This is a genomic window from Advenella sp. RU8, from assembly GCF_048381675.1.
Classification (GTDB): domain Bacteria; phylum Pseudomonadota; class Gammaproteobacteria; order Burkholderiales; family Burkholderiaceae_B; genus Advenella.
The window spans coordinates 1-86996 of sequence record NZ_JBLWIS010000013.1 but is presented as its reverse complement, the minus strand read 5'-3'; the positions used below and the strand labels follow the sequence as shown (position 1 = coordinate 86996).

The 86996-nt window shown below is 51.6% G+C and carries 83 protein-coding genes; 48 read left to right on the top strand and 35 right to left on the bottom strand.

What is annotated here, in order from left to right:
• Nucleotides 1-773: 773 nt before the first annotated feature.
• Nucleotides 774-1190, top strand: coding sequence for a GntR family transcriptional regulator (locus tag ACM5Q9_RS13595; protein ID WP_418145270.1), 417 nt, complete (start codon nt 774-776; stop codon nt 1188-1190).
• Nucleotides 1191-1365: 175 nt separating this feature from the next.
• Nucleotides 1366-2100 carry a tellurite resistance TerB family protein gene (locus ACM5Q9_RS13590; RefSeq protein ID WP_418145269.1) on the top strand — a complete coding sequence of 245 codons (735 nt, stop codon included), beginning with the start codon at nt 1366-1368 and terminating at the stop codon, nt 2098-2100.
• Nucleotides 2101-2176: 76 nt separating this feature from the next.
• Here the strand turns inward: ACM5Q9_RS13590 and ACM5Q9_RS13585 are convergent, their stop codons facing one another.
• On the bottom strand, nt 2177-3460 hold the full coding sequence (locus ACM5Q9_RS13585; RefSeq protein ID WP_418145268.1) for an O-acetylhomoserine aminocarboxypropyltransferase/cysteine synthase family protein: 1284 nt from the start codon (nt 3458-3460) through the stop codon (nt 2177-2179).
• A gap of 202 nt (nt 3461-3662) precedes the next feature.
• On the opposite strand from ACM5Q9_RS13585, the gene ACM5Q9_RS13580 reads away from it, so the two are divergent.
• Genes ACM5Q9_RS13580 through ACM5Q9_RS13545 form a run of 8 tightly spaced genes read left to right on the top strand, consistent with a single transcriptional unit; the run spans nt 3663 to nt 10132 of the window.
• Nucleotides 3663-4664 (top strand): isopenicillin N synthase family dioxygenase, encoded by a 1002-nt coding sequence (locus tag ACM5Q9_RS13580; RefSeq protein WP_418145267.1) that lies wholly within the window; start codon nt 3663-3665, stop codon nt 4662-4664.
• A gap of 56 nt (nt 4665-4720) precedes the next feature.
• Nucleotides 4721-5026, top strand: coding sequence for a YdhR family protein (locus ACM5Q9_RS13575; protein WP_418145266.1), 306 nt, complete (start codon nt 4721-4723; stop codon nt 5024-5026).
• Between the two features lie 33 nt (nt 5027-5059).
• Nucleotides 5060-6379, top strand: coding sequence for a hypothetical protein (locus tag ACM5Q9_RS13570; RefSeq protein WP_418145265.1), 1320 nt, complete (start codon nt 5060-5062; stop codon nt 6377-6379).
• A 41-nt stretch (nt 6380-6420) separates the two neighbouring features.
• Entirely contained in the window at nt 6421-7557 is a 1137-nt protein-coding gene (locus ACM5Q9_RS13565) for an ABC transporter substrate-binding protein (protein WP_418145264.1), read from the top strand.
• An 11-nt stretch (nt 7558-7568) separates the two neighbouring features.
• Nucleotides 7569-8537, top strand: coding sequence for an ABC transporter permease (locus ACM5Q9_RS13560; protein WP_418145263.1), 969 nt, complete (start codon nt 7569-7571; stop codon nt 8535-8537).
• Nucleotides 8538-8549: 12 nt separating this feature from the next.
• Entirely contained in the window at nt 8550-9341 is a 792-nt protein-coding gene (locus ACM5Q9_RS13555; protein ID WP_418145262.1) for an ABC transporter ATP-binding protein, read from the top strand.
• A 30-nt stretch (nt 9342-9371) separates the two neighbouring features.
• On the top strand, nt 9372-9803 hold the full coding sequence (locus ACM5Q9_RS13550) for a hypothetical protein (RefSeq protein ID WP_418145261.1): 432 nt from the start codon (nt 9372-9374) through the stop codon (nt 9801-9803).
• A 26-nt stretch (nt 9804-9829) separates the two neighbouring features.
• Nucleotides 9830-10132, top strand: a complete 303-nt coding sequence (locus ACM5Q9_RS13545; RefSeq protein ID WP_418145260.1) for a monooxygenase — start codon at nt 9830-9832, stop codon at nt 10130-10132.
• An 88-nt stretch (nt 10133-10220) separates the two neighbouring features.
• Here the strand turns inward: ACM5Q9_RS13545 and ACM5Q9_RS13540 are convergent, their stop codons facing one another.
• Nucleotides 10221-10313 (bottom strand): hypothetical protein, encoded by a 93-nt coding sequence (locus ACM5Q9_RS13540; protein ID WP_418145259.1) that lies wholly within the window; start codon nt 10311-10313, stop codon nt 10221-10223.
• A 4-nt stretch (nt 10314-10317) separates the two neighbouring features.
• Nucleotides 10318-11001, bottom strand: coding sequence for a siderophore-interacting protein (locus tag ACM5Q9_RS13535; protein ID WP_418145258.1), 684 nt, complete (start codon nt 10999-11001; stop codon nt 10318-10320).
• A 291-nt stretch (nt 11002-11292) separates the two neighbouring features.
• Here ACM5Q9_RS13535 and ACM5Q9_RS13530 point away from each other — a divergent pair, with 291 nt between their 5' ends.
• Nucleotides 11293-11604, top strand: coding sequence for a tripartite tricarboxylate transporter substrate-binding protein (locus tag ACM5Q9_RS13530; RefSeq protein ID WP_418145257.1), 312 nt, complete (start codon nt 11293-11295; stop codon nt 11602-11604).
• Here ACM5Q9_RS13530 and ACM5Q9_RS13525 read toward each other — a convergent pair.
• From ACM5Q9_RS13525 to ACM5Q9_RS13505, 5 genes are all read right to left on the bottom strand, one after another.
• The gene (locus ACM5Q9_RS13525; protein WP_418145256.1) at nt 11597-11914 is read right to left on the bottom strand and encodes a DUF2149 domain-containing protein; all 318 of its coding nucleotides are present in this window, start codon (nt 11912-11914) and stop codon (nt 11597-11599) included. The two genes, ACM5Q9_RS13530 and ACM5Q9_RS13525, sit on opposite strands and share 8 nt — an antisense overlap.
• Before the next feature lie 2 nt (nt 11915-11916).
• A complete protein-coding gene (locus ACM5Q9_RS13520) occupies nt 11917-12405 on the bottom strand; it encodes a MotA/TolQ/ExbB proton channel family protein (RefSeq protein WP_418145255.1) in 489 nt (162 codons plus the stop codon).
• A 17-nt stretch (nt 12406-12422) separates the two neighbouring features.
• On the bottom strand, nt 12423-16313 hold the full coding sequence (gene cobN, locus ACM5Q9_RS13515) for a cobaltochelatase subunit CobN (protein ID WP_418145254.1): 3891 nt from the start codon (nt 16311-16313) through the stop codon (nt 12423-12425).
• A gap of 4 nt (nt 16314-16317) precedes the next feature.
• A complete protein-coding gene (locus ACM5Q9_RS13510) occupies nt 16318-18276 on the bottom strand; it encodes a TonB-dependent receptor domain-containing protein (RefSeq protein WP_418145253.1) in 1959 nt (652 codons plus the stop codon).
• 303 nt (nt 18277-18579) lie between these two features.
• Nucleotides 18580-18972: a DUF2946 family protein gene (locus ACM5Q9_RS13505; RefSeq protein ID WP_418145252.1), complete on the bottom strand. Its 393-nt coding sequence runs from the start codon at nt 18970-18972 to the stop codon at nt 18580-18582.
• Nucleotides 18973-19207: 235 nt separating this feature from the next.
• Here ACM5Q9_RS13505 and ACM5Q9_RS13500 point away from each other — a divergent pair, with 235 nt between their 5' ends.
• The 6 genes from ACM5Q9_RS13500 to infA all read left to right on the top strand — a co-directional run bounded on the left by ACM5Q9_RS13500 (nt 19208) and on the right by infA (nt 25293).
• A complete protein-coding gene (locus ACM5Q9_RS13500) occupies nt 19208-19369 on the top strand; it encodes a hypothetical protein (RefSeq protein ID WP_418145251.1) in 162 nt (53 codons plus the stop codon).
• A gap of 172 nt (nt 19370-19541) precedes the next feature.
• Complete coding sequence (locus ACM5Q9_RS13495; RefSeq protein ID WP_418145250.1) at nt 19542-20708, top strand: transporter associated domain-containing protein; 1167 nt, start codon at nt 19542-19544, stop codon at nt 20706-20708.
• Between the two features lie 170 nt (nt 20709-20878).
• A complete protein-coding gene (locus ACM5Q9_RS13490; RefSeq protein ID WP_418145249.1) occupies nt 20879-21451 on the top strand; it encodes a phosphonate degradation HD-domain oxygenase in 573 nt (190 codons plus the stop codon).
• A 171-nt stretch (nt 21452-21622) separates the two neighbouring features.
• A complete protein-coding gene (locus ACM5Q9_RS13485) occupies nt 21623-22501 on the top strand; it encodes a pirin family protein (protein WP_418145248.1) in 879 nt (292 codons plus the stop codon).
• A gap of 51 nt (nt 22502-22552) precedes the next feature.
• Nucleotides 22553-24541, top strand: a complete 1989-nt coding sequence (ftsH, locus tag ACM5Q9_RS13480; protein ID WP_418145247.1) for an ATP-dependent zinc metalloprotease FtsH — start codon at nt 22553-22555, stop codon at nt 24539-24541.
• A gap of 473 nt (nt 24542-25014) precedes the next feature.
• Nucleotides 25015-25293, top strand: a complete 279-nt coding sequence (gene infA, locus ACM5Q9_RS13475; protein WP_418145246.1) for a translation initiation factor IF-1 — start codon at nt 25015-25017, stop codon at nt 25291-25293.
• Between the two features lie 43 nt (nt 25294-25336).
• Here infA and ACM5Q9_RS13470 read toward each other — a convergent pair whose 3' ends face one another.
• A complete protein-coding gene (locus ACM5Q9_RS13470) occupies nt 25337-26389 on the bottom strand; it encodes an NAD(P)H-dependent flavin oxidoreductase (protein WP_418145245.1) in 1053 nt (350 codons plus the stop codon).
• Nucleotides 26390-26598: 209 nt separating this feature from the next.
• Here ACM5Q9_RS13470 and ACM5Q9_RS13465 point away from each other — a divergent pair, with 209 nt between their 5' ends.
• On the top strand, nt 26599-27381 hold the full coding sequence (locus ACM5Q9_RS13465) for an SDR family oxidoreductase (RefSeq protein WP_418145244.1): 783 nt from the start codon (nt 26599-26601) through the stop codon (nt 27379-27381).
• A gap of 138 nt (nt 27382-27519) precedes the next feature.
• On the opposite strand, the gene ACM5Q9_RS13460 is transcribed toward ACM5Q9_RS13465, so the two are convergent.
• The 4 genes from ACM5Q9_RS13460 to ACM5Q9_RS13445 all read right to left on the bottom strand — a co-directional run bounded on the left by ACM5Q9_RS13460 (nt 27520) and on the right by ACM5Q9_RS13445 (nt 31740).
• On the bottom strand, nt 27520-28203 hold the full coding sequence (locus ACM5Q9_RS13460) for a hypothetical protein (RefSeq protein WP_418145243.1): 684 nt from the start codon (nt 28201-28203) through the stop codon (nt 27520-27522).
• An 84-nt stretch (nt 28204-28287) separates the two neighbouring features.
• Complete coding sequence (gene ggt / locus ACM5Q9_RS13455; RefSeq protein WP_418145242.1) at nt 28288-30051, bottom strand: gamma-glutamyltransferase; 1764 nt, start codon at nt 30049-30051, stop codon at nt 28288-28290.
• An 86-nt stretch (nt 30052-30137) separates the two neighbouring features.
• Complete coding sequence (locus ACM5Q9_RS13450) at nt 30138-30533, bottom strand: RNA-binding S4 domain-containing protein (RefSeq protein WP_418145241.1); 396 nt, start codon at nt 30531-30533, stop codon at nt 30138-30140.
• On the bottom strand, nt 30520-31740 hold the full coding sequence (locus ACM5Q9_RS13445) for an MFS transporter (protein WP_418145240.1): 1221 nt from the start codon (nt 31738-31740) through the stop codon (nt 30520-30522). Before ACM5Q9_RS13445 ends, ACM5Q9_RS13450 begins: the two co-directional genes overlap by 14 nt.
• A gap of 98 nt (nt 31741-31838) precedes the next feature.
• Between ACM5Q9_RS13445 and ACM5Q9_RS13440 the strand changes: the two genes are divergently transcribed.
• Both ACM5Q9_RS13440 and ACM5Q9_RS13435 read left to right on the top strand, forming a co-directional pair.
• Nucleotides 31839-32330, top strand: a complete 492-nt coding sequence (locus ACM5Q9_RS13440; RefSeq protein WP_418145239.1) for a CreA family protein — start codon at nt 31839-31841, stop codon at nt 32328-32330.
• Nucleotides 32331-32407: 77 nt separating this feature from the next.
• Entirely contained in the window at nt 32408-33235 is an 828-nt protein-coding gene (locus ACM5Q9_RS13435) for a DUF3025 domain-containing protein (RefSeq protein ID WP_418145238.1), read from the top strand.
• Nucleotides 33236-33549: 314 nt separating this feature from the next.
• On the opposite strand, the gene ACM5Q9_RS13430 is transcribed toward ACM5Q9_RS13435, so the two are convergent.
• The 5 genes from ACM5Q9_RS13430 to ACM5Q9_RS13410 form a co-directional block, all read right to left on the bottom strand.
• Nucleotides 33550-34377: a sulfite exporter TauE/SafE family protein gene (locus ACM5Q9_RS13430; RefSeq protein ID WP_418145237.1), complete on the bottom strand. Its 828-nt coding sequence runs from the start codon at nt 34375-34377 to the stop codon at nt 33550-33552.
• The gene (locus ACM5Q9_RS13425; protein WP_418145236.1) at nt 34374-35141 is read right to left on the bottom strand and encodes an ABC transporter ATP-binding protein; all 768 of its coding nucleotides are present in this window, start codon (nt 35139-35141) and stop codon (nt 34374-34376) included. The genes ACM5Q9_RS13430 and ACM5Q9_RS13425 overlap by 4 nt, the downstream gene beginning before the upstream one ends.
• A gap of 7 nt (nt 35142-35148) precedes the next feature.
• Nucleotides 35149-35883, bottom strand: coding sequence for a histidine ABC transporter permease HisM (hisM, locus tag ACM5Q9_RS13420; protein WP_418145235.1), 735 nt, complete (start codon nt 35881-35883; stop codon nt 35149-35151).
• A complete protein-coding gene (locus ACM5Q9_RS13415) occupies nt 35880-36569 on the bottom strand; it encodes an ABC transporter permease (protein WP_418145234.1) in 690 nt (229 codons plus the stop codon). Before ACM5Q9_RS13415 ends, hisM begins: the two co-directional genes overlap by 4 nt.
• Nucleotides 36570-36662: 93 nt before the next feature.
• Nucleotides 36663-37466, bottom strand: a complete 804-nt coding sequence (locus tag ACM5Q9_RS13410) for an ABC transporter substrate-binding protein (RefSeq protein ID WP_418145233.1) — start codon at nt 37464-37466, stop codon at nt 36663-36665.
• Between the two features lie 300 nt (nt 37467-37766).
• On the opposite strand from ACM5Q9_RS13410, the gene ACM5Q9_RS13405 reads away from it, so the two are divergent.
• Together ACM5Q9_RS13405 and ACM5Q9_RS13400 are read left to right on the top strand one after the other, a co-directional pair.
• The gene (locus ACM5Q9_RS13405; RefSeq protein ID WP_418145273.1) at nt 37767-38378 is read left to right on the top strand and encodes a GNAT family N-acetyltransferase; all 612 of its coding nucleotides are present in this window, start codon (nt 37767-37769) and stop codon (nt 38376-38378) included.
• Nucleotides 38379-38449: 71 nt separating this feature from the next.
• On the top strand, nt 38450-39367 hold the full coding sequence (locus tag ACM5Q9_RS13400; RefSeq protein WP_418145232.1) for a lysine exporter LysO family protein: 918 nt from the start codon (nt 38450-38452) through the stop codon (nt 39365-39367).
• Here the strand turns inward: ACM5Q9_RS13400 and ACM5Q9_RS13395 are convergent.
• From ACM5Q9_RS13395 to ACM5Q9_RS13385, 3 genes are all read right to left on the bottom strand, one after another.
• On the bottom strand, nt 39364-40389 hold the full coding sequence (locus tag ACM5Q9_RS13395) for an ABC transporter ATP-binding protein (protein WP_418145231.1): 1026 nt from the start codon (nt 40387-40389) through the stop codon (nt 39364-39366). The genes ACM5Q9_RS13400 and ACM5Q9_RS13395 overlap by 4 nt on opposite strands.
• Nucleotides 40377-42080, bottom strand: coding sequence for an ABC transporter permease (locus ACM5Q9_RS13390; RefSeq protein ID WP_418145230.1), 1704 nt, complete (start codon nt 42078-42080; stop codon nt 40377-40379). Before ACM5Q9_RS13390 ends, ACM5Q9_RS13395 begins: the two co-directional genes overlap by 13 nt.
• 66 nt (nt 42081-42146) lie before the next feature.
• Nucleotides 42147-43121 carry an ABC transporter substrate-binding protein gene (locus ACM5Q9_RS13385; RefSeq protein WP_418145229.1) on the bottom strand — a complete coding sequence of 325 codons (975 nt, stop codon included), beginning with the start codon at nt 43119-43121 and terminating at the stop codon, nt 42147-42149.
• 235 nt (nt 43122-43356) lie between these two features.
• Between ACM5Q9_RS13385 and ACM5Q9_RS13380 the strand changes: the two genes are divergently transcribed.
• The 5 genes from ACM5Q9_RS13380 (at nt 43357) to ACM5Q9_RS13360 (ending at nt 47826) form a co-directional block, all read left to right on the top strand.
• On the top strand, nt 43357-44241 hold the full coding sequence (locus ACM5Q9_RS13380) for an EamA family transporter (RefSeq protein WP_418145228.1): 885 nt from the start codon (nt 43357-43359) through the stop codon (nt 44239-44241).
• Nucleotides 44242-44370: 129 nt separating this feature from the next.
• Nucleotides 44371-44619, top strand: a complete 249-nt coding sequence (locus ACM5Q9_RS13375) for a GlsB/YeaQ/YmgE family stress response membrane protein (RefSeq protein ID WP_418145227.1) — start codon at nt 44371-44373, stop codon at nt 44617-44619.
• A gap of 56 nt (nt 44620-44675) precedes the next feature.
• A complete protein-coding gene (locus ACM5Q9_RS13370; protein ID WP_418145226.1) occupies nt 44676-45032 on the top strand; it encodes a YkvA family protein in 357 nt (118 codons plus the stop codon).
• Nucleotides 45033-45061: 29 nt separating this feature from the next.
• On the top strand, nt 45062-46438 hold the full coding sequence (locus ACM5Q9_RS13365; RefSeq protein ID WP_418145225.1) for a DUF2868 domain-containing protein: 1377 nt from the start codon (nt 45062-45064) through the stop codon (nt 46436-46438).
• Nucleotides 46439-46440: 2 nt separating this feature from the next.
• Nucleotides 46441-47826 (top strand): GTPase/DUF3482 domain-containing protein, encoded by a 1386-nt coding sequence (locus tag ACM5Q9_RS13360; protein ID WP_418145224.1) that lies wholly within the window; start codon nt 46441-46443, stop codon nt 47824-47826.
• Nucleotides 47827-47924: 98 nt separating this feature from the next.
• Here the strand turns inward: ACM5Q9_RS13360 and ACM5Q9_RS13355 are convergent, their stop codons facing one another.
• Genes ACM5Q9_RS13355 through ACM5Q9_RS13345 form a run of 3 tightly spaced genes read right to left on the bottom strand, consistent with a single transcriptional unit; the run spans nt 47925 to nt 49946 of the window.
• Nucleotides 47925-48422 (bottom strand): TPM domain-containing protein, encoded by a 498-nt coding sequence (locus ACM5Q9_RS13355; RefSeq protein ID WP_418145223.1) that lies wholly within the window; start codon nt 48420-48422, stop codon nt 47925-47927.
• Nucleotides 48412-49320 carry a TPM domain-containing protein gene (locus ACM5Q9_RS13350; RefSeq protein ID WP_418145222.1) on the bottom strand — a complete coding sequence of 303 codons (909 nt, stop codon included), beginning with the start codon at nt 49318-49320 and terminating at the stop codon, nt 48412-48414. Before ACM5Q9_RS13350 ends, ACM5Q9_RS13355 begins: the two co-directional genes overlap by 11 nt.
• Entirely contained in the window at nt 49320-49946 is a 627-nt protein-coding gene (locus ACM5Q9_RS13345) for a LemA family protein (protein WP_418145221.1), read from the bottom strand. The genes ACM5Q9_RS13350 and ACM5Q9_RS13345 overlap by 1 nt, the downstream gene beginning before the upstream one ends.
• Nucleotides 49947-50297: 351 nt before the next feature.
• Between ACM5Q9_RS13345 and ACM5Q9_RS13340 the strand changes: the two genes are divergently transcribed.
• The 4 genes from ACM5Q9_RS13340 (at nt 50298) to ACM5Q9_RS13325 (ending at nt 53723) form a co-directional block, all read left to right on the top strand.
• A complete protein-coding gene (locus ACM5Q9_RS13340) occupies nt 50298-50930 on the top strand; it encodes a LysE family translocator (RefSeq protein WP_418145220.1) in 633 nt (210 codons plus the stop codon).
• Between the two features lie 141 nt (nt 50931-51071).
• The gene (locus ACM5Q9_RS13335) at nt 51072-52781 is read left to right on the top strand and encodes a ribonucleoside triphosphate reductase (protein ID WP_418145219.1); all 1710 of its coding nucleotides are present in this window, start codon (nt 51072-51074) and stop codon (nt 52779-52781) included.
• Between the two features lie 46 nt (nt 52782-52827).
• Complete coding sequence (nrdD, locus tag ACM5Q9_RS13330) at nt 52828-53007, top strand: anaerobic ribonucleoside-triphosphate reductase (protein ID WP_418145218.1); 180 nt, start codon at nt 52828-52830, stop codon at nt 53005-53007.
• Between the two features lie 38 nt (nt 53008-53045).
• Complete coding sequence (locus ACM5Q9_RS13325; RefSeq protein ID WP_418145272.1) at nt 53046-53723, top strand: anaerobic ribonucleoside-triphosphate reductase activating protein; 678 nt, start codon at nt 53046-53048, stop codon at nt 53721-53723.
• Here ACM5Q9_RS13325 and ubiT read toward each other — a convergent pair.
• From ubiT to ubiU, 3 genes are read right to left on the bottom strand one after another with little or no spacing between them, the layout of a single operon-like run.
• Nucleotides 53701-54204 (bottom strand): ubiquinone anaerobic biosynthesis accessory factor UbiT, encoded by a 504-nt coding sequence (ubiT, locus tag ACM5Q9_RS13320; RefSeq protein ID WP_418145217.1) that lies wholly within the window; start codon nt 54202-54204, stop codon nt 53701-53703. The two genes, ACM5Q9_RS13325 and ubiT, sit on opposite strands and share 23 nt — an antisense overlap.
• A 20-nt stretch (nt 54205-54224) precedes the next feature.
• On the bottom strand, nt 54225-55112 hold the full coding sequence (locus tag ACM5Q9_RS13315) for a U32 family peptidase (protein WP_418145216.1): 888 nt from the start codon (nt 55110-55112) through the stop codon (nt 54225-54227).
• Between the two features lie 36 nt (nt 55113-55148).
• The gene (ubiU, locus tag ACM5Q9_RS13310; RefSeq protein ID WP_418145215.1) at nt 55149-56201 is read right to left on the bottom strand and encodes a ubiquinone anaerobic biosynthesis protein UbiU; all 1053 of its coding nucleotides are present in this window, start codon (nt 56199-56201) and stop codon (nt 55149-55151) included.
• 211 nt (nt 56202-56412) lie between these two features.
• On the opposite strand from ubiU, the gene ACM5Q9_RS13305 reads away from it, so the two are divergent.
• Together ACM5Q9_RS13305 and ACM5Q9_RS13300 are read left to right on the top strand one after the other, a co-directional pair.
• On the top strand, nt 56413-56640 hold the full coding sequence (locus ACM5Q9_RS13305; protein ID WP_418145214.1) for a DUF2249 domain-containing protein: 228 nt from the start codon (nt 56413-56415) through the stop codon (nt 56638-56640).
• Nucleotides 56640-57944 carry a hypothetical protein gene (locus tag ACM5Q9_RS13300; protein WP_418145213.1) on the top strand — a complete coding sequence of 435 codons (1305 nt, stop codon included), beginning with the start codon at nt 56640-56642 and terminating at the stop codon, nt 57942-57944. The genes ACM5Q9_RS13305 and ACM5Q9_RS13300 overlap by 1 nt, the downstream gene beginning before the upstream one ends.
• On the opposite strand, the gene ACM5Q9_RS13295 is transcribed toward ACM5Q9_RS13300, so the two are convergent.
• A complete protein-coding gene (locus ACM5Q9_RS13295; protein ID WP_418145212.1) occupies nt 57941-58615 on the bottom strand; it encodes a Crp/Fnr family transcriptional regulator in 675 nt (224 codons plus the stop codon). The two genes, ACM5Q9_RS13300 and ACM5Q9_RS13295, sit on opposite strands and share 4 nt — an antisense overlap.
• Before the next feature lie 168 nt (nt 58616-58783).
• Between ACM5Q9_RS13295 and ACM5Q9_RS13290 the strand changes: the two genes are divergently transcribed.
• Both ACM5Q9_RS13290 and ACM5Q9_RS13285 read left to right on the top strand, forming a co-directional pair.
• Nucleotides 58784-60388 (top strand): peptide chain release factor 3, encoded by a 1605-nt coding sequence (locus ACM5Q9_RS13290; protein WP_418145211.1) that lies wholly within the window; start codon nt 58784-58786, stop codon nt 60386-60388.
• 13 nt (nt 60389-60401) lie between these two features.
• Nucleotides 60402-60989 (top strand): hypothetical protein, encoded by a 588-nt coding sequence (locus tag ACM5Q9_RS13285; protein ID WP_418145210.1) that lies wholly within the window; start codon nt 60402-60404, stop codon nt 60987-60989.
• Between the two features lie 156 nt (nt 60990-61145).
• Here ACM5Q9_RS13285 and bfr read toward each other — a convergent pair whose 3' ends face one another.
• The 3 genes from bfr to rpoN form a co-directional block, all read right to left on the bottom strand.
• A complete protein-coding gene (gene bfr, locus ACM5Q9_RS13280; RefSeq protein WP_418145209.1) occupies nt 61146-61619 on the bottom strand; it encodes a bacterioferritin in 474 nt (157 codons plus the stop codon).
• A gap of 185 nt (nt 61620-61804) precedes the next feature.
• Nucleotides 61805-62050, bottom strand: a complete 246-nt coding sequence (locus ACM5Q9_RS13275; RefSeq protein WP_418145271.1) for a (2Fe-2S)-binding protein — start codon at nt 62048-62050, stop codon at nt 61805-61807.
• 68 nt (nt 62051-62118) lie between these two features.
• Nucleotides 62119-63510: an RNA polymerase factor sigma-54 gene (gene rpoN / locus ACM5Q9_RS13270; protein ID WP_418145208.1), complete on the bottom strand. Its 1392-nt coding sequence runs from the start codon at nt 63508-63510 to the stop codon at nt 62119-62121.
• Nucleotides 63511-63596: 86 nt separating this feature from the next.
• On the opposite strand from rpoN, the gene ACM5Q9_RS13265 reads away from it, so the two are divergent.
• Together ACM5Q9_RS13265 and leuA are read left to right on the top strand one after the other, a co-directional pair.
• On the top strand, nt 63597-64088 hold the full coding sequence (locus ACM5Q9_RS13265; RefSeq protein ID WP_418145207.1) for a hypothetical protein: 492 nt from the start codon (nt 63597-63599) through the stop codon (nt 64086-64088).
• Between the two features lie 271 nt (nt 64089-64359).
• A complete protein-coding gene (leuA, locus tag ACM5Q9_RS13260) occupies nt 64360-66075 on the top strand; it encodes a 2-isopropylmalate synthase (protein ID WP_418145206.1) in 1716 nt (571 codons plus the stop codon).
• Nucleotides 66076-66339: 264 nt separating this feature from the next.
• Here leuA and ACM5Q9_RS13255 read toward each other — a convergent pair whose 3' ends face one another.
• Complete coding sequence (locus ACM5Q9_RS13255; protein WP_418145205.1) at nt 66340-66711, bottom strand: DUF1840 domain-containing protein; 372 nt, start codon at nt 66709-66711, stop codon at nt 66340-66342.
• A gap of 102 nt (nt 66712-66813) precedes the next feature.
• On the opposite strand from ACM5Q9_RS13255, the gene ACM5Q9_RS13250 reads away from it, so the two are divergent.
• On the top strand, nt 66814-70764 hold the full coding sequence (locus tag ACM5Q9_RS13250) for an RHS repeat-associated core domain-containing protein (protein ID WP_418145204.1): 3951 nt from the start codon (nt 66814-66816) through the stop codon (nt 70762-70764).
• A gap of 109 nt (nt 70765-70873) precedes the next feature.
• Here the strand turns inward: ACM5Q9_RS13250 and ACM5Q9_RS13245 are convergent, their stop codons facing one another.
• Entirely contained in the window at nt 70874-71245 is a 372-nt protein-coding gene (locus ACM5Q9_RS13245) for a hypothetical protein (RefSeq protein WP_418145203.1), read from the bottom strand.
• A gap of 361 nt (nt 71246-71606) precedes the next feature.
• On the opposite strand from ACM5Q9_RS13245, the gene argS reads away from it, so the two are divergent.
• From argS to ACM5Q9_RS13230, 3 genes are all read left to right on the top strand, one after another.
• Complete coding sequence (gene argS / locus ACM5Q9_RS13240; protein WP_418145202.1) at nt 71607-73289, top strand: arginine--tRNA ligase; 1683 nt, start codon at nt 71607-71609, stop codon at nt 73287-73289.
• 1 nt (nt 73290) lies between these two features.
• Complete coding sequence (locus tag ACM5Q9_RS13235; RefSeq protein ID WP_418145201.1) at nt 73291-74091, top strand: SPOR domain-containing protein; 801 nt, start codon at nt 73291-73293, stop codon at nt 74089-74091.
• A gap of 182 nt (nt 74092-74273) precedes the next feature.
• Nucleotides 74274-74909 carry a thiol:disulfide interchange protein DsbA/DsbL gene (locus ACM5Q9_RS13230; RefSeq protein WP_418145200.1) on the top strand — a complete coding sequence of 212 codons (636 nt, stop codon included), beginning with the start codon at nt 74274-74276 and terminating at the stop codon, nt 74907-74909.
• A 115-nt stretch (nt 74910-75024) separates the two neighbouring features.
• On the opposite strand, the gene ACM5Q9_RS13225 is transcribed toward ACM5Q9_RS13230, so the two are convergent.
• On the bottom strand, nt 75025-76221 hold the full coding sequence (locus ACM5Q9_RS13225) for a trans-sulfuration enzyme family protein (protein ID WP_418145199.1): 1197 nt from the start codon (nt 76219-76221) through the stop codon (nt 75025-75027).
• A 94-nt stretch (nt 76222-76315) separates the two neighbouring features.
• On the opposite strand from ACM5Q9_RS13225, the gene ACM5Q9_RS13220 reads away from it, so the two are divergent.
• A complete protein-coding gene (locus ACM5Q9_RS13220; RefSeq protein WP_418145198.1) occupies nt 76316-76954 on the top strand; it encodes a LysE family translocator in 639 nt (212 codons plus the stop codon).
• Here ACM5Q9_RS13220 and ACM5Q9_RS13215 read toward each other — a convergent pair.
• Nucleotides 76947-78008 carry an MBL fold metallo-hydrolase gene (locus ACM5Q9_RS13215; RefSeq protein ID WP_418145197.1) on the bottom strand — a complete coding sequence of 354 codons (1062 nt, stop codon included), beginning with the start codon at nt 78006-78008 and terminating at the stop codon, nt 76947-76949. The two genes, ACM5Q9_RS13220 and ACM5Q9_RS13215, sit on opposite strands and share 8 nt — an antisense overlap.
• 80 nt (nt 78009-78088) lie before the next feature.
• Between ACM5Q9_RS13215 and ACM5Q9_RS13210 the strand changes: the two genes are divergently transcribed.
• The 6 genes from ACM5Q9_RS13210 to ACM5Q9_RS13185 all read left to right on the top strand — a co-directional run bounded on the left by ACM5Q9_RS13210 (nt 78089) and on the right by ACM5Q9_RS13185 (nt 86580).
• On the top strand, nt 78089-78475 hold the full coding sequence (locus ACM5Q9_RS13210; RefSeq protein WP_418145196.1) for a MerR family transcriptional regulator: 387 nt from the start codon (nt 78089-78091) through the stop codon (nt 78473-78475).
• 89 nt (nt 78476-78564) lie between these two features.
• The gene (locus tag ACM5Q9_RS13205; RefSeq protein WP_418145195.1) at nt 78565-79743 is read left to right on the top strand and encodes an isovaleryl-CoA dehydrogenase; all 1179 of its coding nucleotides are present in this window, start codon (nt 78565-78567) and stop codon (nt 79741-79743) included.
• Between the two features lie 38 nt (nt 79744-79781).
• Nucleotides 79782-81629, top strand: a complete 1848-nt coding sequence (gene aceK / locus ACM5Q9_RS13200) for a bifunctional isocitrate dehydrogenase kinase/phosphatase (RefSeq protein ID WP_418145194.1) — start codon at nt 79782-79784, stop codon at nt 81627-81629.
• Nucleotides 81629-82810, top strand: coding sequence for an acetyl-CoA C-acyltransferase (locus ACM5Q9_RS13195; RefSeq protein WP_418145193.1), 1182 nt, complete (start codon nt 81629-81631; stop codon nt 82808-82810). Before aceK ends, ACM5Q9_RS13195 begins: the two co-directional genes overlap by 1 nt.
• Nucleotides 82811-82942: 132 nt before the next feature.
• On the top strand, nt 82943-84550 hold the full coding sequence (locus ACM5Q9_RS13190; RefSeq protein WP_418145192.1) for a carboxyl transferase domain-containing protein: 1608 nt from the start codon (nt 82943-82945) through the stop codon (nt 84548-84550).
• Between the two features lie 14 nt (nt 84551-84564).
• A complete protein-coding gene (locus ACM5Q9_RS13185; protein ID WP_418145191.1) occupies nt 84565-86580 on the top strand; it encodes an acetyl/propionyl/methylcrotonyl-CoA carboxylase subunit alpha in 2016 nt (671 codons plus the stop codon).
• Nucleotides 86581-86996 lie beyond the last annotated feature (416 nt).

Genomic DNA, 86996 nt, shown 5'->3' with positions numbered 1-86996 from the left:
TTTAAACCACATCAGACTGACTTGACTGCGTTGCTGTGTCAGCAGCAGAGAAACGAGATTATGAAGCACGGGGTTTTGTTTGTCAACAACTATTTTAAAGTATTTTTAAAATAGTTCTTTTTTTAAAAACTGTTCTTTTTAAACCACCTGGCCAACTGCACCTGATCCACCCACCCCACGTTGCCACTGCCTAATCAAAATCCAGATTAACACATCTGACTTTATTAGCGACTTGAAAAGATGGCTTTGCCGGAGGCTGACGGCGATGCACTGTTTTATGATTGATAATCACCTTCTCCTTAACATTACCTAACGCCACCGTGATACATAGATCGCCATAGCGACCTTCGTGCCGTTTATATAGCCTACGAATCTTCATTTTAATGACAGCTTATTTGTCCCGCGCAGCCTGCCCGACATTGCCACCCCCAAAAAGTGGAATAGATGTCCAACATTTGAGGGTCACTTCAGTAAGAGCCACGCGAGTAATTCATACTGGTTAAAAATGGGAGAGATTACGACCGTAACTATGCACAAAACCAGTGACACTACCGTTAAGTCATCAAGGTCATCAAGGTCGCCAGTGGATAGGCGGATATCAAGCCATGGAGAATCTCCATACGCGTTTCTCGAAACAGGCCAGGGCAATGCATTTGGATTCCTTTTATACGTTAATAAATACATTCTGGCATTTAACTGGCCTACAATTAAGGGCCAGATAATGAATAATTTAATAGGCCAGTTTGCGCTATAAGCCGAGAGAGAAAAACCAAATGGCAAAACGTCAGCTCGTGATTGAGATTCCCGCCCTAGGGGCCATCGACCGCAGCAAGGGACGTATCGGCCAACAACTTGCAGCCTCACTTCGCAGGGCCATTTCAACGGGCGAACTAAAGGGCGGTGAACGCTTGCCTTCTACCCGTGCATTGGCAGACTCAATGGACTTGTCACGCGGAACGGTAACCGAAGCCTATGAGCAATTGCGGGCCGAGGGATTACTGGAAACGCAAGCCAGTGGCAGCAGGCAAGGCGGGTATCTCTGTGCGCGCACTCTCACCCATGTGCTCGGAAAATCTGCGGCTTTCAGGCCTCATGCTCGGATTCGGCGGCTTTACCAAAACACAGTTGCTTGGCGCAGTAAAAAAACTGGGGCAAGTTTTGAAGCTGAACAACAAACCGTCACGACGTGAAACATAACGGCATTTTCAACGATAGTCGAACGAATCCTCTAGCAGAGCTTGAGCAAAGATCATGTATTAGTAATGAGGCACGATTTACATAGTAAATTCATCAGTAATCCCTTTTCATTGAACCAATTAAACTATTCACTATCCAATTCTCATCATTATTAAGGAAGAGTACTCCATGTCGATACAAAACGTTTTACAGCAATTAATGCAATCCGCACAGGGCTTGTTGTCTGACCAAAACAACTCACAAACCAAGCCGACCTCCGCTTCAGGTGGTTCTTCTGGTCTTAAAGGTTTTGCGGGCGGCGCACTAACCGGAGGGGCGTTAGCCTTATTAATGGGCAACAAGAAATTTAGAAAAATTGGCGGTAAGGTAGCCACCTATGGTGGGGTGGCCGCATTGGGAGCGGCAGCCTATCATGCTTACGGACAGTGGAAAGAAAACCAGAACCAGGCGTCTCAACCAACTACTCAGCCCGTTGCCACACCTGCACCAACACCTGCACAGATTGCTCATGACACCAAGGCGTTCAGCCAACAGCCTGTTGCAGAGCTGGAAAAACACAGCAAACTTGTTCTGATCGCAATGATTTCCGCGGCCAAAGCCGATGGCCATATTAATGCTGATGAACAGCGCTTACTGGAAGCCGAGTTTGATCGATTGAATGCCTCGCCAGATGAACATGCCTGGATTCGTACCCAAATCAACAGTCCAGCCGACCCGGCGGCTGTTGCCAAACAGGTGGAGACGCCAGAACAGGCGGCCGAAGTTTATATGGCCAGCGTGCTGGTTAACGGTGCCGACAGCTTCATGGAACGGGCTTATTTAGACGAACTGGCACGCCAGCTGGGCCTGGAAGAAAGCCTTAAAACCCATTTGGAGAATTCGGCTTTAAGCCTGCAGCAGTAGGCGCTACGCGACCAATCATCATACTGGTTGAAAATGGCAGAGATTACGACCGTAACTCTGCACAAACCCAGTCATCTTATTTGCTCCTTTCCAGAGCCTGTGCGATGTCATTAATGATGTCATCGGCATCTTCAATCCCAACCGAAATCCGCACCATTTCAGGCAAAACACCGGCGGCACACAGTTGTTCTTCTGACAATTGGGCATGGGTGGTGGAAGCCGGATGCAGCACGGATGTCCTCGCATCCCCCACATGCACGACCAAGGTGGCCAATTGCAAATGACGGACGAAACGGTCAATCGTTTCCAAGCCGCCCCGCACCCCAAACGTCAGGACACCACTGCCATTGTCTGCACGGAAATAACGTGCGATGCGTTCTTTGCCGACCTCATCCAGCCCAGGATAACGTACCCATGCCACCTGTGGATGGTTCTGCAAAAATACGGCCAGCTTTCTGGCATTGTTACCGTGACGTTCCATGCGCAATTGCAATGTATCAATGCCCACATTGAACAGGAATGCATTTTGTGGTGCCAGACAAGCCCCAAAATCACGCAGGATATGGGCGCGAGCCTTGTAGGCGAAAGGTGCCTGCGGAAATTTTTCTGTATAGCTGACCCCGGCATAGCTGGGATCCGGCTGTGTAAAATCCGGATAACGGCCATTATCCCAATTGTAGTTTCCACCATCAACAACAATACCGCCAACACTGGTCCCATGCCCGTCAATATATTTACTGGCTGAATGCGTGACGATATGGGCGCCAAGTTGCAAAGGATTACACAGTACCGGCGAAGCAAGCGTATTATCAATGACAACCGGCAAATCATATTCCTGTGACAATGCGCGAATCTTGTCAAAATCCAGAATATTCAATCCCGGGTTGCCAATCGTTTCGGCAAAAATCAAACGTGTCCTTGGCTGCACCAGTTTTGCTATGTCTTCCAATGGCGCTTCCGGATCAAAAAAAGTCGTTGTAATACCAAATTTTGGCAAAGTTGTATTCAATAAGGAAAACGACCCGCCATATAAAGTGGAAGCAGCCAGTATATGATCTCCATTGCGACAGATATTAACCAGCGCAAGTAAATTCGCAGCCTGTCCCGATGCTGTCGCAACTGCTGCTGCCCCACCTTCCAGCAAACGCACACTTTCTTCAAATGCCGTTACAGTCGGATTACCGGTACGGCTGTACTTGTAGCCTGTGGCCTGCAGAGTCATGACGCGCTGCAAATGCCATATATCGTCATACCGATAAGTTGTGCTTTGTACGACTGGTGCAATGCGTGACTGTCCTGCCTGCGGTGTATATCCTCCTTGCACACAGAGCGTCGCATGACTGAAGTTGTTGTTTTCCATACTGCTTCCCATGTTATGTAACGATCTTAAGCAGCACAGACTAACACCATAAAAAACGCACACCAAAGACAAATACCTCATAACGTTGTGCGTTGTTTTCATAAATTAATTTTTACATATACATATATATTTTTATTATTTTTTACAAATTGTATTTGTTTATATACTGCAAAACATCCAAAGTCATTTATAAGCAAACATCATGACGCACCCCATATTACCAATACTTGATCTTGAACAATTCATCAACGGAGATGAGCATAGCAAGGCACAATTCGTAGATACGCTAAGGATAGCAACACACGACGTCGGCTTTTTCTATCTAAAAGGCTTTGGCCTGGATGACGAAGCCACCCGGCAACTGTTCGATAGCGTCCGCTCATTCTTCGCATTGCCTGCCGCAGAAAAACAGGCTCTGCACATGGTTAACTCTCCACACTTTCGCGGCTATACATCAGAAGGCACTGAAATTACCCGTGGTGAAAAAGACTGGCGTGAACAAATCGACATCGGTGCGGAACGGTCAATCCTTCCATCCGATGAAATCCCATGGAAACGACTGCAAGGACCCAACCAATGGCCTGCCTCTTTACCGGCATTACGCGAACACGTACAACAGTTACAGACAACACTGACTACCGCAGGGTTGGCCCTGTTACGTGCGCTGGCACTGGTTTTGGGACAATCAGAACAACACTTCACTGAAGCGTTTTCTGACGCACCTGTACAGCATGTCAAACTGATCCGTTATCCCGGACGCAGTACCAACGAACCCAACCAGGGTGTAGGTGCCCACAAGGATTCAGGATGCCTGACATTTGTCTTACAGTCTGATAAAGCCGGTCTGCAAGTCTATCACCAGGAGAAATGGATTGATGTCGCCCCCATCCCGGGTACCGTTGTAATCAACCTGGGTGAAGTGCTGGAGCTACTTACCGATGGTTATCTGCGCGCCACGCTTCATCGTGTGGTCAGTCCTGCGGAACAAGAAGACCGTCTGTCTATCGCCTTCTTCCTCAGCCCGCGACTGGACACGGCATTGCCCCCACTGACCTTGCCACCAGAACTGGCAGCAAAGGCACGCGGTGTAGAACAGGACCCACAGAATGTCCTGGTACCACACACTGGACAGAATCTGCTGAAAGGACGTTTGCGCTCCCATCCGGATGTTGCACAGCGCCATTATGCCGATGTTCTGTCCTAACAGGTCAACTGACACGATTTATCTAGCACCCCCAACCATCAAAAAAGGAAAGTACCATGGCCGTAATCCTGCAAGTCAATTACACCCCCAGCGAAGCTCAACAACAAGTACCAGAAGAACAAAAGCTGACAGCAGCCCATCACATTACCGAATTGTCCGGTTTCAAATGGAAAGTCTGGATCAATAACCAACAAGCCAACCTGCGTGGTGGCATCTACCTTTTTGAAAACAGCCAGACAGCAAAGGCATGGGCAGACCAGCTCACCCCCCGGCTGGAACAATCCGGAGGGCGTGATATTTCCGTCACGATTTTTGACGTTGATACCGCACCAAGCGCCGTCACACTCGCACCGTTGCAATAACACCTTATCCTCCGATAACCAGAAAGCACATTAATGTCTTCCTCCAATACACAGCAACGGCCTTCTCTGACACTCAATCAGTCACAACTGGACAGTCTGCAACAATTCTCACTGCTGGACGCGCTATTCGGCCGTCGCTCCAGGCGCTTTGGTGTCGGCATGGAAATTCCCGACGGGCCACTGGCCTACCAATCCCAGCAACCGGCACAAGCACTCAGCCGTTTGGAGCGCCTGCTTCTGGTCACCATCGGCGCTGGCATCAGTGGCTGGCATTTCGGCATTCCTTACACGGAATCCGCCACGCCAGGACTTGGCTGCAATTATCCCGTACGTCCTGCCGGACGCACCTATCCAAGCGGTGCCGGTGTATATGGATCAGAACTGCTCATCGCTGATGACAGCGGCACATACATTACACGTTTTCGTGATCTGGACCCGGCACACATTCTTGAGTTGCAGTCTACTGAAGACCTGCCGCGTTTGCTGTCCTGGCTGGAACAACACATCATCCGCCTGAGTGACAAACGTCTTGACCTGCCTGCAAGCTACCCGCATATCGTCGGACATAACCGTTGGGTTGCCAACCGTCCTGGCACCACGCTTTTCATTCCGGTCATCGACCAGGCGGACTCATTGTTAAACCAGCTCGCAATGCGTGCCGGTGAAGGCATACCTGCCGCCGACCCTGTTACCGGACGTCTGCTGGGGGATCCTACATCATTACTGCGTAAGGGTATCCTGCATGCAGATCGTGCCCTTGCACTGGACGAACTGGAACAGCACTCACGCAACAGCACTGTCGCGGAAGCCTCTATTGCTTCATACAATATCCACCTGGCCTTGCAGGCACTTGGTCTGGGAGGATGGCTATTTTCCGGACTGAACATCCACAGCCTGCTGGGTGGAAAAGCAAAGGAAGGCATCCAGGGATTTGGATTCCGTTTTACGCACCAGCCACATTTCCGGCAACCCAACCCGGTCGGCCTGGATGGTGTTTTTGAACCGCTCGTACCACCTTATGTCAGCTCCATGCACGAAGCCGTACAACGCTTTGCTGAACGCAAGTTTGGAGCACGAGGCAATTTCTCTGCAGACAGGCCAGGTCCTTTCAAGGACAATGCTGCCGTAAAAACAGCCACCGAGCGCTGGTCACAGGAAATGACCGAGTATATCGCTTCCGTTGCCCAGGACATCTACGACTCGTATGACAAGTTTCCCGGCACCATACCCACCGTGTGCATAGCCACCTACACCCAGGCACACCACATTGACCATGGTTTTTACGACAAATTCTTTGGTGAAGATGCCTACCTGTCAACCCATCGTGACCATCAACGCATCTGGCACGAATAAGCAAAACCCTATCATCCAACTAACCATACAAGGAGAAAAACATGTGCGATTGCGGCATGGATCATTTGTTCGACTTCCTGAACAAAGAAAAAAACAACGGTTCATCGGGCTCGCCAACCGATCCTGGCAGACGTTCCCTATTACTTGGTACAGGCGCTACGTTACTGGCGGCCAGTCTGCCCTTGGCATTCAGTGGCAAGGCACATGCGGCCACACCGGGCAAGTTCAGGGTTGGCTATATTGCAGAACCGGCACATGGCCTGCATTTCCTCGCACGGGACAAAGGCTATTTCAAGGAACAGGGATTAGATGTTGAATTTTTCCAGTTCAAATCTTCCGCTGAAGGCCTTATCGCCCTGCGTTCAGGAAAGCTGGATATCGGCACTTTCGGTTCGGCCGCACCACTTGTCTTTATTTCGCAAGGCACACCATTTACCATCTTCGGCGGCATGATGTTGGGTGGACAAGCCGTCATCACACGTCCCGAACAGGCACAGGACCTTAAGTCACTGGAAAATTACCGTGGCAAGAAAATCGCCATTAACCGCCTGTCCACCGGTGACATTGTCTTCCGTCAGGCTCTTCAAAAAGCGGGTTTTGATCCGGAAACCCATGTAACGCGGGTTGAATTTCCGTCCCCTGGTGCCATTGTCGAGGCCGTGATCAAAGGACAAGCGGATGCCGGCATCGTATTCTCACCACACTTTTCCCTGGCAGAAAAACGCGGCATGGCCGTCACCCACTTTTTGGGGGACTTCCTGCCCAGCTATACCTGCTGCCGCCTGACAGCCAACACGGCTGACTACAATGCACGCAAAGATGAATATGGCCGTTTCCTGACTGCCTTGATCAAAGCCTACAAAATATACAAGACAGACCAGGAAGAAACCGTCCGTGTCTTTACCAAGGAACTGAAGATCGATGAAGACGTGATCCGTAAAGATACCTATACACGCCAGGCCTTTGAATCCCATCCTGATCCGCTGAAAAAAGGCACGCTGGAATTCTGGAAGGCAATGGTCGAATCTGCAGGCTATGTCACCAACAAAACATACCCGGTTGAACAGCATATTGACATTGATCTGTACAAACAGTCACTGGATGCCCTGATCGCTCAAAACCCGGGTGAAGAAATTTATGCCAGCCTGCTGGATTTCTACCGGATTAACAATACCTAAGGACTACACGGATGGATTCGATTACCAAAAACCGCTTACATGGCGTTCTGCCAGTGTTGCTGCCAGCCATTGGTAACGCATGGCAACGCATTCATCCGGTACAGCACATTTTATATGTACTGGTTGCCGGAACACTGCTCTGCTCTAGTCATGGTGTCCAGTGGCGCACGCTGCTGCTGATTACCCTCATCGAGATCATTGCCACTTTGCGCACAATCTCCAGCCGCACTCACGCTGCCCGTACGGCAACCGGTGATGTCGCCTCCATCCTGTTCCTGTTTTTTGGTGCCTGGTATCTTGCCACGACGGTCCTGCAATTGCTGGACCCCATGCTGGTACCCGGTCCCGAAGTAGTGCTCGCCCTCTTCACCGCAGAATTGCCTGACACCCTGAAGGGCTTGCGCAGCTCATTGCTACTACTGGTCAGTGGTTATGGCCTGGCAATTCTCACGGCCATTCCCCTGGGACTGATGGTTGGTTACCACCGTCGCACATTCCATGCAACAATGCCGTTCACCAAACTGCTGGGAACCATACCGCCGGTGGTATACATTCCTTATGCCATCCATTTCCTGCCTTCATTTACGGCCGCCTCTGTCACCGTCATCTTTATCGGGGCTTTCTGGCCTATTTTCATCAATACGATTTCAGGCGTATTCAATGTCCCACGTGGAATTATTGACTCTGCCAGGGTATTTAACCTGAATACACGCACCATGCTGGTTCGCGTCATACTGCCCGCATCACTGCCTTCCATCTGCACAGGGGCCACCCTGGCACTATGTTTCTCATTCCTGATGCTGACCATGGCAGAAATGATTGGTGGCAGCTCGGGCATGGGCTGGTATATCAGCAATTTTTCAGAATTTGCCGACTATCCACGCGTTATCGTCGGCATTATCTTTATCGGTATTGTTGTCACCACCATTACGTTCTTCACTGAACGCCTTGAGCGTCATCTATTGCGCTGGCGAGTTTAGGAAACAAACATCATGCATAGTATTACCCTTGAAAACGTTACATTTTTTCACGGACAACAGCGCATCCTGCAAGATATCAACTTGCAGGTTGAGGCGGGTGAATTCATCTGTCTGCTCGGCCCGTCAGGTTGTGGCAAAAGCACCCTGCTGCGTATGTTGGCAGGACTCGATTTTCCAACACGGGGTACCATCCTGCTGGGTGACAAGCCCATTACAGGCCCTGGTTTGGACCGTGGCGTCGTCTTTCAGGATTACTCCTTGTTTCCCTGGTTGACGACCGGCCAAAACATTATCTTTGCGCTGAAACAGGCATTCCCGGGCAAATCCTCATCATTTTATAATGAGCTTGCACATAAGCATCTGCAAGCAGTCAAGTTGGGGCACGCCTTTGATAAGCTGCCAAGCGAACTGTCTGGAGGCATGCGACAGCGTGCAGCCATTGCACGGGCATTTTCCATGAATCCTCCTGTTCTGTTGATGGATGAACCCTTTGGCGCCCTGGATGCCGTTACACGCGCGCACCTGCAAGATGCATTGGTCACCCTGTGGCAACAGGAAGCACAGGGCAGCAAAACCATCTTCTTTGTTACCCATGATGTCGATGAAGCATTATTGCTTGGGACAACTGTTGTTGTCATGGGCGCCAATCCAGGCAGAATCCGTGGAATTTTCCCGGTTGAGCTTCCCAGACCAAGAAAGCACAGTCAATTAACAATGAACGCCTCCTCCCTGCAATTACGGCAAACCTTGCTGTCACTGTTATACGAAGAAACCCCAACCGAAGAGACTCCGTTAGCCGTCTAGGACAGAAGCCCGTAGACTTGCGCCCGCCTCATGATTGGCCTGTTCCATCGCAGCGGGCGTGGCGTGACGCTGACCGAACGCGGGCAGCAATTAATGGTTTATGCTCAAACCATTTCCAGCACACTGGAAACCGCGATGCGGGCCATGCAAAAAAACACGGCAACCGGGCCTGCCAGGCTACGCATTGGTGCCCTGTCTTATGACCCCTTGCTACATGAAGGCATCTGGCTTATGGCCGAAACCGTGGCGGCACGCCATGGCTTTCACCTGAAGCTGGCCTTGGAATGCGCTAGTGATGAAATGCCACCGCAGCCTTATAGTTTCGCAGTATATGGCATACGCACTATTCCACCCATGCACTGTATACATAGCAGCTTTGCCCCCCAGGCGTCTGGCAGCCCTTGCCATCAACGACTTGCCTTTAGGTACCATTGGACAAACGGGTTTTGGGTAGTAAACTAAGTACTTACGCAACCAGACAAGGAATCATGAAATATCTGCTTCAAGTTGACTTCCCCTACACCGGCCCCTGGGGTCAGGAAATGACCAAAATAATGAATGACCTGGCCCATTCCATCGCGAAAGAACCCGGCCTGATTTGGAAAATATGGACGGAAAATGAAAGTGCCAATGAGGCCGGCGGTATTTATCTGTTTCAGGACAAACCCAGTGCCCAAGCCTATCTGGACATGCACACGGCTCGTTTAAAAGGATTTGGAATTCCGCAGGTGAATGGAAAAATATTCGCTGTGAATGATGACTTGTCCAGAATTGACAACGCACCGCTGTAAACACAGTATGTATATAAGCCAAGATGCGCGCACTATCGGTGATTTTGTCCAATAGTAGCTGGATGTTATATCGCTAGCCGCTTTTATGTCATTCAAAATTCGTATGCGTGGCAACCTGTGATTTACGCCAGTAACTACTGGCACGAATGCGTTTTTTATCAATCTTGAACTGATCAATCATGTATTCACGCAGGGCCTTGATATCGCTGTACTCGCCTGCCGCCCAGACAGGCGGCCAGCATTTCAGCGTCATTTTTATCGGCAGGATCACTGTCTTGCTGCACCCAGCGAACCTCAAAATCGCATTGGCCCTGCAACGGTATTTTACTGTCATCACTGGCAATCTTGATAATAACAATGGCCTTGCATGAAGCCGGCAATTCTTCAAGCCTGCGGGCAATAGCCGGAATAGCGGTTTCATCACCCATCAGCAAGTGCCAGTCAAAACCGGCAGGAATCACAAATGAACCGCGCGGCCCGGCCACGCCCAGGTAATGTCCCACCTCTGCCTGGCTTGCCCAACTAGTGGCTGGCCCTTCATGGTTTAAAACAAAATCGATATCCAGTTCATTCGTATCCGGATTGTAGCGACGCGGCGTATAGTCACGGGTCAGGGGCTTGGGGCGGTGCTCATCAAACTTGATGCCCTTTTCCTCCAACACAGGCATATTGGGTTTTTGGCCAGGCAAATCGGGCAAGAACAGTTTAATGTGATCATCAAAAGAGGCGGAAACAAACCCGTTCAGGTCATTGCCGCTTAAGGTAATGCGACGTATTGACGGGCTTAATGGTGTAATTCGTTTAACTTGTAGCAAACGAATTTTGATGGGGTGCTGCAACTTCTGTGTATCTAGTGTACTTTCTGTCATTTAAGACCTCATTCATATCTCTTACAATGCCTAGCAAGATAACATTAATGAGAACTATTATCAAATAAAAACTAGAACAGAACATCTCGAAAAGAAAACATATCTTTCTGTATAACCTGCCACAAACCATGCCCCGTCAGAACAAAGTACATCAGCCCATCCTTCCAAAGCAAAGCGGGTATGTGCCTGACACATGGTAAAAACCACTTACAAAAACACCCGAATATTTCAATAATGAAGCAAATAACCAAAGGGGACCAATAATGAAAAAAATGGAAATCCTTTCTGCCGATGGCCTGCGTGGTGGGCACCGTTTCAAGCAGCGTTGCACTGGCAAACTCGTTCCCCTCACATACCATTACCATGGTTGTGCCCTGGCCACCAGGCGGCCCCATCGTCATCAACCCCTATATAAATGCAGCAATGCCTTATGACGCCCAGAAAGACTTCACGCCAATCACCAATGTGCTGCAAGTGCCGCTGGTACTGGTGATGAACCCAACCATTCCGGCCAATAATCTGCAGGAGCTGCTGGCGTACATCAAAGAGGAATCCATCGAATGGAAAAATCTTGCCAAAGCCACCAGCTCCAAACTCAATTAGAAGCCGTTTCAGGCACATAAATCATGCGCCCGTCATCAAGCCGGTAAGTAATGCCGGCCTTGATGCCCTGCCCCTGCCCGATTTCACCATTGGACTCATAACGTGTCAGCTCTTCACCCTCTTTAATCGTCATGGTCATATTGGCCTTTCCAGGATTTTCAATCACAATCACATCCTGTGCGGCATACGGATTAAGCGGGTTAAGGGCAACCACCACCATCAAAATGCCAATCACCACCAGAAACAGGTCAATCATATTAACCACCGAAAGGATGGGATCGTCTGCGTCATCAGATTCCAGAAATCGCATACTTAGGCCTCCTGCATGACGAGCAGGCCCTGGCGTTCCAGCTCACGCAGTTCCTGTAACAGCCAGCGCCGCCGCACCGTCAAAATGAAAAACGTAATGCTGGCGGCAATCAATGCCAAAATAACCGCAGAAAAAGCGGTCACCAGGTTCTCGCCAACACCGGCGGCATTGCCCCCGCCAAGCGCCAGCAAGGCTGGCCCCATGGGTATCATGGTGGCAATCAAACCCAGCATGGGTGCCGTGCGCGACACAATACGCAACAGTTCCAGGCGATGCATAATCCATAGTTCCAGATCATCAGCAGTGCCACCATGGCTGGCATGCCGCTGACGCAACATCTGTTGAGCGCGTTGCCGGCGCCGTTGCCACCACTCAACGGCAAAACCGCCCAGCGAAGCAAAGGAATACAACAGGCAAAGCAAAATCATCACAAGGACAGGGGCAAGAAAAAGCCCGGCAAGTTCGTACAATCCAGATTCAAGAAAATTCATTTAATACTCCAAAAAAATTATGCGTGTGTATGCCCTGTACGGGTCCTGCGCCATTGGCGCAGCGCACCATACAAGGTGGCAACCCCCAGCAGGGAAAGTGAAAAAACCAGCATCGAGGGAAACGATGGCAGCGCCGTTTCCACCGCCTGCATGACCTGACCACTGACTGCAGACGGCGCCTGGGCGTCGGCTGCAGAAACGGGCTCAGGTGTTGCGGCACCTGCTTCTGCAGCCACTTGCGCCAGGCCAAACCCCTGGGCCATGTCCGCCACAAAAGCCTGTGTCAGCGGATCTCCGGCCGTAGCATTGAACTGCTGTTCCAGTTCCTGCCAGCGCTCGGCCAGCGCCTGCCGGGTGGCTTCGGGCGCATCCCAATAGCCTTTGCGTATAGCTTCGGCCATACGTTCCAGCAACTGCGCCTGGGCGGTTGGGTTGTGCTGCTCAAACCATTCATTCGTACCCAATTGACGGGTATCTTCAATATAAGTGTCGAAGATGGCCTGCCATTGATCGGACCGCACGGTAGCCGGATCCACAGCCTGCCAGCCAAACAGGTTATTAACCGTATCCACAACTTCCAGCGTACCGGCATAACCTTCATTTTGCATGCCCTGTATCCAGTGCGGATTCAGGTATCTGACCCGCATTTCGTTGGAAAGAAAGGCTTGCATGGAAGTGGTCTTGGGTTCTTTTTGGCGCAAATCAGAGATATACAGCGGTGGGCTTTTGCCATCCAGATGCCGGATCGCCACCGACAGCCCACCCAGGAACTCAAAGGGATGATCGGTGGAAAGCACACCATGTATGTTGGATGTGCGTGACATGACCGCTGCATCGGTGCCCCGCAACTGGGCCGCCAGCAGGTTGGCCGAAGATGGCTTGATGGCCCAGCCTTCACTGCCATAGGCATACTGCATGCGATTCAGGAACTGCCCGGCCAAGACGGCATCCCCTTCCCACTGGGTGGATTGCTGCATCATGCCGGGCAGGCCCGTGCCATAATTGCCCGGCGCACTGCTGAAAATCCGGTAGCGGGCAGCCTGCCCAGCCTCGTTTGCAGACATGCCCGATGCCAGCAGTTCGTCCATGATCCGCTTTGTATTGGACGCAACCGGATTATCCGGTTCATCCAGCTCCGCAAGCCGATTCATGGACTCGGCCAGCAAGCGCATAAAACCATCAAACTGATCCCGGTACACACCCGTTGTCTGAATGACAACATCAATACGCGGTCGGCCCAGCGTAGTAGCAGGAATGATCTCCAGACGGGAAATCCGGCCATTGCGCGCCCATACCGGTTTCAGGCCCAGCGCCTGTAAAACCTGCCCTTCGGTAATGCCTTGATGACGCACCGCTTCACCCGCCCACAGGCTGAATGCCAGGCGTTGGGGCCAGGCGCCCTGATGCTCGCTGCGATAAGTATCCACCAGTTGCATCAATGCCGTGCCACCGCTTTCATAAGCGGCAGGCGTGGGCAATTTATCGGGTTCCAGCGCATACAGATTACGGCCGCTGGCCAAACCGGGACGGCGGATGGGATCGCCCCCCGGCCCCGGCAACACGAAATCGCCCGACAAGCCGCTTAATAACGCTTCCATCTCGCCGGTATCAGCCAGGCCCGCGTCCAGCTTTTGGGCACGCCGCAGATGCACCTGAAGTTCAGGCGCAGCCGTGGCAATATCTTCACCCTCACGCAAGTAACGATTCAGGGTTTGGTAAGGAACGCTGCTTTGCAGCTTCGTGAAATCTTCCGCAAACACCCCATCCGGCAAACCCAGCGCCTCATAAAAAGGCTGTCCCAGCTGTTGCATCACCACGGAAAGCCGGTGTTCCGGCGCAGAAGGCTGGCCAAAACGATGCAGCCCCAGTGGCATGGCGGTTTGGGCCAGCGACTGCAAATGATCGTGCAAAACCTGCAGAAAACCCGAAAAATCATCACGAGCCTGACTTTCCTGCCAGCCCAAGTCCTGAATCAGGCTGGAATCACGCGTGGCGGCCAGGATTTTTTCCATGACCGCCTGCTGCACGACACCTTCATCCAGCCGTTCATACTCTTCTATTAGCGTCAGCATATCGCGCAGTTCGTCATAAAGTCCTGCCGGTGCGAAAGGCGGTGTTTGATGACTGATGGACACCGCCCTGCCCCGGCGCCGCGTTTGTAACGCCTCGCCGACGTTATCCTGGATATAAGGATAAAAAACAGGCAAATCTCCCAATGCCAGGAAGGGATAGTCACGCATGGAAAGCCCCCTGTCCTTGCCGGGCAACCATTCCTGGGTACCATGCGTGCCCAGATGGATCAGGGCGTTGGCACCGAACGCTTCACGCACCCACAAATAAGCCGCCATGTACAAATGATCGGGTGCTTTCGACTCATCGTGGTAATGACTGCCCATTTCCGCGGCTCTGGGCATTTGTGGCATGATAACCAGCTTACCCAACTTCATCCTGGGAATCACGAACGCAGGCACGCCATCCACCGTGCGTACCGCCCAATGGTCTGCCGGATTCCCCCAAACCGCCATGCCCTCGCGTGGCCCGGCTGGCAGTTTGTCCAGCCATGCCTGGTATTGCGAAACCGGCAGCACCGCTGCCAGGTCACGGGCCAGCAAATCTTCAGGTGGGCTGCTTCGGTACAGCATGGACAGCATGGCCTGGCCTTTTTCAATCATGTCGGCTTCGTTGATGGGATCAATGTCATAGCCTGCCTGCTTCAGCGCCCGGGTCATGTTTTCAATACTGACCGGAACATTCAGGTGTGAAGCCCCGAAATTGCGCTCACCGGGTGGATAATTCCAGAACATCAGTGCCAGTTGCCTGTCGCTGGCAGGCTTGTTGCGTAACTCAATCAACTTGCGCAATTTATCCAGCAAACCGCCCACCTGTTCAGCCATGGGCACCGCCGCTCCGTCCTGCAAGACAGACAGCACCATCGGGTCGCTCATGCCCCAGGTTTCAGGAATGGCCATAAAGATCGGCACAACCCTTTGCGCCACACCACTGGGCGCTGCCAGCCATTGGGCCTGATCGCCCTCACGATAGGTCAGGGTCTGGATCACGGGGATACCCAATTGCGCCAGTTCGGCAGCACGCTCGGTACTGTTCTGTGTCATGCGCAGGTTGACCATCGCATCGGCACCGGCCGGCTTGATGACCTTCGTCAATGCCTTCGGGTCGTTACTGTCATACCAGAAGGCAAGCGGCAAAATATTTCTGGCTTCGGCGGCGGCAATCAAAGCATCAATAAGCTGCGTCTGCATATCACTGACCACACCGTTGTGAATCAGAAAGGCAACCTGGCCAACCGCCTGGGGCATGCGTGCCCGGGCCCATGCCAGGTAAGTCTCAAGCGACTCGAATACCTGTGGGACGGCCGGATGATAAAACCCGGTCTCAGGCACTGATTCGGCCGCCGGTAGCGAGACAATGGAACGGCCTGCCACAAGGTCTTTGGCGGCCTGGAAAAACAAGCCGAAATTACCGACACCGCCGTTGGTGTAATAGCTTGACAGTTGCCGGGCCTGTTCGGACGTCATGCCGCCAAAGTCTTCAACCCGGTTGCCAACCCTGAGCCAGGGGATATTCCCCTGCCGCAGGTTTTCACCCATCGCACCATCCACTTCGGCACGGGCACTGGGACGCGGCGTATCAAGCACCACCAGGCTGGCACCCGGCAACCATTGTCCGACAGGTGCACCTATCGTCCCAACATCCACATGCTCAAGCCGGACACCGGCACGTTCGGCAATCGGAGCCAGCACCTGAAATTTGGCCGGCAGCACCGAACGGTTGGTAACCACCTTGACCAGCGGAGCCGCAACATCGGCAACTGTCTGGGCCGGGACAAGCCCGGCAATACCCAAACACCACCACAATAATATCCATGAATTAAGCAGCAACTTGCACATAGGATCAGAACCTCATTTCCATGCCAACAAACAGGCGACGCCCTTCATCACTAAAGACATAATCTGCGGACTCATCGGCCAGACGCTTGTCGGTGAGGTTTTCGATACCCGCATGCAGGGTCACATGCCGGTTGACATCGTAACTGCCATACAGGGAAAGGATTGCATAGGCAGGCTGATACCCCGACCCTGAAGTCGTCCGTTGTGAACCGACATACTGCCATCTGAGGCTGGCATCCCAGTCATCCGTCGGTTGCCAGTTCAAGGTGGCATTGGCGGTATGACGCGAACGATCCGTCAGACGCGTTTTGCTGGTGCGGTCCACCGCATCCAGATAGGTATAATTGGTTTTCAGATGCAGGTTCCAGGGCAGCTCAACCCCAAAGACCAGCTCCAGGCCGCTAATGCGAGCCTTGTTGATGTTAACGTACTCGTACGTTTTGATCTTGCCAGTACACCCGGACACACAGTTGCTATCAATCAGGTCTTCCACCTGATTCAGGAACAGCATGGCATTGGCCTGCCAGCGGTCACCGGTATAATCAAACCCTGCTTCATACGATACCGAAGTTTCCGGCTTCAGGTCGGGATTGCCGAAAATTTCCGAACTCCGCCCCCATGTACCTCGATAACCGGGTGACAACTGTTTAAGCGTAGGAGCCCGGAAACCCTTGCCCACACCGCCCTTGAAAACAAGTTCATCATTGAAATGATACAGCACATAAGCACGCGGACTGGTCTGCCAGCCATAATTGGGGTGGTGGTCGAAACGGCTGCCAAGCAGCAATTCCCAGTTTTCCCCCAGCATCATTTCATCCTGCAGGAAGAAAGCCTTGTGGGTGGCATTTTCCCGACCGGACGCATTCACGGTGGGATCTTCCAGGGTTTCCTTGCGCAATTCACCGCCCAGCGTAACGGTGTGCCCGGCCAATGGCTCAAAGCTGATCATGCCACTGGCAACCTTATCGGTAAACTGGTGCGGGCCGGTGCTGCCACCGTCTGTCCGGTCATTGACACGCTTGAGATTGGAGCGGTACAGCTTGATTTCACTTTTCCCCCAGTCCCAGTCTCCGGAATGTGACAGGGAAAGGCGTTGCCGGCGTATATTGTCGTCTGAACGGTAAGTGGTGCTATTGCGCCAACGATCTTCCTTGCCGACACTCATGGTGGCGTCCAGGCGTTGCCTGTCATCAGGTGTCCAGGTTAATCCCACCGTGCCCAACAGGTCTTTCCGGTACCCCATGGAGGTCTCATGAAAAGCCGTGGGCGTTGCACTTTGAGGCGTGTATAAGGCCTGCGTATGTTGATATTGCCCGGACACCGTCAGGCCAAGCACGTCCTGTACCAGGGGACCTGAAATATAGGCACCCAGACGGTGACGGTCACCGCCCCGACTGGTGCGGGGAAAAACGCCATCGGCAGAAAAAACACTGACCCACTCATCGGTGGCACGTCGTGATATCACGTTGACAACACCGCCCAGCGCCTCTGAACCGTAAAGCGAAGACATGGGACCACGGACAATTTCAATACGCTCAATGGCTTCCGCCGGCATCCAGCCGTGTTCAAAATCCGAACCGAAAATAAGGGGACCCGACTGATTGATACGCATGCCATCATACAGGACAAGGGTGTGGTCTGTTTTCATGCCACGAATTGAAATACCCTTGCCATTGATACCTACACTACTCAGCGTCACACCAGGAGACCCCTCTACCGCTTGGGCCACATCATAAATCGGCCGACGACTCAGCTCCTCGCTGTTTAACACCGTGACACTGGCGGGTGCATCCTCCAACAAACGCTCGCTTGCCGATGCCGTTACCACAATGGGATCCAATTGGGTAACACTGGCAACGCTGGTATTGACCCAGACAGTACCAAATAGGGCACCGGCTACCGTAGGGCAGACCAAGACGGACCGGCGAAAACGTGATAGGCAAATAAAATTAAAATCTGTCATTTGTGAATTTATATATCCATTTATGTTTATAGGTAACAAAGCACGGACGCAAACTGACTGTGACGCCGCACGTTACTAGAGTCTGGAATAGACGATTGTTACTGATGCATTGACCGATTCACCGATTACCGGAAAGACTTAATGCCTGGGCGCGGGCCTGATATTTGAAGCAGGTGCAAGAAAAGGCAATAGCGCAACCGGCCTGACGCTGTCGCATAAGCGGGAATGGACCATAAACACAAAAAAACCCCGGAAAACAATCGTCAAGGCATGATTGAGGCGAACACAATCACTGGCAAAAAGTTAACCGAGGCTTAAAGGAGGGGCACGAGAGCCCAGTGGCGGGCCCTGGGCGGGCAAAGGAGGGAGTGCTTCATTGCCATGTAGCAATGGGGCAGGACGTTGCGTAACGAACGTCACCAACGCAGGCGCTTCAGATGCGGGAATTAATATTTGCGATGCAAGCAGGCAAAATGAGCAATTCTGATTGTCAAAATAATCGCCTGACGATGGCTCGACTGGCTGCCCGTTTGCATCCACCAGTATGGTGCTGGTACCGGCAACGGTACAGATGGTAATGGAAAATCTTCCGTCGCGGGTGCCGGAAAAGTCGGGCATATAGCCGACAGGAATAAGCGCCCGGCACAGCAACGACAAAACCGTCAGGCAAAAAAGAATTTGCCAGACGCGTGTCATCTTGTATCGAGGTTGATCCTGAAGGATTCGCATAGCCCGCAACTATAGCATATTCGCCGCCCCGCCCCAACGTTGAAATCAGACAAGTTCTTGTCCTTCATACAACCGGGACACCCGCCCATATGTCATGTTTGTGTCTTGTCATTGTCATATCCACGTGCTAGGATCATGTAACAATAAAATAAAATGTCGTTCCAGCTATCTATGTTTATCCTATTTCAATTGAAAATACCCTATGGCTTCTGACACAGAACCACCCAGTACGGTGCTGGCCAACGCCAGCCAAACTTCGATTGTCTTTTGCACTGCATACCCCGTTACGCCTAATAGCCCGCTTCGGATTCATCCGTCCCGGGCTAATGCCACTGTACGCCTGTTTGCCTTGCCACGCCTTTAGCCCCAAACACAATGATTGAACTATTCATGGACCCCGCTGCCTGGATCGGTCTTGCAACGCTTGTCGTTCTGGAGATCGTCCTTGGCATTGATAACCTCAGCTTGAAGGGGTTTCTCACAAAGGGTCAGCCTCGGGCGGTTACGCCAGCTTTGGCGTCGTTGTCACACAAATTGTGGTACTGGATGCCGTTTTTTCCCTGGATGCGGTCATCACGGCGGTGGGCATGGTAGACCAGTTGCCGGTCATGATGGCTGCGGTCATCATATCCATCGGTGTCATGCTGGTTGCTTCCAAGCCGCTGACACGCTTCGTCAACGCGCATCCTACTGTTGTCGTATTGTGCCTGAGCTTCCTGCTCATGATCGGTCTGAGCCTGTTCGCCGAAGGCCTGGGCTTTCATCTACCCAAAGGTTATTTGTATGCGGCCATTGGCTTCTCTATCATGATTGAAGCCCTGAACCAGATCGCCCGACGCAATATTGTCCGGAAACAGGCCCGTTTCCCCATGCGTGAGCGCACTTCAAAAGCAGTTCTGCGCCTGCTGGGTGGGCGTCAGACACAAGAGGAGCACATCGGTGAACTGCCCGATATCCCTGAAGACATGACGCCTGCCGCCTTTGCCCCGGAAGAGCGCAGCATGGTCAGCGGTGTCCTGACACTGGCCGAACGAAACGTACGATCCATCATGACGCACCGCTCCGATATCTCATGGGTGAACCTGGATGAAGATCCTGAAAAAATCCGTGAAAAACTACTTGAAGTGCCCCATGGTTACTTCCCGGTCTGCCGTGGATCCATTGATAATGTTATTGGGGTGGCCCGCGTGAAAGACCTGCTTGGCGACCTGATCCGTGATGGCAAAATCAATGAAAAAAACAGCTTGCGCACCCCGATCTACGTGCCGGAATCCATCACGGCCATCAACCTGATCGAAACCTTGCGCCGGGCCAGCGGGCAAATCGTTCTGGTCAGTGATGAATTTGGTGAACTCATGGGCGTGGTTTCCCCCATCGACATCCTTGAGGCCATTGCCGGTGAGTTCCCCGACGAAGACGAAACCATGGAAATCCAGGCAACCGGACCCGGGCACTGGACAGTGGCAGGCAGCGCCGACCTGCATCAGCTGGAAATTGCGCTCCAGACAGAAGGACTGGTTAGCGTTGAAGGCGACTACGCCTCCCTGGGGGGATATATGCTCAGCCGATTCGGCCGCCTGCCCATAGAGGGAGAAACCCTGATCCATGAGCAGTTCGAATTACGGGTGGCAAGCATCGAAGAACAACGCATTGGAACCGTCAATATACGCAGGCTCGAACACACCGACTCAATCGAAACCTGACAGGTTCATGATTGATCAAGGCGGTTGGCTACCCTAAAGGCATATTAAGCCTGCCAGGGCTGGCCATTTAATTGCTATGCTTTTTTCCTGCCAATGGAGTTTCGGCTGTCATACTATTGTAACTGGCCAAGATTAGGCTGCTTCCTTTTAACCATAAACAGCTCCCTGACATGAACCTTTCTCTTTATGATATTCAATTCCTGTTTGAAAAACACGGTGCTTCACTTTATGGCGGTGAAGCCGTTACACAACTGGAACATGCCCTGCAAACGGCTGCATTGGCTGAATCGGAAGGAGCTTCCCATACCCTGATAGCCGCATCCCTTTTGCATGACCTGGGCCACATCATTCAGGTACAGCAGCAGGAAACCGCTGGCCTTGACCAGGAAATAGACCATCGGCACCAGACGTTTGTCCTCCCTTTTCTGCAGGAAAGCCTGCCGGATGCCGTTCTGGAGCCAATCCGCATGCACGTTGACGCCAAACGCTGCCTGTGCGCGATTGATGAAAACTATTTTTCAACCCTGTCTCCGGCTTCGGTACACAGTCTTGAATTACAGGGCGGAATATTCAACAATAAGCAGGTAGAAACTTTCATGCAGCAGCCTTATGCCGTTGATGCCATACGGTTGCGCCGCTGGGATGATCTGGCCAAAGTGCCTGGCCAAGTAACACCTGACCTTGCTCATTTCCTGAGCATTGTGGCCAATGTCCAGGAAATCCACGCCCTGGAAAAGCAATAGCATGATGTGCCTGGCTCGGCCTGAATTGTTCCCCATGTGAAACAATGCAGTCCATTTTGGTGGTTTTTTAGTCCTGTTATCTTGTATATAGTGGAATAATACGATTAATCCCCAGGTTACTGATATTTAACCAGCACCATTTGGCAGAAGCATGCCGGCCAGGAGCAAAACATGAGCACAAGCACCAACCACACCGCTGTCAACCACCCACGCAAGGTAGAACACCTCGTTGTCGGCCAGCCCACTTCCGATGGCGCAGGCGTCAAACTGACCCGTGTGCTTACCCAAAACCTGCAACGGCGCCTTGACCCGTTCCTAATGCTGGACAACTTTGGCAGCGACAACGCCAACGACTACATTGCCGGTTTTCCCGACCACCCGCACCGTGGTTTTGAAACCATCACCTACATGATTGCCGGACGCATGAAGCATCGTGACAGTGCCGGCAATGAAGGCTTGCTGGAAAACGGCGGAGTGCAATGGATGGTAGCCGGCAAGGGCGTCATCCACTCGGAAATCCCGCAACAGGAAGAAGGTGTCATGGAGGGCTTTCAGCTGTGGCTGAACCTGCCCGCCCGAAACAAGATGACCCAACCCTGGTACCGGGACATCAAAGCCGAAGAACTCCCCAAATTCCGTACCCATGAAGACGTTAATGTAACCGTTATTTCGGGCAGCAGCCACGGTGTCACCGGCGCCGTCACCCGTGAAGTGACCGAGCCGCTCTATCTGGACCTGCATATGCCAACCGGCAGCCGTTTCGCACAACCGTTAGCCGCCACCCACAATGCCTTTGCCTATGTGTACCGTGGCGAAGTAACTATAGCTGGAAAGGCTGTACCGGTTCAGCGCATGGCGATCCTGGATAACAATGCCCAGGCCGATGGCGTCGTGATTGAGGCCAGTGCCGATGCACGGGTATTGCTGATTGCCGGCCAGCCGCTGAACGAACCCATTGCCCAATATGGACCTTTTGTCATGAATACCAAGGAGGAGCTGTACCAGGCGCTGCAGGATTTCCGCGACGGCAATTTTGGAGAATCCGCCTGATATCCGATGGTATGATGTTCAGGACAATTCAGGCAGAGGCTTCCCGCAACTATGATGAACAACAGCAACAACCCGCCTTCAGGCAAGCAAGACAACAATAACGCCAGACAACCCGGTAAACCGCTACTGCCGCAAGGCAAATTCTGGCTAATCATCCTGTTGGTCCTGGTTGTCAATTACCTGGCTACACAATGGTTCTTGCCTGGCGCCAACCAGGCGGTTCCGGTTCCTTACTCCACGTTCAAAGAACAGGTTGCCAATGGCAACGTCCAGGCCATTCAAAGCCAGGGTCAAACCATCCAGGGACAATTCAAGCAACCAATCACCCTGCCTGGTGCCGAAGAGGCTACCCAACAAGCGGCAACCGAGCCGCCACGTAGTATCACCGCGTTCGCTACGGTTGTGCCCGACTTCGCCGATCCGGGGCTTGAATCGTTTCTGGCCAAACACAATGTCAAGATCAGTGCCATGCCAATCCAGGACGGCAGCTCGTTATCAAACCTGCTGTTTGGCTTTGGACCGGTACTGCTGATCATCCTGTTTTATGTCTGGCTTTATCGTCGTGCCTCGGCTCAGGCCGGCGGCGGACTGGGCGGTGGCATGTTTGGCCTGGGCAAAAGCAAAGCACGCCGCTATGATCACGAACAGGAAAAAAGGATCACCTTTGAAGAGGTAGCCGGCATTGATGAAGCCGAAAACGAACTGGTTGAGATTGTTGATTTCCTGAAAAACCCCAAAAAATACACGGCTCTGGGTGCTACGGCGCCAAGGGGAGTCTTGCTTGTGGGCGCACCGGGAACCGGCAAGACGTTGCTGGCCAAAGCCGTTGCCGGCGAAGCCAATGTGCCCTTTTTCTCGATGAGCGGTTCGGAATTTGTTGAAATGATTGTGGGCGTAGGTGCCGCGCGTGTACGGGACCTCTTCAAGCAGGCCCGTGAACATGCACCCTCCATCATTTTCATTGATGAAATCGACTCTATCGGTCGTGCCCGCGGCCAGGCCGTGCTGGGTGGTGCCAGCGAACAGGAACAAACGCTCAACCAGATCTTAACGGAAATGGACGGTTTTTCAGGCAAGGAAGAAGTGATTGTACTGGCCGCCACCAACCAGCCCGACATCCTGGACAAGGCCCTGTTAAGGGCCGGCCGCTTTGACCGCCGGGTGGTGGTGAACCTGCCCGATAAAGTAGGGCGCGAAGCCATTTTACAGGTCCATACCCGCGACAAACCCCTGGCCCAAGACGCAGACTTAATGGAAGTGGCCGCCACCACACCGGGCCTGTCAGGGGCGGATCTCAAGAACCTGAGCAATGAAGCTGCATTACTGGCGGCCAAGCGTGGGCAAAATGAAATTCATCTGAAAGATTTTATCGACTCCCTTGAAAAAATCATTCTGGGTCCAGAGCGACCGATTATCCTGAGTCCGGCAGACCGTGAACGAATTGCCTATCATGAAAGCGGGCATGCCATTCTGGGACTGGTTGTGCCCGGTGCCGATCCCGTCAACCGGGTGACCATCGTGCCTCGTGGGCAGGCCCTGGGCGTCACCTACCAGCGACCGCCGGCAGACCGCTACAACTACCCCGAAGCTTACTTGCGGGCGCGTATTATTGGCATGCTGGGCGGACGCGCGGCCGAAGAAATCGTTTACGGCACCAAAACCACCGGAGCGGAAAATGACATTGAACAGGTCACCGAACTGGCCCAAAACATGGTAACGCGCTGGGGCATGAGTGAGAAACTGGGCATGGTCAAACTGGCCGCCCGCCAAAATCCATATCTTGGTGCCGGGCAGCGGCAGCTTGACTCGGTCAGCGAACAGACGGCCGCCCTGGTTGATGAGGAAGTACATAAAATCATCAATGACAGCCACGAAAAGGCCAAACAATTGCTACGCGACCATCGCAAGCAACTGGATGCCCTGGTTACGGCGCTGCTGGACCGCGAAACCCTGGACGAAAGGGAAATCCTGGATGTCACCGGGCTGCCACCGGCACCTGCCCTGAAAGACTTGCCCAACCAGGCCAAACTGGAAAGTTAAAGCTGAAAATATCTGCTGGCAAAGAAATCAGGTCTTCAATTTTTTTCCTCATTAAGGCCACGAAGACATGCGGTTTCTTGCCAGGCACGACTAAAAAACAAAACCAAGCTGCCTGCCAACCCTTATACCTGATATTTCCCTTTCTTTTCAGCTCATTAACAAACAGCGTCAAGTGTGCTACAATGATTTATTGTCATCGCTACTGATGGCGTAATACTCAACGGGTATCCTTAACCTAACCACTTATTCTAAAGTATTAATCTTTTAATATTTCAAGAATTCTACTCAGTGCCTGGCTAACTAACCCAGGCAGCTATACCGGCTATACGCTATATATCTTTTCCCCTTGCGGAAAAAACGCTACGTCCCGATACCCGCAGCGCTACAGCGCTTATCCACGCATACCGCTTGCTTAAGCCTCGGCCAAGCCTTGCTTATGCATGTTATTTTTCAATTACACAGGAGATTTATCTATGGCCAAAGAAGCATTAATAGAAATGAATGGCATGGTAACCGAAGTACTACCTGACTCCCGCTTTCGTGTCACTCTGGATAACGGCCACCCGCTTATTGCCTACACGGGTGGAAAAATGCGCAAACACCATATCCGTATTCTGGCAGGTGACAAAGTGTCGCTTGAAATGTCGCCTTACGACATGAACAAAGGCCGCATTACCTTCAGGCACCTGCCTGGTCGCCCGGCAAACGGCACCGCCACACCCCACAATAACAAATCACAAAACCGCCGCTAAAAAACCACTGGGAGCAATACCGTCCTGATATTGCCCCCAACACTCACTGCAGTTCTTCAACCAACGTTTTCACCAGTTGCCCGGCCGACATTTCCCTCGCCAGGTAAGCGGCTTGCCCTGCCCACTGGGCGGAAAATTCAAAATCGCCCTTGGCATTGGCTGCGGCAATCAATGCCTTGCCAGCATCATAAGTCATCGGATAGCCCGGCGTAGCCGGTGCGCCAACCTCCTCAAGACTGGTCATCATACGGTTAACGATGCCTCTGGCAGCACGGCCGGAAATAACCGTTGTAACAGCCGTATGCAATGCCCGCTCGCTTTTCAGGTTGGCACGGTAAGCCGCATTGGCAGATGACTCGGGGCAAAGTACAAAAGCCGTTCCCATCTGGGCGGCACACGCCCCCAGCTTCAGCACGGCCCTAATGCCGCTGCCATCCATGATTCCCCCGGCGGCAATCACCGGCAAACGGCAATGTTTAACCAACAGGCGTACCAACGCCAATGTCCCCATGCAAGCATCACCCATGTCAGGGTCAAAGACGCCCCGATGCCCACCCGCCTCATAACCCTGCGCCACAATAAAGTCGATCCCGGCCGCTTCTATTTGCAGGGCCTCTTCCAGTGTGGTGGCACTGGCAAGCAAGGTAATGCCAGCCTCTTTCAGGGCACGGATATAAGCGCCTGAAGGCAAACCAAAATGAAAACTGACGAAGGCGGGCTTAAGCGCCAGCAGCAGGTCCAGCATGGGCCGGTTATCCACAAACGTGTCATAAATCTCATGTAACTGTGCTGGCGGTGTTGCCCCGAATTCATCAAACAGCGGTTTAAGGTATGCCAGCCAGGCCTGTTCTTTTTCATGGTCTTGCGGGGTACGCTGATGACAAAACACATTCACGTTAAACGGTTTATCCGTCAAGGCCATGGTTTGCTCAATCATCTGGCGGGCGCTTGCCGTACTTACCGCAGCCACGCCCAGTGAACCCAAGGCACCGGCATTGGATACCGCGGCAGCCAGGGCCGGTGTGGAAACCCCCGCCATAGGTGCCTGGATGATTGGAGATTTGATGCCAGGTAATAAAAAGGTTTTGTCTGCCATGTTATGAGTATCCCTGAAAACAGTTGGTTTGGTTTTTAAAATACCATAACAAACCGGCAAGCAAATATATCCGCTTCCCGCAGTAAGGTTTTTTCCCTGTTTAAAAAGCGGGCAATACGCACTATACTTGCAAAAAATAACCATGACCTGACGGGTTATTCTGCCTACACCAGTCAGTACGCCAAGCAGCGGGACCAAGGAGCCAATTCATGAATGCAACAAGCAACACCAATCAGCTTTTTTCCCTCAAAGACCAGGTTGCCCTGGTAACCGGTGCCTGCAGGGGCCTGGGCTACCAGATTGCCCACGGCCTGGCCAACGCCGGTGCCACCGTACTGGTACATGCCCGTGACGAGCAACGCGCCAAAGAGACCGCCCATGCATTCAATAACATGGGCCTGTCTGCCAGCTGGCTGTCTTTCGACATCAATGACCACCAATCACGCCGCGAGGCCTTTTCCCAGATAGAAGACCAATACGGGCGCCTTGACATCCTGGTCAACAATGCCAGCATCCGGATTCGCAAAACCCTGCACGACCTTACCCCGGTTGAAATCGAGCATATCGTTCATACCAATATCCTGGCCAATATCGGCATTTCCCGCTCCGCCATTGATCTCATGCGTAAAAACCGCTATGGCCGCATCGTTACCATCAGTTCGATTGCCGGGCATGTTATTCGCCATGGCGATTTCATTTACCCCATTACCAAGCAGGCCCTTAATACCATGACCCGCTCCATCGCCGTTGAGTACGGCCATGAAGGCATTTTATGCAATGCGGTTGCCCCCGGCATTTTTGATACCGAACACAATGAATCCCTGATAAAAGAACCGGAAACCATGCGTAAAATACAAGAACGCAACCCCCTGCAACGCTTGGGCAAACCCGAGGAAATCATCGGTCCGGTACTTTTCCTGACCTCACCAGGCGCTTCCTATATCAATGGACAAATCCTGGCTGTTGATGGCGGGCTTTCCGTGGCTTTTTAATGGTTCTTATCCTCGTTTAAACGTTTTTAAATACTTTTAAGGCTTAGGCCTTTACCCGTTTTATATATGCGTGGCGGCTCCCGCCAGCGTACCGGATTTCAATGTTGATTATCTTTTCGGGCAGATGTTTGTGCCGGCTCAGGATTTTTCAGATTCGGACGGAGTAAGCGCTTCTGGTGTATTGCCTGTGCCATCAGGAACAGGCGAACCAGCCTCTGGAGCTGGACTCGGAATTTCAGGTGCAGACAGGCTGGTATCGGGCACCAGGCTTTCATTAATATCTGCCACGGGCATTTGCAAACGCGCCTCTTCCAATTGCAATCTGGCGGTTTCCATCCGTGCCTGGGCCTCTTCGGCCAGCAAACGGGCTTCATCCGCACGGGCTTTGGCCTCTTCGGCACGCGCCTTGGCTTCTTCGGTTTTCAGGCGGGCTTCTTCAGTCTTGAGTTTGGCCAGTTCCACATTGGCCTGCGCTTCCATGGCATTGTTTTTGGCGGCCTCGGCATTCAGGCGGGCGGCTTCTTCATCTGATTTGGCTTTGGCGGCCAGTGCCTTGGCTGCATTTTCCTTGCTTAAGGCTTCTTTCTGGCGCAGACGAGCTTCATCGGCAATGGCTTTGGCTTCATCCTTGCGGGCCTTGGCCTCGGCAGCCCGGGCCTTGGCTTCGGCCTGTTTGGCACGGGCAAGCTCCACTTCAGAGTGATCAATGTCGCCATGAACGGTTACCGGCGGGCTGCTCACAGGCACCCCCTGGTCACAGCCCGTCAAAAAGCCTGCAACTATCATCAACGATATGACCAATGCCTTGCCGGAAACGTTCATTTGCCTTGCCACCATACTCCGTTAAAAAAGCAACAATAACAGCTTATATCACGAGAAACAAGATGGGAAAATGCCTGTAACCCGCTAATAACCAATCGTCACGCCATCCGGGTTGCGCGGATCGGAATAACCATACAGCACATTGTCGCGTACCTGAATGGTTTGCGTGCGACCCATGGCGGGCTTCAAGGCAATTTCATAACCCTTTTCCTTTAACAGGGCCAGGGTATCGGGGCTAAAGCCTTTTTCCACACGCAACTCATCGGGCAACCACTGATGGTGAAAACGGGGTGTTGACGCTGCTTCGGCCGGGTTCATGCCAAAATCAATACTGTTCAGGATGGTTTGCAGCACGGTCGTGATAATGCGTGCCCCACCCGGACTACCGGTGACCAGCCAGGGTTTGCCGTCTTTCAGCACCAAGGTGGGCGTCATGGAAGACAGAGGCCGTTTTGCCGGCTCAACCGCATTGGCATCGCCCCCAATCAGGCCAAACACATTGGGTACGCCCGGTTTGGCCGAGAAATCATCCATCTCATTATTCAGCAGAATACCGCTTTCACCAGCCACAATACCACTACCAAAATTCAGGTTAAGCGTATAGGTAACGGCCACCGCATTGCCGTCTTTGTCCACCACCGAATAATGCGTGGTCTGGTCACTTTCGTAGGGTTGCGGCTTGCCCGGCAGAATTTCTTTAGATGGCGTTACCTTATCAAAAGAAATGGTATTGGCCAGGCTGTTGGCATACGCTTTTGAGGTGAGCCCTTTTTGTGGCACCTGGGAAAAATCAGGGTCGCCCAGATACTCGGAACGGTCGGCATAGGCCCGTTTCATGGTTTCAGCCACCAGGGTAACGGTTTTTGAACTGTTCAACCCTAAAGTATTAAGGTCGTGCGGTTCCAGCATATTCAGCATCTGGATCACATGAATACCCCCAGAACTGGGTGGCGGCATGGAAACCACCTCATATCCGCGATACGTGCCTTTCACCGGCTCACGTTCGACCACCTTGTAATTGGCCAGGTCTTCTTTGCTAATCAGGCCATCATGCTTGCCCATTTCCGCTACAATCTGGTCGGCAATTTTCCCCTTGTAGAAAGCATCGGCACCTTCTTTGGCAATCAAACGCATGGATTCAGCCAAGTCTTTCTGCACCAGCAAATCACCCGCTTTCAACGGTTCGCCATCCTTGAAAAATATGGCTTTGGTGGTGTCCCACTTACCCAGGCTTTTTTGGGTGGCAGCCAGGTTTTCTGCCAGTGAATTGCTAACGATATAACCGTTTTCCGCCAGATCAATGGCCGGCTTAATAAGCTGTTCCAAGGGCATGCTACCCCATTTTTTGAGGGCATGTTCCATACCGGCCACCGTACCCGGCACGCCAACTGCCAGGTGGGTATATAGCGATCTGCCTGCTGCCACGTCCCCCTTTTCGTCCAGATACATGTCACGGCTTGCCTTGGCCGGTGCCATTTCCCGGAAATCAAGGGCAATGGTTTGGCCACTCTCCCTGTCATGCACCATCATGAAACCGCCGCCGCCCAGGTTGCCCGCATTGGGCAGGGCAACCGCCAGCGCAAAGCCGATTGCCACGGCCGCATCAACGGCATTACCGCCTTTTTTAAGGATGTCCAGCCCTATGGCAGAAGCCAGGTCCTGCTCGGTGGCCACCATCCCGTTATGGGCAATGACCGGATGGAAAATATCCATGTCATAGTCATACTGTACCTGGGGTGGCGCCACCGGGACGGATGTTTTGGCCTGTAACGGTGTAACAGAAACCCCTGCCAGTAATGTCAGGCCAAGGAATGTAACAACGGCACTTCGCTTGAGATGAATAGACATAATGCCTCCTTGATGGATATTAAGCAGCATTCCCAAGCGGGAGCATGGGAACGAGAATACAAATATTAAATCAGACGTGATCGTCTTCAATACCGCCGTTTTAAATCATCAAGATAACGCCGGTCACGCTTGGTGGGGCGGCCATGCAAAATGGTATCGGCAGGCTCATTGGCCAGCCGTCTTCTTTCTTTTTCCGCTTCCCGGGTCTGGATGCTTTCAGGGGTTTCTTCGTACAGCAACTGCGCCACCGGTGCCGGGCCACGTACCGCACTTAAGGCCTTGATTTCCACCACCCGAACCATGCGCTCCTGCCGGATGGTGATCCTGTCACCGACCTTGACCTCGCGTGCCGGTTTGCTACAGGCCTGTTCATTCACATCCACCCGCCCTTTTTCAACTTCGCTGGCCGCCAGCGAACGGGTTTTATAAAACCGGGCGGCCCAAAGCCATTTATCAATACGCAGTTTTTCAAGCGTGCTCATTCTTGACACCAAAATAGTAAATACTTAGCAATGATACTATAGCCGTCAGTAGCAGTCCTGTTGTGAATATAAGGGAATACGCACCCCATTGCGCCAGCAGAAAGGCAAATGCCAAAGGTGAAAACGACTGCACGATACGGGCTGGCATGGCGATCAACCCCAGCCGTTGTCCATAATTGGCAGCACCAAACAGGGCCAGCGGAACCGTTCCCATGGCAATCGTCAACATGCCATTGCCCGCCCCATGCAAAATGGCAAACATATTAGGGCTGCCATTAAAAAACAAGAACAGCACCGCCCCCACAGGATGCAAAGACGCGGCCAAAACGGCCACCAGAACCGGATGCACCTTCCCCAGAAAAAAGAACTCAAACAAACGGGCAGCCACCTGGGCCGGACCAATCAGGGCACCGGCCATGACCGCCACAGACAAGCCATACCCGGCCAGCACGATCAGTTCAGGAAAGTGTGCCGCCAATGAAGTGGAAATAAACCAGGCTACGGCAAAAACATAAGACAGTAACATCATTTGCCATAGAATCCGCTTTGACCCCTGCGACCTGCCTGCCTGGTTTTCAGCCTGCAACGGTTCTGTTCCGGTTTCCTGCAGAACACCGGTTTCGGCTTGGGTTTCATGCTTGATGGATGGTACCAGCAGATGAAGCGGCATTCCCAGGATCATATGCAACAATGCCCACATCAGGCAAACCTGCGGCCAGCCCCAGTACTGTAATACCCAGCTCATTAAGGGCCAGCCTACCGTACTGGCCAGTCCACCCAGCAAAGTCACGCCCATGATGGCAGAACGGGCCTGTTTGCCATAAAACCGGGTCAGGGTCGCAAAAGCGGAGTCGTACATGCCATGTCCCATCCCCAGGCCAATCAGGCCAAACCCCAATCCCACAACCATAATGTCCTTCGCGGATGACAACAGCAGCAAACCCGTCATAAAGAACAGGCTGGACAGCAGCAGCACCGGCCTGCCTCCCACCCGGTCTATTCTTCGCCCCGTAATGGGGGTCACAAAAGCGGACAGCAAAAGGGCCAGGGAAAACGCGGCAAACACCCATGCTACCGGCATATCCAGTTCATTGGCCATTGGCTGGGCAATCATGGCCGGCAAATAATAAGTAGAGGACCAGGCCAGCATTTGGGTAATACCCAGTACAATAGTCAATAATGTTTTATGGTTGGTTTGAACAGTCATGGTGTTTAGCTGGTTATATTGAGCTGGCTTTGAATTTTAGTGATTGAACCCCATATTGCAGTTTGACATACTCTCATTACCCCACAAAGACGCTTAGCATGAAAAAAATACTCCTGGCCGCCCTTGCCCTATCCGGTTTTTTCTTTCAACCCGCCGCTCAGGCCGAAGAGGTTGGCTGCGTCAGTACCACCTGGCGCGTTGTCAATAATGACAAAGTTTGCGTTCAATCATTTAATGACCCCGATATTGAAGGTGTTGTCTGCCACTTGTCGCACGCCCAAACCGGTGGTATTTCAGGCGCACTGGGCCTGGCAGAAAACCCCTCTCGCTTTGCCATTTCCTGCCGCCAGGTTGGCCCCATCAAGGCCGCCAAAGCCATCCCTGACAAAAAAGAAAATATCTTCACCCAGCGCATGAGCCTGTTATTCAAAGACCTTAACGTGACCCGCCTGCTGGATAAACCCAATAATACGCTGGTTTACCTGGTCGTTAGTGAACGGGTGATTGAAGGTTCACCTTACAACAGCATTTCAGGCGTTCCGCTCATGCCCTGGGGCGATAAAATGCCTGAGGTGACTTTCAAGAAATAGTCCTTCCACGCCTGTTATAAGCTAGTTTTACCCTTTCCGCCCTTGCCACAGGGGCTGCTTAACTTTTTTGCAACGCCATGCCCATCTCCGTCCTGAACCGGATCCATCTTGACGCCCCCTACTGGTCTCCCTGGAAATCCCGTTTCCCTGCCCCGCAGCAGATGGTCTCCAGCGTTCACGCACTCCTGAATGGGCAGCGTCCTACCCACCCACCGGTTAAGTTCGTTCCGCAAGAAACCCTGCCCGACGGCATGGCTTATGAAACCTATATTTATGAAACCGGCAATGTGCCTACCCGTGACGGCCTGCATGATTATTTCAATGCCCTGTGCTGGTTTACCTTCCCGAACACCAAAATCCGCCTTAACCAATTACAGGCGGCACAAATAAGACAGGCCGGTGTGGGTGATACCCGGGGACAAATACGGGATGCGATTACGATTATTGATGAAAACGGTTTTTTCATCCAATGCCCGGACGAGCTTTGGCAGGCCCTGCAAGCCAGGCAATGGAAAACCGCCTTCCAGACCTTACGCCCCCTGTGGCGCCAAACCCGGGTCATCGCCTTCGGCCATGCCCTGCTGGAAAAACTGGTTGACCCTTACAAAGCCATTACCGCCCATGCCATCCGGATACCCAACACGCTTTGCTTGCAAGAAAACACGGCAAACCTGGCCAATAACACTACCAGCTCAGTCACTCAAGCCAACCCAAACGGTCCGGCGATTTTCTGTGCCGAAGCCATAAAGCAGGTAGATGAATATCTTGCTACTTTCCTGGCACCCGAAACCTTGCAGGAAAAACCGTTCATTCCCCTTCAAATCTTCGGCATCCCAGGCTGGCATGAAGACCAGACAAACGAAGATTTCTATAACGACAACAAAGTATTCAGAACACCCAAATAAGCAGGCGAACCAAGCCCCCGACTCTTCAATATACCAGCGGGCCTCAAAACAACAAAAGCGTGATGACATGACCGATGCAGCGACTTCGGTGCGAAGCGGCGTCGGAGCAAAGCGGTCGTGTCATCACGCTCTGCTTGCCAAGAATCCGCTCATCTACCCTTCTAAAGGTCCAGCTGATCATTTCAAGAACAAACAAGGCCGGATTTATACCACTAGTGCAGCGACTTCGGCCCGCAGGGGCGTCGGAGCAAACTGGTGGTATAAATCCGGTCCTGACACACTGTGCCTTGCCAAAATAAAAAGCTGAAAAACCTCTAAATTACGTCAAATGCCGTTAATGATTTGTACAGCATATACGCACTAATCGAAAACAATAACAAGGCAAAAATCCGCTTCAGCCTGTCAACCGGCCAGCTATGCGCACACTTTGCCCCCACAGGCGCCAGCACCACACTCATGGTAATCAGCACCAGCAAGCCTGGCCAATACACATAACCCAGCATCCCGTCCTGAATGCCTATTTTTTCAATCCCGGAACTGATATACCCGATACTGTTACCCACCGCAATCGGAAAACCCAGCGCCGCCGATGTGGCCACCGCATTGCGGATAGGCACATTACACCAGACCATGAACGGCACCGACAAAAATCCGCCACCGGCGCCCACCAGGCCTGAAATAAACCCAATCCCGGTACCCACGGCTGTACGACCGGTCACACCCGGCAACTGGCGTGACGCCTTGGGCTTTTTGTTTTTTAACATGTTCAGCCCTGAATAGCCCACAAAAACCGCAAAAAACAAAGCCAGCCAGGCCATACTGATAAACCTGAAGGCAACGCCACCGGCCAGCAATCCGCCTAAAATAATGCCCGGCACCAATGAAAAAACAACCGGCCACAACACGGCACCTTTTTTATGATGCGCCCGCATGCTTGACAACGAGGTGAACATAATCATGCTCATGGACGTTGCGATGGCTGCATGCACCGCAATATCGCCCGACATTTGCTGCCAGGTAAACAGCATGGTAAGAAATGGCACCAACACCATTCCACCACCAACACCCAGCAAGCCGGCCATAAAACCACCAAACGCCCCCAGAGCAAGCAGAGCGACAATCATTTCAAAACTTAAGGTCATTTCAAATTACCTGATAAAAATTGCTGCAAACGAGCGCTCTTGGTATTGCCAAATACCTCATCGGGCGTCCCCTGTTCTTCTACGCTGCCCTGATGCAAAAACATCACCTGTGAAGCCAGGTTACGGGCAAAACCCATTTCATGGGTAACGACAATCATGGTTCGGCCTTCTTCGGCCAGCTGCTGCATGACTTTCAGCACATCACCAACCAGTTCGGGGTCAAGGGCCGAGGTGGGTTCATCAAACAGCATGACCTCGGGCTCCATGGCCAGGGCTCGGGCAATCGCCACGCGCTGCTGCTGTCCACCCGACATCTGGGAAGGATATTGTTTTTCTAACGCGGCAGACAGCCCCACCTTGTTCAGGTAATGACGGGCACGCTCAAGGGCTTCGCTTTTTTTAACACCCAAAACATGCATGGGTGCCTCGATCACATTCTCCAGCGCGGTCATGTGTGCCCACAAATTGAAATGCTGGAACACCATGGCCAGCCGGGTCCTGAACAATTGCAAGCGTTTTTCATCAGACACGCGCAAACGGCCTTTTTTATCCTGGACAACCGTCAGTTCCTCGCCATTCAGGAAAACACTGCCACTATTGGGTTGCTCAAGAAAATTGATGCAACGTAGAAAAGTGCTTTTGCCAGAACCGCTTGAGCCAATAAGCGCGATCACGTCTCCGGCACTGGCCTGCAGCGAAACGCCTTTCAGGACTTCGTTTTGACCATATGATTTATGTATTTTTCGAACATCTAATTTATACATGGCTTTCCTAATTATTTTCGTATGCCAAAAAGGCCAGTGCGCGACGTTCAGCCCGCCTGAATGCCCAAACCAATACAAACGAAATTGACATATACAAAAGTGCCGCCGTGCCATACGAGGCAAAGGTTAAATAAGTGGCGGCATTGGCATCGCGTGCTACTTTAAGAATATCAGGCACCGTAGCCGTAAACGCCAATGAGGTGGCGTGCAGCATCAAAATGACTTCATTGCTATAGGCAGGCAAGGCGCGGCGCAAGGCTGAAGGAAGAATGATACGGGTATACATTTTCCAGCGTGACATGCCATAGGCCCGGGCGGCATCAAGCTCACCGTATGGCGTGGCTTTTATGTATCCGGCAAAGATCTCTATGGTATAGGCCAGGGTATTCAGCAACAGCGCCAGGACCACGCAGTTATAACCGCTCATGAAAAACGCGTGCAACAAGGGCGTGTCCTGAATAAACTCCAAGCCCACAATCCCACTGTAAATAAGCAGCAGCTGCACATAAAACGGTGTGCCCCGGAAAACCCAGCTAAAGAACCAGACCGGACCACTGATAAATTTGTTTTTGGAAACCCGCATGACCGACAGCGGCAAGGCCAGCACGAAACCCAGCACCACCGACAGGGTTAGAATCCATAAGGTAACGGCCAGCCCCGAAAACTGGGTACCATCCCAGTACAGAAACGGTGCCCAATACTCATTGATGACGGTGAGAAAATTTTCAAAGGACTCAATCATAAATGAGCCTCACGAACGCCAACAGAATATTTTTTCTCAAGCCACCACAACACCACGCTGGAAACAGTGGTAAGCCCCAGATAAATAAGGCCAGCCACAGAAATGAACAGGAACATGCTGGCCGTTGCACGACCTGCCGTTTGCGTTACCTGAACCAGGTCTGACAAGCCAATAATTGACACCAGGGCAGTTGCCTTCAGCAACACCAGCCAGTTATTGCCGATGCCCGGCAGTGCAAATCGCATCATTTGCGGGAACAGTATACGACTGAACACCTGGCGGTTGCTCATGCCAAATGCCTTGCCTGCTTCCAGCTGCCCTTTGGGCACCGCCAGAAAAGCGCCACGTAATGTTTCCGCAAAATAAGCACCATAAATAAAACCGATAGTCAGCACCCCCGCCACAAACGGATCAATTTCCAGCATGGGCAAGCCCAGGGCATCGGTAATATTGTTAAGTCCCATTTGAATGCTGAAGAAAATAAGCAACATCAGCACCAGATCGGGCACGCTGCGCACCAGCGTTGTGTAGGCCTGGGCAACGCCCTTGAAAAGCAAATTCCCGAACAGTTTTGCGATTGCCCCGATCAGGCCCAGCAAAAAGGCCACCAATAGCGACAAAATTGCCAGCTTGATGGTTTCCCAAGTACCGTCCAGAATCTGGCCGCCATAGCCATGCAAAAACATGTGTTTCCCTTAAAAACAAAAATGATTGAGCAACCCGGGGTTGCTCAATCAAGCGATTACTTCAATTGATTGCGATGTCACTCAGGCTTATTGTTATTTGGCCTGCATCAGACCGATTTCACCGGGCTGGAAATACTTGCCGGCAATTTCTGCAATTGTACCTTCTGTAACCAGCTCATTGATGGCATTATTAATGGCTTCTTTCAATTTCACATCGGATTTGCGCAATCCCATGGCAATTTCATTGTTCAGGATAGGATCATCAGACAGCACTTCCCCGACAAACTCAAAGTCCCTGCCTTCCGGTGTTACCAAAAAGCCGGCAATCGCATTGGGCTTCTCAAGCAAGGCGGCATCAAGACGGCCAGCACGCAAATCGGCATAGGTTTGTGTCTGGTCCTGGTAAGACACAATTTGCACGCCCCCTTTACCCCAGGCTTTTTTGGCAAAGGTTTCCTGGGTGGTGCCTTGCAATACGCCAAGGCGTTTTCCCTTCAGGGATTCTGCAGTAGGCAGCATGCCGCTGCCTTTTTTGGCAATCAGCTGGGTGGGAATGGAATACAGGGGATCGGTAAAGTTGATCACCTTTGAGCGCGCTTCAGTGGCCGTCATGCTGGAATGGATAACATCAAACTTGCGGGCCTGAAGGGCAGGAATCAAGCCATCAAAAGACTGCTCAACCCACACGCATTTGGCTTGCAGTTTACCGCAAATGGCCGTAGCGACATCCACATCAAATCCTTCCATTTCGCCCTTGGCATTCCTGTATTCAAAAGGAGGGTAAGTAGCTTCAACGCCAATGCGGATTTCTTTCCAGTCACTGGCAGCAGCAAAATTGCCCATCCCCAGAACAGAACATGCCAATCCCGCAGCAAGCAATATTTTTCTGATTTTCATGCCTAAATTTCCTATGCAAATTGATCAAAAACGGAAGGCCAAACAAGATTTTCCTGTCTGATACAGAACATTTTCCTATCCGACATAATTCGATAATAACCGCAAGACTTGTTTATTGCCACTAGGGAACACCTTGATGACTTGATCCATGACATTGACTGGGCCATTTGCCATTCGCAAGCCCTTATCCACAATCTGATACACTATGTTTTTTCCGGATTTTCAATGCCGATTGTTTTTTCCTTGTAACCCTACACCATGACACTCTCTTCAGAAACCGGCCTGCCAGTGGTAGCCCCCATGAGCACCCCCATTCACCCGATCCAGCTAGAAGGATTTGGCGTTATTCTTCAGCCCATGCGGCTTGCCCACGCCGAGGGCCTGAAAAAAGCCGCCAGCGACGGCGAGCTATGGAAACTGGTGTATACCTCGGTGCCTGAACCTGGCAAAGAAACCGCTTATATTGAAGCCGCCCTGCAAGGACAAAAGGATGGCCACATGCTGCCATTCACCGTCCTTGATGCCAAAACAAAAAAAATAATCGGGACCACCCGTTTTCACGATATTGTTCCGGATATTGCCCGTCTTGAAATTGGCTATACCTGGTATGCCAAATCGTGGCAGCGTACCCACGTTAACACCGCCTGCAAATACCTGTTGCTGTTTTATGCTTTCCAAAGCCTGCGGGCCAATGTAGTTGGCTGGCGCACAGACATCATCAACCATACTTCGCAAAAAGCCATCGAAAGGCTGGGCGCAAAAAAAGATGGCGTATTGCGTGGCCATGCCAGGCGTCGCGATGGCTCTATCAGAGATACGGTCATGTACAGCGTAACCCGTGAAGAATGGCCTGCCGTCAAACAGGCATTGAAAGAAAAACTGGCCGCACTCCAGCAAAACAAACAGGCATAAACCCCATTATTGGCTTTTGCCTGTTTATCTCCCTATACGATAAACGCCAAGGCCTTAAAAAGGCGCTCCCCTTGAAAGACCTGCTGCTCTCATTATTACCCATCTGCCTGTATCTGCTGCTTGGCCTGGTCATTGGCAAAATACTGCCAGCCAGGCACTCGGCCCGACTGGCTAGCCTGATTACGCCTTTTGTATGGCTGCTCCTGTTTGCGATTGGCTATAAGTTTGGCCTGCAACTGGAAAACATGCAAAATGTAGGACAGATCCTGGGAATTGCACTGGCCTATGCCATGGGTACCACCGTGTTTTCTTTTGTTGGGTTATGGCTGCTCTTTCCCAAAAGTCCAAAAACCACTACTGAAGCCACCTCGGACTTTGGGATCTGGCATGTCGTTCGGGAATGTGGCATTGCCTTTGCCTTTTTACTGGCCGGCATCGGCTTGGCCAAACTGCTGCAGATGGTGCAACTGAATACCGGATGGCTGCCTTCCGCTGATACCTTTCTTCATATACTGTTAGTGCTGATTGGCATCGACCTGGTCAACGCACCCATTTCACTTAAATTCCTGCAGTTCCGGACCATCGCCACACCGGTGGTGGTCATACTGTGTTCCCTGCTGGCCGGGGCTGCTGTATCCTGGTTAATGGACATGGATATTCGCAATGGCCTGGTCCTGTCGGCCGGCTTTGGCTGGTTTTCGCTGTCGGGGGTGCTAGTTACGGCACGCCTTGGCGAATTTTACGGGGCTACTTCCCTGATGACCGACCTGTTCAGGGAGTTGCTGTCTATTGTCGTTTTGTTTTTTCTTGGCGCCCGCCATCCCGTTCCGGCAATTGGTTCATCAGGGGCAACCGCCATGGACACCACCCTGCCCATCATCAAAAAAATATCAGGCAACCATTATATTGCCACCGCCATTTTCAGCGGTGCGGTACTCAGCCTGGTCGCCCCCTTCCTGCTATCCTGGCTGCTTACCCTGTTCAATTAATCCAGCAGGGCCCAGGCCTGTTGCAACGCGACACAAACCTTCCGTTCTATATCCAGCCGTTCATGATGGTAAAAATCCAATTCCTGCCCGTCTTGCAGGCGGGCGGTATATTTATAGCGTTCGCCCTTGAAAACCCGGCTTAACACTTGTACTTCAAGCCCGTTTTCCACAACCCGGACATGCTCGGGCCTGACCAAAATGGCCTGCCGGGTTGAACCCAGTGAAGAAGACAGCAACTGCATGACTTCAGCGCCCGACAAGATCCGGTTATCCGTGTTGCGATGCACATATAAAATCGATCCCTGTCCAATGAAACGGGCCACCCAGGTATTTTGCGGATACTGGTACAGTTGCTCGGGCGTATCCCATTGCTCCAAACGGCCATGGTTCATCACGGCAATCCGGTCGGCCAGCGCCATGGCTTCTGCCTGGTCATGCGTGACATACACAAACGTTGCCCCGGTACGGCGGTGAAACTCGCGAAAGGTCTCTTCCATGGAAGCCCGCAAATGCTGGTCCAGATTGGCCAGGGGTTCATCAAGCAGCACCACGTCAGGGTGCGACACCAGGCAACGGGCCAGGGCAACCCGCTGGCGCTGCCCGCCACTCAGGTCTTGCGGTGCCCGCTCGGCCAGATGAGCCAGATTGACGGTTTCCAATGCCTGCATCACCTGTTGCCGATAGTCTTCGCCTTTAATCCCCCTGAGCTTCAGGGCATAACCGGCATTGTCCATCACATTCATATGCGGCCATAAGGCATACGATTGAAACACCATGCTCATGTTGCGCTGGTCTGGCGGCACGTGCAGGTTTTGTCCGGCCAGTTGCCTGCCTCCGACATGAATTGATCCCTGGCTGATCTGTTCAAAACCTGCCAGCATGCGCAAGATGGTTGTCTTGCCACACCCGCTTGGGCCAAGCAATGCCACAAAAGAACCGGAAGGCACGTCCAGGCTGAACGATTCCACCACCTGGGTATGGCCAAACGATTTGCCAACCCTGTCCAATACTAGCTGCGCCATGGAATCACTCCTTTAGGCAGATTACGGCCAACCATACCCAGAAAAATCATCAACACTGCAATCATCACAATAATCACGACTGAAATGGCTGAAGCCAGCACTGTTTCTCCACCATCTTCAAGATTAAAAACCAACACCCCCAGTGTTTCATTACCGGCACTCCATAACAACGCAGAAACGGTCAACTCATTGACCGCAATCAGGAAAACCAGCAGTAACCCGGCAAAAGCCGCGGGTGCCAGCAGGGGAAACACAATATCTCGCCATCTTCGTACCATAGATGCGCCACATAACTGGGCAGCCTCTTCCAGTGCACCATCAAGCTGCAGCATACTGGCGTGGACAGGCTTGAAACTGACCGTGAGAAAACGCGACAAATAGGCAAACAGGATAATCCCAAGACTGCCATAGAGACTGATTTGCAAAATGGGGATAGGCTTGGCAAACAGCAGAATACAGGCAATTGCCAAAACCACTCCCGGGAGGGCGTACGGCACATCCACCAGCATCAGGACCAATGAATACAAACGGCGCGGACGCCTGACGGTAACATAAGCCAGCGGCAACACCAGGCACGCCAGGATAAACGCGGCACTAAGTGACAGAAGCATGCTGTTTTCAAAAGCGCGCCAGGTCACGCCCTGCCTGGCCAGCATATGGGCATAGGCAGAAAAACTGATATTATCAAGACGCAAGGGCACACCTATGGCAGGAACCAGGGAACTGGCAACCAAAGCCAGTATTGGCAGGACCAGGATCAGCATAATAATCATGCCCAAGCCGATTTCACAACCAATTCGGGATTTACCCAGATCAAAGGCCAGCGGCTTGCCCGGCATGCCTACCAAAGGCATCCTGTTCTGGAAACGATGCTGTACCCACACGCCCAGCATGGCTATCGCACCCACAATCACGGACAGGCTAGAAACCTCATTCAGCATCAGCGGCCCGAAATCAGCCATTTTCTGGTAGATAAGCGTAGGCAGCACATAATAAGAAGCCGGAATACCCAACATGGCCGGGATACCAAAATTACCAAGGGCCGACACAAAAGCAATGGCCGCACCGGCCAGTATGCCGTTTTTGCACAGCGGAAAAATCATGTCCAGCATAATGCGATACTGGGAAGCACCACTTAACCGGGCCGCCTCTACCAGCTCTTTGGGCAAAACCAGCAAACTGGTCCGCACTGACAAAAAAACCAAAGGCGCATGCTGGATGCCCATCAAAAGGGCAATCCCCCAATCGGAATACAGGGGCTGCCGGCTGCCTAATGCAGGAGCCATGCCCAACAACTGCAGCAGGGCACTGCCAGGCCCCATCAGCTGAAGCCAGCTTAAGGCGGTTACCTGAGGCGGTATCATCATGGGCAACATGAACATGAAAACCCAAAAAGACTTGCCACGAACATTGGTCAATGCGATGAAAAATGCCAGTCCGGCGCCCAGCGTCAGCGACAGCAGGGTTGCCAGAAAACTGGTATACACGCTATGCCAGGTCGCCTGCCAGGTAGCCGAAGACTGCAGCACTTTCCAGAAACTGGATTTGTCCCCCGCAACGATATCCGACAAGGCCTCAGCCAACAGTCGCAGGCTAGGCAGGATATTGACCAGGAAAATAAGCAGGAAAAGGCCCAAAACCCACCAATGACGGGTTTTGTGCCTGAAAGAAGAAAGTTGCGGATTAGACATGAAAAAGAAACACAGAGGCGCTTATGCTTACACACAAGCGCCCGATTTTAAACCACCATTGAAGAATCAGTTGAACAGTTTACTGAATCCTTCCTTATCTTTTTCTGAATTGTCCAGCGCCTTGGCGGCATCAAAAGTCAACAGCTTGATCTGGCTGCGCTCGGGAAAGCCTGCCGGCGTTTTCATGCCATTACGGGCAGGCAGGTAACCCTGCTCAAGCACCAGCTGCTGGCCTGGTTCCGACAAGACAAAGTCAACAAACTTGCGGGCCAGCTCGGGCTGTTTGCTATCTTTCATGATGGCAACCGGCTCGGTCACCAGGCTAACGCCTTCCGTTGGAAAAACAAACTCAACCGGTGCTCCTTTGGCCTTTTCGCGAATCGCCATATAGTCGGCCAGCACGCCATAAGGGCTGGTACCGGAAGCCACGGCAGTCAGGACACTGCCGTTACCTTTAAGGGCAGAAGCGCCATTTTCCTTGAGTTTTTCGTAAAATTCCCAGGAAAATTCAGGGTTGGCGGTGAGCGTGGACAAATGAATCAATGCGGCACCTGAATACAGGGGACTTGGCATGGCCACCTGATTTTTATATTCAGGCTTGAGCAAATCTTTCCAGGAAGCCGGTTTTTCCTTGGCATTGGCATGGTGGGCAATACCGGTCGTAATCAGTTTGGTGCCATAATAATAGCCGTCCTTATCAAACAGGGCGGGGTCATATTCCTTGCTTTCCGTAGACTGGTATGCGGCCAGGATACCCTCTTTTTTCAGCTGCTCCAGCGTAACACTGTCGGCAATCAGCAAAACATCGGGCTTCACCACCCCTGCCGCCATTTCGGCACGCAGCTTGGTCATCAATTTGGTGGTGCCATCACGTACCCATTCAACTTTGGTGCCAGGGTTGGCCTTTTCAAAGGCGTCTACCGTCATTTGTGCATCCTGGGCGGGCTGGCTGGTATACAGCACCAGCGTTTCGGCCTGAACGCAGCCACTAAAAACAGTACCAGCCAGCATGGCTGATAAAGACAATACACGGAAATTCATATAAACCTCGGAATAATGAGTCAAGCTGGACGGATTTTACATTTTCGGCAAGCTTACGGTAGCCTGTTTACATGATTGTGACAATTAACCTTGAACAGAAAAAAGGCATAAAACCGCCTAACATGGTTGTAACGGCCTCTTTGCTGCGAACAGCTGGCAACGTGGCTGCGAAATGGTATGATTGCCTGTTGTATACCTTTCTTCAGTATCATCATCATTTCTCCTGGACCCCATCATGCCCTTGATCGACTGGTTTTGCGCCCTACTTGTGATTGTGGTTTGGGGCGTCAATTTCATTGCCATCAAATTCGGGCTGGTTGATTTTCCACCTTTATTGCTGGGTGCCTTACGCTTCATGGCGGTTGTTTTCCCGGCCATTTTTTTTATCAAGCGCCCCAACATTTCATTCAAGCTGCTGCTTGTTTATGGATTAACCATCAGTTTCGGGCAGTTTGCCTTCCTGTTCACCTCACTGGCGGTGGGCATGCCAGCCGGCGTGGCTTCCCTGCTTTTACAGGTACAGGCTTTTTTCACGGTATTAATTGCCGCCCTGGTACAACATGAGAAAGTCAGGCCCCATAACCTGCTGGCCATTGGCATTTCCATGCTTGGCCTGTTTATTATCAATACCAATGCCAATACCGGCCACCCCATTCCTGTCCTCGGCCTGGTCTTTATTTTTCTAGCTGCCCTCAGTTGGGCCACCGGCAATATAGTCATCAAACAAGCCAAAAACGTAAACATGCTCAGCCTGGTCGTTTGGGGCGGAACCATTCCCATTATTCCTTTCCTGCTAAGCTCATGGATTTTTGAGGGTGGTGATCTTATCGTCTCCAGCCTGCAATCAACAACCTTCACCGGTATTGCCGCCATTATGTACCTGGCCTATGGGGCTACGCTAGTGGGTTATGTATTATGGGGACGCCTGCTTGCCAAGCATCCGGTAGGCCTGATTGCCCCGCTAACCTTGCTGGTTCCGGTGGTAGGCCTGCTGTCTGCCTCATGGATCCTGGAAGAAAAACTGTCGGCACTGCAATGGCTGGGAGGTGCCGTTGTGATGCTGGGCCTGGTTGTAAACATCTTTGGCCCCAAGCTGCGCAAGCTTATCGCTTTACATTGAACCAGGAGAGACCATTCACGCCTTCCGTCTATGGCACTACACATCCTGAAACATTTCAGGCCTTGTTTACGGGTAAATCAATCTTATATTATTGGTAGCCAAGTCTACCCCCACGCGGAGCGTCATTATATGGATATTATCTGGGAAATTATCATCGGTTTTCTGGTTGGCCTGGTAGCTCGTGCCCTGATGCCCGGTTCGCAGTCATTAGGTTTGATCATGACAACCTTGCTAGGCGTCGTAGGCTCATTGGTAGCCACTAATCTGGGCCTGGCAGTTGGCATTTATGAGGCCGGCAGCAGTGCGCGCTTTATTGGCTCGGTCGTAGGCGCCCTGATTGTCCTGTTTGTTTACGGTTTAATCGCCAAAAACAAATAGCTGCTCGCATTACCCGTTGCGTGTGTCATGACACACGCAATTTTTAAGGAAAAAGAATGATTCAGTCCCATTTCGGTGACCAATCAAGCGCCCGCAATCAACCGGGCATCATCAGCAAGTTGGCACGCTTGGCAAAAAAAGCGGGCAGGCCTGTAATTGAAAAGGCCTTGTTCCTCTTTTTTGCCGTACAAAACCCCAAAACACCCGCTTGGGCCAAACGCGTTATTTACGGTGCGCTGGCCTATCTGGTCTTGCCGGTCGATGCCATTCCCGACCTGATGCCGATTGCCGGTTTTACCGATGACCTGGGCATTATTACCGCCGCCCTGGCAACGGTTTCTCTGTACATTACCGCTGAAGTTAAACAACAGGCACGACTAACATTAGACAAGTGGTTTGAAGAAAGGCAATAATCGTCTATTTGCATTACTCACGATTATTTATGCCTCAACACTCACTCAAGGATTATTGGGTTACTGAAACCCTCAGACTTAGGGAGGAACACTGGGGTCCCATCGAGGACACCACCCTATTGCACCAGATCCGTCACAGCCAAGAACCGGTCAGCGATAAAATCATCCAGCGTGCCATCCTGATTGCCAAACGCGACGGACTGGCCACCACCATTGAAAAATGGCAAGTCAATGCACGCCTGGCTTTTTGGGCGATGGCACTGCTGGCCATCTTTACCGGCATGGGCATGGCGGCCAGCGCCTTGGGAACGGGGCATGTCAACCTGCTGCTGGCACTGGTGGCTTTGCTGGGCCTGCACGCCATTACCTATTTATTCTGGCTGCTGTCTTTCTTTGCTCCTTACCATGGCGGCACCCTGCTGGGCCAGGCATGGCTTTGGCTTGGCAAGAAACTGGCACGCGGTCCTGATGCCACCCTGGCACCGCAGGCGTTTATCAATATCCTCAACCAGAATAATGGCCTGCGCTGGCTGCTGTCAGCCATCAGCCATGGCATCTGGACCCTGATGATGGCGGCAGGACTGATAACCCTATTGGCCCTGCTGGCGGCCAGGCAATACACCTTCGGCTGGGAAACCACCATCCTGCCTGCCTCTTCCTTTGTTTCCATTACGCAGGGCATTGGCTTTTTGCCACATTTACTGGGCTTTTCCATCCCTTCGGCCGACCTCGTCCAACAAAGCAGCGGACTGAATACCGCCAGCCCCGAGTCACAAGCCATCTGGTCATCCTGGCTGATTGGTGCAGTATTTGTTTATGGTTTGCTGCTACGCCTGGCCAGCTTGCTCCTGTGCCTGTGGAAGACCCGGCAAGCTATCCGCCAAATACAGATTGATGAAACCTTGCCAGCCTATGCCGGCCTGGTAGACCGCCTGTCTGCATACAGCGAACAAATCGGGGTGGATGCACCCGCCCCCGCATTGCAAACTGCTAAGCGCAACACCAGCCTTAACACCGCTCCGGCAGGCAGTCCGCTAGTACTCGGGCTGGAATTAAGCCCACGTACCCCATGGCCGCCTTTTGCACTACCCGCCAATGTTCATGACCAGGGCAAGCTGGAAAGCCGGGAACAGCGCCACCGGCTACTGGCACAAATGACCCATCAAGCCGTACCGGCCCTGCTGATTGTGTGTGACGCCGCGCAAACCCCCGACCGCGGCACCTTGCACTTCATTACCGACCTGTCCAATCTGGCGTCGCGCACTGATATCTATCTGCTAAACGATGACGGCAAACCGGAAAACCGCCTGCCACTATGGAAAGAACGCCTGCAACAGGCCGGTTTTGGCAATGAACAGTTGCATGAAACACAAAATACACTGCCGCAATGGATACAGGCAAGCTGAATATGGACACGAATCAAATACTGCATCTGGCGGTTGTTGGTCACACTAACACCGGCAAAACATCATTATTAAGAACCCTGACCCATGATACCGGGTTCGGGGAAATTGCCGATTTCCCGGGCACCACCCGTCATGTGGAAGGTGCCCGCCTGTTCCTGAACGGGCAAGCAGCGGTTGAACTGTTTGACACCCCGGGACTGGAAGATGGCATTGCGCTGCTGGACTACCTGGACCAGCTTAAAACGCAAACCGGGCAAAATTCCTCCCGTTTTGATGGACCTGAAAGTATTCACCGTTTTCTGGACACGCCTGAAAGTAGCGGACGCTTTGAACAGGAAGCCCGTGTGCTGCGCAAACTGCTGGAATGTGACGCCGGTTTATATGTGATTGATATTCGCGATCCGGTGCTGGCCAAGCACCGGGATGAACTGGCCATTTTAAGCCGCTGTGGCCGCCCGCTGGTACCCATCCTGAACTTCATGCACAGCAGCCCCAATTACCTGTCCGAGTGGAAAGAAACACTAGGGCATCTAGGCCTGCATTTAAGCATCGAGTTCGACACGGTCGCCCCCGCTCTGGATGGTGAAGAACAGCTTTACCAGAAACTGGCCCTGGTACTGGACAGCCATGCCGGCACCCTGAAAGCCCTGTCGGCAGATATCCACAAGCAACGCAAGCTGCGCAGGGAAATTGCCTACAACCTGATTGCCGAGCTCCTGATTGATGTGGCCGCCTACCGTTACACCAGCCCGGGTGATGATGAAAGCATTAAAAGCGCCACCCTCCTGTTGCAAGATGTAATCCGCCAGCGGGAGCAGGAAAGCATCCAGGCCCTGCTGACGCATTACCGCTTCAGGCCTGAAGACTACCCGGATCAGCCCCTACCGATTGAAGAGGGACGCTGGGGCATGGACCTGTTCCAGCCGCAGGCCCTGATGGAAATGGGCATTCAGGTGAGCAAGGGATTTATGGCCGGTGCCATGGCCGGTGCAGCAGTCGATGTCATGTCTGCCGGCCTTAGCCTGGGTACCGCCACCCTGATTGGCGGCGTCATTGGCAGTGTTTGGCAGGGCGTGGACAAATTCGGCAAACGCATCCTGGGTAAACTGCAAGGCTACCGGGAAATTTCTCTAGACGATGTGATTATTCGCCTACTGGGCATCAGGAGCCTGCAACTGCTCAAGGCCCTGGAAATGCGAGGCCATGCAGACCAACGCCCCATCATGCTGAATATGGAAACCATAAGCGGACAATTCAAGGAAGGGGAGCTGCCAGAAGAAATATTGGAAGCACGCAGCCTGCCGCAGTGGTCAAAAATGAGCGAGCATTTTGAAACCGGTGCCCGCCGCAACGCCGCGATCAAGTCGCTGGCCCGCAAGCTTCGTTAACAGGTGCTGAGGAGCGGGGTTATGCGGTGTAGCGGATAAAATATGCATTCCTACTCTGGTGTGAACCACCCCGTCGCTACGCGCAAAAACGCCCGCCTTTACAGCATCACTGGTGCATCAGGCAGAAAATTGGGGCCATTCTCACCCGCTTCCTGGGCGCAATATTCAGCCAGAATGGCCTCAAGCCCAATCACTGCCTCGATCAACCCTTCCTGATACTTATCTTCAGAAAAACGCAGCTCAAGTGCCGAACAAATCGCCTTCCATTCATGATCAGCTGCTTTCAGGCCATTGTCGGCAATGATTTCAATCTTGTGCTGGTCTAGCGCGATATAAAGCAACACCCCCGTGTTATGGGGTGTATCCCATACCCGCAAGCGGCCAAAGACCTCCAAGGCCCGCTCGGCGCTGTTTTTGACATGCGTGGGCATAACCGCTTCTATGCCAATCACCAACTCTCCGTGATGATGTTTTTCTTCACTAAGCCGGATCTGTTCAGTAATTTCTTTCATGAAACCGGGGTGAAAATGCTTGCGTCGCAACCACCAGCCATGCATCGAATCCAGATCGAGCCACTTTAACCATTTACCAGCCACCGGATGCTCCTCCTCCGCCACTGCTCCCGCCACCACCGCCGCCGAAGCCACCGCCACCAAAACCGCCACCGCCAAAGCCGCCGCCACCAAAGCCACCACCGAAACCATCGCGTCTGCCACGACCCCTTCTGGCACTGCTGATCTTTCGTGCAGGCATGAACTTATGGGCAATCAAACTAATTAAATACCCGCCCAGCGCACCCAACAGGGCAAAACCGACACTGCCGGTTACGCCAAAAATAACCACCCCGGCAATAATCGAGGCAACAAACGCAGGCCACATGAAAAGAAAAAACAGCAGGAAAATGAAAAATGGCCAATCACCTTCATCAAAATCAGACGATGACTGCTGCCAATCGTTAGCCGGCGGAGGCAATTCTTCTTTTTCAATCAGGCCAACCAGTGCATCTACCCCCGCTTGCACCCCGCCTGCATAATCGTCTGCCTTGAAGTGAGGCGCCACATGGTCATTAATAATGCGCGAAGCCAGCACATCGGGCACCGCACCCTCCAGGCCATAGCCCACTTCCAGCCGCATGCGGCGGTCATCCTTGGCAATCAGGAATAAAATACCGTCGTCGACCTTGGCACGGCCCACTTTCCATTCATCAAAAACCCGGCGCGAATAGGTTTCTACCGTATCAGGCTGCACCGTGGGTACCATCAGTACAAATACCTGGGCACCCTTGTTTTTTTCAAGGGCTGCCAGCTTTTGTTCTATTTCGGCTTGCTGCCCAGCAGAAAGCGTGCCGGTAAGATCGGTAACCCGCGCCTGCAGGTTGGGCACGGGCACCAGTTCCTGGGCACTGGCCTGAAAACCGGCCAGGACGCATAACATAAAAAGCAATGACAGCCAATAGCGTGTCATGCTGGCGGAACGGGAAAGCGTGGCCAACATTACTGCGCCGCTGCCGGTTGGTTTACCCGGGGCGAAACATCAAATTTCACTTCGGGCACACGCATGATTTCCGCCTGGTTCTCTACCCCGAAATTGGGTTTGACATCATAGCCAAAGATTTTGGCGGTAATTAAAGTAGGGAAAGTACGAATCAGCGTATTGTAGTTTTGCACTTCCTTGATATAGCGGCCACGTGCAGTGGCAATCCGGTTTTCGGTACCTTCCAGTTGCACGTTAAGATCGCGGAACAGGGCATCCGACTTCAGTTGCGGGTAGTTTTCAGAAACTGCAATCAGGCGTGACAAGGCCGATGTAAGCTGCCCCTGGGCTGCCTGAAACTGGGCCAGCTCTTCCCCAGTGGGCAATTTGTCTGCCGACACCTGCACCGAACCTACCCTTGAACGGGCATTGGTTACTTCGGTAAGCACTTCCCTTTCATTGACCATATAGGCATTGACACTGGAAACCAGCTGCGGCACCAGGTCTGCGCGGCGCTGGTACTGGTTAAGGGTCTCGGACCAGGAAGCCTTGACACCTTCATCCAGCGTCTGGATCTCGTTATAGCCACATCCGGCTAGTACCGTTGACAGCAAAAAGATACTGATAAGGGAAAAAAATCGTTTCATGGCTTCTCTTGAAAATATGGATAGGCAGAACCGGGGCAGAATAAACCCGTTCAAAAGATTATAGCGTGCCAATGCCGGAATGCCGTTGCAAAAAAACGGCGCCTGGGGCTTCATCCGGTTAAATTGTGCAAATATAGTAAGCCTTGTCTAGAATCAATACCCGCTTTAACACCACATCACGATCAACCAAACCGGATTTTATCCAGCAACTACGCTACAATTTTCTCTTTGTATATGAGCAGTCCGCTTGCATGCAAATTCATATAGCTTGATCCCGGACTTCTCCCAACAGTTCAAGTCCGGCTACATGACAATATAAAAACCTCACTGTTTCCGGCTCACCAACTCACCATGTCACTTTCCGTCTGGCTTACCTTATTTGCCGCCTGCTGGGCTATTTCCATTTCCCCAGGCCCCGGTGCCGTGGCCTCCATGTCATCAGGTTTACGTTTCGGCTTCAGGCTTGGTTACTGGAATGCGATTGGCCTGGCAATTGGTCTGGCCATACAGTTCGTGATCAGCGTGATTGGGGTTGGTGCCCTGCTGGCCACCTCTGAAACGGCGTTCAATATCATCAAATGGGCCGGTGTCCTGTATCTGATTTATCTGGGTTATAAGCAGTACTGGTCTCCGGTTGCCATCATCAGGCTTGAAGAAACGGCCGCACAAGATACCCCCATTCATCAACTGATCATGCAGGGTATCCTGGTTAATATCATGAACCCCAAAGGGGCCATTTTCCTGCTGGCGGTCATTCCGCAATTCCTTGACCTGTCCAAACCCCTACCCATCCAGTATGTGTTAATTGCTCTCACCCTATGTGCCGTAGACCTGGTGGTCATGGCGGTTTATACCGGCTTGGCAGCCAAAGTCATGCACGTCATGCGCAACCCGCACCACGCAGCCAGAATGAATAAATTCTTTGGCCTGTTGTTCATTGCGGCAGCCCTGTTCATGGCTGGCATGGGACAGAAACTGGCATAAGATGCGTTCCCACGCGGGAACTGACAGAAGGTTAATCCAGATCAAACAATCTTTCTTTTTGACCAAACCACCCTTGAGGTAACTATATATTGTGTTTAATATTCACAAAAACACAATATATAGATTACCAAGGATGAATTCATGTCACAGGAAAGCCTGATCAATGCTCAAACCAGCATTGATGAATATCTTAGCCAAGCCGACTGGCGCGTTAACGCCAATGCCAACCAGGGTTACTCGCTGGGTGGCCTGATTCTGAACATTTCCGGCAAAATGATTGCCACCTACTGGCTTAACCATATTTACCCGCCAGAAGTTGGCCAGGCCCACCGTAATGCCGACCTGCACATCCATGACCTGGACATGCTTTCCGGCTACTGCGCCGGCTGGTCATTACGCACCCTGCTGAACGAAGGGTTGAATGGCGTGCCTGGGAAAGTGGAATCAGCTCCCCCAAAACACATGTCCAGCGCGATCGGGCAAATCGTGAACTTCCTGGGTACCTTGCAAAACGAATGGGCAGGTGCCCAGGCCTTCAGCTCTTTCGACACCTACATGGCGCCCTATGTACGGGTAGACCATCTTGACTACACCACCGTCAAGCAATACATGCAGGAACTCATCTACAACCTGAACGTGCCTTCACGCTGGGGTACGCAAACGCCTTTCACCAATCTTACTTTTGACTGGGTTTGCCCCGAAGACCTGCGCGAACAAACACCCGTGATTGCGGGCAAGGAAATGCCGTTTTACTATGGTGACCTGCAGGAAGAAATGGACATGATCAACCGTGCCTACATCGAAATCATGATGGAGGGCGATGAAAAGGGCCGGGTGTTCACCTTTCCGATTCCCACCTACAACATTACCGAAGACTTCGACTGGCACAGTCCGAATGCCGAATTGATGTTTGAAATGACGGCCAAGTATGGCCTGCCGTATTTCCAGAACTTCATCAATTCCGAGCTTAAGCCCAACATGATCCGTTCCATGTGCTGCCGCCTGCAATTAGACTTGCGTGAACTGCTCAAACGCGGCAATGGCCTGTTCGGCTCGGCAGAGCAAACCGGTTCCCTGGGTGTGGTTACCATTAACTGCGCCCGCCTTGGCTACCAATATGCAGGTGATGAAGCCGGCCTGTTTACACGGCTAGACTACCTGATGGAACTGGGCAAGACCAGCCTGGAACTAAAGCGCACGGAAATCCAGAAACACATGGATAACGGCCTGTTCCCCTACACCAAGCGTTACCTGGGTACGCTACGCAACCACTTTTCAACCTTGGGTGTGAATGGCATCAATGAGATGATCCGCAACTTCACCCATGACGAGCATGACATTACCTCGGAATGGGGTCATGATTTTGCCATTCGCCTGCTGGATCATATCCGCGCGAAAATGCTGGTTTTCCAGGAAGAAACCGGACACATGTATAACCTGGAAGCTACCCCTGCCGAGGGCACCACCTACCGTTTTGCCAAAGAAGACCGCAAACGCTTCCCTGACATTTTGCAAGCGGGTACGCAGGACATGCCCTATTACACCAACTCATCCCAGCTGCCTGTCGGCTTCACTGATGATCCGTTTGAAGCACTGGAGCGGCAAGATGAGCTGCAACGCAAATACACCGGGGGTACGGTTTTGCACCTGTACATGACTGATCCGCTGTCTACCGCGGATGCCTGCCGCAACCTGGTCAAGCGTTCCTTAAGCCGCTTCCATTTGCCTTACATAACCGTGACCCCCACATTTTCGATTTGCCCCAAACACGGCTATCTGGGCGGAAGCCATAAGTTCTGCCCGAAATGCGATGATGAGCTGATTCAGAAAAAATTGAAAGAAGCCGTATAAATCAACCCAAATCCACTCAAATAAATTCAACTTTAAAGGAAAAAAAATGCAAAGCACTCTTATGAACAAACCAGCAAATATCACCCTGAGCGACGACGAGCGACAGCCCTGCGAAATCTGGACCCGTGTCATGGGCTACCACCGCCCTATGTCTTCCTTCAATATTGGCAAAAAAGGCGAGTTTCATGAAAGAAAATACTTCAGCGAAAAAGAGGCCCGCCTTTGATTCCTGACGCAGCACATGCTTCGCTAAGGGTTGGGGGGATGACCCCCTTCAGTACATCGGATTACCCCGGCCAGATGGCAGCCGTACTTTTTGTGCAGGGCTGTCCCTGGCGTTGTGGCTACTGCCATAACCCGCATCTGCAGGAACGGGGTACCGACAATCCGCTGGATTGGGGCGACATCATGAAGTTCCTGAAACGGCGTGCCGGGCTAATTGACGCAGTGGTATTCAGTGGTGGCGAACCCACCATAGATCCTGCCCTTGAAGATGGCATGCAGCAGGTAAAGGCACTGGGTTATAAAATCGGCCTGCACTGCGCGGGCATTTACCCAAGACGGCTTAAAGAAGTGCTGCCACTGGTGGACTGGGTGGGTCTGGATATCAAGGCCACATTCAATAAGTACGCCCATATCACGCAATTTGCCGGCAGTGGCGACCAGGCCCTGGCCTGTTTGCAGGCAGTGCTGGCCAGCGGGGTAGATTATGAACTGCGCACCACCCTGCACCCCCTGCTGTTACCCGAAGAAGACTTATTGGCACTGGCCAACAGCCTGGCCAAAATGAAAGTGAATAATTATGTATGGCAGCTGTTTCGTGACCAAGGATGCAACGATGCCACCCTGAACAGTGCCACCCTGGCCGGATACCCGTCTGAAACTTTAGTCAGCCAGGTATCGGCCATGTTTCCGCGTTTTACGTTAAGGAAGAATGCTTAGCATCATTGGCTGGCTTGACCAGCCGGCCAATGACCTGCATGCCGGGCAGGCTTTTTATAAGCTGCTCGGGCGACAGAACCGATAAATCAATGCCATCCAGCGTGTTCTTGACCATCAGGCCTAGCTCGGTGTCGCCTTCGATCATCATGCGACGGCTGAAAAACAGGGTATCCGGATCTTCCTTGCGCTGTATCATTTGCCAATAATCATATACGCTTGAAGAAATGATCAGATCGGGCTCTTCAGCATGCCTGGCACATGCCACAAAAGCATGGTTGCGCCAACTATAGTCAAAGGCAATACCGGCATCCTTCACCACCAGACGCAGTTTTTTATCCTCAAGACGGGACAGAACATCTTCGGGCAAATGCTTTTTCAGCAACAGATTAAGCCCGTTGACAAAGAAAAACGTACCGGGATAAGACGGCAGTTTTGAAAAAACCGTTTTGACAAACGGGGGAAGTAAAAAAGGCTTGTCCATAATATTTCTCCAAAAAAGGCTTACGCCGCCACCTGTTCAAGGCCCGGCTTGCCATGCCAGTAGCCATTACAGCCCTTTTCGGGCATTAAGGGTTCAATTTGTGCCATGGCGTCGGCCACACTGATACGGTGGTTAATCACACCATCGTACAGTTCAACAATTTTGTCTGTATCACGCCACTGCGGACTAATCCGGACAATATCCACCCCGGTTTCACGCATGCCGTCCACATCGGTCAGCAGGTTATATACCAGGGCAGACTGGGTTTGTATGCCGTTCAGCACCAGGAAAGGCTGGCTTTCGCGGGTTTTCATCATCAGGCCATCGGGGTGCTCCATACACACGTACTGGCAATTGTCTTTGGGCAGATTGCGGTTGCGGGCGGTAAAGCAGCGGGCCGAAAAGGCCAGTGGCAAACGGCCATAGGCAAAGACTTCGGTTTCTACCGGAAACTGCTTTTCGACAAGTATTTTGGCCAGGCCTTCCTGGCCCATTTCTAGTGGCATGACCCAGCGTTTGGCCCCTTGCTTAACCAGCAACTCGAGGGAAGGCATGCTGAACAGGTTTAAAAAAGGTCCAGCCACAAAACTTTGACCTTGCAGGCAATGCACAGCCCCCATATCATTGGCCTCTACCGTAAACTCTTCATTAGCGGCAATTTTCCTTAGGGTTTTAAGATCACTCTCGGCTTCGAGCAAGGTTTGCGTGGACAGGATCACTTCTTTGCCACAGGCTTTCAGGTCCCGGGCAATATCCAGCCAGTCGGGCAGGCGCAGTTCGTGCCGGCGCGAACAGACCGTTTCCCCAAGATAAACAATCTGCGCGGCGCTTTCGGCCATTTTTCCATAAAAAGCCACTACCTCATTGCGTGACCAGTAATACTGTATGGGTCCTAGTGCAATTTTCACAAGAATACCTTTATATGAATATATTTAATCTTTAAACTATTTCCAGGGTCGACTGTAAGCACCCAGCGTATGCTGCTGCCCTTCAGCCACCTTGTTCAGGCCAGCCATCCATTCAGGCTTGACCGAATAGCGCTGGGCCTGCGACAGGCAGTTATCAATGGCCTGGCGCCAAACCTTGGTCACCTGGCCAACATAGGCCGGGCTACGCTGGCGTCCTTCAATCTTGATACCACGCACGCCCAACTGAACCAGCCGTGGCAGGATTTCAAGCGTATTCAGGCTGGTGGGTTCTTCAATGGCATAATAGGTTTCATCTTCAACATCAAAGCGACCCTTGCAAAGAGTAGGGTAACCGGCATTTTCATTATCGTCATAGCGGTCTATCAGCACACCGTTAAGGCGAGATTCAAGCCCCTTGGGTGTTTGCTGCCAGCGCACGGCCTTGGCCGGAGAACAAACCCCATGCGTATTGGGCGATTCACCGGTCACATAAGAAGACAGGGCGCAGCGCCCTTCTACCATGACACACAGGCTGCCAAAGCCAAATACTTCTATTTCAACCGTGGTTTTTTCAGCTACCTGCTCTACCTGGGACAAAGAAAGGACCCGTGGCAAAATAACCCGCGTAATGCCAAACTGCTGCTGGTAAAAGGAAATCGCCTCGTAATTGGTGGCTGATCCCTGTACCGACAAATGCCGGTGCAGGTCAGGGTATTTATCGGCTGCATAAGCCATTAATCCCAAGTCACCCATAATCAGGGCATCTACCCCCATGCCGGCCGCATGATCGATGGCTTGCGTCCATAAGCCGGCGCTACCGGGCTGGGGATAAGTGTTAAGCGCCACAAACACCCGGCACCCGCGTGAATGCGCATAATCAATACCTTCGCGTATGGCAACGTCATCAAAATTAAGCCCGGCAAAATTGCGGGCATTGGTAGCATCGCGGAATCCCAAATAGACACAGTTTGCACCGTTATCTACGGCATTTTTAAGGGCAGGCAAACTGCCGGCCGGACACACTAACTCTATAACAGGCTGTCCCGAATCAGGCAGGCCGTTACCGTTTACAGGAAAAATATTTGACATGTTAGTTTAATCTTGAATATTATTGGAGCTTGAACTTAAGCAGAAATCAATAGCTGAATATAACAATCCTGTTCATCGCACAACCTTGAGTAATATCAAGAAAAAGCAAGACATCAATCCTAATTTGATAATATATTGATGTGCATCTACATAATGCCTGTTAACAATTACTTTGCCAGACTCTCAACCCGTTTTGACATATGGACTAAACATGAATAATGACATTCAGCTGGACGTACGCGGCTTGCCACCTCCTGAACCCATGGAGCATGTCCTGGCGTTATTGCCCCAAATAAATAACGGTGACAAACGCCTGCGCATGTTGATAGACCGCGAGCCCATCCCCCTGTTTCGCATACTTGAAAGTGAAAATTTTGAATACAGTATCCGCAAGCAACCCGATTACTCCTATGAAGTCATCATCTGGAAAAAGGGCTAATGCAACGTGCCTTAACCTTTGACCGCATGCCGGGGCTGATGGCGCCCATGCGTTTTTTTCTGGCTGTGCCGCTATTTGGCATGCTGGCAGCCGTCGTGCTGCTGTTTTCCGGCCCCGAGGCCTGGTCAAGCCGCTGGTCGCCGGTCATGCTCAGCGTTACCCACCTGTTTACCCTGGGCATCCTGACCATGAGCATGGCGGGCTCGCTTATTCAGATTTTACCGGTTGCTTTCCGGGTTCAAATTCCGTTCCCCAATCCACTGGGGCTCATTGTCTTTTTGTTGTTGGGTTTGGGTACCCTGACGCTGTCCAGTGCCTTCCTTATCCTGTCCAACCCGCTTTTCATTACCGCGGCCATCCTGCTTGGAAGCGGCCTGGCCATTTTCATTGTTGCCCTTAATGCCGGGCTCTGGCTATCGCGCAAACAGCAGGCGGAAAAAGCCAAGGCATCCATTCTGGCCGTGCGTTATAGCCTGGCCAGCCTGACCATCACGGTCATCCTTGGGTTAACCCTGGTATATGGGTTCATGCACCCGCTGAACCTGTCCTTGGTAACGCTAACCAATCTACACGCCTTGTGGGGACTGGCCGGTTGGGTGGCCATTTTACTCATGGGCGTGAGTTTTCAGGTCATCCCCCTGTTTCAGGTCACTGAAATTTACTCCGTCAGCATGACGCAACGCCTGTTACCGACCCTGTTCATCGTATTGCTGCTCTGGACACTTTTCTCTGAATGGTTCAGCCTGCATTCGGCAATTTTGCAAACCGCATTGGTTTTTGTATTGGTCATACTGGCGATTACCTTCACCGTCCAGACCGGCCTCCTGCTTAAAGGCCGTAAACGTCCTGAACCCGATGTGACTACCCTGTTCTGGCGACTGTCACTGGCCAGCCTGTTGGGCAGTTGCGTCCTGTTACCACTACTGCAGCTGTTCAGCCTGCCTCAACTGGAACTATCGTTGGGAATATTGTTTATTCTGGGCTGCGCCTATTCAGCCATTAATGGCATGCTATACAAAATCGTTCCCTTCCTGGTCATGCTTCACTGCCAGGAAATAGTGCCCTTCCGCTCGGGGGCCGTACCCAAAATAAAAGATATTTTGCCCGAGGCCCATGCCATGCGCCAATTTTGGGTACAACTGCTAACCTTGCCGGCCATGCTGGCAGCCGCCTGGCAAGTACCCGGCTTTGCTACTATAGCGGCACTGCTGTGGCTGGCTTCAACAGGGATGCTGTTTATTAACCTGCTGGGTGCCGTCCGCATATACAGGCAGCTTGCCAAACAGTTTAAAAAAACCGCTTAAAAATCAATAAGGCCCTGCATATCCAGAATGGTAATTTCCTTGCCCTTTACCTTGATCAGGCCATGCGTGCTTAAATCCAGCAAAATACGCGAAAAATGTTCCGGGGTAATGTTAAGGCGCGAAGCAATAATGGCCTTGCTGGTACTTAAGGTAATGGTTTGCCCGTTTTCGCAATAGTCGTGCTTTAGCAAATAGCCAATCACCCGCTGTGCGCCTGATCGCAAGGAATACGACTCGACATCTTCCATCAGGCCATACAGCCGCTGGCTAAGACCTTTGAGCATGTTAAAGGTAAGATTCTGGCTTTTGGCCAATTCGGCATTAATGACGTTGCGGCTGACATGCAGCACCAGACAATCCTCCAGTGCCTGCGCCGTCACGATATAGTTCTTTCCCATGAACATGAGCGCCTCGCCAAAGCTGTCACCGGCACGAATGATCTTGACCACCTTTTCGTTACCCGGTGAAGACACCACTGACAGCTTGATTTGCCCATAAATAAGTACGTGCAATCCCAGACAAGGCTCACCACGCTGAAACACAATTTCGCCACGCCTGACCTGCATCTCGGTAGTTCCCAACGCAATTGCATCAAGCTCGGCCGGTTCCAGCTGACTGAATAGCGGGACATTGGAAAGAAAGTCCTGTATTTTAATTTTCCTGTTTGCCATAATGACTTAGCCTTTGCAACCCTTTTCTTTCACAAAAAAAACCATAAAGATCTATAATAAACAACGTTTTCTGGCATTCTACCAATGTTTTTGCACGAATCCCCGAATCACCCATCAATCTGTTGTCTTATCATCCCATCGCGGGTGACTATATACCGTTTTTAATTAATGTCGCACTTATCAATCAAGCAGGAAGTGGCCCGTCGCCGCACCTTTGCCATTATTTCCCACCCTGATGCAGGTAAAACCACCCTGACAGAGAAACTGCTCCTGTTTGCAGGCGCGATTCAGATCGCCGGTAGCGTAAAAGCAAGAAAAGCAAGCCGCCATGCTTCTTCAGACTGGATGGAAATTGAAAAACAACGGGGTATTTCAGTCGCATCATCCGTCATGCAAATGGAATACCAGGACTGTGTCATCAACCTGCTAGACACCCCCGGACACCAGGACTTTTCTGAAGATACCTATCGGGTGCTGACGGCGGTTGACGCAGCGATTATGGTGGTCGATGCCGCAAACGGTATCGAACCGCAAACCATTCGCCTGCTGCAGGTTTGCCGGGCCCGCAACACCCCCATCCTGACCTTCATCAACAAACTCGACCGCGAAGTCCAGGAACCCCTGGACCTGCTGGGTGAGATTGAATCCCATCTGGGCATGGATGCCATTCCGTTTACCTGGCCTATTGGCATGGGCAAATCGTTTGGCGGCGTTTATGACCTGCAACTTGACCGCATGCGCCTGTTCCGCCCCGGCCAGGAACGGCGTAGCAAAGAAGATGATTTTATCGAAGGCCTGGAAAACCCGCTGATCCAGGAGAAATTCGGTGATGCCTTCAAAAAGGCCCACGAAGAAATTTCCCTCATCAAAGAAGCCACCCCCGACTTTAACCACGAAGCTTTCCTGGCGGGCAAACAAACACCGGTTTTTTTTGGTTCAGCCGTTAACAACTTTGGCGTGCAAGAGATACTTGACGCCCTGGTTAAATGGGCCCCCAAACCCGGTCCGCGCCAAGCGCTGGAACGTGTCGTCCAGCCCGACGAACCCAAGTTCTCCGGTGTTGTCTTCAAGGTACAGGCCAATATGGACCCGGCCCACCGTGACCGCGTGGCCTTCGTACGGGTCAGCTCGGGCAAGTTTGAACGGGGCATGCGCCTGAAAGTCAGCCGTACCGGCAAGGAAATTCGCCCCAATAACGTGGTTTCATTCCTGTCCCAGCGCCGTGACCTGCTCGACGAAGCCTATGCTGGCGATGTGATTGGTATTCCCAACCATGGTGTCCTGCACCTGGGCGATGTACTGACCGAAGGCGAAACCCTACACTTTACCGGCCTGCCATTCTTTGCCCCGGAACTGTTCCAGGGTGTCGAAGTCAAGGATCCACTGCGTACCAAGCAGCTGCGCACCGGTCTTACCCAATTGGGTGAAGAAGGCGCCATCCAGGTATTCCGTCCTGAAGCGGCAGGGGGTGCACTGTTATTAGGTGCTATTGGCCAATTACAATTTGAAGTGGTTGCTCACCGCCTGAAAACCGAATATGGCGTGGATGCGCGTTTAATGCCATCTAGATATACAATGGCACGCTGGGTAACCAGTGACAACCCGAAAGCACTGCGCAAATTCATGGACAGCAACGCTGCCAATATCGCCTACGATGTCGTTGATGCGCTTGCTTTCCTGGTTAGCTCTCCTGCCCAGCTTCGTGTTGCCCAGGAACTGAACCCTGAAATTAATTTTCATGCGATGCGTGAACATGCCGGTCAGGTGTTCTAGGAAAACAGCTAAAATGAACCACACATCAATGAAGGGTAATTTATTAATGTCTTGGCGTTTTTTATTCATTTCTTTACTGATTTTTGCCGGACTGGCCACATGGGGCGGCATCCAGGCGGGTGAATGGCTCATTGCACATACGCCCACCACGGCCAATATACCCAACGTTTCCGAATTTGATCCTCCTCCACAAGTTGATCAATTCGGACGCCCCATACTGCGCCAACCCCAGCAACCCCTCATGAGTGGTGCACAGGGCGTCCCTGAAAACCCCACTGGCATTGACTGGGCTATAGACGCATCGCAAAAATCCGATATCCTGACGGCATCCAGCAGCCAATACAATCCCAACGTCACTATTGGCACGGCAACTGGCCGCATAGACGCCGCACCCATCCAAGCAACGCCAATAACCCGCTCCGCACAGGTAGGGGGCTCGTCTGGTGGCGGCTATGCCTGGGAACCGGCTTTTCATAGCGCGGTGGCACACTGTCGCACCCTGGGCTTTTTTGAACGCCCCAGTTGCCTTGGCAAGGTACGTGAACAATATTGTGGCGCCAACAATGCCTGGGGTAAAGTCAAAGACTGCCCCGAACGCTAAGCCAAAACACTTGCGGTTTTCCTCAAAACCGGCAAGTGCTCATAAAAAACCCTTCAATAAAAACGGCCTGGAAAGTATTCCAGGCCGTTTTTATTGTTACTTAACTTAAGCCAAACGCCAGATTTCCGGCGACCTCATTGATCTTGACGGGGTGACTTATTCTTCGCCTATCTGGCTTTGCAAATAATTTTGCAGACCCACTTTTTCAACCAGTTCAATCTGGGTTTCCAGCCAGTCAATATGCTCTTCCGTTTCATCAAGAATACGGCGGAACAGGTCACGTGAAACGTAGTCACGCACTTTCTCACAGTGAGCAATCGCTTCCGTGAGGGTTCCATGAGCTGTTACTTCCAGGTGCAAGTCACAGGACAGTATTTCCGGCACATCTTCGCCAATACGCAACTTGTGCAAATCCTGCAAATTGGGTAATCCCTCAAGCAGGAAAATACGTTCTATCAAGGCATCGGCATGCTTCATTTCTTCGATGGACTCTTCATATTCATGCTTGCCCAAAGCATTGAAGCCCCAATTTTTCAACATGCGCGCATGAAGGAAGTATTGGTTAATTGCCGTTAATTCATTGGTCAATTGCTTGTTCAGGTATTTAAGAACCTCTTTATCGCCTTTCATAGCCCTTCCTTTTTCAAGTTCATTCAATCAGGAGCCAAGCATACAATGGCGACACCTAGCCCTAAGCCCTGATTATATAATGGATGCGCCTGTCAAACCGGTTGGCTGAACAGAAAAAGCACAAAGCCACTACCACATGCCGCAGGGGGTGGTTAGGCGAAAAAACCGTCAGAGCACCCTATACGCTACGACTGCCAGAGCACAGTGGACACAAGCGCTTTACGGCCATGACGTTCACTGACGAACTCTTGGGCAACTGCCGCGTTAGAGGATGAACCTTGCGGAAGATATTCGCTGGCAGTTTGTGCACAGCAACCACAGCACGACGCAACACCTAATTGAGACTGCAAGTCTCCTAGTGTGGACGCGCCGTTATTGACTGCCTCAATAACGGATTTTTCTGTGATGGCATTACAAATACAAATATACATGCGAATCATTATCATCTATTTTTATTTTTTTCGCAATACTTTTAGACCAGATTTTGTTTAACTAGTTGTTAACCCTTAAGAAAAGCCTGAGCTTTTCTTCTGGAAGCAGGAGGAATACCAACGGCTTCCCGGTATTTGGCCACGGTCCTGCGGGCAATCACCAAGCCATCGGCAGTCAGCAAATCACATAATTTACTGTCCGACAAAGGTTTTTTGGCATCCTCGGCGTCTACCAGCGCCTTGATTTTCAATTGAATCGACTTGGCCGAGGTATGCTCTCCCGACTCGGTAGCGACACCCGAACCAAAAAAATGCTTCAGCTCAAATACCCCGTGCGGCGTGGCGATAAACTTTTGCGTGGTGGCCCGGGATACGGTTGACTCATGAATATCCAGCTCCTGTGCCACCTCTCTTAAAGTCAAGGGCTGTATGGCAGACATGCCCTCCTCTAGAAATGCCATTTGGTACTTCATGACCACTTTAGAGACTTCCAGAATGGTGCTGAAACGATGATTGATCTGTTTTAAAAAGCCTTTTGCCTGGCTTAATTGCTCATTCAAACTGGTATCATCTTTTTTACCCAGAGTCCGGATCATGCTTTCATATTCAGCATTTATCCGCACCTTGGGCAAAATACCCTGATTAAGCGATAACACCCACTCATGATTTATTTTACGCACCAGGACATCAGGAACGGCATAATCGGCAGCCGGTGTGCTCCAGGCTTTGCCAGGGCGCGGATCAAGGCTTTGTATCAGGCAATGAGCCTGGCGAATCAAACCAATATCCGCCCTGGTTATATTTTGCAGGGTAGCCATATCGGCTGCCCCCAAGGCATCAAGGGCATTAGCACAAATCGTTCTGGCACAGGCCAACACCGCCTGCTCGGGTTCAGGACTTAATTCACGTGACAACTGCAATAACAGGCATTCGGACAGGCTGCGTGCGGCAATACCCGGTGGATCAAACGACTGCAGCAAACGAAGCGCAACCGTCAGCTCTTCTACCGTTACTTCATGCTCCGCTTCAAAAAAACCGGCCACCTCTTCCAGCGAAGTCAGCAAATAACCGTTTTCATCCAGCTCATCAATCAAGACGTCTACCAGGAGCATATCGCGTTCTAACGCATGGGTCGTGCCTAACTGGCTACGCAAATATTCTTCCAGGCTGACGCTGGTTGCGGTTTCAGGATAGAAATCATCGTCTTCGGAATTGGCCGACGCAGGTTTGTGTTGATCCCAATCGTGTTGTAAAACCTCCGCATAAGACATCTCGGCATTTGGTGTTTCAGATGATATCTGGTTATCATCTACTAACTCCAGCATCGGATTGTCCTGAATGGCGCGCATCAGCTCAACCTGGAAATCCAGACCGGAAAACTGCAGTAATCGCAATGATTGCTGCAACTGAGGGGTCATGACCAATTGCTGACCTGTTTTTAACTCTAACGCCTGACGCATATTAAAAATTCTTTATGAAACAAAAAAAACCAGCGGCCTATAAAAATGATACCGCAGTACTCAGCAAAACGCTGCTAGCACTTGCAATGCCACGACTTGTTTTACGTGGTGCTGTCATCACCCTTTCTATACTTGTCTGGGTATTCCTTGCCCGTGAAATCATTGATTTTGGAAAAAAACAGGACTATGCCGGACTGGAAGCCTTCAGCACCCAGTTGGTCACCTACCTCAACAGTATAAACAATTATATTTGGTGGGGACTGGTTCTACTGGGCAGCCTTATTCTATACCTTATCTTAAGCAGCTGGCTAAGTGGCAACATCAGCCGTGCCGGTGAAAACTGCCCGCCCCCACAAAAAGTTAACCAGCTCATCAAGAGTCTTTCTCCTGAAGGCAAGGAAGTTTTAGCCTGGGCCTGGAGTGACCGCACCGAGCCCATCAAATTCATCACTTTGAAAGAAACCCTAAGCGAATTACGTAACGGGCGTGTGTACAAACTGGCGCAAATCAAAGAACAACAGACGCTATTGCAACACAATTTCATTCCCGAGCTCGTGCAAGACGAAAAAACATCTTGACTTTACCCCCCATTCATGCTCATAATTAAGTCATTATGAAAACGCAAACTTTCAATCTCTTCTCAGTTAACGCAGGTCGCAACAGCGACTTGCCGGTTTGCGCACTCTCTTCTCTTCTACTACTAGCGCTCGGTTGCCGAGCCTAGAGCATTCGTGGCAGTTCGGCAGCCCTGTATAAGCCACCCGGATTTTTATTAAATTGTAATATCCCGGGCCATCAAACAGGCAAACGCCAGTTCCAGCACCGGGATTCATATCAAACAGGTGCATTATGATGCTTTCCAACCCAGCAAAAAAATACGTTCCATTCAAACCGTTCGTCAAGGATTTTTCCGAGCGCACATGGCCCAGCAAAACCATTACGGCCCCTCCAATCTGGATGAGCACCGACCTGCGTGATGGTAACCAGTCTCTTATCGAACCCATGAGCGTTGAGCGTAAATTGCGCTTTTTCAAGCAATTGATCGCTATTGGCTTTAAGGAAATTGAAGTTGGATTCCCTTCCGCATCACAAACCGATTTTGATTTTGTGCGTATCCTGGTTGAAGAAAACCTGATTCCCGATGACGTCACCATTATTGTCCTGACCCAGGCTCGTCAAGACCTGATCGAACGGACGGTTGAAGCAGCCGCTGGCGCAAAAACCGCCATGATCCACCTTTACAACGCCTGTGCCCCCGCCTTCCGCAAAATCGTTTTCAATATGAGCAAGGAAGAAGTCAAGGGCGTGGCTATCCAAGGTACCCGTTGGGTCAAGCAGGCCATGGCAAAATATCCGCAAACCAAATGGCGCTATGAATACTCACCTGAAGTATTCAGCACCACCGAGCCCGAGTTTGCCGTGGAAGTGTGTAATGCGGTGACAGCAGAATGGCAACCCACCCCTGAAGACAAAATTGTCTACAACCTGCCTGCTACGATTGAATCCACCACCCCCAATATGTATGCCGACCAGATTGAATGGTTCTGCAAAAACGTCAATAACCGTGACAGCATTATTGTTAGCGTACACCCACACAACGACCGTGGTACTGCGGTAGCAGCGGCCGAATTATCAGTCATGGCCGGTGCAGACCGTGTTGAAGGCTGTTTGTTCGGCAGTGGCGAACGCACCGGTAACGTCGACCTGGTTACATTGGCCCTTAACCTTTATACCCAAGGCATCCATCCGGGCTTGGACTTTTCCGACATTGATGAAGTCCGCCGTACTGCTGAATACTGCAACCAGTTGCCTGTACACCCACGCCACCCTTATGCTGGTGACTTGGTGTTTACCGCATTCTCAGGCTCTCACCAGGATGCGATCAAGAAAGGCTTTGCACAGCAAGACCCCAACGGCGTCTGGGAAGTTCCTTACCTGCCTATTGACCCCGCTGACCTGGGCCGTAGCTACGATGCCGTTATCCGTGTAAACAGCCAGTCTGGCAAAGGCGGAGTGTCTTACTTGCTTGAACAGGAAAAAGGCCTGAACTTGCCACGTCGCCTGCAAATTGAATTCAGCCGTGCCATCCAGCGCGTTACCGACGAAACCGGTACCGAAGTCAATGGCAATGCCGTATATGAGATCTTCGAAAAAGAGTACCTGAAACAGACTTCCCCATGGAAATTGCTCAAGCATCAAATCAACAGCCATCCCGAAGGTGCTGATGATGAAACCTTCAGCATTGAAGTTGAGCTGGAAAACAACGGTACTGTCTTCAAGGCAAGCGGCAAGGGTGATGGCGCCATTTCAGCGTTCATCAACGCATTGAATTTGCCTATCCGCTTCATGGACTACCACGAGCATGCCATCGGCTCAGGTGAAAAAACATTGGCCGCCTGCTATGTTGAACTTCGTCTGGGCGAATCGGCCACCGGCTTCGGGGTTGGTGTTCACAAAGACATCGTCACAGCCTCGTTCCAGGCAGTATTAAGTGCCGTCAACCGTCACATTCAGCAGGGTGTCACAACATCCCAAGCAGAAAACGTTGAAACCGTTGCGGTTTAAAAAACAAATGCGTATTGCTTGCCTGTTTCATCAACAGGCAGGCAATTGCCCCGGGTTGATTTCCTACCCGTAAATCAACCCGGCATTCTGAACCAAAGCGGTTTCCAGATCAGGCAATTGAAATCCTCTCGCCTTATCACAAGAGGCTTTCCACAGCGAAACGCTCATCTCCGAGCACAAAAATGTTCTTTTGGGCAATAAAAAACCAAACAAACCGGATAATTATCCGGATGTTTGGTTTTTTTATGCGTAAGTATTAATCGCTTACCAGGCGCTGCCCGCTTCCCACACCACTTCCTTGCCTTGAGCCTTGGCCGCCCTTAACATGTCCAGCAACGGAAAAGTACGGCGACGCAAGGTTACCCTTTCCAGCACCGGATGCGGCTTTTCATCGGGATATTCGTCATCTTCCACTTCCCTGTCTTTATCGGCATAAGCCTGATCAGGATTGGAATCAGGGTCTTCTGCCACGGAGCGCACAATGTTCTGAATGGCTTCTTCAAGTTGTCCTACCGTAAACACGCCACTTTCAGGCAGTGTCTCATAATCACGCCCCGCGGCCTTCAAGACAGACAGGGCATGCTTGTCCAGCATCACGACATCAGCACATGCATTTGAGCGGAAAGTAATCAGCATATTTCGGTTTCCCACAATAGATAGAGTAATACTGGAAGTTTACTACAAGAAGCCTTTCAGGCCGATGATTTCATTTTTTGTTCAAGACGAACACTCACGGTCATGAAAAGAATCACAACCCTGCTCCTACTGACAATCGTCATAGTGCCTGCAGCTTGGTCGCAAACCAGCGAAACCAGCAATGGAAGCCCCGTTTGCAAGCCCGCCTTTACAGGACATCCATGCAAGGATCGAAGCAAGGAACCATCTATTAATTTAGGTGTAGGCAACCCTATCCATTTAATTAGTGGCAATAAATACCAAGAAGAAACCGATCTCCCCTTTCTACCATCAGGACTGGAATTAATACGGTATTACAATTCGCTCTCCAAAGGTAATAGTCTGCTGGGTGAAGGCTGGTCCCATTCTTATGATACCCGCCTGTATTTTGCCGGTAACAAACTGCAAATTATCCATGCCGATGGCTCACGCACCATGTTTAGGGAACGTCAGGGTGACACGGCGCATGCCTTACAGGCCAGCCAGGGCAAACTGCTGCTTAAAGAAAATTTTTGGCATTGGGAACAGGGCGCTGGCTTTAGCAAAATTTTTAATCAGTATGGACGCTTGGTACAGGTTAATCTGCCGGGTCTGGAGCCCATCCGCATCAGCCGCGATGAAAAGCCCGGCCCCACTCAACATGCCATTCTGGAAGTACGGGCTGGTCAAGAGCACAAGCTGGTTTTCAATTATGAAATATACAAAGGCACCGCACGTTTAAGCCGTATTGATACCCATGTTGGCACTTTTCATTACCAGCATGATCAGCCTGAACAACACACGGGCCTGCGCCTTGTTCACATGCAAAGGCCCGACAAAATGGGTAAAACCTACGCTTATGAAGCCCAATACCAGCATGGCAACCCGTTTTTGCTAACCGGTATCAGCATGCATGACCATACTGGTAAAAAATCGGTCAGAACCAATTCATGGGCTTATAACGAAAAAGGCCTGGCCATTCGTTCCAACACTGGCCACCAAGACGATACCCACAACCGTATTGAGATTGAATATATCAGTCGGCCCAAAATTGAAAATGCCCCAGGCCTCACACGTGTTAAAAATACCGATGGCAAGCACACCGATTTTCATACTTCTATCAATGGTGGAAAATATGTACTGGAAGCAATTGAAGGGGCAGGCTGCCATGGTTGCGCCATACCCGGCACCAAAGCCGAGTATGACAGCAAGGGAAGAATGACCAGCCTGAATGGCACCCAAATTCATTACGATGAAAACGACAATATCAGACAACTGGACATAAACCGCTCACCCTGGACAGGACTGCAACTGCACTACGATGCAAATGACCGCCCGGTAAGCTGGTTCAGCAAAATTACCGGTGTCGAAAACACCCGTTATAACGACAATAACCTGCCGGTAGAACAGGATTTTGCCAATGGTGACCAGGCTCTGTTTGAATATGATAAAGATGGGCAACTTGCAAAGGTGACGGAATCAACCAAAGACAAGACAAGATCTGTGACCACAAAAATAGTTTCACAACCGAAAAACAAATTTTTTGCCTTTGAGTATAGTGACGAAAATAACACCGAGGAAAAAGTGTACTTTACGCTGCAAAAAAACACACTAAACATCAATACCTTACGCCAAATAGAGTGGGTATCAGAAAACAGAAAAGGCATTGCGGACTGGATGCCCTCAATAAGATATGATGACAAATACACCTTCGAAAATGAGGGTAAAACCAAAATTCACCATTTACCCGAAGGGGGATACATCAGTTATTTTTATAATGAAAACAACAAACCTGAAACCATTATCTGGACTGAACAATCCGGCAAAAAACATCACTTGATTCTGGATTCCAGCATCCCCGAAACAGGTTATGTGCTAGGCAACCAACTGGCCTTTCATACCCTTAAAACCACCAAGGGACAAACCCAGCTTAGTTTATGGAATAAAGACAAACGATTCTGGACCCAAACACTGGATTTCTCTGAAGACAACACCCTGCACAGCGAAACCGTCATGGTGCCAGACGCAGAATACGAAGCAGGCCGCAATTATGCCTATGACCCTTCCCAAAGAATGATCAGCACCAAAACCAGCGCCCAATATAAAGAACAGGACCTGTCTGGCCTGCACCATTATGCCTGGAACAAGGATGGCTCCAGTGCCGCTTATTTTAATGGCAGAGATACCATTAAACCCGTTATTGAACGTGATGCCAGCGGCCTGCCAATCAAAACGGGGGAACTTGAGCTTGAGTATGGTCCCAATCGCAAACTGCATTACATCACTAAAAACAAAGCCTTCTTAGCTGCCTACTTTTATGATGCGCATGGACAGCGAACCATTAAAACCACCCCTGACGCGCATACCCATTATTACTATGATGAAAACAATTTACTGGCTGGAGAGTGGACTATCCACCGGGACAAGCTCACCACGCATGGTGTCAAGGACAATATCAGCCGCCGTTATATTTATGCCGGTAACCTGCCCGTTGCTTTCATTGATTATGAACAGGCGACTTTCCCCATAAAAAAAGTACCCACCGAAGAAGTGCCCCTTGATGACCCCAGGCGGCATCCTCATCTGTCAAAGCTATATTTCATTCATACAGACCACATCGGCCAGCCTTTCATGGTGACCGACCAAGAACAGAAAATTCACTGGCTGGCCCATAACAGCCCTACTGGAAAAAGCCATATTCTGCATGCTGATATTGAATTCAACCTGCGCCTGCCCGGACAATATTACGATAAAGAAACCGGCTGGCATTACAACATGAATCGTTATTATGACCCTGAAGCCGGCCACTATCTGGAACCCGACCCGATCGGCCCCACCCCCAATAACGACCCCTTTGGCTATGCCGCCCAGCAGCCTCGCCGGTTTACTGACCCGCTGGGTTTACTGCTATTTTCCTTTGATGGTACCAATAATGATAAATACACTCACACCAATGTCCGTAAATTCAGACGTTTGTATGATGGACAGCTTGGCAGCTATATTGAAGGCTCAGGAGCTCTGACTGAAGATAAAAATCTTAGCAATACAATGGATCTGCTGGCTGCCACTAAAACACAAGAGATTGTTAATCGGCAATTCTATGCATTACTCAACCATATTGCACCGTACTTCTACGTGCAAGGAGATGCAACCCCCATAAGTGAAGATGTAAACCAACAACCTTTACCTTTTTTTAGTGTAGATGTGGTTGGTTTTTCACGTGGTGCTACCTTTGCACTCATATTTGCCAACAAGATAGCCGACAACACCGATGAACACGGCTTGTTCACCTACGCATACCGTGATAATCGTGTTTCATTCAAACTCATCCAGGCCTGCCTGGATTTACGCTTTATCGGGCTTTTTGATAACGTCTCCCAGCTGGGCAATCGTGGTAGCAGTAACCATAAAGAGAAATATGACGTACCCGAAAAATGGAAATGGGTAGCTCATGCCGTGGCACTGCATGAATTCAGGGAATTATTTCCTGTTACCCTGTTGACCGGGAATGGTCGCAACTACATAGAACAAGGCTTTATCGGTGCTCATTCCGACATTGGTGGTATTAGATGGGACAGTGACCTAACTGACATTCACAACCCGGCACCCGGTCGGTACAGTGATTTGGGTGATATTGCCTTGGCCTGGATACATTGGCAAGCCACAAGTGTCGGTGTTCCCTTAAAACCACTTGATCACTTCAAAAAAGATAAAAATCTCAGTCAAAATTTCCAGAGCATAGACACCCCTTTCATGCATGGGGCTACTGATAATGGCGATATTGTTCCGCATAGAGACAGGCATATACAAACGGCTGGCCACAACGAAAGAAACTGGCGTCAAGCATCTCACCCTTACTTAGGCGAAGAAGCAAGAATCGAAATGGAACATTTCATTCGCAGAATTCCAAAAGACTCCAACGCATCCGAACAATTTGATTTTTTTGGTCTGGAACATCGCATCGTAGGAGAAATAGATGTCCCTGCCTATAAACAATGGCTTAAACAAAAATTAAACTGGGATGCCCCTTTCTAGCAACAACACGAAAGCCAATCAATTCATTCGCCTCTCCCGAAACGGGGAGGCTTATAAAAACATAACAGGGGGCCTACCAACTGGCCAAAACCAACTCCTTCAAACGTTACTATTGGGTAACGTTAAAGTCGTGCACGCGATTATTGGTAAAGTGGATATTCAGGCTACGATTGCCAGACATCGCATTGCCAGCGGTACCCAGCCCCAAAGAACTCATGGCGGAACTAAACAAAGCATTATCCTTGGACTCTTCATAAGCCCAATAATTAGGCCCTTTCGCTCCATCATCTCGATAGGAAGGTTGGCCAAATAGGCTAATGATCTCCTCAGAAGTTGTAACACCAGGCTTAATCTGGGTACGCAGATAAGTCATGTCATATTTGTTGGCACCAGCATTACCGCCGCCTTGCATCGTTTTGCAAGCAGTCAGGGGCAAAACCAACATCAATGCCAAACATGTATTACGCAATACTTTTTTCATTGTCTCTATTCTCTTCAAGTAAAAATAAATTGAAAATACACTCCATAAACTATTGAAGCCTAAAAATTATAGTGGAAACAATTTGACAAATCTATCTTATAAATAAGGTTTCTAACTGTTTTTTTACACAGTTTTCAGCACCACATAAGCCGCTGCATCACTACACAAGAACCGTAATCCGCTGCGCTTTCGCTAACGCTAAAAGCAAACCACAAAACCAGGATCAGACCGTTAAAAACAGTCAATATGCTATGATTATGGCAATTTTCTAGATTTACTGAACAGGCTGGCAGACCCATGTTCTCCATGTCAATTATCATGTCGCCGGCTTTTTTGTCACTTTTTTATACAGTCAACTCCTATGCTCCCAGAGCTACAACAACGAATCCAGGCCGCACTGGCCACCGCTATCGAAGCCATTCTTCCCGGCAGCAACCCGGTTATCAAACTGGAACGCCCTAAACAGCCCGAACACGGCGATATTGCCACCAATCTTGCCATGCAACTGGCCAAGCCCAACAAACGCAATCCACGTGAACTGGCACAGGAAATCGTCAGTGCCCTCCTGGGCAACGAAGACACAAAATCTTTTTTAGCCGCTGCCGAAATTGCCGGCCCGGGCTTTATCAACCTGCGCCTTACCCAAGCCACCCACCAGGCCGTAGCCAATATCATTGCCGAACAAGGTAGTGCTTATGGCAATGCCGCCAGCAATGGGGAAAGTGTTATTGTTGAATTCGTTTCTGCCAACCCCACTGGCCCGCTACACGTTGGCCATGCCCGCCAGGCCGCACTGGGTGACTGCATTTGCCGCCTTTATTCTGCCAGTGGCTATAAAGTACATCGTGAGTTTTACTACAATGATGCCGGCAACCAGATCAATAACCTGACCATTAGCGTTCATGCCCATGCCAGGGGCATTACACCCGCTTCAGAAGACTATCCGGCCGACGGCTACCGTGGCGACTACATTGCTGATATTGCACGCGACTACTTGGATAAAAAATCAGTTGAAGCCGATGGGCAAATCGTTACCGCTTCTGGCGATATCAACAATATGGATGATATCCGTCGTTTTGCCGTTGCCTACCTGCGCCATGAGCAGGATCTGGATTTGCAGGCATTCAACCTGCAATTCGACAACTACTATCTGGAAAGCTCTTTGTACAGCGATGGCAAAGTCGCCGATACAGTACAAAAACTGATTGCAAGCGGCCACACTTACGAACATGAAAACGCGCTGTGGCTAAGAACTACCGAACTGGGTACCGGCGACGACAAGGACCGCGTCATGCGCAAGTCTGATGGCGGCTATACCTATTTTGTGCCTGATGTAGCCTACCACGTGACCAAATGGCAACGCGGCTTCAACCATGCCGTCAATATCCAGGGTAGTGACCACCATGGTACGGTTGCCCGTGTACGTGCCGGCCTGCAGGCCCTGAACATGGGCATTCCCAAAGATTACCCTGCCTATATCCTGCATAAAATGGTAAAGGTCATGCGCGGTGGCCAGGAAGTCAAAATTTCCAAGCGGGCAGGCAGCTACGTTACCATGCGCGACCTGATTGAATGGGTTGGCCAAGATGCCGTGCGCTTTTTCCTAATCCAGCGCCGTGCCGATACTGAATTCGTTTTCGACATTGACCTGGCGCTTGCCAAGGGTGAAGAGAACCCGGTTTATTACGTACAATACGCACATGCCCGTATTTGCAAGATTTTGCGTGACTCTGCCGATATGCTGGGTTCACTTGAAAATGCAGATGTTTCCCTGCTAACTGCGCCCAGTGAAATCACCCTGCTACGCCGCCTGGCAGAACTTCCCAACGTTATTCAGTTGGCCGCCAAAGAACTTGCCCCCCACCATATTGCCTTCTGGCTGCTAGACTGTGCCGCTGATTTCCACTCATGGTACAACGCTGAACGCATCATGGTAGAGGACCAGGCCCTTAAGCTGGCCCGTTTGCGCTTGGCCGACAGCACCCGCCAGGTGATTGCGAACGCACTCAACCTGCTTGGGGTTTCAGCTCCAGAAAAAATGTAATATGGCAAAAAGACGTACTACCCGATCTTCACCATCAAGAGCAAGAAACAGCAGTAGCGGTTCGTTCTCGTCAATTCTGGTCGGCCTTATTATTGGCCTTACCATTGCCGCCGTTGCCGCCTTTATGTTTACCCGCACACCGGTACCGCTCAAGGACAACTCGGGCAATACGTCTTCATCTGGCCTCAAAATGCCCGGTACCTCGTCTGGCTCGGTGGGCAATCTGTCACCCGGCAACCAGCCTTTAATAGATCCTAACGCCTGGCTCAGTAATGATGGCCGTATCAGCAGCCAGCAAAACCCGGCCACTGGCACTGGCAACCTGCCCCCCATTCGCCCGTTAACCCAGACTGAACCGGCAAAAGCATCACAACCCGGCCTGTCACAAGACCAGATTGGCTCATTAATCAACCAGTTACCAGCTGCCAACACACCTGCCAAGGCAAGTACCGAAAGCAAAACGGCAACGCCAGCCAGTCCTGCTACTGAACAGAAGCTGGCCCTGACTGCCAAAGGCAAAGATATTCCGCTAGACACGACCAAGCCTGCCAACAATGGCAAAACATCTGCCACTTCTGGCCGCAGCTATCTTCAGGTAGGCGCTTTTCGTAATGCCAAAGAAGCAGACACCATCAGGGCTCGCATGATCCTGATGGGCTACAACGCGGAAATTACCAAAGTTACCGTTAACAATGTGGAAATAAACCGGGTCCGGATTGGCCCGTTTAAAAACGAAGATGAACTGAACCGCTCACGCACCGAATTAAGCAAAGCGAAAATCAACTCAACCATCGTGCGATAATCAATGCACCAATTAGCTGTTGCATCGCGTTTCCATTCATACACAAGCCGAACTTTTTGTTTTATAAGCAGTCTTACCAAGGTTTTTACTGTAATTTCCCGCTACACCCAACTATCTGCCCCGGCTATAGGGGCAATTAGTGGAACAAGCGCCTGATCAATACTTTTTAATGCGAACAAACAATGATGCTTAAAACAATTTTCAAACACACGTTTTCCGCCCTGGCCCTTATGGGTGCCGCCGCTTTTGTTCCTGCCATGGCCCAATCCGGCATTAAATACATCACGCTTGAAACCGCCCTGCCTTCCGACACCCCTGATAAAGTCGAAGTGCTTGAATTCTTTTCCTATAGCTGCTCGCACTGCGCTGAAATGGAGCCCATGTTCCAGGACTGGAAAAAGAAACTGCCCGACAACGTAGCTTTCATTCCTGTACCGGTTGCTTTCAACGCTTCCATGCAGCCCATGCAAAACCTGTATTACTCGCTAGTAGCCCTGGACAAGGCAGACCTGCATCCCAAAGTGTTTAATGCCATTCACAAGGAAGGCAAAAAACTGTTCAACCGCGATGCTATCGTTCAATGGGCCACAGAACAGGGCATCAATAAAGACGAATTCATTGCCGCCTATGATTCTTTCGGTGTTGCCACCAAAGCCAAACGCGCCACCGAACTGTCCGACCTGTACCAGGTACAAGCCACGCCTTCAATTGCCGTTGGTGGCAAGTACCTGACCTCACCGGGCATGACCGGTACCTATGCATCCAGCATCCTGGAAGCTCAGGCCCTGCTGGATCAGGTACTGGCTGGCAAGAATTAATCGCCTCATACTAGTGTCATTCATAACAAAAGCCTGCTAAATAGCAGGCTTTTGTTTGCTTATGGTGTAATTAGCAACCTTAAAGTTTGCAAACGGCCTTCAAGGCCCATACGCGTTAAACCTCCCGGGCTTTTTGCAAGGCCTGATCCAAGTCATCCACCAAGTCTGTCACGCTTTCCAGTCCGACATGCAAGCGGATGATCTGGTTATCTTCGCGGCTCCAGTAAGCATGGTTTTCCAGGGTCGGGCGATCTACCCACTGGATCAGGCTTTCAAAGCCTCCCCAGGAATAGCCTATGCTGAACAACTCCAGCGCATTCACAAAAGTACGGATCTGCCGGTCGGAAAGAGCCAATTCAATGGACAGCATGCCATTGGAACCCGTGCAATCGCGCTTCCACAAGGCATGGCCGGGATCTTTTTCAAAAGCCGGATGAAAAATGCGCCGGGTTTCGGACAAATCATCAAAATAACGGCATACCTGCAAGGCATTGCGGGCGTGCTGTTCCATCCGGATGGGCAGGGTACGCACGCCACGAATGGCCAGCCAGGCATCATCGGCACTGACTGAATAGCCCATCGCATATTGATTCAGGTCTATCCGCTCGATAAGTGCCTTGTCTTTGGCGACCACCGCGCCCAGCATTAAATCGGAATGACCACCCACATACTTGGTACCGGCAATCACGCTTACATCGGCCCCCAGTTCCAGCGGTTGATAGGCATAACCAGAACCCCAGGTGTTATCTACCACCAGTATCAAGCCGTGCTGTTTGGCAAACGCAGCCAAAGCAGGTATGTCCAGCATTTCAAACAGCAATGAACCAGGTGATTCCACATACAGGACTTTGGTGTTTTCTTTAAGCTGCGCAGTCAGTACATCGATGGACTGTGCTTGCACATAGCTAAATTCAATATTCATGCGTCTTAGCACAGTATTGGCCAGATGACGCACCGGACCGTACACGCAATCAGCCACCAGCATATGGTCGCCCGCACTTAACAGTGACAGCAACGACATGGTAATGGCACCCAGGCCGGAAGAGGCCAGAAAACAGCGCTTACCCCCTTCAAGCTGGCAAAAAATGCTTTCCAGCGCAGCATGCGTTTCCATGCCCATGCGGCCATAAGTAACCAGCCGCTCTCCCTTGCTTTTACGTCGATAAGTCTCCTCCAGGTCTTCGATGGTATTGAAACGCACCGTACTGGTTCGGATAGCAGGCAGGCCAACCGGTGCAACCGGTGTGTTTTCATCACAAGGAGCCGTGCCAAGATGCTGTAATTGGGTAAGCAGGGATAATCTAGAGTCCATGGCGATATTCTTTGTTTTCAGTAAAATATTGAACCCCATTATAGGGTCAAGCCCGCTAAAATAGCATTTTAGTTTAACCGGCCCTACGCATTTTATGACGCCTGAAACCCTCTTTGTATACTTTGGCCTGTGTGTTCTGTTGGCCATTTCTCCTGGCCCTGACAATATTTTTGTCTTGCTGCAAAGCGCCCTGCATGGTTATCGCACCGGTTTTCTGATCGTCTTGGGTTTATGTACCGGGCTGTTGTTTCATACCTTTATCGTTACCGTGGGCATTGCCGGCCTGATCGCCGCCTCTGACACCGCTTTCACTATCCTGAAACTGTTGGGCGCCGCTTATTTGCTCTACTTGGCGTGGGGAGCCCTCAGAGCCGGGCCGGTCAAGGCAGCAGGCGAAGAGGGACTCACCACTGCCCCGCCTGCATTAAGTCGCGGCCAGTTCTACCGGCGCGGCATTTTAATGAGCATGAGCAATCCCAAAGTCAGCCTGTTTTTTCTGGCTTTCCTGCCCCAGTTCACCAACCCTGCGGCAGGCGCCATTAAGGTTCAGCTGATCTTGTTAAGCGCACTCTTCATCTTGTCTGCCTTTTTGGTATTTTGCGGCATTGTCGTGTTTTCCGGCTACTTCGGCCAGCTACTGAAAAAATCAGACCGGGCGCAAATCATCCTGAATCGGTTTACTGCCCTGGTCTTTGTAGGTCTGGCCGCAAGACTGGCATTCAGCACTAAATAACCGCAAACCTCACAATGCCGTCCTTGCCGGTTTCGCGCTTAAGCTTGCCGTCAAAGTGCAAGGCATGCAAGTGTGCCAGCGCCTCGCCCATGGCAAAGGTAAGTTGGTGCAAATCCAGCTCGCGCTTGAACATATGCGGCACCACATCTTTGGCACTCATGGGTTCCCGGCATAATTCCAGTACCTCGACCAGGCGCTCGGCATGGTGCTCGTGCTGCTGGCGAATCCGCTCATGCAAACCCTTGAAGGGACGGCCATGCGAAGGCAACACCAGGGTATCTTCATCTAGGACCAAATATTTATCCAGCGATTTCAAATACAACGGCAGCGGATTGCCATCAGGCTCATGATCAAAAACGCTCACATTGGTTGAAATACGCGGCAACACCATATCTCCAGAAATCAATACCTTCAGGCCGGGACTATAAAGAGCCATATGCTCGGGCGCATGCCCGTAACCTGAAATAAGTTGCCAATCATTATTGCCAATACGCAGCGTATCACCGTCCATTAAACGGTTAAAACGGTTGGGCGGGGTACAGACCAAGCCGGGGTAATAAGTAGCCCTGGCACGGATTTTTTCTTGTGATTCCGGGTCTGTCAGGCCATGGCGTGAAAAATGACGAACCGCCACATCTCCTCCTGTGCCAGCGCCTCCCACCGGTTGCGAAGACCACATGCGTGAAACGTAATAATCGGTCATACTCATGTACAGGGGCACATTGTGCTTCTCGCACAGCCAGCCTGCCAGGCCAACGTGATCAGGATGCATGTGTGTAACCACCACCCGCAGCACGGGCAAGCCGTCCAGTTCATTGTTGAACACCTCTTCCCACAACGCCTTGACCGGGTCTTTGGCAATGCCGCAGTCGACAATCGTCCAGCCCTTTTGCCCATTGATTTCATCGGCCAGCAACCACAAATTGATGTGGTCCAGCGCAAACGGCAAAGGCATGCGTATCCATTTGACTCCCGGTGCCACCTCGAGTGCAAAACCAGGCTCTGGCTGTGTATTACCCATGGGATAAACCAGCTTTGCTTCGTTCACATTCATTATTTCTCCTTATTGACTTTTGTAATTAATTCATGGATCATACTTTACGTTTACGTAAACTGTAAGTATTAAAATCAATTATGACACAAAGAACATGGTCCATATCGGAATTGGCGCAGGAATTCAATATAACCCCGCGCACTTTACGATTTTATGAAGACCACGGCATTATCAACCCCCGGCGCGAAGGTCAAAAACGCATTTATACGCAAAAAGACAAAACCCGCCTCAAACTGGCCCTGCGCGGCAAGCGGCTGGGCTTCCAGCTGGCCGATATCAGCAGCCTGATCGACATGTATGACGGCCCGGGCAGCACCGCACCCCAGTTAAAAAAATACCTTGCCATGCTCAACCGGCACAAGGCGCAGCTTGAAAGCCAGAAGCGCGATCTTGAAGCCATTTTGCAGGAAATCCATACCCAGGAAGAACACTGCATGGGGTTGTTAAAAAAACACGAGCAAAGCTAATGCTTACGTTAACGTAAACGGAATATCTTATTTCTGTTATATTTCATATATATAATTTAAAGAAAAAACCTTCACAGGAGACAAACATCATGAATTTACCCGGACTGAATTTCGACTTGGGCGAAGACCTGGATATGCTGCGCGATGCCGTGCGTACCTTTGCCCAGGCTGAAATTGCCCCTCGCGCCCAGGAAGTTGACCACAGCGACCAGTTCCCCATGGATCTCTGGAAAAAATTCGGTGACTTGGGCCTGCTGGGCCTGACCGTTGGCGAAGAATACGGCGGTACCAACCTGGGCTATCTGGCACATATGATTGCCATGGAAGAACTGTCCCGCGCCAGCGCCGCCATTGCGCTTTCCTACGGTGCCCATTCAAACCTGTGCGTCAACCAGCTAAACCGCAACGGCACCACCGCCCAAAAACAAAAATACCTGCCCAAGCTGATTAGCGGTGAGCACATTGGCGCCCTGGCCATGAGTGAACCTGGCGCCGGCTCAGACGTGGTCAGCATGAAACTGCGCGCCGAGAAAAAAGGCGACAAATACATCCTGAACGGCACCAAAATGTGGATTACCAATGGTCCCGATGCCGATACCCTGGTGGTCTATGCCAAAACAGATCCTGAAGCCCACCAGCGCGGCATTACCGCCTTCATTATCGAAAAGGGCTTCAAAGGCTTTTCGGTGGCACAAAAGCTGGACAAAATGGGCATGCGTGGCAGCCATACCGGTGAACTGGTGTTTGACAATTGTGAAGTGCCCGAAGAAAACATCCTGGGTGAGCTTAACGGCGGGGTCAAGGTACTCATGAGCGGACTGGACTACGAACGCGCCGTACTGGCCGGTGGCCCACTGGGCATCATGCAAGGCGTTATGGACGTGGTGGTACCTTACATTCATGACCGCAAGCAGTTTGGCCAGTCTATTGGCGAATTCCAGCTTATCCAGGGCAAAGTGGCCGATATGTACACTACCTTGCAGGCCAGCCGCGCCTTCTGCTACACCGTTGGCAAAAACCTGGACCGCCTGGGTAGCAGCCACGTACGTGAAGTACGCAAAGACTGCGCTGCCGTTATTTTGTACTGCGCTGAAAAAGCCACCTGGATGGCTGGCGAAGGCATTCAAATCCTGGGTGGCAACGGTTATATTAACGAATACCCTACCGGCCGCATGTGGCGCGATGCCAAACTATACGAAATTGGTGCCGGTACCAGCGAAATCCGTCGCATGCTAATTGGCCGGGAACTGTTCAATGAAACAAAATAAAGCAATAATGGTTTTTTTACTCTTTGCCCAATAACACCATGACCTACATCGCCGATCATCAACTCATTCAGCAGCTGGACAAAACCCTCCCCCCTCCGGCGGAAGTGGCAAAAAAAATCCTGGCGGGGTTTGATCGGCATTATTCCCTGTTCCGTTATGTGGCCCAGCGCGCCAAGGCACTATTTGAGTCACATGACTGGCACGGCATTCAGCGGGTATCCAAAGAGCGGATCGAATACTATGACATCCGCGTGCGTGAATGCACCTACCAAGTCAACCATATGCTGAACAAGACCCAGGGCATGCCGCAAGAAAAGCACGGCGACCTGACACCACAGCAAATCAGTTACTGGCAATCCATCAAGCAGGAATTCGTGCGCCTGCTGACCAACCACAAGCAGCCCGAATGTGCCGAAACCTTTTTCAACTCGGTGACCTGCCGCATCCTGCACCGTGACTACTTCCATAATGCCTTCCTGTTTGTACGTCCGGCCATCGCTACCGAATACCTGGATTCAGAGAACCAGTCCTATCGCGTTTACTACCCGCATATCCAGGGCATTGAAAAAAGCATCATCAAAATGGTGGCCGACTACGGCCTGGCCGCACCGTTCAAGAATCTGCCCTACGATGCCCGCAAAGTCGCCCGCATGGCCGTTGGCATCCTGCGCAAAAAATTAATCTCCAGCGGTGGCAAGCGCATTGCCCCCGACTGCCAGATTCATGTCCTTAACACCCTGTTCTTTCGCAACAAGGGTGCCTATATTGTTGGCCGCTTTATTAACAACAACATTGTTTACCCATTCGGCATTCCGCTACTGCACACAGCTGCCAACGAAATCGAACTGGATGCATTCCTGAGCAGTACCGATGACATCAGTACCCTGTTCAGTTTTACCCGTGCCTACTTTCTGGTTGACATGGAAGTGCCCTCGGCCTATGTCGCGTTTTTGTCATCCCTCTTGCCCAGCAAGCCCAAGGCAGAACTGTACACCGCCATCGGCCTGCAAAAACAGGGCAAAACCCTGTTCTACCGCGATTTCCTGTATCACCTGAACAACTCACACGACCAGTTCGACATCGCCCCCGGCATCAAGGGCATGGTCATGACGGTTTTCACGCTGCCCTCTTATCCCTATGTTTTCAAGCTCATCCGCGACCGCATCAACAAAGAAGGCATGACCCATGAAATCGTGATGAAAAAATATCACATGGTCAAAATGCACGACCGGGTTGGCCGTATGGCCGATACCTGGGAATACTCGCTGGTGGCTCTGCCACGCAAGCGCTGCTCGCCCGAACTGCTCGAAGAGTTACGCAACCAGGTACCCAAGCTGATTGAAGAAACTGAAGACAGCATCGTGATCCGCCACGTTTACATCGAACGGCGCATGACCCCGCTGAACATTTTCCTGAGCCAGGCCAATGATGAAGCCCTTGACAATGCCATCAAAGGCTATGGTGACGCCATTGCCGAACTGGCGGCGGCCAATATTTTTGCCGGCGATATGCTGTTCAAGAACTTTGGCGTGACCCGCCTGGGCCGGATCGTCTTCTATGACTACGATGAAATCCAGCCCATGCGCGAAATGAACTTCCGCGCCATCCCGACGCCACCCAACGAAGAGGCCGAAATGTCTGGGGAACCCTGGTATCCCATACATGCCAATGATGTCTTTCCCGAAGAATTTGAACGCTTCCTGCTGGGCAATCCGCGCGTACGCGCAGCCTTCATGAAGCACCATCCATATTTACTCGATTACAAATGGTGGCAAACACGCAAAGATCGTGTCGCTGCCGGCAAAATCGAGGATATTTTCCCTTATCCGTCCTCTCGTCGCCTGCATGTCAGTCGGCCTGAACTTACTAACCAAAAGGAATTGTAATGTCTGATCCAATCGTAATCGTTTCTGTCGCCCGCACCCCCATGGGAAGCATGATGGGTAGCCTGTCGCCATTGGCTGCCAACCAGTTGGGCGCCGTAGCGATCAAAAGCGCAGTAGAACGTGCCGGCATCAAACCTGAAGCCGTTCAGGAAGTCATTATGGGTAACGTCCTTCAAGCTGGCCAGGGACAGGCTCCTGCACGCCAGGCTGCCCTGGGCGCCGGTTTGCCAAAAAGCGTTTCTTGCACCACGGTTCACAAAGTCTGCGGTTCGGGCATGAAAGCCGCCATGTTTGCCCACGACATGCTGGCAGCCGGCTCTATTGACGTCGCGGTTGCCGGTGGCCAGGAAAGCATGAGTAACGCGCCTTACCTGTTGCTCAAGGGCCGCCAGGGTTACCGCTACGGCCATTCTACCGTTTACGACCACATGGCCATGGACGGTCTTGAAGATGCTTACCAGCGTGGTACCGCCATGGGTGTATTTGCCGAAATGTGTGCCGACAAATACGGCTTCAGCCGTGAAGAACAGGATGCATTCTCTATTGAATCCCTGCGTCGTGCCAACCAGGCCATTGCCGATGGCAGCTTCGAGTGGGAAATTGCCCCAGTCACCATCGAAGACCGCCGTGGCAATACCGTGGTTGCTACCGATGAAGCTCCCGGCAAAGCCAAACCTGAAAAAATCCCAACCCTGAAACCCGCCTTCAAAAAAGACGGCAGCGTTACCGCCGCCAACTCTTCTTCCATTTCCGACGGTGCCGCCGCCATGGTCTTAATGCGCAGCTCAACCGCTGCGGAAATGGATGTCAAGCCTTTGGCAAAAATCGTTGGCCATGCCCAGTTCTCTCATGAACCAGAATGGTTTACCACCGCTCCTGTTGGAGCCATTGAAAAGCTTCTGAAACAAGTAGGTTGGACCACCGAAGAAGTGGATCTGTACGAAATTAACGAAGCATTTGCCGTGGTGACCATGGCTGCCATGAAAGACCTGAACCTGGATCACGCCAAGGTCAATATTCACGGTGGCGCAACCGCACTGGGCCACCCCATTGGTGCATCAGGTGCCCGCATTATTGCCTCCCTGATTGGCGCCCTACGCAAAACCGGTGGCAAACGTGGCGTGGCCACACTGTGCATTGGTGGTGGCGAAGCCGTTGCTGTTGCCATTGAAATGCTTTAATCATTAATTAAATAATCAAAAAAAAGATAAAGTACTTTAATAATAAAGCGCTTTATACTTTTCCAGACCTCCACACCTTCCCCATGACCAAATGGGGAAGGTGACAAAGGCAGGGACAGGAGACATACCTACATGCCAGTCATCACATCAAAAATCAATACCCGTGCACAATCATTTATTGATAATGCACAATTCATGCAGGCACAGGTTGATGACCTGGGGCAACTGCTGGAAAACACCGCAATGGGCGGCAGTGAAGCGGCCCGCGCCAAACATGTTGCACGAGGCAAGCTGCTACCCCGCGAACGAGTGGAACGCCTGCTCGACCCGGGCACCCCTTTTCTGGAACTGTCACCACTGGCCGGCCACAACCTGTACAATAGCGAAGCCCCTGGTGGCGGCATTATTACCGGTGTGGGCCGTGTCAATGGCATTGAATGCATGATCGTGTGCAACGATGCCACCGTCAAGGGTGGCACCTACTACCCCATCACGGTCAAGAAACACCTGCGGGCACAGGAAATCGCCCTGCAAAACAGGCTGCCCTGCATCTACCTGGTTGACTCGGGCGGTGCCAACCTGCCACGGCAGGATGAGGTTTTCCCCGACCGTGACCACTTTGGCCGCATTTTCTACAATCAGGCCGTCATGTCTTCCATGGGCATTGCACAAATTGCCGTCGTCATGGGTTCGTGCACCGCTGGTGGCGCCTATGTGCCCGCCATGAGCGATGAGTCCATCATTGTCAAGAACCAGGGCACCATCTTTCTGGCCGGTCCCCCGCTGGTAAAAGCCGCGACCGGAGAAGTAGTGAGCGCCGAAGACCTGGGCGGTGGCGATGTACACACGCGCCTTTCAGGCGTGGCCGACCATCTGGCCAACAATGACATGCATGCCCTGCAACTGGCCCGTCAGGCCGTTGCACGCCTGAATCGCAAGAAACCCCAGCAGCTGCATATCATTCCCAGCCGCCCGCCTGTTTACGACCCGCAAGAACTTAACGGTATCATTCCGGCCGACACCCGCAAGCCCTACGACGTGCGCGAAGTCATTGCCCGCATTACCGATGGCTCGGAATTTGATGAATTCAAGGCCCGTTTCGGCACTACCCTGGTAACCGGCTTTGCCCATATCCACGGCATGCCAGTGGGCATTATTGCCAACAACGGCATTTTGTTTTCAGAAGCGGCCCAAAAAGGCACCCATTTTATTGAACTGTGCTGCCAGCGCAAGATCCCGCTGGTTTTCCTGCAAAACATTACCGGCTTCATGGTAGGCCGCAAATACGAAAACGAAGGCATTGCGCGCCATGGTGCCAAAATGGTTACGGCCGTTTCAACCGCCGCCGTCCCCAAAGTCACCGTGATTATTGGCGGTTCATTTGGTGCTGGCAACTATGGCATGTGCGGCCGCGCCTTTGGCCCCCGTATGCTCTACATGTGGCCCAATGCACGTATTTCGGTCATGGGAGGTGAACAAGCCGCCAGCGTGCTATCCACCGTCAAGCGTGATGGCATCGAAACCAAGGGTGGGAGCTGGTCTGCCGAAGAGGAAGAAGCCTTCAAGGCCCCCATTCGCGACCAATACGAAAAAGAAGGCCACCCCTACTATGCCACCGCCCGCCTGTGGGACGATGGCATCATCAAGCCTGAAGATACCCGGCGCGTACTGGCGCTAAGCCTGTCCGCTGCCCTGAATGCCCCAATTGAAGACACGCAGTTTGGCGTGTTCCGTATTTGACAGGAGCCCGTCACATGTTTAAAAAAATCCTTATTGCCAACCGTGGTGAAATTGCCTGCCGCGTTGCTGCTACCGCCCGCCGCATGGGCATCAAAACCGTTGCCGTTTATTCCGATGCCGATGCCCTCGCCGCCCACGTGGCCGCTTGCGATGAGTCCGTTCACATTGGGGGTTCCGAACCCCGTGACAGCTACCTACGAGCCGATGTCATCTTGCAGGCCGCCAGAAAAACCGGTGCCCAGGCCATTCATCCCGGCTACGGTTTTTTATCTGAAAACGAAAATTTTGCCAAAGCCTGCGCTGATGCCGGCATTACCTTTATTGGTCCACCTGCCTCTTCAATTGCCGCCATGGGCAGCAAATCAGCCGCCAAGGCGCTTATGGAAACCGCCGGCGTCCCACTGGTTCCCGGCTACCATGGCGACAACCAGGACACCGAATTCCTGCACCTGCAGGCCGACCAGATTGGCTACCCGGTGCTTATCAAAGCCAGTGCCGGTGGTGGTGGCAAAGGCATGCGAATTGTTAAATCATCGCAAGAATTCCCTGAAGCGCTTAGTTCATGCAAACGCGAAGCAATTAGCAGCTTTGGTGATGACAAGGTCCTGGTAGAACGCTATCTGACCAAGCCGCGCCACATCGAAATCCAGGTTTTTGCCGACAGCCATGGCAATACCCTGCATCTGTTCGAACGCGACTGCTCGGTACAGCGCCGTCACCAGAAAGTCATTGAAGAAGCCCCCGCCCCAGGCATGACCGAAGAACGCCGCAAGGAAATGGGCGATGCCGCCGTAGCAGCCGCCAAAGCCGTTGGCTACGTCGGTGCCGGTACGGTTGAATTCATTGCCGAACCCGATGGCCGCTTTTATTTCATGGAAATGAACACCCGCCTGCAGGTAGAACACCCGGTAACTGAAATGATTACCGGCACCGACCTGGTGGAATGGCAACTGCGCGTAGCCGCTGGTGAACCCCTGCCCGCTGAACAGGAAGATCTCTTCATCGAAGGCCATGCCATTGAGGCGCGGATCTATGCAGAGAACCCTGAAAAAGGCTTCCTGCCTTCGATTGGCACCTTGAGTCACCTGAGCCTGCCTGAACATGTCAAGTTTGAACTGGGCGACGTACGGGTGGATGGCGGTATACGTCAGGGCGATACCATTTCTCCCTTTTACGACCCCATGATTGCCAAGCTGATTGTGTGGGCCGACAGCCGTGAACAGGCCATTGCCCGCATGCAACAGGCACTGGCCCAAACCCAGGTAGTGGGGGTGAATACCAACGTGGCCTTTTTGGGCCGCCTCATGCAAAACAGCGCTTTTGCCGCGGCAGACCTGGATACCGGCCTTATTGAAAAGCACAGCGAGCAACTGCTACCCGCTGCCAAAGCGTCTAGCGTTTTCACCCTGGCCAGCCTGGCTGCCGCCATTATGGCACGCCAAGGACAAACTGCCTGCGACACCAACCGCTACGCCAACAAGGCAGATCCCTGGTCAGCCACCGACGGCTGGCGTTTAAGCGGCCACTACACCCAGCATATCAGGGTGGTAGACAACGACGAAGCCCGTGTTATCACGCTAGACAAAACCGCTGCCGGCTGGCAACTCATGGATAACGACATTGGCTATGATTTTGAATGGCAGGTGCAAATCACCCCCGACCAAACCTGCCATTGCCGTTTAAGCCTGAACGGCTCCAACCACGATGCCACTGTTGTGATGCACAGCGAACAGGCCCATGTTTTTGAAAATGGCGCCGTAACCATTATTGGTAAACCCGACGAGCTGCAGCATGCCGCCGATGACAGCGAAGCCCACGGCGGCGGCCTGACCGCCCCCATGCCCGGCAAAATTATCTCTTTGCTGGTACAGGCCGGTGACACGGTTACCAAAGGCCAGGCCCTGCTGGTGATGGAAGCCATGAAAATGGAACACACCATCACCGCACCTGATGATGGTAAGGTAGAAGAAGTGTTTTATAAGGTGGGGGATCAGGTGACGGAGGGCGTGGAGCTGATTACCGTGGAGTGAGGGTAGCATTCCCCTCCTGCGGAGGGGTGGCGCGCAGCACCGGGGTGGTTTTCCGCATGGGTGCATACTAACGCGGGAACGTGGAGTTTTGGCAACCACCCCGTCAGAGGGTATTGATGGGACATTGAGGTTTGCCTGGAACCACCCCGTCAGGCTTCGCCTGCCACCCCTCCATAGAGGGGAATTTTCCTGCTTCGTGGAAACGTTGGTGCTACACATTCCCCTCCTGAGGAGGGGTGGCGCGCAGCGCCGGGGTGGTTCTGGATCAAACAAATATTCATTCCCACGCAGAGCACAAGAAAGCATAAATGGGCTGGCTTTTTTTGTCTCAACTTGAATTTCTTTACAAATGTTTTAATACAATTAAGCTGTTTTAAATAATTGATATTTGGGCAGTGTATATGAATGAATTAATG

Excerpts from the sequence above, each read along its gene's own strand:
- ACM5Q9_RS13595 (WP_418145270.1), top strand. The coding sequence starts at position 774 with ATGGCAAAACGTCAGCTCGTGATTGAGATTCCCGCCCTAGGGGCCATC.
- ACM5Q9_RS13590 (WP_418145269.1), top strand. The coding sequence starts at position 1,366 with ATGTCGATACAAAACGTTTTACAGCAATTAATGCAATCCGCACAGGGC.
- ACM5Q9_RS13585 (WP_418145268.1), bottom strand. The coding sequence starts at position 3,460 with ATGGAAAACAACAACTTCAGTCATGCGACGCTCTGTGTGCAAGGAGGA.
- ACM5Q9_RS13580 (WP_418145267.1), top strand. The coding sequence starts at position 3,663 with ATGACGCACCCCATATTACCAATACTTGATCTTGAACAATTCATCAAC.
- ACM5Q9_RS13575 (WP_418145266.1), top strand. The coding sequence starts at position 4,721 with ATGGCCGTAATCCTGCAAGTCAATTACACCCCCAGCGAAGCTCAACAA.
- ACM5Q9_RS13570 (WP_418145265.1), top strand. The coding sequence starts at position 5,060 with ATGTCTTCCTCCAATACACAGCAACGGCCTTCTCTGACACTCAATCAG.
- ACM5Q9_RS13565 (WP_418145264.1), top strand. The coding sequence starts at position 6,421 with ATGTGCGATTGCGGCATGGATCATTTGTTCGACTTCCTGAACAAAGAA.
- ACM5Q9_RS13560 (WP_418145263.1), top strand. The coding sequence starts at position 7,569 with ATGGATTCGATTACCAAAAACCGCTTACATGGCGTTCTGCCAGTGTTG.
- ACM5Q9_RS13555 (WP_418145262.1), top strand. The coding sequence starts at position 8,550 with ATGCATAGTATTACCCTTGAAAACGTTACATTTTTTCACGGACAACAG.
- ACM5Q9_RS13550 (WP_418145261.1), top strand. The coding sequence starts at position 9,372 with ATGATTGGCCTGTTCCATCGCAGCGGGCGTGGCGTGACGCTGACCGAA.
- ACM5Q9_RS13545 (WP_418145260.1), top strand. The coding sequence starts at position 9,830 with ATGAAATATCTGCTTCAAGTTGACTTCCCCTACACCGGCCCCTGGGGT.
- ACM5Q9_RS13540 (WP_418145259.1), bottom strand. The coding sequence starts at position 10,313 with ATGATTGATCAGTTCAAGATTGATAAAAAACGCATTCGTGCCAGTAGT.
- ACM5Q9_RS13535 (WP_418145258.1), bottom strand. The coding sequence starts at position 11,001 with ATGACAGAAAGTACACTAGATACACAGAAGTTGCAGCACCCCATCAAA.
- ACM5Q9_RS13530 (WP_418145257.1), top strand. The coding sequence starts at position 11,293 with ATGGCCTGCGTGGTGGGCACCGTTTCAAGCAGCGTTGCACTGGCAAAC.
- ACM5Q9_RS13525 (WP_418145256.1), bottom strand. The coding sequence starts at position 11,914 with ATGCGATTTCTGGAATCTGATGACGCAGACGATCCCATCCTTTCGGTG.
- ACM5Q9_RS13520 (WP_418145255.1), bottom strand. The coding sequence starts at position 12,405 with ATGAATTTTCTTGAATCTGGATTGTACGAACTTGCCGGGCTTTTTCTT.
- cobN (WP_418145254.1), bottom strand. The coding sequence starts at position 16,313 with ATGTGCAAGTTGCTGCTTAATTCATGGATATTATTGTGGTGGTGTTTG.
- ACM5Q9_RS13510 (WP_418145253.1), bottom strand. The coding sequence starts at position 18,276 with ATGACAGATTTTAATTTTATTTGCCTATCACGTTTTCGCCGGTCCGTC.
- ACM5Q9_RS13505 (WP_418145252.1), bottom strand. The coding sequence starts at position 18,972 with ATGACACGCGTCTGGCAAATTCTTTTTTGCCTGACGGTTTTGTCGTTG.
- ACM5Q9_RS13500 (WP_418145251.1), top strand. The coding sequence starts at position 19,208 with ATGGCTTCTGACACAGAACCACCCAGTACGGTGCTGGCCAACGCCAGC.
- ACM5Q9_RS13490 (WP_418145249.1), top strand. The coding sequence starts at position 20,879 with ATGAACCTTTCTCTTTATGATATTCAATTCCTGTTTGAAAAACACGGT.
- ACM5Q9_RS13485 (WP_418145248.1), top strand. The coding sequence starts at position 21,623 with ATGAGCACAAGCACCAACCACACCGCTGTCAACCACCCACGCAAGGTA.
- ftsH (WP_418145247.1), top strand. The coding sequence starts at position 22,553 with ATGATGAACAACAGCAACAACCCGCCTTCAGGCAAGCAAGACAACAAT.
- infA (WP_418145246.1), top strand. The coding sequence starts at position 25,015 with ATGGCCAAAGAAGCATTAATAGAAATGAATGGCATGGTAACCGAAGTA.
- ACM5Q9_RS13470 (WP_418145245.1), bottom strand. The coding sequence starts at position 26,389 with ATGGCAGACAAAACCTTTTTATTACCTGGCATCAAATCTCCAATCATC.
- ACM5Q9_RS13465 (WP_418145244.1), top strand. The coding sequence starts at position 26,599 with ATGAATGCAACAAGCAACACCAATCAGCTTTTTTCCCTCAAAGACCAG.
- ACM5Q9_RS13460 (WP_418145243.1), bottom strand. The coding sequence starts at position 28,203 with ATGAACGTTTCCGGCAAGGCATTGGTCATATCGTTGATGATAGTTGCA.
- ggt (WP_418145242.1), bottom strand. The coding sequence starts at position 30,051 with ATGTCTATTCATCTCAAGCGAAGTGCCGTTGTTACATTCCTTGGCCTG.
- ACM5Q9_RS13450 (WP_418145241.1), bottom strand. The coding sequence starts at position 30,533 with ATGAGCACGCTTGAAAAACTGCGTATTGATAAATGGCTTTGGGCCGCC.
- ACM5Q9_RS13445 (WP_418145240.1), bottom strand. The coding sequence starts at position 31,740 with ATGACTGTTCAAACCAACCATAAAACATTATTGACTATTGTACTGGGT.
- ACM5Q9_RS13440 (WP_418145239.1), top strand. The coding sequence starts at position 31,839 with ATGAAAAAAATACTCCTGGCCGCCCTTGCCCTATCCGGTTTTTTCTTT.
- ACM5Q9_RS13435 (WP_418145238.1), top strand. The coding sequence starts at position 32,408 with ATGCCCATCTCCGTCCTGAACCGGATCCATCTTGACGCCCCCTACTGG.
- ACM5Q9_RS13430 (WP_418145237.1), bottom strand. The coding sequence starts at position 34,377 with ATGACCTTAAGTTTTGAAATGATTGTCGCTCTGCTTGCTCTGGGGGCG.
- ACM5Q9_RS13425 (WP_418145236.1), bottom strand. The coding sequence starts at position 35,141 with ATGTATAAATTAGATGTTCGAAAAATACATAAATCATATGGTCAAAAC.
- hisM (WP_418145235.1), bottom strand. The coding sequence starts at position 35,883 with ATGATTGAGTCCTTTGAAAATTTTCTCACCGTCATCAATGAGTATTGG.
- ACM5Q9_RS13415 (WP_418145234.1), bottom strand. The coding sequence starts at position 36,569 with ATGTTTTTGCATGGCTATGGCGGCCAGATTCTGGACGGTACTTGGGAA.
- ACM5Q9_RS13410 (WP_418145233.1), bottom strand. The coding sequence starts at position 37,466 with ATGAAAATCAGAAAAATATTGCTTGCTGCGGGATTGGCATGTTCTGTT.
- ACM5Q9_RS13405 (WP_418145273.1), top strand. The coding sequence starts at position 37,767 with ATGAGCACCCCCATTCACCCGATCCAGCTAGAAGGATTTGGCGTTATT.
- ACM5Q9_RS13395 (WP_418145231.1), bottom strand. The coding sequence starts at position 40,389 with ATGGCGCAGCTAGTATTGGACAGGGTTGGCAAATCGTTTGGCCATACC.
- ACM5Q9_RS13390 (WP_418145230.1), bottom strand. The coding sequence starts at position 42,080 with ATGTCTAATCCGCAACTTTCTTCTTTCAGGCACAAAACCCGTCATTGG.
- ACM5Q9_RS13385 (WP_418145229.1), bottom strand. The coding sequence starts at position 43,121 with ATGAATTTCCGTGTATTGTCTTTATCAGCCATGCTGGCTGGTACTGTT.
- ACM5Q9_RS13380 (WP_418145228.1), top strand. The coding sequence starts at position 43,357 with ATGCCCTTGATCGACTGGTTTTGCGCCCTACTTGTGATTGTGGTTTGG.
- ACM5Q9_RS13375 (WP_418145227.1), top strand. The coding sequence starts at position 44,371 with ATGGATATTATCTGGGAAATTATCATCGGTTTTCTGGTTGGCCTGGTA.
- ACM5Q9_RS13370 (WP_418145226.1), top strand. The coding sequence starts at position 44,676 with ATGATTCAGTCCCATTTCGGTGACCAATCAAGCGCCCGCAATCAACCG.
- ACM5Q9_RS13365 (WP_418145225.1), top strand. The coding sequence starts at position 45,062 with ATGCCTCAACACTCACTCAAGGATTATTGGGTTACTGAAACCCTCAGA.
- ACM5Q9_RS13360 (WP_418145224.1), top strand. The coding sequence starts at position 46,441 with ATGGACACGAATCAAATACTGCATCTGGCGGTTGTTGGTCACACTAAC.
- ACM5Q9_RS13350 (WP_418145222.1), bottom strand. The coding sequence starts at position 49,320 with ATGTTGGCCACGCTTTCCCGTTCCGCCAGCATGACACGCTATTGGCTG.
- ACM5Q9_RS13345 (WP_418145221.1), bottom strand. The coding sequence starts at position 49,946 with ATGAAACGATTTTTTTCCCTTATCAGTATCTTTTTGCTGTCAACGGTA.
- ACM5Q9_RS13340 (WP_418145220.1), top strand. The coding sequence starts at position 50,298 with ATGTCACTTTCCGTCTGGCTTACCTTATTTGCCGCCTGCTGGGCTATT.
- ACM5Q9_RS13335 (WP_418145219.1), top strand. The coding sequence starts at position 51,072 with ATGTCACAGGAAAGCCTGATCAATGCTCAAACCAGCATTGATGAATAT.
- nrdD (WP_418145218.1), top strand. The coding sequence starts at position 52,828 with ATGCAAAGCACTCTTATGAACAAACCAGCAAATATCACCCTGAGCGAC.
- ACM5Q9_RS13325 (WP_418145272.1), top strand. The coding sequence starts at position 53,046 with ATGACCCCCTTCAGTACATCGGATTACCCCGGCCAGATGGCAGCCGTA.
- ubiT (WP_418145217.1), bottom strand. The coding sequence starts at position 54,204 with ATGGACAAGCCTTTTTTACTTCCCCCGTTTGTCAAAACGGTTTTTTCA.
- ubiU (WP_418145215.1), bottom strand. The coding sequence starts at position 56,201 with ATGTCAAATATTTTTCCTGTAAACGGTAACGGCCTGCCTGATTCGGGA.
- ACM5Q9_RS13305 (WP_418145214.1), top strand. The coding sequence starts at position 56,413 with ATGAATAATGACATTCAGCTGGACGTACGCGGCTTGCCACCTCCTGAA.
- ACM5Q9_RS13300 (WP_418145213.1), top strand. The coding sequence starts at position 56,640 with ATGCAACGTGCCTTAACCTTTGACCGCATGCCGGGGCTGATGGCGCCC.
- ACM5Q9_RS13295 (WP_418145212.1), bottom strand. The coding sequence starts at position 58,615 with ATGGCAAACAGGAAAATTAAAATACAGGACTTTCTTTCCAATGTCCCG.
- ACM5Q9_RS13290 (WP_418145211.1), top strand. The coding sequence starts at position 58,784 with ATGTCGCACTTATCAATCAAGCAGGAAGTGGCCCGTCGCCGCACCTTT.
- ACM5Q9_RS13285 (WP_418145210.1), top strand. The coding sequence starts at position 60,402 with ATGAACCACACATCAATGAAGGGTAATTTATTAATGTCTTGGCGTTTT.
- bfr (WP_418145209.1), bottom strand. The coding sequence starts at position 61,619 with ATGAAAGGCGATAAAGAGGTTCTTAAATACCTGAACAAGCAATTGACC.
- ACM5Q9_RS13275 (WP_418145271.1), bottom strand. The coding sequence starts at position 62,050 with ATGTATATTTGTATTTGTAATGCCATCACAGAAAAATCCGTTATTGAG.
- rpoN (WP_418145208.1), bottom strand. The coding sequence starts at position 63,510 with ATGCGTCAGGCGTTAGAGTTAAAAACAGGTCAGCAATTGGTCATGACC.
- ACM5Q9_RS13265 (WP_418145207.1), top strand. The coding sequence starts at position 63,597 with ATGCCACGACTTGTTTTACGTGGTGCTGTCATCACCCTTTCTATACTT.
- leuA (WP_418145206.1), top strand. The coding sequence starts at position 64,360 with ATGATGCTTTCCAACCCAGCAAAAAAATACGTTCCATTCAAACCGTTC.
- ACM5Q9_RS13255 (WP_418145205.1), bottom strand. The coding sequence starts at position 66,711 with ATGCTGATTACTTTCCGCTCAAATGCATGTGCTGATGTCGTGATGCTG.
- ACM5Q9_RS13250 (WP_418145204.1), top strand. The coding sequence starts at position 66,814 with ATGAAAAGAATCACAACCCTGCTCCTACTGACAATCGTCATAGTGCCT.
- ACM5Q9_RS13245 (WP_418145203.1), bottom strand. The coding sequence starts at position 71,245 with ATGAAAAAAGTATTGCGTAATACATGTTTGGCATTGATGTTGGTTTTG.
- argS (WP_418145202.1), top strand. The coding sequence starts at position 71,607 with ATGCTCCCAGAGCTACAACAACGAATCCAGGCCGCACTGGCCACCGCT.
- ACM5Q9_RS13235 (WP_418145201.1), top strand. The coding sequence starts at position 73,291 with ATGGCAAAAAGACGTACTACCCGATCTTCACCATCAAGAGCAAGAAAC.
- ACM5Q9_RS13230 (WP_418145200.1), top strand. The coding sequence starts at position 74,274 with ATGATGCTTAAAACAATTTTCAAACACACGTTTTCCGCCCTGGCCCTT.
- ACM5Q9_RS13225 (WP_418145199.1), bottom strand. The coding sequence starts at position 76,221 with ATGGACTCTAGATTATCCCTGCTTACCCAATTACAGCATCTTGGCACG.
- ACM5Q9_RS13220 (WP_418145198.1), top strand. The coding sequence starts at position 76,316 with ATGACGCCTGAAACCCTCTTTGTATACTTTGGCCTGTGTGTTCTGTTG.
- ACM5Q9_RS13215 (WP_418145197.1), bottom strand. The coding sequence starts at position 78,008 with ATGAATGTGAACGAAGCAAAGCTGGTTTATCCCATGGGTAATACACAG.
- ACM5Q9_RS13210 (WP_418145196.1), top strand. The coding sequence starts at position 78,089 with ATGACACAAAGAACATGGTCCATATCGGAATTGGCGCAGGAATTCAAT.
- ACM5Q9_RS13205 (WP_418145195.1), top strand. The coding sequence starts at position 78,565 with ATGAATTTACCCGGACTGAATTTCGACTTGGGCGAAGACCTGGATATG.
- aceK (WP_418145194.1), top strand. The coding sequence starts at position 79,782 with ATGACCTACATCGCCGATCATCAACTCATTCAGCAGCTGGACAAAACC.
- ACM5Q9_RS13195 (WP_418145193.1), top strand. The coding sequence starts at position 81,629 with ATGTCTGATCCAATCGTAATCGTTTCTGTCGCCCGCACCCCCATGGGA.
- ACM5Q9_RS13190 (WP_418145192.1), top strand. The coding sequence starts at position 82,943 with ATGCCAGTCATCACATCAAAAATCAATACCCGTGCACAATCATTTATT.
- ACM5Q9_RS13185 (WP_418145191.1), top strand. The coding sequence starts at position 84,565 with ATGTTTAAAAAAATCCTTATTGCCAACCGTGGTGAAATTGCCTGCCGC.